This window comes from Umezawaea sp. NPDC059074 (assembly GCF_042738955.1).
In the GTDB taxonomy this organism is placed as follows: domain Bacteria; phylum Actinomycetota; class Actinomycetes; order Mycobacteriales; family Pseudonocardiaceae; genus Umezawaea.
Genome location: NZ_JBHYHC010000001.1, coordinates 1 through 115343, shown reverse-complemented (window position 1 = coordinate 115343; position 115343 = coordinate 1). Strand labels below are relative to the sequence as shown.

103 protein-coding genes, 4 tRNA genes and 1 riboswitch (1 of these 108 running past the window's edge) are annotated in these 115343 nt (G+C 71.4%); of the genes, 47 read left to right on the top strand and 60 right to left on the bottom strand.

What is annotated here, in order from left to right; all coding sequences use genetic code 11:
* Positions 1-85 carry the 5' portion of an MBL fold metallo-hydrolase gene (locus tag ACFWW9_RS00535; RefSeq protein ID WP_390370235.1) on the bottom strand. It extends 614 nt beyond the left edge of the window, so 85 of the gene's 699 nt are visible here — the first part of the coding sequence; it begins with the start codon at positions 83-85; the stop codon falls past the left edge of the window.
* A gap of 170 nt (positions 86-255) precedes the next feature.
* On the opposite strand from ACFWW9_RS00535, the gene ACFWW9_RS00530 reads away from it, so the two are divergent.
* Positions 256-1125, top strand: coding sequence for a peptidylprolyl isomerase (locus tag ACFWW9_RS00530; RefSeq protein WP_390370234.1), 870 nt, complete (start codon positions 256-258; stop codon positions 1123-1125).
* A gap of 121 nt (positions 1126-1246) precedes the next feature.
* Here ACFWW9_RS00530 and ACFWW9_RS00525 read toward each other — a convergent pair whose 3' ends face one another.
* The 8 genes from ACFWW9_RS00525 to ruvC all read right to left on the bottom strand — a co-directional run bounded on the left by ACFWW9_RS00525 (position 1247) and on the right by ruvC (position 10058).
* Complete coding sequence (locus ACFWW9_RS00525; protein WP_390370233.1) at positions 1247-3547, bottom strand: RelA/SpoT family protein; 2301 nt, start codon at positions 3545-3547, stop codon at positions 1247-1249.
* Positions 3548-3627: 80 nt separating this feature from the next.
* Positions 3628-4146, bottom strand: a complete 519-nt coding sequence (locus ACFWW9_RS00520) for an adenine phosphoribosyltransferase (protein WP_390370232.1) — start codon at positions 4144-4146, stop codon at positions 3628-3630.
* Complete coding sequence (gene secF, locus ACFWW9_RS00515; RefSeq protein WP_390370231.1) at positions 4143-5333, bottom strand: protein translocase subunit SecF; 1191 nt, start codon at positions 5331-5333, stop codon at positions 4143-4145. Before secF ends, ACFWW9_RS00520 begins: the two co-directional genes overlap by 4 nt.
* A gap of 1 nt (position 5334) precedes the next feature.
* A complete protein-coding gene (secD, locus tag ACFWW9_RS00510) occupies positions 5335-7203 on the bottom strand; it encodes a protein translocase subunit SecD (protein ID WP_390370230.1) in 1869 nt (622 codons plus the stop codon).
* A gap of 202 nt (positions 7204-7405) precedes the next feature.
* Positions 7406-7786, bottom strand: a complete 381-nt coding sequence (gene yajC, locus ACFWW9_RS00505) for a preprotein translocase subunit YajC (RefSeq protein ID WP_390370229.1) — start codon at positions 7784-7786, stop codon at positions 7406-7408.
* Between the two features lie 99 nt (positions 7787-7885).
* Positions 7886-8899 (bottom strand): Holliday junction branch migration DNA helicase RuvB, encoded by a 1014-nt coding sequence (gene ruvB / locus ACFWW9_RS00500; protein WP_390370228.1) that lies wholly within the window; start codon positions 8897-8899, stop codon positions 7886-7888.
* A complete protein-coding gene (gene ruvA / locus ACFWW9_RS00495) occupies positions 8896-9486 on the bottom strand; it encodes a Holliday junction branch migration protein RuvA (protein WP_390370227.1) in 591 nt (196 codons plus the stop codon). Before ruvA ends, ruvB begins: the two co-directional genes overlap by 4 nt.
* The gene (ruvC, locus tag ACFWW9_RS00490) at positions 9483-10058 is read right to left on the bottom strand and encodes a crossover junction endodeoxyribonuclease RuvC (protein WP_390370226.1); all 576 of its coding nucleotides are present in this window, start codon (positions 10056-10058) and stop codon (positions 9483-9485) included. Before ruvC ends, ruvA begins: the two co-directional genes overlap by 4 nt.
* Positions 10059-10257: 199 nt before the next feature.
* Between ruvC and ACFWW9_RS00485 the strand changes: the two genes are divergently transcribed.
* The 4 genes from ACFWW9_RS00485 to ACFWW9_RS00470 all read left to right on the top strand — a co-directional run bounded on the left by ACFWW9_RS00485 (position 10258) and on the right by ACFWW9_RS00470 (position 13782).
* A complete protein-coding gene (locus ACFWW9_RS00485; protein ID WP_390370225.1) occupies positions 10258-11769 on the top strand; it encodes a diguanylate cyclase domain-containing protein in 1512 nt (503 codons plus the stop codon).
* Positions 11766-12209: a cupin domain-containing protein gene (locus tag ACFWW9_RS00480; RefSeq protein ID WP_390370224.1), complete on the top strand. Its 444-nt coding sequence runs from the start codon at positions 11766-11768 to the stop codon at positions 12207-12209. The genes ACFWW9_RS00485 and ACFWW9_RS00480 overlap by 4 nt, the downstream gene beginning before the upstream one ends.
* A 136-nt stretch (positions 12210-12345) precedes the next feature.
* Positions 12346-12696: a hypothetical protein gene (locus ACFWW9_RS00475; protein ID WP_390370223.1), complete on the top strand. Its 351-nt coding sequence runs from the start codon at positions 12346-12348 to the stop codon at positions 12694-12696.
* A 54-nt stretch (positions 12697-12750) separates the two neighbouring features.
* Positions 12751-13782: an amidohydrolase family protein gene (locus ACFWW9_RS00470; RefSeq protein WP_390370222.1), complete on the top strand. Its 1032-nt coding sequence runs from the start codon at positions 12751-12753 to the stop codon at positions 13780-13782.
* On the opposite strand, the gene ACFWW9_RS00465 is transcribed toward ACFWW9_RS00470, so the two are convergent.
* A complete protein-coding gene (locus ACFWW9_RS00465; RefSeq protein WP_390370221.1) occupies positions 13783-14490 on the bottom strand; it encodes an SDR family oxidoreductase in 708 nt (235 codons plus the stop codon).
* Between the two features lie 89 nt (positions 14491-14579).
* On the opposite strand from ACFWW9_RS00465, the gene ACFWW9_RS00460 reads away from it, so the two are divergent.
* The 4 genes from ACFWW9_RS00460 to ACFWW9_RS00445 all read left to right on the top strand — a co-directional run bounded on the left by ACFWW9_RS00460 (position 14580) and on the right by ACFWW9_RS00445 (position 19357).
* The gene (locus tag ACFWW9_RS00460; protein WP_390370220.1) at positions 14580-15632 is read left to right on the top strand and encodes a serine hydrolase; all 1053 of its coding nucleotides are present in this window, start codon (positions 14580-14582) and stop codon (positions 15630-15632) included.
* Between the two features lie 149 nt (positions 15633-15781).
* The gene (locus ACFWW9_RS00455; RefSeq protein WP_390370219.1) at positions 15782-16822 is read left to right on the top strand and encodes a LacI family DNA-binding transcriptional regulator; all 1041 of its coding nucleotides are present in this window, start codon (positions 15782-15784) and stop codon (positions 16820-16822) included.
* 166 nt (positions 16823-16988) lie between these two features.
* On the top strand, positions 16989-18323 hold the full coding sequence (locus ACFWW9_RS00450) for a hemolysin family protein (RefSeq protein WP_390370218.1): 1335 nt from the start codon (positions 16989-16991) through the stop codon (positions 18321-18323).
* Positions 18320-19357: a hemolysin family protein gene (locus ACFWW9_RS00445; protein ID WP_390370217.1), complete on the top strand. Its 1038-nt coding sequence runs from the start codon at positions 18320-18322 to the stop codon at positions 19355-19357. The genes ACFWW9_RS00450 and ACFWW9_RS00445 overlap by 4 nt, the downstream gene beginning before the upstream one ends.
* Here ACFWW9_RS00445 and ACFWW9_RS00440 read toward each other — a convergent pair.
* Positions 19354-20574 carry an MFS transporter gene (locus ACFWW9_RS00440; protein ID WP_390370216.1) on the bottom strand — a complete coding sequence of 407 codons (1221 nt, stop codon included), beginning with the start codon at positions 20572-20574 and terminating at the stop codon, positions 19354-19356. The two genes, ACFWW9_RS00445 and ACFWW9_RS00440, sit on opposite strands and share 4 nt — an antisense overlap.
* Here ACFWW9_RS00440 and ACFWW9_RS00435 point away from each other — a divergent pair.
* Positions 20573-21514: an ArsR/SmtB family transcription factor gene (locus ACFWW9_RS00435; RefSeq protein ID WP_390370215.1), complete on the top strand. Its 942-nt coding sequence runs from the start codon at positions 20573-20575 to the stop codon at positions 21512-21514. The two genes, ACFWW9_RS00440 and ACFWW9_RS00435, sit on opposite strands and share 2 nt — an antisense overlap.
* Here the strand turns inward: ACFWW9_RS00435 and ACFWW9_RS00430 are convergent.
* The gene (locus ACFWW9_RS00430) at positions 21511-22077 is read right to left on the bottom strand and encodes a sugar O-acetyltransferase (RefSeq protein WP_390370214.1); all 567 of its coding nucleotides are present in this window, start codon (positions 22075-22077) and stop codon (positions 21511-21513) included. The two genes, ACFWW9_RS00435 and ACFWW9_RS00430, sit on opposite strands and share 4 nt — an antisense overlap.
* A gap of 29 nt (positions 22078-22106) precedes the next feature.
* Between ACFWW9_RS00430 and ACFWW9_RS00425 the strand changes: the two genes are divergently transcribed.
* Entirely contained in the window at positions 22107-22988 is an 882-nt protein-coding gene (locus tag ACFWW9_RS00425; RefSeq protein WP_390370213.1) for a 3-methyladenine DNA glycosylase, read from the top strand.
* Positions 22989-23157: 169 nt separating this feature from the next.
* Entirely contained in the window at positions 23158-24939 is a 1782-nt protein-coding gene (locus ACFWW9_RS00420) for a substrate-binding domain-containing protein (protein ID WP_390370212.1), read from the top strand.
* Here the strand turns inward: ACFWW9_RS00420 and ACFWW9_RS00415 are convergent, their stop codons facing one another.
* Positions 24940-25353, bottom strand: coding sequence for an SsgA family sporulation/cell division regulator (locus ACFWW9_RS00415; RefSeq protein ID WP_390370211.1), 414 nt, complete (start codon positions 25351-25353; stop codon positions 24940-24942).
* A 132-nt stretch (positions 25354-25485) separates the two neighbouring features.
* Positions 25486-26490 carry a helix-turn-helix transcriptional regulator gene (locus ACFWW9_RS00410; protein ID WP_390370210.1) on the bottom strand — a complete coding sequence of 335 codons (1005 nt, stop codon included), beginning with the start codon at positions 26488-26490 and terminating at the stop codon, positions 25486-25488.
* Between the two features lie 62 nt (positions 26491-26552).
* Here ACFWW9_RS00410 and ACFWW9_RS00405 point away from each other — a divergent pair, with 62 nt between their 5' ends.
* Positions 26553-26966, top strand: coding sequence for a DUF3224 domain-containing protein (locus tag ACFWW9_RS00405; protein WP_390370209.1), 414 nt, complete (start codon positions 26553-26555; stop codon positions 26964-26966).
* Between the two features lie 706 nt (positions 26967-27672).
* Here ACFWW9_RS00405 and ACFWW9_RS00400 read toward each other — a convergent pair.
* Positions 27673-28038 (bottom strand): DUF427 domain-containing protein, encoded by a 366-nt coding sequence (locus tag ACFWW9_RS00400; RefSeq protein WP_390370208.1) that lies wholly within the window; start codon positions 28036-28038, stop codon positions 27673-27675.
* A 99-nt stretch (positions 28039-28137) separates the two neighbouring features.
* Between ACFWW9_RS00400 and ACFWW9_RS00395 the strand changes: the two genes are divergently transcribed.
* Positions 28138-28767, top strand: a complete 630-nt coding sequence (locus ACFWW9_RS00395; RefSeq protein ID WP_390370207.1) for a DUF899 family protein — start codon at positions 28138-28140, stop codon at positions 28765-28767.
* Between the two features lie 42 nt (positions 28768-28809).
* Here ACFWW9_RS00395 and gcvP read toward each other — a convergent pair whose 3' ends face one another.
* The 10 genes from gcvP to ACFWW9_RS00345 form a co-directional block, all read right to left on the bottom strand.
* Entirely contained in the window at positions 28810-31695 is a 2886-nt protein-coding gene (gcvP, locus tag ACFWW9_RS00390; RefSeq protein WP_390370206.1) for an aminomethyl-transferring glycine dehydrogenase, read from the bottom strand.
* 161 nt (positions 31696-31856) lie between these two features.
* Positions 31857-31952: riboswitch (glycine riboswitch) on the bottom strand.
* Positions 31953-32148: 196 nt separating this feature from the next.
* Positions 32149-33912 carry a glycoside hydrolase family 9 protein gene (locus ACFWW9_RS00385; RefSeq protein ID WP_390370205.1) on the bottom strand — a complete coding sequence of 588 codons (1764 nt, stop codon included), beginning with the start codon at positions 33910-33912 and terminating at the stop codon, positions 32149-32151.
* A gap of 45 nt (positions 33913-33957) precedes the next feature.
* Positions 33958-34524: a MerR family transcriptional regulator gene (locus ACFWW9_RS00380; protein ID WP_390370204.1), complete on the bottom strand. Its 567-nt coding sequence runs from the start codon at positions 34522-34524 to the stop codon at positions 33958-33960.
* A gap of 406 nt (positions 34525-34930) precedes the next feature.
* Entirely contained in the window at positions 34931-35404 is a 474-nt protein-coding gene (locus tag ACFWW9_RS00375) for a bifunctional nuclease family protein (protein WP_259627294.1), read from the bottom strand.
* A 172-nt stretch (positions 35405-35576) separates the two neighbouring features.
* Positions 35577-36281, bottom strand: a complete 705-nt coding sequence (locus tag ACFWW9_RS00370) for a MerR family transcriptional regulator (RefSeq protein ID WP_390370203.1) — start codon at positions 36279-36281, stop codon at positions 35577-35579.
* Positions 36278-36742 carry a glycogen accumulation regulator GarA gene (garA, locus tag ACFWW9_RS00365; protein WP_390370202.1) on the bottom strand — a complete coding sequence of 155 codons (465 nt, stop codon included), beginning with the start codon at positions 36740-36742 and terminating at the stop codon, positions 36278-36280. The genes ACFWW9_RS00370 and garA overlap by 4 nt, the downstream gene beginning before the upstream one ends.
* 113 nt (positions 36743-36855) lie before the next feature.
* Entirely contained in the window at positions 36856-37257 is a 402-nt protein-coding gene (gcvH, locus tag ACFWW9_RS00360; protein ID WP_390370201.1) for a glycine cleavage system protein GcvH, read from the bottom strand.
* A 77-nt stretch (positions 37258-37334) separates the two neighbouring features.
* Positions 37335-37895: a CDP-alcohol phosphatidyltransferase family protein gene (locus tag ACFWW9_RS00355; RefSeq protein WP_390370200.1), complete on the bottom strand. Its 561-nt coding sequence runs from the start codon at positions 37893-37895 to the stop codon at positions 37335-37337.
* Between the two features lie 750 nt (positions 37896-38645).
* Positions 38646-38861, bottom strand: a complete 216-nt coding sequence (locus ACFWW9_RS00350; RefSeq protein ID WP_390370199.1) for a hypothetical protein — start codon at positions 38859-38861, stop codon at positions 38646-38648.
* A gap of 261 nt (positions 38862-39122) precedes the next feature.
* Positions 39123-41432 (bottom strand): cation-translocating P-type ATPase, encoded by a 2310-nt coding sequence (locus ACFWW9_RS00345; protein WP_390370198.1) that lies wholly within the window; start codon positions 41430-41432, stop codon positions 39123-39125.
* A gap of 108 nt (positions 41433-41540) precedes the next feature.
* Between ACFWW9_RS00345 and ACFWW9_RS00340 the strand changes: the two genes are divergently transcribed.
* The 3 genes from ACFWW9_RS00340 (at position 41541) to ACFWW9_RS00330 (ending at position 43082) form a co-directional block, all read left to right on the top strand.
* Positions 41541-42149: an FMN-binding negative transcriptional regulator gene (locus tag ACFWW9_RS00340; RefSeq protein WP_390370197.1), complete on the top strand. Its 609-nt coding sequence runs from the start codon at positions 41541-41543 to the stop codon at positions 42147-42149.
* A 97-nt stretch (positions 42150-42246) separates the two neighbouring features.
* Complete coding sequence (locus ACFWW9_RS00335) at positions 42247-42531, top strand: hypothetical protein (protein WP_390370196.1); 285 nt, start codon at positions 42247-42249, stop codon at positions 42529-42531.
* A 173-nt stretch (positions 42532-42704) separates the two neighbouring features.
* Positions 42705-43082 carry an anti-sigma factor antagonist gene (locus ACFWW9_RS00330; RefSeq protein WP_390370195.1) on the top strand — a complete coding sequence of 126 codons (378 nt, stop codon included), beginning with the start codon at positions 42705-42707 and terminating at the stop codon, positions 43080-43082.
* A gap of 7 nt (positions 43083-43089) precedes the next feature.
* Here the strand turns inward: ACFWW9_RS00330 and ACFWW9_RS00325 are convergent, their stop codons facing one another.
* Positions 43090-43884, bottom strand: a complete 795-nt coding sequence (locus ACFWW9_RS00325) for an ATP-binding protein (RefSeq protein ID WP_390370194.1) — start codon at positions 43882-43884, stop codon at positions 43090-43092.
* A 105-nt stretch (positions 43885-43989) separates the two neighbouring features.
* On the opposite strand from ACFWW9_RS00325, the gene ACFWW9_RS00320 reads away from it, so the two are divergent.
* Together ACFWW9_RS00320 and ACFWW9_RS00315 are read left to right on the top strand one after the other, a co-directional pair.
* Entirely contained in the window at positions 43990-44421 is a 432-nt protein-coding gene (locus ACFWW9_RS00320) for an ATP-binding protein (RefSeq protein WP_390370193.1), read from the top strand.
* The gene (locus ACFWW9_RS00315) at positions 44418-45227 is read left to right on the top strand and encodes a SigB/SigF/SigG family RNA polymerase sigma factor (protein WP_390370192.1); all 810 of its coding nucleotides are present in this window, start codon (positions 44418-44420) and stop codon (positions 45225-45227) included. Before ACFWW9_RS00320 ends, ACFWW9_RS00315 begins: the two co-directional genes overlap by 4 nt.
* Before the next feature lies 1 nt (position 45228).
* On the opposite strand, the gene ACFWW9_RS00310 is transcribed toward ACFWW9_RS00315, so the two are convergent.
* Positions 45229-45525, bottom strand: coding sequence for a WhiB family transcriptional regulator (locus ACFWW9_RS00310; protein WP_390370191.1), 297 nt, complete (start codon positions 45523-45525; stop codon positions 45229-45231).
* 318 nt (positions 45526-45843) lie between these two features.
* Here ACFWW9_RS00310 and ACFWW9_RS00305 point away from each other — a divergent pair, with 318 nt between their 5' ends.
* The gene (locus ACFWW9_RS00305) at positions 45844-46728 is read left to right on the top strand and encodes a DUF4231 domain-containing protein (RefSeq protein WP_390370190.1); all 885 of its coding nucleotides are present in this window, start codon (positions 45844-45846) and stop codon (positions 46726-46728) included.
* Positions 46729-46928: 200 nt separating this feature from the next.
* Here the strand turns inward: ACFWW9_RS00305 and ACFWW9_RS00300 are convergent, their stop codons facing one another.
* The 11 genes from ACFWW9_RS00300 to ACFWW9_RS00250 all read right to left on the bottom strand — a co-directional run bounded on the left by ACFWW9_RS00300 (position 46929) and on the right by ACFWW9_RS00250 (position 54722).
* Complete coding sequence (locus ACFWW9_RS00300; RefSeq protein ID WP_390370189.1) at positions 46929-47687, bottom strand: helix-turn-helix domain-containing protein; 759 nt, start codon at positions 47685-47687, stop codon at positions 46929-46931.
* 261 nt (positions 47688-47948) lie between these two features.
* Positions 47949-48635 carry a M50 family metallopeptidase gene (locus tag ACFWW9_RS00295; RefSeq protein WP_390370188.1) on the bottom strand — a complete coding sequence of 229 codons (687 nt, stop codon included), beginning with the start codon at positions 48633-48635 and terminating at the stop codon, positions 47949-47951.
* A 17-nt stretch (positions 48636-48652) separates the two neighbouring features.
* Positions 48653-50023, bottom strand: coding sequence for a pyridoxal phosphate-dependent decarboxylase family protein (locus tag ACFWW9_RS00290; RefSeq protein ID WP_390370187.1), 1371 nt, complete (start codon positions 50021-50023; stop codon positions 48653-48655).
* 22 nt (positions 50024-50045) lie between these two features.
* Positions 50046-50855, bottom strand: a complete 810-nt coding sequence (locus ACFWW9_RS00285) for an AraC family ligand binding domain-containing protein (protein WP_390370186.1) — start codon at positions 50853-50855, stop codon at positions 50046-50048.
* Positions 50856-50906: 51 nt separating this feature from the next.
* Entirely contained in the window at positions 50907-51824 is a 918-nt protein-coding gene (locus ACFWW9_RS00280; protein ID WP_390370185.1) for a hypothetical protein, read from the bottom strand.
* Positions 51821-52510: a DUF4383 domain-containing protein gene (locus tag ACFWW9_RS00275; protein WP_390370184.1), complete on the bottom strand. Its 690-nt coding sequence runs from the start codon at positions 52508-52510 to the stop codon at positions 51821-51823. Before ACFWW9_RS00275 ends, ACFWW9_RS00280 begins: the two co-directional genes overlap by 4 nt.
* A 65-nt stretch (positions 52511-52575) precedes the next feature.
* Positions 52576-52652, bottom strand: a tRNA-His gene (locus tag ACFWW9_RS00270).
* Positions 52653-52654: 2 nt separating this feature from the next.
* A tRNA-Leu gene (locus ACFWW9_RS00265) sits at positions 52655-52727 on the bottom strand.
* Between the two features lie 122 nt (positions 52728-52849).
* Positions 52850-52921 (bottom strand) — tRNA-Glu (locus tag ACFWW9_RS00260).
* A gap of 67 nt (positions 52922-52988) precedes the next feature.
* Positions 52989-53062 (bottom strand) — tRNA-Arg (locus ACFWW9_RS00255).
* Positions 53063-53288: 226 nt separating this feature from the next.
* Positions 53289-54722, bottom strand: coding sequence for a PucR family transcriptional regulator ligand-binding domain-containing protein (locus ACFWW9_RS00250; RefSeq protein WP_390370183.1), 1434 nt, complete (start codon positions 54720-54722; stop codon positions 53289-53291).
* Between the two features lie 227 nt (positions 54723-54949).
* Here ACFWW9_RS00250 and ACFWW9_RS00245 point away from each other — a divergent pair, with 227 nt between their 5' ends.
* From ACFWW9_RS00245 to ACFWW9_RS00230, 4 genes are read left to right on the top strand one after another with little or no spacing between them, the layout of a single operon-like run.
* Entirely contained in the window at positions 54950-56299 is a 1350-nt protein-coding gene (locus tag ACFWW9_RS00245) for a thiamine pyrophosphate-dependent enzyme (RefSeq protein ID WP_390370182.1), read from the top strand.
* Positions 56300-56322: 23 nt separating this feature from the next.
* Positions 56323-57138, top strand: a complete 816-nt coding sequence (locus tag ACFWW9_RS00240) for a transglutaminase family protein (protein WP_390370181.1) — start codon at positions 56323-56325, stop codon at positions 57136-57138.
* Positions 57135-58016 carry a transglutaminase domain-containing protein gene (locus tag ACFWW9_RS00235; protein WP_390370180.1) on the top strand — a complete coding sequence of 294 codons (882 nt, stop codon included), beginning with the start codon at positions 57135-57137 and terminating at the stop codon, positions 58014-58016. Before ACFWW9_RS00240 ends, ACFWW9_RS00235 begins: the two co-directional genes overlap by 4 nt.
* Complete coding sequence (locus tag ACFWW9_RS00230) at positions 58013-58981, top strand: esterase/lipase family protein (RefSeq protein ID WP_390370179.1); 969 nt, start codon at positions 58013-58015, stop codon at positions 58979-58981. The genes ACFWW9_RS00235 and ACFWW9_RS00230 overlap by 4 nt, the downstream gene beginning before the upstream one ends.
* A gap of 167 nt (positions 58982-59148) precedes the next feature.
* On the opposite strand, the gene ACFWW9_RS00225 is transcribed toward ACFWW9_RS00230, so the two are convergent.
* From ACFWW9_RS00225 to ACFWW9_RS00215, 3 genes are all read right to left on the bottom strand, one after another.
* Positions 59149-59853: an anti-sigma factor family protein gene (locus tag ACFWW9_RS00225; RefSeq protein ID WP_390370178.1), complete on the bottom strand. Its 705-nt coding sequence runs from the start codon at positions 59851-59853 to the stop codon at positions 59149-59151.
* Entirely contained in the window at positions 59850-60401 is a 552-nt protein-coding gene (locus ACFWW9_RS00220; RefSeq protein WP_390370177.1) for a sigma-70 family RNA polymerase sigma factor, read from the bottom strand. Before ACFWW9_RS00220 ends, ACFWW9_RS00225 begins: the two co-directional genes overlap by 4 nt.
* Before the next feature lie 81 nt (positions 60402-60482).
* Positions 60483-61415: a DUF1996 domain-containing protein gene (locus ACFWW9_RS00215; protein ID WP_390370176.1), complete on the bottom strand. Its 933-nt coding sequence runs from the start codon at positions 61413-61415 to the stop codon at positions 60483-60485.
* 73 nt (positions 61416-61488) lie between these two features.
* On the opposite strand from ACFWW9_RS00215, the gene ACFWW9_RS00210 reads away from it, so the two are divergent.
* Complete coding sequence (locus ACFWW9_RS00210; RefSeq protein WP_390370175.1) at positions 61489-61914, top strand: VOC family protein; 426 nt, start codon at positions 61489-61491, stop codon at positions 61912-61914.
* Here ACFWW9_RS00210 and ACFWW9_RS00205 read toward each other — a convergent pair.
* Positions 61911-62498, bottom strand: a complete 588-nt coding sequence (locus ACFWW9_RS00205; RefSeq protein WP_390370174.1) for an anti-sigma factor — start codon at positions 62496-62498, stop codon at positions 61911-61913. The two genes, ACFWW9_RS00210 and ACFWW9_RS00205, sit on opposite strands and share 4 nt — an antisense overlap.
* A gap of 205 nt (positions 62499-62703) precedes the next feature.
* On the opposite strand from ACFWW9_RS00205, the gene ACFWW9_RS00200 reads away from it, so the two are divergent.
* On the top strand, positions 62704-63687 hold the full coding sequence (locus tag ACFWW9_RS00200) for a LacI family DNA-binding transcriptional regulator (protein ID WP_390370173.1): 984 nt from the start codon (positions 62704-62706) through the stop codon (positions 63685-63687).
* A 415-nt stretch (positions 63688-64102) separates the two neighbouring features.
* Here ACFWW9_RS00200 and ACFWW9_RS00195 read toward each other — a convergent pair whose 3' ends face one another.
* The 5 genes from ACFWW9_RS00195 to ACFWW9_RS00175 all read right to left on the bottom strand — a co-directional run bounded on the left by ACFWW9_RS00195 (position 64103) and on the right by ACFWW9_RS00175 (position 70253).
* Positions 64103-64465, bottom strand: coding sequence for a hypothetical protein (locus tag ACFWW9_RS00195; protein WP_390370172.1), 363 nt, complete (start codon positions 64463-64465; stop codon positions 64103-64105).
* A gap of 157 nt (positions 64466-64622) precedes the next feature.
* Positions 64623-66377, bottom strand: coding sequence for an AMP-dependent synthetase/ligase (locus ACFWW9_RS00190; RefSeq protein ID WP_390370171.1), 1755 nt, complete (start codon positions 66375-66377; stop codon positions 64623-64625).
* Positions 66378-66387: 10 nt separating this feature from the next.
* Positions 66388-68619: a molybdopterin-dependent oxidoreductase gene (locus tag ACFWW9_RS00185; RefSeq protein ID WP_390370170.1), complete on the bottom strand. Its 2232-nt coding sequence runs from the start codon at positions 68617-68619 to the stop codon at positions 66388-66390.
* Positions 68616-69416, bottom strand: coding sequence for a zinc-binding dehydrogenase (locus tag ACFWW9_RS00180; RefSeq protein ID WP_390370169.1), 801 nt, complete (start codon positions 69414-69416; stop codon positions 68616-68618). The genes ACFWW9_RS00185 and ACFWW9_RS00180 overlap by 4 nt, the downstream gene beginning before the upstream one ends.
* Positions 69417-69641: 225 nt before the next feature.
* On the bottom strand, positions 69642-70253 hold the full coding sequence (locus tag ACFWW9_RS00175; RefSeq protein WP_390370168.1) for a TetR/AcrR family transcriptional regulator: 612 nt from the start codon (positions 70251-70253) through the stop codon (positions 69642-69644).
* A 130-nt stretch (positions 70254-70383) separates the two neighbouring features.
* Here ACFWW9_RS00175 and ACFWW9_RS00170 point away from each other — a divergent pair, with 130 nt between their 5' ends.
* The 3 genes from ACFWW9_RS00170 to ACFWW9_RS00160 all read left to right on the top strand — a co-directional run bounded on the left by ACFWW9_RS00170 (position 70384) and on the right by ACFWW9_RS00160 (position 75177).
* A complete protein-coding gene (locus ACFWW9_RS00170; RefSeq protein WP_390370167.1) occupies positions 70384-71145 on the top strand; it encodes an SDR family NAD(P)-dependent oxidoreductase in 762 nt (253 codons plus the stop codon).
* A gap of 29 nt (positions 71146-71174) precedes the next feature.
* Positions 71175-71741, top strand: a complete 567-nt coding sequence (locus ACFWW9_RS00165; protein ID WP_390370166.1) for an ester cyclase — start codon at positions 71175-71177, stop codon at positions 71739-71741.
* Between the two features lie 241 nt (positions 71742-71982).
* The gene (locus ACFWW9_RS00160; protein WP_390370165.1) at positions 71983-75177 is read left to right on the top strand and encodes a tetratricopeptide repeat protein; all 3195 of its coding nucleotides are present in this window, start codon (positions 71983-71985) and stop codon (positions 75175-75177) included.
* A 46-nt stretch (positions 75178-75223) separates the two neighbouring features.
* On the opposite strand, the gene ACFWW9_RS00155 is transcribed toward ACFWW9_RS00160, so the two are convergent.
* From ACFWW9_RS00155 to ACFWW9_RS00145, 3 genes are all read right to left on the bottom strand, one after another.
* On the bottom strand, positions 75224-80986 hold the full coding sequence (locus ACFWW9_RS00155) for an RHS repeat-associated core domain-containing protein (protein WP_390370164.1): 5763 nt from the start codon (positions 80984-80986) through the stop codon (positions 75224-75226).
* 19 nt (positions 80987-81005) lie between these two features.
* The gene (locus ACFWW9_RS00150) at positions 81006-87635 is read right to left on the bottom strand and encodes a LamG-like jellyroll fold domain-containing protein (protein WP_390370162.1); all 6630 of its coding nucleotides are present in this window, start codon (positions 87633-87635) and stop codon (positions 81006-81008) included.
* 99 nt (positions 87636-87734) lie between these two features.
* On the bottom strand, positions 87735-90467 hold the full coding sequence (locus ACFWW9_RS00145) for an ATP-binding protein (RefSeq protein WP_390370161.1): 2733 nt from the start codon (positions 90465-90467) through the stop codon (positions 87735-87737).
* A 79-nt stretch (positions 90468-90546) separates the two neighbouring features.
* Here ACFWW9_RS00145 and ACFWW9_RS00140 point away from each other — a divergent pair, with 79 nt between their 5' ends.
* From ACFWW9_RS00140 to ACFWW9_RS00130, 3 genes are all read left to right on the top strand, one after another.
* On the top strand, positions 90547-91005 hold the full coding sequence (locus ACFWW9_RS00140) for an SRPBCC family protein (protein ID WP_390370160.1): 459 nt from the start codon (positions 90547-90549) through the stop codon (positions 91003-91005).
* Between the two features lie 102 nt (positions 91006-91107).
* Complete coding sequence (locus ACFWW9_RS00135) at positions 91108-92034, top strand: helix-turn-helix domain-containing protein (protein ID WP_390370159.1); 927 nt, start codon at positions 91108-91110, stop codon at positions 92032-92034.
* On the top strand, positions 91952-92164 hold the full coding sequence (locus ACFWW9_RS00130) for a DUF397 domain-containing protein (protein ID WP_390370158.1): 213 nt from the start codon (positions 91952-91954) through the stop codon (positions 92162-92164). Before ACFWW9_RS00135 ends, ACFWW9_RS00130 begins: the two co-directional genes overlap by 83 nt.
* Here the strand turns inward: ACFWW9_RS00130 and ACFWW9_RS00125 are convergent.
* Positions 92146-92787: a TetR/AcrR family transcriptional regulator gene (locus ACFWW9_RS00125; protein WP_390370157.1), complete on the bottom strand. Its 642-nt coding sequence runs from the start codon at positions 92785-92787 to the stop codon at positions 92146-92148. The two genes, ACFWW9_RS00130 and ACFWW9_RS00125, sit on opposite strands and share 19 nt — an antisense overlap.
* A 103-nt stretch (positions 92788-92890) precedes the next feature.
* Positions 92891-93721, bottom strand: a complete 831-nt coding sequence (locus ACFWW9_RS00120) for a class I SAM-dependent methyltransferase (RefSeq protein ID WP_390370156.1) — start codon at positions 93719-93721, stop codon at positions 92891-92893.
* A 73-nt stretch (positions 93722-93794) separates the two neighbouring features.
* Here ACFWW9_RS00120 and ACFWW9_RS00115 point away from each other — a divergent pair, with 73 nt between their 5' ends.
* From ACFWW9_RS00115 to ACFWW9_RS00105, 3 genes are all read left to right on the top strand, one after another.
* Positions 93795-94784, top strand: a complete 990-nt coding sequence (locus ACFWW9_RS00115) for a PHP domain-containing protein (protein WP_390370155.1) — start codon at positions 93795-93797, stop codon at positions 94782-94784.
* Between the two features lie 292 nt (positions 94785-95076).
* Entirely contained in the window at positions 95077-96054 is a 978-nt protein-coding gene (locus ACFWW9_RS00110; protein WP_390370154.1) for a hypothetical protein, read from the top strand.
* Between the two features lie 140 nt (positions 96055-96194).
* A complete protein-coding gene (locus tag ACFWW9_RS00105) occupies positions 96195-96908 on the top strand; it encodes a hypothetical protein (RefSeq protein ID WP_390370153.1) in 714 nt (237 codons plus the stop codon).
* 82 nt (positions 96909-96990) lie between these two features.
* On the opposite strand, the gene ACFWW9_RS00100 is transcribed toward ACFWW9_RS00105, so the two are convergent.
* From ACFWW9_RS00100 to ACFWW9_RS00090, 3 genes are all read right to left on the bottom strand, one after another.
* Positions 96991-97677, bottom strand: a complete 687-nt coding sequence (locus tag ACFWW9_RS00100; protein ID WP_390370152.1) for a hypothetical protein — start codon at positions 97675-97677, stop codon at positions 96991-96993.
* Positions 97678-97843: 166 nt separating this feature from the next.
* Positions 97844-98764 carry a hypothetical protein gene (locus ACFWW9_RS00095; RefSeq protein WP_390370151.1) on the bottom strand — a complete coding sequence of 307 codons (921 nt, stop codon included), beginning with the start codon at positions 98762-98764 and terminating at the stop codon, positions 97844-97846.
* A complete protein-coding gene (locus ACFWW9_RS00090) occupies positions 98764-99696 on the bottom strand; it encodes a hypothetical protein (RefSeq protein WP_390370150.1) in 933 nt (310 codons plus the stop codon). Before ACFWW9_RS00090 ends, ACFWW9_RS00095 begins: the two co-directional genes overlap by 1 nt.
* Before the next feature lie 324 nt (positions 99697-100020).
* On the opposite strand from ACFWW9_RS00090, the gene ACFWW9_RS00085 reads away from it, so the two are divergent.
* The 5 genes from ACFWW9_RS00085 to ACFWW9_RS00065 are packed head-to-tail and all read left to right on the top strand — an operon-like array spanning position 100021 to position 102883.
* Positions 100021-100179, top strand: a complete 159-nt coding sequence (locus ACFWW9_RS00085; RefSeq protein ID WP_390370149.1) for a hypothetical protein — start codon at positions 100021-100023, stop codon at positions 100177-100179.
* Entirely contained in the window at positions 100179-100583 is a 405-nt protein-coding gene (locus ACFWW9_RS00080) for an ATP-binding protein (protein WP_390370148.1), read from the top strand. The genes ACFWW9_RS00085 and ACFWW9_RS00080 overlap by 1 nt, the downstream gene beginning before the upstream one ends.
* Complete coding sequence (locus ACFWW9_RS00075) at positions 100580-101323, top strand: SigB/SigF/SigG family RNA polymerase sigma factor (protein WP_390370147.1); 744 nt, start codon at positions 100580-100582, stop codon at positions 101321-101323. The genes ACFWW9_RS00080 and ACFWW9_RS00075 overlap by 4 nt, the downstream gene beginning before the upstream one ends.
* 59 nt (positions 101324-101382) lie before the next feature.
* Positions 101383-101823, top strand: coding sequence for a DUF4383 domain-containing protein (locus ACFWW9_RS00070; protein WP_390370146.1), 441 nt, complete (start codon positions 101383-101385; stop codon positions 101821-101823).
* A 58-nt stretch (positions 101824-101881) separates the two neighbouring features.
* Positions 101882-102883, top strand: a complete 1002-nt coding sequence (locus tag ACFWW9_RS00065; protein ID WP_390370145.1) for a hypothetical protein — start codon at positions 101882-101884, stop codon at positions 102881-102883.
* 1 nt (position 102884) lies between these two features.
* Here ACFWW9_RS00065 and ACFWW9_RS00060 read toward each other — a convergent pair whose 3' ends face one another.
* Complete coding sequence (locus ACFWW9_RS00060) at positions 102885-103892, bottom strand: DNA topoisomerase IB (RefSeq protein ID WP_390370144.1); 1008 nt, start codon at positions 103890-103892, stop codon at positions 102885-102887.
* 80 nt (positions 103893-103972) lie between these two features.
* Here ACFWW9_RS00060 and ACFWW9_RS00055 point away from each other — a divergent pair, with 80 nt between their 5' ends.
* Positions 103973-105055, top strand: a complete 1083-nt coding sequence (locus ACFWW9_RS00055; protein ID WP_390370143.1) for a glutamate--cysteine ligase — start codon at positions 103973-103975, stop codon at positions 105053-105055.
* Positions 105056-105132: 77 nt separating this feature from the next.
* Complete coding sequence (locus tag ACFWW9_RS00050) at positions 105133-105519, top strand: STAS domain-containing protein (RefSeq protein WP_390370142.1); 387 nt, start codon at positions 105133-105135, stop codon at positions 105517-105519.
* On the opposite strand, the gene ACFWW9_RS00045 is transcribed toward ACFWW9_RS00050, so the two are convergent.
* The 4 genes from ACFWW9_RS00045 to ACFWW9_RS00030 form a co-directional block, all read right to left on the bottom strand.
* On the bottom strand, positions 105516-105854 hold the full coding sequence (locus tag ACFWW9_RS00045) for a hypothetical protein (RefSeq protein WP_390370140.1): 339 nt from the start codon (positions 105852-105854) through the stop codon (positions 105516-105518). The genes ACFWW9_RS00050 and ACFWW9_RS00045 overlap by 4 nt on opposite strands.
* An 86-nt stretch (positions 105855-105940) precedes the next feature.
* The gene (locus ACFWW9_RS00040; RefSeq protein WP_390370139.1) at positions 105941-106384 is read right to left on the bottom strand and encodes a nucleoside deaminase; all 444 of its coding nucleotides are present in this window, start codon (positions 106382-106384) and stop codon (positions 105941-105943) included.
* Positions 106385-106400: 16 nt separating this feature from the next.
* Positions 106401-109028, bottom strand: a complete 2628-nt coding sequence (locus ACFWW9_RS00035; protein WP_390370137.1) for a CHAT domain-containing protein — start codon at positions 109026-109028, stop codon at positions 106401-106403.
* A gap of 109 nt (positions 109029-109137) precedes the next feature.
* A complete protein-coding gene (locus ACFWW9_RS00030; RefSeq protein WP_390370135.1) occupies positions 109138-109476 on the bottom strand; it encodes a hypothetical protein in 339 nt (112 codons plus the stop codon).
* Positions 109477-109485: 9 nt separating this feature from the next.
* Here ACFWW9_RS00030 and ACFWW9_RS00025 point away from each other — a divergent pair, with 9 nt between their 5' ends.
* From ACFWW9_RS00025 to ACFWW9_RS00005, 5 genes are all read left to right on the top strand, one after another.
* Entirely contained in the window at positions 109486-110331 is an 846-nt protein-coding gene (locus tag ACFWW9_RS00025) for a S8 family serine peptidase (protein WP_390370134.1), read from the top strand.
* A gap of 113 nt (positions 110332-110444) precedes the next feature.
* Complete coding sequence (locus ACFWW9_RS00020) at positions 110445-111056, top strand: RNA polymerase sigma factor (RefSeq protein WP_390370132.1); 612 nt, start codon at positions 110445-110447, stop codon at positions 111054-111056.
* Complete coding sequence (locus tag ACFWW9_RS00015; RefSeq protein ID WP_390370130.1) at positions 111034-111486, top strand: hypothetical protein; 453 nt, start codon at positions 111034-111036, stop codon at positions 111484-111486. The genes ACFWW9_RS00020 and ACFWW9_RS00015 overlap by 23 nt, the downstream gene beginning before the upstream one ends.
* A 171-nt stretch (positions 111487-111657) precedes the next feature.
* Positions 111658-112464, top strand: a complete 807-nt coding sequence (locus ACFWW9_RS00010; protein ID WP_390370128.1) for an SAM-dependent methyltransferase — start codon at positions 111658-111660, stop codon at positions 112462-112464.
* A gap of 50 nt (positions 112465-112514) precedes the next feature.
* Positions 112515-114545, top strand: coding sequence for a diguanylate cyclase domain-containing protein (locus tag ACFWW9_RS00005; RefSeq protein ID WP_390370126.1), 2031 nt, complete (start codon positions 112515-112517; stop codon positions 114543-114545).
* The last annotated feature ends 798 nt before the right edge of the window (positions 114546-115343 follow it).

Below are 115343 nucleotides of genomic sequence, written 5' to 3'. Positions count from 1 at the left end.
CGACGACGCAGGCCTCGCCCTCGCCCGTGGCCAGCAGGTAGCAGTTGGCCTGTAGTGCGCCGGTCGGGAACCCGATCACCAGCACGGCGGCACCTCTCGACGGCAACGGATTGGCAACGGAACGCGGTGTAACCGCTGCACCAGCCTAGCCGGCACACACCAGCTATATACGAGCCCCCTAGACTGCCCAAATTGTCGGCTCTGCCGGCACGCCTTATCCACCCACGAAGCACGAGATCCCTGGGGAGGGAGCAGGTGCCGAACAACGAGCAGCGCCGCGAACAAGCAAAGCGGAAGCTGGAGCGTCAGCTCGTCAACCGACAGCAACGAGCGAAGCGCCGAAGGCTGACCGCGCTGGTGGCGACGACCGTGACCGTGATCGTGGTCGCGGGCGGCGTCTACTTCCTCGCGACGCGCGACTGGAGCAACGGCGACGCGGCGGCCTCCCCCGGTGAGAGCAGCGCGGCCCCGAAGCCCATCCAGATCCCGACGGAGATCAAGGCGCTGCCCAAGCGCCCGACGCCGTTGGCGGACCCGGTCACCTGCGAGTACCGCCAGTCCAAGGAGCCGGGTTCCAAGCCCGACATCAAGGCTCCCGAGGCGGCGGGCATCCCGTCCACCGGCACGCAGACCGTGACGATCAAGGCGAACATCGGCGAGCTGAAGCTGACGCTCGACAAGTCGCTGGCCCCGTGCACGGTGAACAGCTTCGTCAGCCTGGTCACGCAGAAGTACTACGACGGGTCGAGCTGCCACCGCATCGGCACCGAGGGTCTCCAGATGCTCCAGTGCGGCGACCCGACCGGCACCGGCTCCGGCGGTCCCGGCTACGCCTTCGACAACGAGGTGTGGCCCGAGCTGACCTACGGCCGCTCGTACCTGGCCATGGCGAACGCGGGCGCGGACCCGGAGACGCAGAAGGGCACGAACGGCAGCCAGTTCTTCATCGTCTACGGCGACGCTCAACTGTCGCCGGACTACACCGTGTTCGGCAGCCTCGACGAGGCCGGCCTGAAGCTCATCGACGAGGTCGCGAAGGCGGGCCACGACGGCTCGTTCGACCCCTCCCCCGGTGGCGGCAAGCCGAACAAGGAAGTCAAGTTCGAGACGGTCACCGTCGGCTAGGCACGAACCACGCACAAGGGCCCCGGCAGAGAGTCTGCCGGGGCCCTTCGCGTCTTCCCCTGGGTACTTCTCGGGACCCGCGGACCATCCTGCCAAAGCCCGCTCACGTCCGGCTGACGCGTCAGCTCGCCGACGTCACCCGGTACACGTCGTACACGCCCTCCACGCTGCGGACGGCTTTCAGCACGTGGCCGAGGTGCTTCGGGTCGCCCATCTCGAACGAGAACCGGCTCACCGCCACCCGGTCCCGCGACGTGGTCACCGACGCCGACAGGATGTTGACCTTCTCGTCGGCCAGCACCTTCGTCACGTCCGACAGCAGCCGGTGCCGGTCCAGCGCCTCGACCTGGATGGCGACCAGGAACACCGAGGACGCGGACGGCGCCCACTCGACGTCCAGCAGCCGTTCCGGCGACGCCAGCAGCTCGTCGGCGTTCGTGCAGTCGGTCCGGTGGACCGAGACGCCGCCACCGCGGGTCACGAACCCGAGGATGTCGTCGCCGGGCACCGGCGTGCAGCAGCGGGCGAGCTTCACCCAGACGTCGGTGGCGTCCTTGACCACGACACCCGCGTCACCGGTGACCCGCCGACGCGTGACCGTGGACGGCGTGGACCGCTCGGCCAGCTCCTCCTCGGCGTGGTCGACCCCGCCGAGCTGGGCCACCAACCGCTGGACGACGTGCCGCCCGGACGTGTGCCCCTCGCCGACCGCGGCGTACAGCGCGCTCACGTCCGGGTAGTGCAGCTCCTTGGCCAGCGCGCCCATCGAGTCGGCCGAGACGAGCCGCTGCAACGGCAGCCCGACGCGTCGGACCTCCTTCGCGATGGCGTCCTTGCCGACCTCGATCGCTTCTTCCTTGCGCTCCTTCGCGAACCACTGCTTGATCTTCGCCTTGGCGCGCGGCGAGGCGACGAACGACAGCCAGTCGCGCGACGGGCCCGCCCCCTCGGCCTTCGAGGTGAAGATCTCGACGACCTCGCCGTTCTCGAGCTTCCGCTCCAGGGCGACCAGGCGGCCGTTCACGCGGGCGCCGATGCACCGGTGCCCCACCTCGGTGTGCACCGAGTAGGCGAAGTCGACCGGCGTGGACCCGGCGGGCAGCGTCTCGACGTCACCCTTCGGGGTGAACACGAAGATCTCGCGCGCGGCCAGGTCGAAGCGCAGCGACTCCAGGAACTCGCCGGGGTCGGCCGCCTCCCGCTGCCAGTCGAGGAGCTGGCGCATCCACGCCATCTCGTCGACCTCGACGCCCTTGCCGTTGTGCGTCCCGCGCGTCTCCTTGTACCGCCAGTGCGCGGCGATGCCGTACTCGGCGGTGCGGTGCATGTCGTACGTGCGGATCTGGACCTCGAGCGGCTTGCCGTCCGGCCCGATCACGGTCGTGTGCAGCGACTGGTAGACGCCGAACCGCGGCTGCGCGATGTAGTCCTTGAACCGGCCGGGCATCGGCTGCCACAGCGCGTGCACGACGCCCATGGCGGCGTAGCAGTCGCGGACCTCGTCGACCTGGATCCGGACCCCGACGAGGTCGTGGATGTCGTCGAAGTCGCGCCCGCGGACGATCATCTTCTGGTGGATCGAGTAGTAGTGCTTCGGCCTGCCCTCGACCTTCGCGGTGATCCGCGAGCCCTCCAGCTGACCGGTCAGCTCGGTGATGACCCCACCGAGGTACGTGTCGCGCGACGGGGCCCGGTTCGCCACGAGCCGGACGATCTCGTCGTACTTCTTCGGCTGGAGGATCGCGAACGCGAGGTCCTCCAGCTCCCACTTCACCGTCGCCATGCCGAGGCGGTGCGCCAGCGGGGCGAGGACCTCCAGGGTCTCGCGCGCCTTGCGCGCCTGCTTCTCCGGCGGGAGGAACCGCATCGTGCGCATGTTGTGCAGCCGGTCGGCCAGCTTGATGACCAGCACCCGCGGGTCCTTCGCCATCGCGATGACCATCTTGCGGATGGTCTCGGCCTCGGCGGCCGCGCCCAGCTTCACCTTGTCCAGCTTCGTGACGCCGTCCACGAGGCGGGCGACCTCGTCGCCGAAGTCCTCGCGGAGCGCCTCCAGCGAGTAGTCGGTGTCCTCGACCGTGTCGTGCAGGAGCGCGGCCACCAGCGTGGTCGTGTCCATGCCCAGCTCGCCCAGGATCGTCGCCACGGCGAGCGGGTGCGTGATGTACGGGTCGCCGGACTTGCGGCGCTGCGGCCGGTGCTTCTCCTCGGCCACGTCGTACGCGCTCTGCAGCAGCGCCAGGTCGGCCTTGGGGTGCAGGTCGCGGTGGACGGCCGCCAGGGGCTCGAGCACCTGCTTCACGGGCGCGGCCCGCTGGGCGGTGATGCGCCGCGCGAGTCGGGCGCGCACGCGCCTGGTGGCTGACGGCGGCCGTGCGGGCACGGGCTGCGCTGTCGCCGCGGGTTCGGTGTCTTGGCTCAACCACGCTCCTCAGGGGCTAGGACCCGAGAATAGCCCCGCACGCCGGCAAAACCGGCGTGCGGGGCGACGAGCGGGGTACTTCACACGGCGAGCAGCGCGTGGACCTTCCGTCCGACTAGTCGCTCACGGCCGCCCAGTGCGGTGATCTCCAGGACCACGGAGACGCCCGTCACGATCGCCCCCGCGCGCTCCACGAGTGTGCAGGCGGCCTCGGCGGTGCCGCCGGTGGCGAGCACGTCGTCGACGACCACGACGCGCTGACCGGGGAGGATGGCGCCTTCGGGCAGTTCGAGCTCCGCGGTCCCGTACTCCAGGTCGTAGGACACCCGGTGCGCCACGGCGGGGAGCTTGCCCGGCTTGCGCAGCGGCACGACGCCGTAGTGCCAGCCGTACCCGAGCGGCGCGCCGAGCAGGAAGCCGCGCGACTCGATCGCGGCGACGACCTGCGTGTCCGGGTCGATCTCGCCTTGCAGCCCGTCCACCACGGCGCGCAGGGCGTCGGGATCGGCGAGCACCGGCGTGAGGTCCCGGAAGACGACACCCGGACGGGGGAAGTCCGGGACCTCACGCAGGAGTTTCAGCGCGTTGTCGAGCTTCAACGCTGCTTCTTGCCGGTCGGACGGCCACGACGGAGGTCGGTGGCCTTGGGCGTGCGGGACGGCACACCGGCCGCCGCCGCGTACGCCTTCTCCTTGCGGATCTCCGCGTCCAGCGCCCGGTCGTCGCCGGACTCGACGCCGTCGGGCGCGTCGTCGGTCACGTGACCGGCGGCGGCCTTCTTGGCGAGGCTCTCGCGGCGGGCCAGCACGCGGGCCGCCTGCGCCCGGTACTTCGCGTCGCGCATCTTCAGGTCGACCGCGGCCGGGGTCGCGATGTAGATCGACGACAGCGCGCCGATGAAGATACCGGTCAGCTGCACCAGCGCGAGGTCCTTCAGCGTGCCGACGCCGAGGAAGCCGACGCCGATCACGAGCAGGCCGAGCACGGGCAGCAGGGCGATCAGCGAGGTGTTGATCGACCGCATCAGGGTCTGGTTGACGGCCAGGTTGGCCGCCTCGCCGTAGGTGCGGCGGGTCAGGCCCAGGATGCCCCTGGTGTTCTCCTTGACCTTGTCGAACACGACCACCGTGTCGTAGAGCGAGAAGCCCAGGATGGTCAGCAGGCCGATCACCGTCGCGGGCGAGACCTCGAACCCGACGAGCGAGTACACGCCCGCCGTGATCAGCACGTCGTGCAGCACGGCGATGAGCGCGGCCAGCGCCATCGACAGCTCGAAGTACAGCGCCAGGAAGATCGCCACGGCGATCAGGAACACGATCAGCGCGATCAGGGCCTTGGTGGTGATCTCACCGCCCCAGGACGCGCTCACCGCGCTGTCGCTGATCGTCTGGATGCCGCCGGTGGGCTTCAGGTCGGTGTTCAGCTCGGTCTTGAGCTTGGTGACCTGGTCGACGTTCAGCGTCTCGGACCGGATCTGGATGGTCGCGTTGCCGCCGGTGCCGACGCTCTGCACGGCGGTCGGCTCCTTGCCGATCGCCTTGGTGAAGCTCTCCTTGACGGCGCTGACCTGGATCTCGCCCGCCGAGCTGGACACCGGCATCTGGATCTTGGTGCCGCCGACGAAGTCGATGCCGAGGTTGAAGCCCTTGAACCCGATCGACCCGATGCAGACCAGCAGGATGAGGCCGAAGATCAGGTACCAGCGCTTGCGCTTGCCGATGATGTCGAACGCGCCCGTGCCGACGTAGAGGCGGTGGAAGACACCGTTGCCCTTGGTCTTAGCCACGTCAGGCCTCCTTCACGGCGGTGCTCTTCGAGCCCGCGTGAGCGCGCTGGTCGACACCGGCCTGCTGTGCCCCGCCGAGGCCGGACAGCTTCGGGTTGGACAGGAACTTGGACTTCGACGCCATGGCCACCAGCGGGTGCGTGACCAGGAAGACGACCACCAGGTCGAGCACGGTCGACATGCCGAGCGTGAACGCGAAGCCCTTCACCTGGCCGACGGCGATCACGTACAGGATCGCCGAGGCCAGGAAGCTGACGCCGTCGGCGGACAGGATCGTCCGCCGCGACCGGATCCAGGCGCGCGGCACGGCCGAGCGGAACGACCGCCCCTCCCGCACCTCGTCCTTCAACCGTTCGAAGAACACCACGAACGAGTCCGCCGTGATGCCGATCGACACGATGAAGCCCGCGATGCCCGCGAGGTCCAGGGTGAACCCGATCCAGCGGCCGAGCAACACCAGGACGGCGTAGACGATGCCCGCGGACAGCACCAGCGACAGGATCGTCAGGATGCCGAGCAGGCGGTAGTAGAAGAGGCAGTAGACGAACACCAGCGCGAGGCCGATGCCGCCCGCGATCAGACCGGCTTCCAGCGAGGCGAGGCCCAGGGTCGCGGACACCGTCTCGGCCTCGGAGGCCTCGAACGACAGCGGCAGCGAGCCGTACTTCAGCACGTTCGCGAGCTGGTCGGCCTCCTTCTGGGTGAAGGTGCCGCTGATCTGGGTGTTGCCGCCGAGGATCGGCTCGTTGATGTTCGGCGCCGACACGACCTGGCTGTCGAGCACCACGGCGACCTGCTGCTGCGTGTTCGCGGTGGTGAACTTGCCCCACTTGGAGCCGCCGTCGCCCTTGAAGTCCAGGGAGACCACGAAGCCCGCGCCCTGCGGGTCGCTGCCCGAGGTCGCGTTGTTGATGTCCTCACCGGTCAGGCGCGTGTAGAGCGAGAAGTCGTCCGGCTTCGTCGTCTTGTCGTCGGCGGCCGGGTTCACCGGCGCGAGGACGTACTTGCTCGTCTTGTCCTGGTCGCAGGTGATGAGCGGCTTGTCGAAGTCGTCGTTGCCGATCAGCGGGTCGACCTTGTCCGGGCAGGTGAACGCCTGGAGCGCCTGCTGCACGGTCTGCGCGTCGAGCGTGGTGAGCGCCGGGTCCTGCCTGCACGCCTTCGCCTCGGCGATGGCCTTGGTGGTGTCCTCGGAGTACTTGCCGTTGAACACCGCCTGGCAGTCGGGCTGGTCGGCGGGCGGCTGCGCGGCGCTGCTGGCGGGCGGCTGGGCCGCGTCGCTCGCGGGCGGCGCGGACGGCGTCGTGGTCGGCTGCTGCTCCAGCAGCGGAGCCGGACGCCCCTGCGGCGCGTTGCTGCTCGACGGCGTGCCGGAGCCCGCGGTCTCGCTCGGCGGCGGCACCGACCCGGAGGTCGGCGCGGCGCTGCCGGAGGTGCTGGGGGCCGCGCTGCCCGAGGGGTTGGCGGGGATCGCGCCCGGCGGGATGTTCTGCGCCGGGGAGCCCACGACCTTGCGGAACGCCAGGCGCGCCGTCTTGCCGAGGCTCTTCGCGCCCTCGCCGTCCGCGCCGGGCACGGTGATGACCAGGTTCGTGCCGTCGCGGATGACTTCGGAGCCGGACACACCGAGGCCGTTCACACGGGTCTCGATGAGGGTTCGGGCCTGGTTGAGCGCCTCGTCCGTCGGAGTCTTCCCGTCGGGGGCTCGCGCGGTCAGCGTGACCCGCGTTCCACCCTGGAGGTCGATGCCGAGCTTGGGGGTCGCCTTGCCGCTCCCGGTGAAGAACACCAGGGAGTACAGCGCGACCACGATGAGGACAAATGCGCCCAGGTACTTCGCTGGGCGGATCTGCCCGGCCGGAGGTGCCACGGTCCGTCCGTCTCCTCGAACTGGAAGATGATGTCAGGTCGGCAGGCCTCGTCCTGGTGGGACGAGGACAGCACGCCCTCACCCGAAGGTGTTCAGTCCGGGCGAGGGCGCAGCGTACCCCGCGTCGTGTGAGCTGGACGTCACTGCCCGCAGTTGGCACATTTGACCGTTGCCAACCGCGGACCGACGCGCTCCGACGCGCTTACTTCTTGGTGTTGTGCTCCAGCGGCGGCGCGATCTCCGCGGCGGTCGCCGGGGCGACCTCGTCGACGACGGCGTCTTCCTCGGCGTCGTCCTCGTACTCGTCGACGGTGTCGGCGGCGACGATCTTCTCGCGCACCGCCTGGCGCAGCCAGGTCGTCACGACGCCGTCGGCGATCTCCAGGTCGATGGTGGCGTCGTCGGTGGCGTCGGCGACCGTCGCGTAGAGACCGGAGGTGGTCATCACGCGGTCACCCGGCTCCAGCGAGGCCAGCAGCGACTGCTGCTCGGCGGCCGCGCGCTTCTGCTTGCGAGCGCTGAGGAACAGCGGCACGGCGAGCAGCACCAGCAGCAACGGGAACATCAGGGACGAAAGGTTCATCATTCTCCGTTCGGCCGGACGTCCGCAGAGGTGTCCGGAACGTCCGATTTTTCTGGGTGCCACCGGCGATTGTGCCAGGTCATGGAACCCGATCACTCGTCAGGCCGTGGGTGGCCGCAATCCCAGGTGCCACCACGCGGCGTCGGTGGCGACGCGTCCTCGGGGCGTACGCGCCAGCATGCCGGCCCTGACCAGGTACGGCTCGCACACCTCCTCCACGGTGGTCACCTCCTCGCCGACCGCGACCGCGAGCGTCGCGACGCCCACCGGGCCGCCGCCGAAGGAGCGCACCAGCGCGCCGAGCACGGCCCGGTCCAGCCGGTCCAGGCCCAGCTCGTCCACGTCGTAGACGGCGAGCGCGTCGCGGGCGACCTGGAGGTCCACCACGCCGTCCGCGCGGACCTCGGCGAAGTCGCGGACCCGGCGCAGCAGTCGGTTCGCGATGCGGGGCGTGCCGCGGGACCGGCCCGCGATCTCCAGCGCGCCGTCCTCCCGCAGGTCGACGCCGAGGATCCTGGCCGAGCGCCGGATGATGTGGTCCAGCTCGTCGGGCGCGTAGAACTCCATGTGCCCGGTGAAGCCGAACCGGTCGCGCAGCGGGCCGGTCAGCGACCCGGACCGGGTGGTGGCCCCGACCAGGGTGAACGGCGCGATGTCCAGCGGGATGCTGGTCGCGCCGGGCCCCTTGCCGACGACGACGTCGACCCGGAAGTCCTCCATCGCGAGGTACAGCATCTCCTCGGCGGGGCGGGCGATGCGGTGGATCTCGTCGATGAACAGCACGTCGCCCTCGACGAGGTTCGACAGCATCGCGGCGAGGTCGCCCGCCCGTTCCAGCGCGGGACCGGAGGTGATCCGCAGCGACGCGCCCAGCTCGGCGGCGATGATCATCGCGAGGCTGGTCTTGCCGAGGCCGGGAGGGCCGGACAGCAGCACGTGGTCCGGCGGCGACCCGCGCCGCATCGCCCCCTGCAGCACCAGTTCGAGCTGTTCGCGGACCTTGAGCTGGCCGACGAACTCGGTCAGGTCCTTGGGCCGCAGCGTGGTCTCGACGTCCCGCTCGGTCGGGATGACCAGCGGCGAGAGGGTCTCGTCCTCGTCCTCGTAGTTCACCTCTTGCGCCCCAGAGCGGCCAGCGAACGGCGGAGCACGGTCGGCGTGGTCTGGGAGGAATCCTCGGCGATGACCGCGTCGACGGTCGTCTCGGCCTGCTTGACCGGGAACCCGAGGCCCAGCAAGGCCTCCACGACCTGCTCGCGCACCTGCGGGGCCCCGTCCGCGACGCCGTCGGCGGTCGGCAGCGGGCCCGCCTTGTCCCGCAGCTCGATGATCAGCCGCTCCGCGCCCTTGCGGCCGATGCCGGGCACCTGGGTGAGCACGGAGATGTTGCCGTCCGCCAGCGCGGCCCGCAGCTTGTCCGGCTCCAGCACCGCCAGCGTCGCCAGCGCGATCCTCGGCCCGATGCCGGACACGGTCTGCAACAGCCCGAACAGCTCGCGAGCGTCGGAGTCGGTGAAGCCGAACAGGGTCAACGAGTCCTCGCGCACGACCAGCGCCGTCGAGAGGGTCGCCTCCTCGCCCCGCCGCAGCCCGGCGAGCGTCGTGGGCGTCGCCTGCACGGCGAACCCCACTCCCCCGACCTCCACGACCACGTGATCGAGTCCGATGGACAGCACCTGCCCACGCAGCGACGAAATCACTTGGTCCTACCTCCGTTTTTCGCGGCTTGGGCGAGCTTGAGCTTGTGCGTGCGGGCCATCTCGGCGGCCTTGGCCTGCGCCTGCGCCATCCGGGTCTGCATCGGCGCGCGCCAGATGTGGCAGATGGCGAGCGCGAGCGCGTCGGCGGCGTCCGCGGGCCTCGGGGCCTCGACGAGGCCGAGGAGCTTGGTGACCATCGTCGTCACCTGCGCCTTGTCCGCGCGACCCGACCCGGTGACGGCGGCCTTGACCTCGCTGGGCGTGTGGAACATGACCGGCAGACCCCGCCGAGCCGCCGCCAGCGCGACCACCCCGCCCGCCTGCGCGGTCGCCATCGCGGTGCGGACGTTGTGCTGGCTGAACACCCGCTCGATGGCGATCACCTCGGGCCGGTAGCGGTCCAGCCAGACCTCCACCTCGTCGGCCAGGTGCATCAGCCGGATCGCCAGCTCGTCGTCGACCGACGTGCGGACGACGTCGACCGCCACGATCCGCACCGTCCGGCCGGGACCGCCGTCGACGACGCCGAACCCGCACCGGGTCAGGCCTGGGTCGACGCCGAACACGCGCACTGGGGTCCCTCCACCGAGACGAACATCCGTTCGAACTTTAGTGGGTGGGCGCGGCCGGGGTTCCCACGACACGCGACAGTCACGGATTGGCGACATCGCCCGTGCCCGCGGTCGACAGTGAGTCACCACCTCGCTACGGTGGCCCGGTCCCATTGATCCACTTCACCTTCCCGGACGCGGCAAAGCGGGGGGCCATGACATGAGGCGGTTCAGCGCCCAGGCGGCCTTCCTCGGCACCCTTTTGCTGGTGCTGCTCGTCGTCGTGGTGTCCGGCGTCCTCGGCCACACGGCCTCCGTCGCGCTCGACAAGACGTCGCAACTCACGGCGACCGTCACCGCGCTGGTCCTCTACTGGCGGGCCGCCGGGCGGCGGACCGGCACCGAGCGCCGGTGGCGGCTGTGGATGGTCGCGTCGATGTCCGCGCTGGCCGTCGGGCTGAGCGCGTGGATCTGGGGGCAGCTGTTCCTCGGCGTCTCGCTGCCGTCGTCCACGTTGGCGCCCTTGGGGTTCATCCTGACGCCGGTGCTGGCTCTGGGGGCGGTCCTGACCCTGGCGCACGGCGCCACCGACTCGCTGCCGAACCACCGCAGCAAGCTCGTGGTGGTGCTGGACGGGCTGATCGTGGTCGGGTCGCTGTTCGTGCTGACGTGGGTGTCGGCGCTGGAGTCCATCGCTCGGGCCTGGGCGACGTCGGGGCCGGGGTTCGCGACGGTGGTGGCGCACCCGGCCGCCTACCTGGTGCTGCTGGTGACATTGCTGGTGACGTCGTGGACGCACAAGCCGGTGCGGCAGCTGCCGATGCTGTTCCTGGCGCTGGCGGGGCTGGCGCAGTCGTCGTCGGGGTGGATCTTCGCGTGGCTGGTGAGCCACGGGGCCGAGGCGATCCCGCCGGTGGCCGACGCGGGGTTCATGGCCTGCCCGGTGCTGCTGCTGATGAGCGCGCTCGCGCCCACACGGGGGCGGGTCGCGCGGCCGGGGAAGCTCGGCACCGGCGAGCTGCTGCACCTGCTCGTGCCGTACCTGCCGATGCTGATCACCGGGCTGTTCATCATCGTGGGAACGGCCACCGGGGTGCGGTTCAACCCGCTGGAGATCTACACCGGGCTGGGCGTGGTGCTGCTGGTGATCGTCCGGCAGCTCGTGACGCTGATGGACAACGCCCGGTTGCTGGACCAGCTGCACGAGAGCCGGGAGCAGTTGCGGCACCAGGCGTTCCACGACCCGCTGACCGGGGTGGCGAACCGGGAGCTGTTCCGGCAGCGGTTGACGGCGGCGCTCGAACGCGGGGACCCGGTGGTGCTGGCGTTCATCGACGTGGACGGGTTCAAGCACGTGAACGACAGCTTCGGGCACGCCGAGGGGGACGCGGTGCTGCGGATCGTGGCGGCCCGGCTCCAGCGGTGCGTGCGGGAGGAGGACACCGTGGCCCGGTTGGGCGGGGACGAGTTCGGGGTGCTCGTGGAGAGCGGGGCCGATCCGTCGGAGATCGGGGTGCGGGTGCTGGAGGCGTTGAAGTCGCCGCACCGGACGCAGGGACGGGAGCACCTCGTGCGGGCGAGCGTGGGGATCGCGCACCGGGAGGTCTTCGACGGCGCGGCCACCGCGGACGACCTGCTGGGGTCGGCCGACGCGGCGATGTACACGGCCAAGCGGTTGGGCAAGGGGATGGTTGTCGTGCACGGGTCCGTGGCAGCGACGGAGCTGACGTGAACGCCGAGGACGTCATCGAGGCGCTGGGGTTGGAGCCGCTGCCCGTCGAGGGCGGGCACTTCGCGCAGGGGTACCGGTCCGGGGACCTGTCGACCATCTACTACCTGTTGCGCCCCGGCGAGTTCTCGGCGTTGCACCGGTTGGGCAACGTCGAGGTGTACGCGCACCACCTCGGGGCTCCGTTGCGGATGCTGTTGCTGCACCCGGACGGGAGCGTGAGCGCGCCGGTGCTGGGTGGTGGGCTGGGCGAGGGGCAGCGGCCGCAGGTGGTGGTGCCCGCCGGGGCGTGGCAGGCGAGTCGGTCCGACGACTGGACGTTGGTGACGACCGTGGTCGTGCCGCCCTACACCGATGACGTGGTGGAGTTCGGGGACGCGGACGCGTTGGCCGTGGAGTTTCCTTCGCACGCCACGGAGATCCGCGGGCTCTGCGCGCCGTAGGCCACTCGACCGGACGCCTCCGATCAGGTGCTCGCGGTTCATTTCCCACCGGGTTCCGGCCGAAAGCGGAAGACTTCGACCACCGGTCGCGTGGGGGTCACCGGCCGGGTCCTTAGGGGGAAACCGGATGGGATCAATGGGGAGAAGGGCGGCGGCGCTGCTCGCCGTCGTCGTGGGGTGCCTGGCGCTGCTGGCGGGGACGGCGTCCGCCGACCCCGGCGTCGGAGCGCAGGCGCAGAACATCGAGTTGTACGCGGGGCCGGTCAACATGCGGCCCGGACCGTCGATCGACAGCGGGTTCTCCGGCGTCATCGAGAAGGGGGTCCACTGGGCGGAGTGCCAGACCGCGGGCCAGCGGATCTTCTACCTGGGCAACGAGTCCACCGTCTGGGTGTGGGTCTACAACGAGAAGTTCAACGTGTGGGGGTACGTCAGCACGGTCTTCGTGAAGGGACCGATGATCATCCCCGGTTTGCGCTGGTGCTGATCGGATGACTCCTGCGGCGACCGCGCGCGGCGCGGTCGCCGTAGGGTCGGTCGGATGGGGACCGTGGTGCGGGTGCGGGGGATCGTGCTGCCGGAGCGCGAGGAACGGACGTTCTGGATCGACGGCGACCGGCTGCGGACCTCGCCGGTGCCGGGCGCGGAGACCGTGGTGGACGGCGGGTGGCTGCTGCCGGGCCTGGTGGACGCGCACACGCATCCCGGCAGCGCCAAGCCCGGCGATCCGTTCGACCACGACCTGCTCCGGGCGGATCTGGGACTGCACCGGGACGCCGGGGTGCTGTTGGTGCGGACGCCGGGGACCGCGGGCCGGATGCCCCGGTGGGTGGACGAGGAGCCCGACCTGCCTCGGGTGCGGTCGGCCGGGCGGTGGCTGGCCACGCCGGGGCGGTTCTTCGCCGGGTGGGGGCGGAACGTGGACGAGGCCGACCTGGTCGCGGCGGCCGTCGAGGAGGCTTCGGCGTCTTCCGGGTGGTGCAAGGTGATCGGGGACTGGGCCGCCGGGGAACCCGCCGTGCCGGTCGGGGTGCTGTCGGCCGTGGTGGAGGCCGTGCACGCGGTCGGCGGGCGGGTGGCCGTGCACTGCCAGACGGCCGACGGGTGCCGGAACGCCGTGGAGGCCGGGGTGGACAGCCTGGAGCACGGGATGAACCTCGACGTCGGGCTGGTCGAGCGGATGGCGGCCCAGGGCACGGCGCTGGTGCCCACGCTCGGGGCGTTCCTGGACTTCGTGGGGCCCACCTCCAGCGACTTCCTGCGACAGGGGGTCGAGGGGATGCTGGCCACCATCCCGGTCGCGCGGGAGGCCGGGGTCGAGGTGCTGGCGGGCACGGACAGCCGTCCGTGCGGGACGGTCGTCGGGGAGGTCCAGGCGTTGATCCGGGCGGGCTTGACGGCGGAGGCCGCTGTCGGGGCGGCGTCGTGGCGGGCTCGGGCGTGGCTCGGCGTGCCGGGGTTGGTCGACGGGGGCCCCGCGGACCTCGTGGCCTACGACCGGGATCCGACCGCGGAGCCCGGTGTCCTCGCGTTTCCCCGACGGGTCGTCCTGCGGGGGAAAGTGGTGCGGTAGCTAGCGGTAGGGCCCCTGCCCGGTCGGTCGGACGAGGATCTCGCCGACGTCCACCGACGGTGGCTGGGAGACGGCGTACAGGACGGCGCGGCCCACGTCGGCTGGGTCCAGTTTCGGTTCGGTCGCGCGTGACTCGGGGATCGCGCCGGTGTCCGTGAGGCCGGGCTGGACGACCGTGACGCGCACGCCGGTGCCGACGCACTCGGCCCGGATGTTCTGCGCCAGGCCGGAAACCGCCCACTTCGTGGCCGAGTACAGGTTGCCGGGGCGGACGCCCCGGCCCGCCGCCGAGCCGGTGAGGACCAGGTGGCCCCGGCTGCGCAGCAACGCGGGCATGGCGGCCTTCGCCGTGTAGGCCGGGCCGCAGACGTTGGTGAGGACCATGTCCGCCCACTCCGCCGGGGGTGCGCCCTCGTCGGTCGTGAACGACGTGACGACGCTCGACCCGGCGTTGGCGAAGACGACGTCGATCGAGCCCCACTCGTCTTCCACGCGCTCCATCAGGAAGGCCAACTCGTGCCACGACGTGACGTCGCAGGAGGCCGCCCAGACGCGGTCCGGGCCGCCCAAGCGCGTGGCGGCGTTGACCAGCTGTTCGGCGTGCCGCGAGGTCAGGACCAGGCGGTACCCGGCCGCTGCCGCCAGTTGTGCGGTGGCCGCGCCGATGCCCCTGGACGCGCCGGTGATGACGAAGACCGAATCCCCCATGGACCGGACGCTACCCAAAGTCGTCAGCGGGACGACAGCGCCACCTGGTTGGATCAAGGAACTGGTCCGAACGAGGTGGGGGAACACCGATGAACATCACTCGCAGGTTCGCGCTCGGCTTGGGGTCGGTCGCCGCGGCCTCGGCTGTTCTGGGCACGTCGGCCGCGGCGGCGTCCGCGCAGGCCGACGAGGTGGACACGGAGCCGGAACTGGAGTCGTTGATCCCGCGTTCGGCTGACGTGGCACGGCGGAAGATCGCGCGCAAGTACCGGCTCGAGACGCGCAAGGCGCGCGGCTCCTGGTCGTCCTACATCGGGGTGGCCAACGCGGACGGCTCGGTGCGGTCCGCCGTGGAGGAGAACGCGGACGCGGTCGTGGAGGCGTACAGCGTCAACAAGATCGCGGTCGCCGTCGCGGTGCTGGACAAGGTGGACCGCGGGCTGCTGACGCTGGACCAGCGGGTCGACGTGACCGCCGCCATCGTCATCCAGGACACGGACGGCATCTTCGGGCTGGACGGGGCGTACCCCAGTTCGGTGACGATCGGGCACGCGCTGGCGGCGCTGCTGACGGTGTCCGACAACACGGCCGTGCGGCTGTGCGGGCTGGTCGCGCCCGCGTTGGAGATCAACGAGATCCTGCGCGGGAAGGGCTTCCCGAACACGCAGGTCGTGCCGGTCGCGAACCCGAACCGGTTCTTCCTCGGCACGACCACGCCGCGGGAGACGGACCGGCTGCTGCGCAGGCTGGTGGCGGGTGAGCTGCTGTCGCCCACGTCCACCGCGTACCTGCTGACGATCCTGCGGTCGCTGACCGCGTTCACCGACGGGATCCGGCTGGAGCTGTCGTCGAACGAGCGGCTCCAGGTGGCGACCAAGGCCGGCTGGTTCGACGACGGCCGCAACGAGGCGGGCATCGTGTTCTCCGCCGACGGCAAGCCGGTGATCACCTACGCGCTGTTCGCGTCCGGGCAGTTCCGCGGGGACGCCGCGGCCAACCTGGACAACTACGGCGCGACGCACCCGGCGCTGCGGGCCCGCGCCGCGCTGGGCCGGACGCTGTTCGACTCGGTGCTCCAGATCACCTGCGCCGCTCCTCGGGCGTTCCGCTCGCAGGCCTACCGGCCCTGGACCGGAGCCTGACGTATTTCCCGGTGCGGAGCGCGCTCCTCACCTTGTGGACCGGGTCGGTGGTCGCCGCCGTCGACGACCGACCCGTTCGCTCCCCGCCGCGCCGCGCGCCGGGCCCGTGACGACTAGGCTCCGGGCACGCGAACGAGGAGGCACGGGTTTTGACTCCCAGGCAGGTGACGCTGGCGGAGGTCGCGAGCCACGCGGGGGTGTCGCTGGCGACCGCCTCGCGCGTGCTCAACGGCAGCACGCGGCAGGTCAGCGACGAGCTGCGGGACCGCGTGGTCGGCTCCGCCCAGGAACTGGGCTACCTGCCCAACGCCGCCGCGCAGGCGTTGGCGCGCAACAGCAGCGTCCTGGTGGGCCTCGTCGTGCACGACATCTCCGACCCGTACTTCTCCAGCATCGCCGCGGGCGTGACGCGGATCGCCGAGGAGGCGGGGCTGGTCGTGGTGCTGGGCACCACCGGCCGCGACCCCGAGCGCGAGGTCGAGCTGCTGTACACGCTGCGCGCGCACCGGGCGCGGGCCGTCGTGATCGCGGGCAGCCGCACCACCGACCGCGGCTCCACGGGCAGGCTCGCCGCCGAGATCGAGGCGTTCGCCGCGCAGGGCGGCCGGGTGGCGTGCGTCTCGCAGGCCCGCATCCCCACCGACACCGTGGTGCCGTCGAACCGCGCGGGCGCGCGGGCGCTCGCGCGAGAACTCGCGGCGCTGGGGCACAAGCGGTTCGCCGTGCTGGCCGGGCCGTCGAACCTGATCGTGGCGCGCGACCGGCTCGCCGGGTTCAAGGCGGGCCTGGCCGACGCCGGGGTCGACCTGCCCGCGTCGTCGGTGATCACCGGGGCCTTCACCAGGGACGGCGGCCACGCGGCCGCGGTCGAGCTGTTGGCCGCGAAGACCGGCGCGACCTGCGTGTTCGCCGTGAACGACGTGATGGCGCTCGGCGCCATGGCGGCGTTGCGCGAGGCCGGGCTGCGGGTGCCGGAGGACGTGTCGATGGCCGGGTTCGACGACATCCCGACGCTGCGGGACCTGGTGCCGGGGCTGAGCACCGTCCGGCTGCCGCTGGAGGAGCTGGGCGAGCGCGCGGCGCGGCTGGTGCTGGACGAGGGAGCGGACGAGCCCCGCACGGTCAAGGTGGCGGGCGAGGTCGTGCTGAGAGCGAGCACCCGCTCACCCTCCGGAACCGGCCTGCGCTGACCGCCACAACCTCTAAACTGGACCGAAGCGTTCCCCCACCTGCAAGATCCACCGAGGAGTGACTCCTTACCGTGCGCGACGCGCAGTCACCTGGTTTCAGTACTGAGCCGGGTCGAACACCCGGCTGCCACACCAGCCCGATCCCGCCCTCCGCCGGAGGCAGCAGGTGATCGGAACCCTCCTGAGCGTCCTCGGCCTGCTGGCCGTCATCGCGCTCACCATCGGGACCGCCACCGCGGTCGCCGCCGAGTTCTCCCTCACCGCCCTCGAACGCAGCACCGTGGACAACCACGCCGCCGTCGTGGGCGACGCCAAGGCCCTGAAGCTCCAGAAGGCGCACAAGACGCTGTCCTTCCAGCTCTCCGGCGCCCAGCTGGCCATCACCATCACCACCCTGATCACCGGCTACATCGCCGAGCCCGCCATCGCGGAACTGGTCGAACCCGGCCTGACCGCGATCGGCGTCCCGCTGGCCGTCGCCGACCCGCTGGCGCTGGCGTTCGCGCTGGCACTGGCCACCGCCGTGTCGATGGTGTTCGGCGAGCTCGTGCCGAAGAACCTGGCCATCGCCAAGCCGATGGAGACGGCCCGCGCGGTGGTCGGCTTCCAGTCGGCGTTCTCCAGCATGTTCCGCTGGCTGATCAGCGGCATGAACCTGGCGGCGAACTGGCTGGTGCGGCGCTTCGGCGTCGAACCGGTCGAGGAGCTGGCGTCGGCGCGGTCGCCGGAGGAGCTGGGCGCGCTGGTGCGCTCCAGCGCCGAGCACGGCACGCTCGACCAGGGCACCGCGACCCTGCTGGACCGGTCGCTGCGCTTCGGCGACCGCACGGCGGGCGAGCTGATGACGCCGCGCGTGCAGGTCGAGGCGCTGCGGATGGACGCGACCGTGCTGGACCTGATCTCCAAGACCCGCGAGACCGGGTTCTCCCGGTTCCCGGTGCACAACGGGGACCTGGACGAGGTGCGCGGGATGGTGCACGTCAAGCAGGCGTTCAGCGTGCCGGTCAACCAGCGCGGCACCACGCCGGTGTCGGCGCTGACGCGGCCGGTGCAGACCGTGCCGGAGACCCTGGAGGGCGACGCGCTGCTGGACCGGCTGCGCGCCTCGGGGTTGCAGACCGCGCTGGTCGTCGACGAGTACGGCGGCACGGCCGGCCTGGTGACGCTGGAGGACGTGGTCGAGGAGATCGTCGGCGACGTCCGCGACGAGCACGACCGGGGCGAGGCCGCTCCGGTCCGCCCGCTGGGCAAGGGGAGCTGGATGGTGTCGGGGCTGCTGCGCGACGACGAGGTCGCCGAGGCCACCCGGTTCCGGATGCCCGAGGGCGACTACGAGACCCTCGCGGGCCTGGTCATGGCCCGGCTGGGTCGGATCCCCGACGTCGGGGACGAGATCAGGGTCGACGGCTGGCGGATCACCGTGATGCGGATGGACCGGCACCGCACGGCCGAGCTGCGGGTGGCCAAGGTCGCCGAGACCGAGCAGGTGGCGGCCCAGTGAGCATCCTGGTCCTCGTCCTGTTCCTCGCGGGCAACGCGTTCTTCGTCGGCGCCGAGTTCGCGATCATCACCGCCCGCCGCGACCGGCTGGAGGCGCTGGCCGAGAAGGGCAGCAGCCGGGCCCGCACCGCGATCAAGGCGGGCAGGCAGCTGCCGCTGATCATCGCGGGCGCGCAGCTGGGCATCACGTTGTGCTCGCTCGGGCTCGGCGCGATCGGCGAGCCCGCCGTGGCGGCGATCCTGGAGACCCCGTTCCACGCGGTCGGCATCCCCACGGCGCTGCGGCACGGCATCTCGTTCGCGCTGGCGCTGATCATGGTGGTGGCGCTGCACACGATCCTCGGCGAGATGGTGCCGAAGAACCTGGCCATCGCGAACCCCGAGCAGCTGGCGATCTGGCTCGTGCCGGTGCACTACGGGTTCTGCAAGCTGGTCGGGCCGGTGCTGCGGATGTTCACCGTGGTGTCGACGGCCGTGCTGAAGCTGATGGGCGTGACGCCGAAGGACGAGCTGGAGTCGGCGTACACGACCGACGAGCTGGCGATGCTGATCGCCCAGTCCCGCCAGGAAGGCCTGCTGGAGGACTCCGAGCACCGGCGGCTGGCCCAGACGCTGTCGTCGGCCGAGCGGACCGTGGCGGACGTCCTGGTGCCGCTGGACCGGCTGACCACGCTGTCGTCGAACCCGACGGTCGGCGAGGTCGAGTCGTCCGTGGCCCGGACCGGGTTCTCCCGGTTCCCGGTGCGCGGCGACAACGGTCGCCTGCTGGGCTACCTGCACGTCAAGGACGTGCTGGACCTCGCGGGCGCCGATCCGGGCACGCCGGTGCCGCGCACCCGCATCCGCGGGCTGCCGGACCTGCCGGTCGACGCGCACCTGGACGAGGCGCTGGCCGCGCTGCGGCGCGCGCAGTCGCACCTCGCGCGGGCCGTCGACGCCGACGGGACGCTGTGCGGCGTCGTGGCGATGGAGGACCTGGTCGAGGAGTACGTCGGCACGGTCCGCGACGGCACGCACGTGAGCCGCGAGCTCTAGGTCCGACCGGGGAGGCCCGCGGCGACGCGGGCCTCCTCCTCGGCGAACCCCTTGGGGGACAACGTCCTCCACGTCAGCACCACGGCCAGCAGTTGCACGACCGCGGCCATCCCCCACACCCAGCGCAGACCCCAGTGGGCCGCGACGAACCCGCCCGCCAGCGCGCCCAGCGGCGTCAGGCCCCACGCGAGCGCGCGGTGGCTGGTCAGCACGCGGCCGAGCAGCGGCGTGGGCGTGAACCGCTGGCGGCTCGACTGCGAGCACACGTTCCACACCAGGGTCGTGGACGACACGGCCACCAGCGTCGCGGCGACGAGCGCGGGTCTCGCGGGCAGGACGGCGATGAGCACGCTCCCCACGCCCGCGGCGGTCGAGGCGAGCCGCATCGACCAGGCGTAGCCGAGGCGCGTGACCACGGGGTGCACGACGAACGACGCGGCGATCCACCCCGCGGCCAGGCACGCCAGCAGCACGCCGTAGCCGACCGGGCCGACGTGCAGGACCTGCGTCGCGTACAGGACGAACATGGCCTGGGTCGCGCTCGCGGCGAACGCGCCGAGCGCGACCGAGAGGGTGATCGTGCGCAGCAGCGGGCTGCCGACCAGGAACGCCAACCCGGTCCTGACGTCCCGCAGCGGGTGACCCGGCGGGCTCGGCACGTGCGGGACGGCGATGCCGCGGGTCAGGACCACCGCGGCGAGCGCCGTGGCGCAGGCGAGCCACGCGGGCAGGCCCGCGGCGACCGCCAGCAGGAACCCCGTGGCGGGCGGCACCACGAACTGCACGACCCCGCGCTCGATGACGATCATCCGCGCGTTCGCCGCGGCCAGCCGGTCCGGCCCCACGACGTCCGGCACCAGCGCCCCGCTCGCCCCGTCGCCGAGGACCTGCGCGCTGGTCACCACGAACGCCACGACGAGCAGCAGCGGCAGGCTCAGCGTGCCGGTGGTCGCGGCCACGGCCAGCGCGGCCGCCGCGACGGCCTGCACGGCGAACGCCGCCGCCAGCACGGACGTGCGCCGGAACCGGTCGATCAACACCCCCGCGGCCAGCGAGAACAGCAGCCACGGCGCTTGCCCCACCACGTTCACCAGCGCCACCTGCCGCGGATCGGTGGTGATCGTGACCGCCAGCAGCGGTAGGGCCGTCAGCAGCAGCCCCTCCCCCGCCGACCCGCTGATCGCCACCGCCTGCAAACGCCCCCACCCGGTCCCCATGGCGTCCACCTTGTCGGGTGTGCTGGCCAAGTCGAACGTTTTAGGCTGGGCTGAGGCGATGGCCCTCCGCTTCGCCGTGTCACCGCTCTGGGAAACGATCGCCGGCCTGCGCGTCCTGGCCGCGCCGGAGTGCGCCCCGGTCCACCAGCGCTGGACCGCGTGGGCCGCGGAACGCCTGGCCGCCCTGACCGACGACCCGTGGCTCCGCCTGCTGCGCCACCTCGCCACCGCGACCCCGATCGTGCCCGAGTTCCTCATCCCCACACCGGGCCTGCGCTCCCCGTGCTTCGCGACCGAGGTGGACGCCGTGCTCCGCACCCCCTCGGACCGCCTGGGCCCACTCCCCGACGCCAGTGCCCTCCCACCCCTGCACGACCGCCTGCACGCCGTCCACGACGCGATCATCGCCCCGCTCTGGCCCCGCCTGGAGGGCGTCCTCCAAGGCGACGTCGAACGCCGAGGCCGCAGGCTGACCGAACGCGGCGGCCCCACGGTCGTCGACGAACTGCACGACACCGTGAAGTGGCACCGCACGGCCGTCGGGGTAGACGGCACCGTCACCGAACTGGGCGACCGCGACCTGGTCCTCGTCCCGTCGGCCTTCATCTGGCCCACCGTCTACCTCCGCGACAGCCCCGTCCGCGTGGCCCTGTGCTACCCGGCCACCGGCTTCGGCACCCTGTGGACCCGCCCGACTCCCCCGGCGCGTCCGGCGTTGGGCCGACTCCTGGGCGGCACACGGGCCCGGCTGCTGCTGGAACTGGAACGGCCGAGCACGGTGTCGGAGTTGGCGGAACGGCTGAACGTGACGGCCGGGGCGGTGTCCCAACACCTGACCGTGCTGCGGGAGACGGGGCTGGCGGTGAGCCGCCGGGAGGGGCGGGAAGTGGTGTCGCTGCGGACGGCACTGGGGCTGGCGCTGGTGCAGGGGGCGGACTAGATCTCCTTCACCACCCGTGCCGGGTTGCCCACCGCGACGACGTTCGGTGGCAGGTCCTTCGTCACGACCGCGCCCGCGCCCACCACGGTGTTCTCCCCGATCGTCACCCCCGGCAGCACGATCGCGCCGCCGCCGAGCCACACGTTGTCGCCGATGACGATCGGCTTGGCGGCCTCCCACTTCGCGCGGCGGGGTTCCGGGGCCACCGGGTGGGTGGGGGTCAGGAGTTGGACGTTCGGGCCGATCTGGACGTCGTCGCCGATCGTGATCGGGGCCACGTCGAGTGCCACCAGGCCGAAGTTGGCGAACGTGCGGGCCCCGATGGTGATGAAACCGCCGTAGTCGACGCGGAACGGGGGGCGGATGACGGTGCCCTCGCCGACGCCGCCCAACCACTCCGCGAGCAACCGCGCGCGTTCCGCGCCGTCGCGGGAACCGGTGGCGTTGTAGGCGGTCTGGAAGTCCTCGGAGCGGTGGGACAGCTCGTCGAGTTCGGGGTCGTCGGCGAGGTAGAGGTCTCCGGCGAGCATCCGCTCGCGCATGGATCGGGTGTCCGGCGTCATGCGGACGACCGTACAAATAAACTGGCCCCATGGTGGTGCTGACCGAAGCCGAGTGGACGGCGCGCCGGGACCGGCACCGGGAGCGCGTGCGGCGCTGGACGGGGCCGCACCACGAGCGGAAGGCGACCGGGGAGAAGCACCCCGTGCTCGACTTCCTCTTCTCCTACTACTCGCACCGGCCGTCCCGCCTGGAGCGCTGGCACCCCGGCCCCGGCGTGGTGCTGGAGGGCGACGCGGCGCGGGAGTTCCTGAAGTGGCCCGCGTACGGCGAGACCGCCGACGGGGTGGCGCTGGACGTGGAGCGGTTCGCCGAGGCGCGGCAGCCGACCGTGGACTTCGTGCGGCGGCTGCTCGGGGCGACCGCGCGGCGGGCGCCGCGGCTGGGCTGCTTCGGGCTGCACGAGTGGGCGATGGTCTACCGGCAGCGGCCCGAGCAGGTGCGGCACAACGCGTGGCCGCTGCGGCTCGGGTCGGCGGGGACGGACGCGGTCGTGGACGCGAGCCGCGTGCAGTGCGGGCACTTCGACGCGTTCCGGTTCTTCACGCCGGACGCGCGGCCGCACAACACGCTCCAGCCGACCAGGGAGACGCAGGTCGAGTTCGAGCAGCCGGGCTGCCTGCACGCGACGATGGACCTGTTCAAGTGGGCGTACAAGCTGGATCCGGCGACGCCGTCGGAGCTGGTGGCGGACTGCTTCGAGCTGGCGCTGGAGGTGCGCGAGCTGGACATGTGCGCGAGCCCGTACGACTTGGCGCCGCTGGGTTACGAGCCGGTGGCGATCGAGACGCCGGAGGGTCGTGCCGAGTACGTGCGGCGGCAGGCGGCGTTCACCGCGAGGGCCGAACCGCTGCGCGCCGCGCTACTGGAACTTTCAGTGACGTTGCGTCACACTTCCGCCGTGAGCAGCTGACCCATTCGGGTAAATGTCACGCGATCTCGTCCACAATTACTTAACCCAGCCCTCAGTCTTCACCTGTTAGCGTGACGACCGCCGGTACAGGTGTCGTCGGGGCGGTTGATCCGGGTGCCGGACGTGGTGCGTGGTCACGAGCTGCCGGAAGACGCTGAAAGGGAAGTCGATGTCTCGACATCGCACGCTGCGCACGCGGGTGCGGCGCGGTGTGGCGGGGTGGCCCGTCGCGGTCGTCGGCCTCGTCGCGCTGATCGTCCTGGGTGTTCTCGGCTGGAGCTGGCTCGGCGGAGTGATCGAGCGCCGCGCGGCCGCCGAGGCCGGTGACTGCGCCGAGGGCGAGGCGTCGCTGAGGATCGCGTCGACACCGAGCGCGGCCGACGCCGTGCGCGACGTGGCGAAGGCGTGGAGCGCGACCCGTCCGGTGGTCTACGACCACTGCATCCGGGTCGAGGTGCAGTCGATCGACTCCGAGGTCGTCCTCGACGGCCTGACGCAGGGCTGGGACGAGGCCAAGCTCGGCACCCGCCCGCACGCGTGGATCACCGACTCGATGCTGTGGGCGAACCGGCTCGGCGCGCAGAACCGCGCGCTCATCGGTGCCGCCCCGCAGTCGATCGCCGCGAGCCCCGTGCTGCTCGCGATGCCCGAGGAGGGCGCGACGGCCATGCAGGCGGCGGCGGGCTTCCGCTGGACCGACCTGCCCGACATCATGTCGTCGCCCGGCGGCTGGGACCGGTTCGGCCAAGCGGCGTGGGGACCGTTCCGGCTGGCGATGCCCGACCCGACGACGAACGCCGCCACCGCCATGGCGATCCAGTCGGCGCTGGCGGGCGCGAGCCCCGAGGGCAAGGGCCCGGTCACCACGGCGATGCTCGACCTGGACCCCGTGAAGGCCACGATGGCGAGCCTGGTCGCGGCGAAGCCGTCGCAGACCCCCGCCAGCACGTGGGAGGCACTGGGGCTGCTGGCCGACAAGCCCACCGTGAACGGCGCGGGCATCAGCGCGGTCCCGGTGTTCGAGGTCGACCTCTACCGGCACAACACGGGCAAGGACACCGGCACTCCCCCGTTGAAGCCGCTGTACGGCGTGGCCCCCGGCGGTCCGACGCCGGTCGCGGACTTCCCGTTCGTGGCGCTCGCGGGCGACTGGGTCGGCGAGGCGCAGGTGCGGGCCGCGCAGGCGTTCCGCGAGTTCCTGACGCAGCCGGCGCAGCAGAAGATCCTGGCCGCCTCGGGTCTGCGGGTGCCGTCGTCGACGGACCGGCCGAAGCCCTCGCCGGGCGTGCGCTGGGCGACGATGACCGAAGGTCTCGCACCGGCCGACTCGACCACCACGCAGCAGATCTCGGCGACGTGGGCGGCGGCGGACAACGGCCAGGTGGTGACGCTGCTGGTCGACTCGTCGAAGTCGATGGAGGAACCGGGGGGCGACGGCAAGAGCAGGATGGAGTGGCTGCGGTCGGCGCTGTCCGGCCAGGTCAGCCGCTCGCTGTCCGGCTCGGTCGGGCTGTGGGAGTTCTCCGCGCAGGTCGACGGCGACCTGCCGTACCGCGAACTCGTGCCGACCGGTCCCGTCGTGGAGCAGCGGCAGGCCCTGCTCGACGGGGTCGCGGGCCTCAAGCCGCTGAGCGCGACCCAGCTCTACACGAGCCTCGTCGCGCTGTACAAGGACGCGCAGCAGAACTACCAGACCGGCAAGCGCAACAGCATCGTCGTGCTCACCGACGGCCCCAACGACGGGGGTCTGAGCTTCGACGAGCTGCGGGCCCAGCTCGACAAGCTGAAGCGCGCGGACCGCCAGATCCCGGTGAGCGTCATCGCCATAGGGTCCGCGCCGGAACGCGACCCGCTGACCAAGATCACCCGGTCGACCGGCGGCGCGTACTCCGTGGCGGAGGACGGCAAGGCGATCGACGCGGCGCTGGCGCAGATCCTGTCGGTCGGGTAGCTAGCGCGGGATGGCGAGCTTGGCGAGTTCGCGGTCGAAGTCGATCCAGAGCTCCTCCTCACCGGGCGCGACGACGTCGTAGGAGAGGTCGAGGAACTCGGCGATGTCCTCGGCGAGCCCGGACAGGACGGCGAACCCGGTGGGCGCGTCGAGCTCCACGAGCATCCGCTCGTCGTCCTCCGGGGCGGGCCGGACGGCGATGTCGCCCTCACCCGTCCGGGTGATGAGCCCGTCGGCCAGTAATTCACGGCCGAACATCCACTCCACCTCCCCCGGCCCGGTGTGGAAGCTGATGGCGACCGCGTACGGGTCGTCGGGGTCGTAGCGGAGTTCGGCGTCGATGGGCGCAGGTGCCGCGCCGGGCGTGAGCAGTTCGAAAGTCGTGGCGACGGTGATCACGATCTTCTTGGTCATGCGTCGACGATAAGTACCGACCGTGACGCCCGACACCCCTAGAAAGGGTGAGTGGACCCCGGAATCACCAGAGTGTGCACTGTTTTCCCACGAACGGGTGAGCGGTTGTTCGCCATTGTGCGGAATGCGGTGTCAGTGCTGGTACATCGCGACCATGGCGGCCGCCGCCGTGGCCACGCGGTCGCGCAGTTCCGGCGGGGCGAGGACCTCGACGTCCGGGCCGAGTTTGAGGAGGTCCGGCTCGGCGTGGTCGAGGGACTCGGTGGGCAGGTCGACGGTCGTCCAGCCGTCCGGGTCGGGGGTGGCCGGGGAGTCGCGCAGGGCGCGGGCGGCGACCAGGCCGAGGAGGTACTGGGCGCGGCGGACGCCGTCCGGGGAGAGGCGGACCGTGACGCGCATGCCGTACATCCGCTGCTCGAACCGCTCGGACCAGGCCTCCCAGTAGGCGGTGAGGTCGAAGTCCGGTGGGCGGTCGAAGTGGTCGTCCGTGGTGGTGAGGGTGAGGACCCGTGCCACCCGGTAGGTGCGGAGGTCGCCGTCGGAGCGGGCGGTGCGGAGGTCGCCGTCGGAGCGGGCGATCAGGTACCAGACGCCGGCCTTCAGGACGAGGCCGAGCGGGTCGACCGTGCGGTGGACCTCGATCGCCTGGCCGCCCCACCGGCGGTAGTGGATGGCGAGGCGGCGCTGGTGCCAGACGGCGTCGGCGATGGCGGTGAGGTTCGGGGTCTCGTCGGAGTGCCGGAACCAGCCGGGGGTGTCGAGGTGGAACCGCTCGCGGACCCGGCCTGCTCGGGAGCGGAGTTCCGGTGGGAGGGCGGCTTGGAGCTTGAGCTGGGCGGCGGCCACGACCGTGCCGAGGCCCAGTTCGGCTGCGGGGCCGGGAAGGCCAGCGAGGAAGAGGGACTCGGCTTCCTCGGTGGTGAAGCCGGTGAGCTTGGTGCGGTAGCCGTCGACCAGTCGGTAGCCGCCTGCCGGGCCGCGGTCGGCGTAGACGGGGACGCCCGCGGCTCCCAAGGCCTCGACGTCGCGGTAGACGGTGCGGATGGAGACCTCAAGCTCGTCCGACAGCTCCTGGGCGGTCATGCGGCCGCGGGACTGGAGCAGGAGGAGCAGGGAGAGGAGACGGCTCGCGCGCATGCTCACCAGTTTCCTCGTGTACCTGACGGGCGGTGTCAGGTATGGGGTGCAGGATTCCGGGCATGAGCACACACGCTGCCGGGACGATCACGATGAAGAGCTGGGAAGAGACGACGTGGGAGGGGAAGGCCCACCAGGAGGTTTCCGGGGCCAAGAGGACCACGGGGACGATGGTCGGGGAATACCACGGGGAGTTGGAGGGGACCGGGGAGACGCGGTTCGTGATGACCTACATCAGTGATACGGATTGCTACTCGGTGGGGTACGAGGTGGTTAGTGGGGTGCTTGGGGGGAAGTCGGGGACGTTCGTGTTGCAGCACGTGGGGCGGTTTCGGGATGGGACGGTGTCCGGGGGGTTCACCGTGGTGCCGGAGTCGGGGACTGAAGGGTTGGTGGGGTTGAGCGGGAGTGGGGGGATCGTGTGGGCTGAGGGGGAGGCTGGGAAGTACACGTTGGATTACGTGATTTCGGAGTGATGGGGTGGGGGTTCGGGGGTTGGTTTTTTGGGGGGGGGCTTGGGTGGATTTGAGGTCGCTGGGGGCTGGGCGATGGGTGCTGTTGGATCCCTGACCGTTGGGGCTTGATTGGCGGGTGCCGCTGGGGCCTACCCCCTCGCGGGCCGTCGGTCCGGAAGGCTGTTCGCTTCCTCCGGCGACGTTGTTTGCTCTCTCCGGCCCGGCCTCTTCTGGTCGCCGGAAGCCGTTCCCGGCTGCGGGGCTTACCAGGTCAGGGCTGCTGGAGTCGCCTGTGCCCAGGTCCGCCGAGGCCGTTTCGGAAAAATGTCGTACCTCGGTCGTAGTGTGTGCGTCGGGGGGTCTTCACGACGGGGGGACCTCTGGTTCGGCGTGGTCCGCCTACGGGCATGTGGTGCGCCGTGGGTGTTTGGGGTCAACCCCCGATTGCGCCGATTATCCCACCCTCTTTCGTCTTGTCAAGGCTGGAAAGACGCCTTGACAAGACGAAAGAGGGTGGGGGCGCAAAAACAATCGGGGGCCGGCCGGGGTGGGGGTTAAAAGAACCTGCCGGCACGGTCCGGATTTGGTGCGGTGCGAGTGGCGGCCGGGGGCCCAAAAGGGCCGTGGCGGTTGGTCCCGGTGCGGGTTTTGGCCGGGGCCCAAAGGGCCCATGACGGGTGGTCATCGGTGCCGGTTGGGGCCCGCAGGTTTGTGGTGGGGCTGGTTCTTACTCGACGGTGATGGTGACCTTGTTCGGGTAGAACGCTACGTGGCCTGCGATTTCCTTGACTGAGGGGTAGGGCTGTTCGTAGGTCCAGATGGCGTCGGTCAGGTCTTGGTCGCCGGTGATCGTGTAGTACGACGCGTCGCCCTTGTACGGGCAGTACGTGCTCGTGTCCGTGCGCTTGATTGCTGTCTGGTCTACGTCTTCCAGGGGGATGTAGTGGGCCGCTGGGTAGGTCGACTCCTGGAGGGTGAGGGACCTCGTCGTGTCCGCCACTACGCGGTTGCCTGCGCGGACGACGATGTGGTTCGTCGACGGCGTCACGGTGATGGGGTGGTCGGGGCCGGGGATCTTCTGTTCGCGTGCCATGTGTGTGCTGCCTTCCTGGTTGGTCCTCACTGTGGTCAACCTGTGGTGGGTGGCGATCAATTCCTGTTTTCGTCGGTGGTGTGGGTCAGAATCGGGCGCATGGAGAAACCCGAGGTCGTGTCGTTGGAGGAGTGGCAGAAGGTTCGCGATGAGCTGTTGGTCGCGGAGAAGGAGGTCACGCGGGCCATGGACGCGGTGGCCGCGCGGCGGCGGCGGTTGCCGATGGTGGAGTTCGGTGGCGACCACGTGTTCGAGTCGGCCGAAGGGCCTCGGACTTTGGTGGAACTGTTCGAGGGGCGGGCGCAGTTGGCCGTCTACCAGTTCATGGACATCGGGCCGGACGACTTCTGCGGTGGGTGCACGTGGTTCACCGGCAACGTGCCCGCCACCGGGCTGGGGATGTTGGGGGACAACGGGGTCACGTGGGTCACCGCGTCCGACATGCCCCTGGCGCAGATCCAGTCCTATCAGGAGCGGATGGGGTGGACGGTGCCGTTCGTGTCGTCGCGGGGGACCTCGTTCTCGCGGGACTGCGGGGCCGGCGGTGGGTTCATGTTGACGTTGTTCCTGCGGGACGGTGATTCCGTGTACCGGACGTACAGCACCACGCAGCGCGGGGTGGATCGGTTGGTGTTCGCGAACAACATCCTGGATCTGGCCCCGTACGGGCGGCAGCAGTCCTGGGAGGACTCGCCGGAGGGGTGGCCTCAGCACCCGACCTACGGCTGACGGGCCGTCTCCCATGGGAGACGGCCCGTCAGGTGGTGCTTCTTAGCTGTAGGCGGAGAGGGGTGGGCAGGAGCAGACGAGGTTGCGGTCGCCCTTCGCGCCGTCGATGCGGCGGACCGGGGGCCAGATCTTCGGGGCGTCCACGCCTGCCGGGAAGACGGCCGTTTCGCGGGTGTACGGGTGGTTCCACTCGCGGGTGACCGAGGCCGCCGTGTGGGGCGCGTTGCGGAGCGGGTTGTCGTCCGCCGGCCAGACGCCGGAGGCGACCTGGTCGATCTCGTGGCGGATGGCGATCATGGCGTTGATGAAGCGGTCGATCTCGCCGAGGTCCTCGCTCTCCGTCGGCTCGACCATCAGCGTGCCCGGAACCGGGAACGACATGGTCGGGGCGTGGAGGCCGTAGTCGGCGAGGCGCTTGGCCACGTCGTCGACGGTGACGCCCGTGCTCTTGGTGATGCCGCGCAGGTCGAGGATGCACTCGTGGGCGACGAAACCGCCCTCGCCGGTGTAGAGGACCGGGTAGTGCTCGTCCAGGCGGCGGGCCACGTAGTTGGCGGCGGCGATCGCGGTCAGGGTCGCGCGGCGGAGGCCGTCGGCGCCCATCATGCGGACGTACGCCCAGGAGATCGGCAGGATCGACGCGGAACCCCACGGGGCGGCGCTGATCGGGCCGACGCCGGTCTCGGGACCGGCCGTGGGCTGGAGGGGGTGGTTCGGCAGGTACGGGGCGAGGTGGGAGCGGACGCCGATCGGGCCGACGCCGGGGCCGCCGCCGCCGTGCGGGATGCAGAACGTCTTGTGCAGGTTGAGGTGCGAGACGTCCGAGCCGAACTTGCCGTACCGGGCGAGGCCGATGAGGGCGTTGAGGTTCGCGCCGTCGACGTACACCTGGCCGCCCGCGTCGTGCACGAGGCCGCAGACCTCGCGGACGGTGTCCTCGTAGACGCCGTGCGTGGACGGGTAGGTGATCATGATCGCGGCGAGGTCGTCGCGGTGCGCCTCGACGGTCTCGCGCAGGTGGCCGAGGTCGATGTTGCCCTTGTCGTCGCACTTCACGACGACGACCTTCATGCCGGCCATGACGGCGCTGGCGGCGTTCGTGCCGTGCGCGCTGGACGGGATGAGGCAGACGTCGCGGGCCGCCTCGCCGCGCCCGCGGTGGTACGCGCGGATCGCGAGGAGGCCGGCGAACTCGCCCTGGCTGCCCGCGTTCGGCTGGATGCTCACGGCGTCGTAGCCGGTCACCTCGGCCAGCCAGTCCTCGAGGTCCTTGACCAGCGCCAGCAGGCCCTCGGCGTCCTCGACCGGGGCGAACGGGTGCAGGTCGGCGAACTCGGGCCAGGTGATGGGCTCCATCTCGGCCGTGGCGTTCAGCTTCATCGTGCAGGAGCCGAGCGGGATCATGCTGCGGTCGAGCGCGACGTCCTTGTCGGACAGGGCGCGCAGGTAGCGCAGCAGCGCCGTCTCCGAGCGGTGCAGGTGGAACACCGGGTGCGTCATGAACTCCGACGTGCGGCGCAGCTCGGCGGGGATGCCGTCGGCGGTGTCGGCGTCGAGCGCGTCCACGTCCGGCACCTGAACGCCGAACGCCTGCCACACGTCGACCAGGTTCGCGCGGGTCGTGGTCTCGTCGCACGCGATGGCGACGGTGGAGTCGTCGACCAGGCGCAGGTTGACGTCCAGCGCGCGGGCAGCCTCGACGACCTCGGCCGCGCGGTCCGGCACGTGCGCCCGCACGGTGTCGAAGAACTCGCCGTGCACGACGTCCACGCCGCCTTCGAGCAGGCCCGCGGCGAGGACCGTGGCCATGCGGTGGGCACGCGTGCCGATGGCCCGCAAGCCCTCGGGACCGTGGTAGACGCCGTACATCGACGCGATCACGGCGAGCAGCACCTGCGCGGTGCAGATGTTGCTGGTCGCCTTCTCGCGGCGGATGTGCTGCTCACGGGTCTGGAGGGCGAGCCGGTACGCGCGGTTGCCGTCGGCGTCCTCGGACACGCCCACGAGACGGCCGGGCAGCTGGCGCTCCAGGCCGGCGCGGACCGCCATGTACCCGGCGTGCGGGCCGCCGAAGCCGATCGGGACGCCGAAGCGCTGGGTCGTGCCCACGACGACGTCCGCGCCGATCTCGCCCGGCGGGCGCAGCAGCGTCAACGCCAGCAGGTCGGCGACCACGACCGCGTTCGCCCCGGCCTTGTGGACCTCGGCGATGACGGACTCGTGGTCCCGCACGACACCGGACGCGCCGGGGTAGGACAGCAGCACGCCGAAGAAGTCGCCGCCGAGACCGAGACCCTCGATGCCCTGCGACAGGTCCGCGACCACGACCTCGATGCCCAGCGGCTCGGCGCGGGTCTCGATCACGGCGATCGTCTGCGGGAACGTGTCGGCGTCGACCACGAACTTGGTCGACTTCGACTTGCCCGCGCGGCGCACCAGCGTCATCGCCTCGGCCGCGGCGGTCGACTCGTCCAGCATGGACGCGTTCGACAGCGGCAGGGCGGTCAGGTCGCCCACCATCGTCTGGAAGTTCAGCAGCGCCTCGAGCCGCCCCTGCGAGATCTCCGGCTGGTACGGCGTGTACGCCGTGTACCAGGCCGGGCTCTCCAGCACGTTGCGGCGGATCACCGGCGGCGTGATCGTCCCGTAGTAGCCGAGGCCGATCATCTGCGTCATCGGGCGGTTGCGGGAGGCCAGCTCACGCAGCTCGGCCAGCGCCTCGGTCTCGGTCGCGGGATCCGGCAGGTCCAGCACCAGGTCGCCCTCGCGGATCGACGGCGGAACGGCCCGCTGCGCCAACTCCTCCAACGACCCCACGCCGATGACGTCGAGGATCCGGGCCAACTCCGCGGGCCGGGGCCCGACGTGGCGGTCGGCGAACGGCGTGCCGTGCTCGAGAGCGGCGAGGGGAATGCGGTCCTGCGTCATGGAAGGCGCCTCCGGCGAGGATCGGGCTGCGGGCAAAGCTCTGCCGTTGCCCTCCCCCTCTGTCTCCAACCCGCTCGGCGGGCGCCTGAGAGCTTCACCCGACCGGGGTCGGGCTTTCACCGTCGGCGGGACCGAGGAACCGGCCCACTTTCCAGAGGCGTCTATCCCGTGCGGTCCTTGCGCCTGAGAGGTTCCGGGGAGGATTTGCTCCTTCGGCGCCGAACCTCGCCGGGTCCGGACTCTCCCGCACGGGGTCATGCGACTACGCGCCGATCGTACCCGCCGGGCCGACCGGCACGGCGCAGGCGCGACGCGGATCACTGCCCGCCGTCCACCGGCCGTTCCCCCGACGGTCATCCACGCCGAGGCGGAGGTCCCCCGGTCGTGAAGGCCCCCCGAATCCGACAGTACGTGGGGGGTCCGACAGTTTTGGCGGGGTGACGTTCGGGCAGGTCAGCGGGCGGAGAGGGCGAAGGCGAGGAGGCCGGTGGAGGTGAAGTCGATGGCGGGTTCGACGCTTTGCCAGGCGCCGACGTGGTCGACGTACCTGGCGTCGTGGCCGTCGTAGGGCTCGAAGTCGTTCACGGTGCAGGGTTTCATGCCTTCGAAGGCGTTCAGCTCGGTGAACTGGGTGGCGGCGTTGGGGCCGTTCACGACCGCGCCGGTGGGGGTGTCGCCGGTGAGGTTCGCGCCCTGGTGTTCGGGGCAGCGGGGGAAGGTGGTGCCGATGCCGATCACGAAGGACGAGCCCCACGCGTTCGCGCCCAGGGCCCAGCCTCGTTGGGTCGTGCCGAAGGCGTCGTAGCGGCTGTCGCCCGTGACGGAGTGGTGCAGGGCCGCGGTGATGACCAGGCCGAACGTGTGGGGCACGGAGTCGAACTCGGTGTAGACCGCCCCGGCTCCGAAGGGGTCCTTCGCGGCTCGGGACACGCCCTCGTCCAGTTGGCGTTCCAGGTCGGTGACCAGGCGTTCCTTGAGCGGGCCGTCCGAGATGCGGGCCAGGTCGGCGTGGGCGAGGGCGCTCACGTCGGCCAGGCCCAGCGTGCCGCGGGTGTCCGAGTCCAGGTAGGCCGTGGCCCAGCGGGCGGCGGCGGTCTGCCAGTCGGCGGAGCGCGGGTCGCCCAAGGTGCGGCCTGCCAGGGCCAGTTCCACGGCCGCGAACTCCAGGTCGTCCTGCCACGCCGTCTCGGGGTAGAAGGTCCGGGGGAACGCGGTCACCAAGGGAGCGCCGCTGGTGTCGGCCTTGGCGAACAGGGTCGCGGCGGTGTCCAGGGAACGGCGGGCGCTCGTCGGGTCGGGGGCGACCTGGGCGGACAGGGCGAAGGCGGCGGCCACGCGGCCCGCGAGGTTCGGGCTGACGGGTGTGCCCGGCTCGTTCGCGCGGAACACCGGGCGGTGCTTGACGTGGTACTTCGGGTCGCCGGGGGCCACGTCGAGCGCGTCGTCGTCCTGCGGGCGACGCCACACGTCGTGGTCGGTCAGCACGCCCTCGTTGCCCGCGCCGATGCCGACCTGGGCGTACAGCGTGGAGCCGTCCCACACGCGCCCCAACCAGTCCAGGCCGTAGCGGGCCTCGGCGGCGACGGCGTCGGAGTGGACCGGCGAGTCCCGCTGGGCCAGCAGCAGTTGGGCCGTGGCGTAGGACGTGGTGTGGGTGAACTTGAGGAAGTCGCCCGCGTCGAACCAGCCGCCCGACACGTCGACCGGGCCGCCGACCTTGGTCAACGCCGGGTCGAGGAGGGTCTTGCCGTCCGGGTCGTAGCGCGGGGCGGCGTACACGTCGGCGGCGCGGTCGGCCGTGTGGGCCGTGTCGTGCTGGGTGACGAAGAAGCGCGCGGTGTCCGCGACGGGACCGGCGAACAGGGCCTGCGCCGCGTCGATCCGGAACGGCGGGGACACCGCCCCGGCGGCCTCCACGCGGTACTGGCCGGGAGTGGTCACGGCCGTCAGGTCGAGCACGCGCACGGCTGGATAGGCGTCGCTCCAGCGGGCCGCCGTCGATGACGGAGCGCTTTCGAGCACAACCGTTCCACTTTCGGCCACGACCCGGAACGACTCCGGAGCGTCCGCCGCCATCAGGTAGGCGTGCTTCACGCCGTCCGTGACGAAACCCAGTTGGTCGACCCGGATCCGGGCCGACCCCTCGGTCGAGGACGAGCACGCGGCGGCGGTGACGAGCAGGGCCGCCGACATCAGGGGAACCAGGCGTGGGTGCACGCCCGGACTATGGCATTCGGAGCAGCGGGCGACCTGCCGAGGTGCTCAGCCGATCGCCCGGTTGCGCCTGCGCTGCGACAGCTCGTCGTTGCTGACGCCGTCGATCTCGACCCCGTCGGCGCGCTCGGCGGGGAACTCGTGGATGGTGCCGCTGATCTCCCTCATGGCCCCGCTCACCGCGATGCCGAACACGCCCTGCCCGCCCTGGAGGAGGTCGACGACCTCCTCGGGGGACGTGCACTCGTAGACGGTCGTGCCGTCGCTGAACAGCGTGATCCTGGCCAGGTCCTGCACGCCCCGCTTGCGCAGGTGCTCGACGGCGACCCGGATGTTCTGGAGGGAGACACCGGTGTCGAGCAGCCGCTTCACCACTTTGAGGACGAGGATGTCCTTGAAGGAGTACAGCCGCTGGCTGCCCGAGCCCTGGGCACTCCTTATCGTCGGGTTGACCAGTCCGGTGCGCGCCCAGTAGTCGAGCTGGCGGTAGGTGATGCCGGAGATCTGGCACGCGGCGGGCCCGCGGTAGCCGACGTACTCGTCTGGCAGCGAGGAGTCCGGGAACAGCTCACCTTGTTCCCCGGATCCGGCCCGGATGGGCGCTTCCTCTGCCACGCCTGCCTCCCCTCGGCCGGTCTGACGACCGGCGACCGTCACCGGTGGTCCCGCAGTCGGGGAACACCGGCCGTGAAGGGCCACGCTGTGGAATCACACCGTCGCAATTCACTCGAGTTCGACGGTAGGACCGGGTTGGGGGCAGGTCAACGCGACGCGCGGTACACGTATTTCCTCACCCTCAACCTGAGGGTGAGAGATTACGCCCACTTGACCCGTTCGAGTGACGTTTAGTGATCGTTTAGCCGAACGCCCATGACATTGGGTAGCGCGACCGTGGGACCCCTCAAAGTGCGGTCTCCGCGAACGCCGTCACGCTGCGTCGTCGCGCCACACGGCCGCGGACGCACGAAGGGCCACCCACGAGACTCGTGAGTGGCCCTCTCGGCGCGTTCAGGTGTCCGACTCAGGTGTCGGCCCCTCGAAAGTCCTCCGGCGAGATGGAGTCGAGGAACTCGCGGAACTTCTCGACCTCGTCCTCCTGCTCGTCCGGGATGATCAGGCCCGCCTCGGCGAGCACGGACTCGTCCGCGTGGATCGGGACGCCGACCCGCAGCGCGAGCGCCACCGAGTCGCTGGGGCGCGCGGACACCCGCACGTCGCCGTCGAACACCAGCTCGGCGAAGTACGTGCCCTCCTGGAGGTCCGTGATGCGGACCTGCTCCAGCTGGCGCCCCAGAGCGCCGATGACGTCCTTGAGGAGGTCGTGCGTGAGCGGCCGGACGGGCCGCACACCCTGCTGCTCGAGTGCGATGGCCGTCGCCTCGACGGAGCCGATCCAGATCGGCAGGTACCGCTCGCCCTCGGTCTCGCGCAGCAACAGGATCGGCTGGTTGGCGGGCAGTTCCACCCGCACTCCCACGACGCGCATCTCGCTCATCGGGTATCGCCTCCCTCAGCGCGCTGAACCACGGCGTCCCCGTACGACTACGAGGATCCTCCACGTACATCTTCGACGCTACCCGCCAAGCGGGCCCAGTGCCCCACTGGTGTCCACTTCGACATCACGATGCGGACACCGCGGTCAAGCGGCCGTGAGCTGCCCGGAAGCGCTATCCACCCGCGACACCGCGCAGGCCCGCCTTCACCAGCAGTGTGTGCAACGTGACCGAGAGCACTGCCAGTTCCCGCAGCACCTCCTCCGCCCGCCCGCGCGCGTCGGCGTCGCGCTGCCGGTAGAGCGGCGTGACGATCTGCTCCAGCAGACCCACCTCGCGGTCCGCGGACGCCCGGAACGCCCTCAGGTGGCGGGGTTCGATGCCGAACTCGGCCATCGCGCGCACGGTCGTCGCGACCAGCACGGAGTCCGGGTCGTAGAACCCGGCCGCGCCGGAGCGGACGATCCCGTACTGCTCCAGGTCCGCCAGCATCGTCTTGCTGAGGCCCGACTGGGCCAGGAGCTCCTCGCGGGTGAGCCGGGCCGTCGACGCCGCCTGCTGGAAGTGCTCGGCCGTCGGAACGCCCTCCACCGCCATCAGCGCGCGCCTCGGCGGCTCGTCGGCGGTGTCCAACTGCTGCTTGATGACCTTCAACGGGAGGTAGTGGTCCCGTTGGGCGGCCAGCACGAAGCGCAGGCGGTCGACGTCCACCGAGGTGAACTGCCGATAGCCCGAGGCAGTGCGGGCCGGGCGGACCAGCCCCTCGGATTCCAGGAAGCGGATCTTCGAGATCGTCACGTCGGGGAACTCGGGACGGAGCTGTGCCAGCACCGCCCCGATGCTCAACCCACCGCGCTGTGGCCGCCCGGCAGCCGTCACTGCTGCCCCTGGCCCCCGGCTCCCGGACCGGTCAGGAACACGAGGCGGAACTTGCCGATCTGCACCTCGTCGCCGTTCGCGAGAACGGCCTGGTCGACCGGCTCGCGGTTGACGTAGGTGCCGTTCAGGCTGCCCACGTCGATCACCACGAACTCCCCGCCTTCACGACGGAACTCGGCATGGCGCCGGGAGACCGTCACGTCGTCGAGGAAGATGTCGCTGTCCGGGTGCCGACCCGCGCTGGTGGTGTCGCGGTCGAGCAGGAACCTGGACCCCGCGTTGGGGCCGCGCTTCACCACCAGCAGGGCTGACCCGGCGGGGAGCGCGTCGACGCCCGCGACCGCGGGCTCCTGCGCGGGTGCCTCGGCACCCTCCACGTCTGCGAGGAAATCCGCCCGGAAAACGGAGGTCCGCTCCGGGGACTGCTCTGGCGGAACGCCTGGCCCGTCGTTCGTGCTCACCTGAGCTCTCCTCCTGCTGCTGGAACCGTCGAGACCACTAGAACCTATCGTGCCCGATTCCCCACCCGAGGAGCGGCTCCCGAACAGGCCGAGAAGACGTCGGAAGATCGTCGTCACTCCCCCGCCGCCAGCTCTTGGTACGCGGCCGCGTCGAGCAGGTCCTCGACCGCCGCGGGGTCGGCCAGTCGCAGCTCGATCATCCAGCCCTCGCCGTACGGGTCGGTGTTGACCAGGTCCGGCTCCTGGTCGAGCGAGTCGTTGCGGGCGACCACCTCGCCGGCGAGCGGCGCGTAGATGTCCGAGACGCTCTTGGTGGACTCCACCTCGCCGAGCGTCTGGCCGACGTCGACGGTTTCGCCGAGCTCGGGGAGCTGGACGAACACGACGTCGCCCAGTTGCTGCTGGGCGTAGTCCGTGATGCCGATGCGCACGGTGCTGTCACCTGTGCGCTGCACCCACTCGTGTTCCTCGGTGTACTTGAGCTCCTCGGGAATCACCGCGGTGCGCTCCTTCATGGTGGTCTTCCCCGCTCGCCCGGATGGACGAGTCCGTCTGCCTGTCGAGGCGTGATCTTCCCACGTGGCTCACCCGTTCAGGCAGCCACCACCCCCGGAGTGCGACGCGCGGCGAGCACCAGTTGGTACAGGTACAGGCCGGCGGACCAGAGGTACAAGGCACCACCCCAAAGCATGAACGCGTACGCGATCGGGCGAGCGATCTGCGCGGCGGTCGAGGCCCCCTGCGCGAGCAGCAGGACGGGGAAGGCGTAGAGCAGGTTGAACGTCGCGGCCTTGCCGAGGTAGCTCACCTCGAACGGCCCGTAGCCGAACCGGCGGAGGACCAGCAGGAACACGCCGACCAGCGCTTCCCGGCCCACGAGGACCGCCGCGATCCACCACGGCACGATCCCCCGGACCACGAACGCGAGCAGCGTGGCGAAGATGTACAGCCGGTCCGCCGCGGGGTCGAGCAACGTCCCCAGCCGACTGGTCTGGTCGAGCCACCGCGCGAGCTTCCCGTCGAGCCAGTCCGACGCCCCGGCGAGCGCCAGCACGACCACCGCCCACCCGTCGGCCTTGGGGCCGAGCAGCAGGTAGAGGAACAAGGGCACCCCGAGCAGCCTCAACACGCTCAACGCGTTCGGAACGGTCACCCACCGATCCACAGGCTCCCGACCAGCCACGACCACGTCCCTCACCACTCCCCCGTCACCGCACCGCCCTTGTACGGGTGGTCACGCGGGAATGCTAATCCCGCAGGTCGAACCCCACCCGGCCATGTGGGGTCCGGGTGGTTCGGGAAGGGGGTTCGGGGGAGGGCGTCGACGGGCGAAAACTGTCGGACCTCGGTCGTGAACAGCTCGAAGCCGAAGAACCACCAAGAGCGGCGACGGTGAGACATCTGGGATGACCCAGCGGGGGTGAGAAGACAGGGTGGTCACCGGCCGAGTCCGGCGCTCACGGAAGAAGTGGCCCCCGTGGATGGCGGAAGCGGGGCATGGCGAGCCGGTGGGAATCAGGAGACCGGGTAGTCCGCGATCGGGGACGCGGACCCGCGAAACTGTCGGACCCCTGTCGGAGCCTGGAATCGGGGACCCACCTGGTTGGGGGACTTCCGATGTGCCGAAGCCTGGCCGCGGCGCTGAGGGGTGTGACGCCCGTGTCCGCCGCGAATCGGGTTGGCCACCGGCGGGTCCAGCGGGAGGCCGGCCGGGTCCAGCGGGAGGCCGGCGCGGGGCGCGGCAACCGTGTCGGCCACCGGTGGTTCGAGCGGGCCAGTGGCCGGGCCGTGGTCAAGAGGCTGCGGAGTCGAGTGGGCAGGTGTGCCCTGGCCTTGGGTGTCGCGTGCCCGGCCGGGCGGCCGGCCGGGGGGTGACGTGCTGTCGGGTAGGGCCGACTTGGTGTCAGTTGCAGCGGGTGTGGGTCCAGCCGCGGCGCTGGAGGTCCGCGCCCGTGAAGGCGTGGGGGCGGCCGCGGTCGTCGACGCCTACCCAGCGGGCGCGGAAACCTTCGAGCACGTAGGCGTGGCCCTTGCTCCACACGACGCTGCACGGCGCGGTCGGCAGCGTGCGGGGCCTGGCCGTCGCGGTCTCGGGTTTGGTTTCCGTGGTGGTGCTCATGTGTATCCCTCCACTGGGACTGTCGTCGACGTGGTGTTCGGCGTTATCCACGTCTCATCGATTCTGCGGGACTGTGGCGGGGAACACCGACCGTTCCGGGGTGTCGCTCGCCCACCGAGCACCTGTCGGCGCTGAGCTGTCGGCCGACTACGCCGGGCCGTCCGCAGACTGATCGAGTCGACAACCGTTCACCGCTCGCCGCCTGCCGCACGTCGACCGACGAACTACACCCGCACTGATCAACTTCGCCGTAACCGCTGGTCAGCGGAAGATCCGGCGGACAACCTCGATCATCACCACGGCGGCCGACGAGACCGCGAGAGCGGTCGCGACGGAGCTGAAGTTGGTCGGGTCCAGCTCGAAGAACGACCGTCCGAACGGGATGAGCAGCACCAGCAGGAAGCAGCACCCCATCGTGGCGACGAGCGTCGACTTCCACCAGACGAGTGGTCGGGCGACGACGCCGAGCACCCACAGCGCGATGAGGAACAGGGTGATGACGGCGGTCGTGCTGTCCTGCGCCTGGGTCGTGCCGTTGTCCACCGCGCGGGAGATCCAGTACGCCGCGAAGGTCGCCACGGCCGCCACCGACCCGACCGGCACGGCCATCCGCAGCACCCGCCGGACGAAGCCGTCGCGGGCCCGGTCGCCGTTCGGCGCGAGGGCGAGGAAGAACGCCGGGATGCCGATCGTGAGTCCGCCGATGAGGGTCAGGTGCAGCGGCTGGAACGGGAACGGGAAGCCGACCACGCCGATCAGGATCGCCAGCAGCACCGAGTAGACCGTCTTCACCAGGAACAGGTTCGCGACGCGTTCGACGTTGCCGATCACCCGCCGCCCCTCGGCCACGACGAACGGCAGCGTGGCGAACCGGTCGTCCAGCAGCACGATCTGGGCGACGGCCCGCGTCGCCGGGCTGCCGGAGCCCATCGCGACGCCGATGTCGGCGTCCTTCAGCGCCAGCACGTCGTTCACGCCGTCGCCGGTCATCGCGACCGTGTGCCCGCGCTTCTGCAACGCGGCGACCATGTCCCGCTTCTGCGCGGGCGTGACGCGGCCGAACACCGTGCCCTCCTCGACCTCGTCGCCCAGGGCGGAAGGCAGCTGCCGCGCGTCGACCGGGGCACCGGCCCCGGCGAGCCCCAGCGACGAGGCGACGGCTCCCACGGCCACGGCGTTGTCGCCGGAGATCACCTTCACCGTCACGCCCTGGTCGGCGAAGTAGGCCAGGGTCTCCCCCGCGTCCGGCCGGACGCGCTGGGCGAGCACCACGAGCGCCATCGGCTCGACCTCGCCGGGCGCGGCGGCCGAGTCCACCGGCACGGACGCGCGGGCCAGCAGCAGCACCCTCAGCCCCTGCGCGCCCAACTCCTCGGCGGCGACCAGCGCGGCCGAGGCGCGCGGCAGCAGCACGTCCGCCGCGCCGAGCACCCAGTTCCCGTGCGCGCCGAAGCTCGCGCCGCTCCACTTCCGGGCCGAGGAGAACGCGGCGAACGCCGTCACCGGCCAGGTAGGCGCCGAGGGGTAGGCCTCGGCGACGGCGTGGAGGCTCGCGTTGGGTCGCGGGTCGGCGGCGGCGAACGCGGCGAGCACCTCGTCGGCCGCGAACCCGGCGAACAGCGGCCGGACCTCGGTCAGGCGCATGCCGTTCTCGGTCAGCGTGCCCGTCTTGTCCGCGCACACCACGTCGACCCGCGCCAGGCCCTCGATCGCGGGCAGCTCCTGGACCAGGCAGTTCCGCTGCCCGAGCCGGACGACGCCGACCGCGAACGCGACGCTGGTGAGCAGCACCAGTCCTTCCGGGACCATCGGCACCAGCGCGGCCACGGCCCCGCGCAGCGCGGACGGCAGGTCCTCGTTGCCGTGCAGCTGGCTGTAGATGATGAGTGCGCCGGCGGGCAGCAGGATCCACGTGACGAACCGCAGGATGCGGTCGATGCCCGCGCGCAGCTCGGAGCTGACGAGGGTGAACCGGCTGGCCTCCTCGGCGAGCTTGGCGGCGTACGCGTCGCGGCCGACCCGCGTGGCGCGGTAGCGGCCGGTGCCCGCGACGGCGAAGCTGCCGGACATCACCGGGTCGCCGGGGTGCTTCACGACGGGGTCCGCCTCGCCGGTGAGCAGCGACTCGTCGACCTCCAGCGCGTCCGCGCCGACGACCACGCCGTCGACGACCACGTTGTCGCCCGTGCCGAGTTCGAGGACGTCGTCGAGCACGACCTCGCTCGCGCCGACCGGGACCGCGGCCCCGTCGCGCCACACCACGGGCTTGGCCTCGCCGACGATCGCGAGCCGTTCGAGGGTCCGCTTGGCGCGCACCTCCTGCACGATGCCGATCAGGCTGTTGACCACGATGATCAGGCCGAACAGCCCGTCCTTGAGCGGGCCCACGACGACGATCACCGCGAACAGCGCGCCGAGCACGGCGTTGAAGCGGGTGAGGACGTTCGTGCGGACGATGTCGCCGAGCGTGCGCCCGGCCCGTGTCGGCACGTCGTTGCTCCTGCCGTCCGCGACGCGTTCCCGCACCTGCGCCGACGTCAGTCCGTACTCCAGGCGGGTCGCTTCGGGCATGGGCCGAGCGTAGAACGGCTGCCCGGACCCGGCTGATCGAAAGTGGCCTTTTCGAAGACGTCGGTAATGGATATTTGCAAGATGCCACTTCCCGGTGATCCTGGACTCATGCTCATCCACCCCTGGGACGCGGCGGCCGAGGACGAGTGGCGGCCGTGGCTGGCGGCCCGCGACTTCGGCCAGCTCATCGCGTCCGGCCGCGACCGCGACCTGCCGGTGGTCGTGCCGACGCACTTCGTGTTCGACGGGCAGGAGACGGTCCGGCTGCACCTGGCCCGCCCGAACCCGGTGTGGCGGGCGCTGGCGGAGAACCCGAACGCGGTGCTGGCGCTGGTCGACGACTACACCTACGTGCCCGCCGAGTGGGGCGGCACCGACGTCCCCACCTCGCACTACGCGGCCGTGCAGCTACTCTGCACCGCCGTGGTGCTCGACGACCCCGCGGCGAAGGCGGAGCTGCTGACCCGGCAGCTCGCCCACTTCGAGCCGCCGGGCGGGCGGACGTCGGTCGACGAAACGGACGAAGCGGACCGCAGGCAGCTGCCGGGGATCCGCGGCCTGGAACTGGTCGTGCGGGAGGTCCGGGCCAAGTTCAAGTTCGCCGGGAACAAGTCCGCCGAGGTCCGGCTGCACATCGCGGACCGGCTCGCCGAACGGGCCGGACCCCGCGACACGGCGGCGCGCGAGCACGTCCTGAACCGGCGCCCAGCGCATTAGCCTCGGCTACCGTGGAGTTCGGCCGCTTGACACGGGGGCCTCCCCCCGTGCGAGGTCCCGCGGCGGAAGAGGGTGCCAGTTGACCGGGGTCAGACGGTTGAGCACGACCGACCACCTGGAGATCCGCCGCTGGGCGGAGAGCAGGGAAGCCGCGCCGATCGCGCACCGGGCCGAAGGCCTCGGGTTCGACTTCCCGGACTACGACGACGACATCGACCCGATGACCTGGGACCGCTGGTTCGCCGAGTTCGACGCCCGTGACCTGGAGTTCGTCTACCAGGCGAGCGAGACCGAGCGGCAGACGAACTACTTCCTGCTCCGGCCGAGGAACCACGACCAGGCACTGACCACACAGGACGCGCGGGCACCCCGGTCCTTGTGATGGTTCATCACATTACGTACGGTGGTCCGTGCAGCGGTTGAGCCAACAGCCGCGCCGGGGAGTTCCGGCGGGCCCGCACGGCCTTTTTCGCTGCACACTCGTGGCTGTCGCGCCGCCTGTGCCCACCAGGACTCCCCACCTCATCCACAGGGCACAACAAGAGGAGATCCCACGTGACGGTCCAGGATCCGAACGTCGTGGACGCGAACCGCAACGAGCAGGCCATCGGCCTCGCGGTGAGCCACCCGGCGCAGGATGTCACCGTCGTGTCGGTCTCGGGCGAGATCGACATGGTGTCGGCCCCCGCGCTGCGCGGGTACGTCACCGCGAACCTGGTCGACGGCGGCACGTTCGTGCTCGACCTGACCGGGGTGTCGTTCCTCGGCTCGGCCGGGCTGGCCGTGCTGGTGGAAGCGGCCCAGCAGAGCAGAGCCAGGACGATCGCGTTCAGCGTGGTCGCGGCCGACCGGGCGGTGAGCCGCCCCATCGTGGCCACCGGGCTCGGCGAGGTGTTCGCCGTCCACCCGTCGCTCGAAGCGGCGTTGGGCTGAGTCCTCCTCAGCCGATGGGCGACACGACGTCCGCCACGTGCCGCACCCCGGACGCCTCCAGGGCCGTCCACACGGGGCTGCCGGGCGTGGCGAGCACCACCACCCGGTTGCCCGCGGCGACCGCCGCGTCGGCGACCGCGAACACCGCGTCCAGCGCGCCGTCCGTCTCCGCCCCCAGGTCGGACAGGTCGACCTCGACCGGGACCGAGCCGCCGCGCGCGGCCGTGAGCAGCGAGCGGCGCAGCGCGTCGCCGGTGTGCGCGGGCACGTCGCCGCGCACGGCCACGTGGACCCGCTCACCCCGTTCCTCCACCAGGACCTCGTGGCCGTGCCGCCGGGTCGGGAGGACCTCGGGGCGGCGGGCCAGCAGCGAGCGGCACAGGCGGACGGTCGTGCCGCCCGCGGCGCGCTCCACGACGACCTGGTCGACGTTCTCGCGCATCAGCAGCAGACCGCGGCCGCGGTCGGACAACGTCGTCGGCGGGACGCGCCACCGGCCGTCGTCCGCGACGACCACGACGACCGTGCCGTCGGGCTCGACGTCCGCGCCGACCCGCACGGTGCCGTCGACGTCGGGCGGGTAGGCGTGCTCGACCGAGTTGGACACGGCCTCGTTGACGGCCACGACCAGGTCGTAGGCGGCGTCGTCGTCCACCCCCAGCGCGACCAGCCAGGCGTCCAGGGCCTTCCGCAGGTCCGCGAGGCGCGTCGAACGGGTCCGGAACACGAGCGCGAACCCGTCGACGGCGTCCTCGCCGTCGACTCGGTGCCCGAGGCCCTCACTGGGTGGTTGCGCGCGCATCAACCGGGACTTCCCGCAAACAGCCCCGTCTACACGTGTGAAGCGGGACTGATTCGGGTAGAGGTAGGCCATGGCCAGAACTACAGGACGGACAACGAGGTGAGCGTGTCGCAAACGGAGCCGCACCGCGGTGAGTCGGAGAGCGGTCTGCAGGGCGTCGAACTGCGGATGGCGGCGAACCCGACGCAGTTGTCGATCGTCCGCGCCGTCGCGGCGGACATCGCGATGCGCCAGGACTTCGACCTCGACTCCATCGAGGACCTCAAGCTCGCCGTCGACGAGGCGTGTTCCACGCTGATCGCGCTGGCCGCCCCGGACGCCGTGCTCAGCGCCCGGTTCGTGGTGACCGACGGCGTCGTGCAGGTCGCCACCCGCGTGGCGTCGAAGCGCTCGTCGCCGCCGGACCGCGACAGCTTCGGCTGGCGCGTGCTGAGCGCGCTGGTGGACTCGGTGACGACGTGGGTCGCACCGTCGGCTGGTGATGACGAGTACGTGGTGCACATCGACCTGGTCAAGCGCGGGTTGGTGGATGCGTGACCGAAACCGGCGCGGAGACCACCACACCGGCCTCCAGCGGCTCGTCCAGCACGCGCGGTGACTACGACCACCTCGCGCCGCTGTTCGTCACGCTGGCGGCCACCCCGGCCGACGACCCCCGCCGGGAGCGGCTGCGCGACGAACTGGTGACCGAGCACCTGCCGGTCGCCAAGCACATCGCGCGCCGGTTCGGCAACCGCGGCGAACCGCACGACGACCTCGTGCAGGTGGCCACGGTGGGCCTGATCAACGCGGTCGACCGCTTCGACCCCGAGCGCGGCAGCGACTTCCTGTCGTTCGCGGTGCCGACGATCATGGGCGAGGTCCGGAAGTACTTCCGGGACTCCAGCTGGTCGGTGCGGATGCCGAGGCGGCTCAAGGAGCTGCACCTGGCGATCAACGCGGGCTCGTCGCGGCTGTCGCAGACGTTGGGCAGGGCGCCGACCCCGAGCGAGCTGGCGACCCACCTGGGGTTGACGCGGGAAGAGGTCCACGAGGGCCTGGCGGCGGGCAACGCCTACCACAGCGCGTCGCTGGACGACATGCTGCTGGCGGACGACAGCTCGATCTCGCTGGGCAACACGCTGGGCGCGGAAGACCCCGAGATGGAGGTGATCGAGCAGCGGGAGGCGTTGCACCCGCTGCTCGAGCAGCTGCCGGACCGGGAGCGGAAGATCGTGGTCATGCGCTTCTTCGGCAACATGACGCAGACGCAGATCGCCGACAAGATCGGGATCTCGCAGATGCACGTGTCGCGCCTGCTGGCGAAGACGCTTCGCCAGCTGCGCGACGGGTTGCAGGAGTAGCTCAGGCGACCTTGAGGCGACGACGGGCCGACGCGATGATCTTGCGTCGCTCGTCTTCGCCCATGCCGCCCCACACGCCGTAGGGCTCCTGCGCCTGGAGCGCGTGCTGGCGGCACTGCTCCAGCACGGGGCACGCGGCGCAGATGCGCTTGGCCTGGTCCTCCCGCAGCGAGCGGGCCGAGCCGCGCTCGTTGTCCGGGTGGAAGAAGATGGCGCTGTTGGCGCCGCGGCAGTGTCCTTCCATCTGCCAGTCCCAGACGTCGGCGACCGGCTTGGGCAGGCGAGTGGTGCAGGTCATCACGGTCTCCTCAGCGGTAACTGTTCGGCGACCCTGAACTACCCGCACTCCCGCCGGGCGCAAACCTCTCCCATACCGCTTTGTCGCGATGATCACCGATCGGGCGACGGACGGCCGTCCGGTTCCTCCCGTTCCGACCGGTCGGTCGCGCTCCCCGGCGGTATTCGACAGGGTCCGGAATTCGGTGCGCTGACCTCTTTCTGGCCATGATTCGAAAGCTCGGACCGTGGTCCCGATCGATATACTTCGAACAACTCCGGACCGCGGTTTCCGCTCCGGGTTCTCCGAGTCCGCGCGCCGCACCGACAGGACGTGCCGATGACCGCCGAACTGACCGACGGCGACTTACCCGGTTTGTTCCGCGACGCCGACCGGGCGTCCGTCCGGGGCCAGCGGTTGACGGTCCTGCTCAACGCCGTCCGGCTCTACGGCGCGGGGGCCGCGGCCCTCGGCGGGGCGCTCTCGTGGAAGCTCGGGTTCTTCGACGTCTGGGGCGGTGTGGCGCTGGTCGGCTTCGCCGCCGCGCTCGCCGCCGAGGTCATGCTGGTCATCCACCAGCCGGAGCGCGACTGGTACTCCGGCCGGGCGCTGGCCGAGTCGGCCAAGACGCTCGGGTGGCGGTACGCGGTCGCGGCCGAGCCGTTCGCCGAGGACGTGCCCGCGAAGGAGGCGCGGCGGATCCTGCGCGAACGGCTCGTCGAGATCGCGGAGAAGGGAAAGGACCGCGTCACGCTGAGCAGCGACGAGGCCGTGATCACGCCGCGGATGGCGGAACTGCGGGAATCGCCGTTCGCCGAGCGCAAGGCCGCTTATCTGCGCGGGCGCGTCCAGGACCAGAAGGACTGGTACGTCCGCAACGCCGAGAAGAACAAGCGACGGGCGTTGGGCTGGCGGGTGCTGCTGATCGTCGGCGAGGTGCTGGCGGTGGCGCTCGCGAGCGGCCGCGCGTTCGGCGTGTGGGACCTCGACGTCTCCGGCGTCCTCGCGGCCGCTGTGGCGGGCTCGGCGGCGTGGTTCGGCCTCAAGCAGCACACGGCGCTGGCGTCGGCCTACTCCGTGACGGCCGCCGAGCTGAGCCTCACCCGCAGCAGGATCGTCGACACCGACGAGGCCGAGTGGGCCGCGGCCGTCGCCGACGTCGAGGGGGCCATCAGCCGCGAGCACACCCTGTGGCTCGCCTCCCGCTCCGGCGCGGCGCACTAGTCACAGGTCCCCACACTCTCCAACCCGACAGTCGACACGAGTGGGTTGCCGCACAGCACAAACCGAGACACTGCGCCAGCACCGTCCGGCGACTATCACGATCACGGGACCGTGGTTGAGCTTGGCGTCAGACAGACTGTTGAGCGAAGGGATCCCGCCAAACCAGACGTGGCCAGGCACCACTGCAGGTCAAGCAGGGTCTAGGAACCGGACTCGTTGATGAAGTAGACGAGAGACAGCAACGTCAAGACATATGCGAGCGCAGCGGCGGCATCAACTGGAGACGCGACCTCAGAGCCGTGGATCGCCGCCGAAGCGCGACGGACGATTGACATCCCTCGCACGGCTACCGCCTGCGGTAGGACCTCTCGCTTCGCAAGCAACGCCAAGCCACGCATTGAATCAGGGCCAACATCTGTTCGTACACAAACTGCCTCGACGATCGACCTGACCATGGTTAGCACCGCCAAGTAGGCACCCGACGCATAAGCGAGGCAGGCCGCCTCGTAAGTCGTCACCAGGTCGGCTGGAGCAAACATGACAAGCGGGTTGAACGAGGCGGGTGCACCTGACTGGATGATGACCGATCCCCCGTGGGACACCACCTGTGTAGAGGAATCCGTGGTCGTGGTGGACACCGGCAACCTCAACTCCGACTTCAGCTCATCAGCACGACCTGCGAGGTTAAGACGCTCGCTGCGCCCGAGTTCATAGAGCTTCTGGAAGTGATCCAGATCTCCATCAAGTGCTGAGACCAAGTCGCGAACGACTGGCCAACCTGGGACTCGCTTGCCTGTCAGGACATCGTTGATCGTCGACGGGCTGCGGCCAGTGCGGTCGGCCAGCAGGCGATATGACGGTTCACTTCGGCTCAGTCGAAGCTCGCGCAGTTCAGACACCAGACGTGACTCACCGAACGTCGGTTCGTCGCTGTCGCTCAAATCTTTCATCTGTTCCATCCCCGTTGCCCGCCTCCCAGACCTTAACGTAGCATCGTTCTCGAACGTTCTCGAACGTTCTCGAATGAGGAGGCGTAGTGGTCGACTGGCGTTTGATCGCACTCGTGGGTGTCTTTGCAGCGGTTGCCTGGGTTACCCGCAGGCGCGAAGAGTGGATCCAACCACTCGGCGTCGCGGCTGCGGTGACCGTCTTGGTGGCAGGTTTGCTCTTCCTTGGAATCCCCCTGATCAAGTGAGCGTCGCTCCGGCGCGGCGCACTAGTCACAGGGCGAGCAGGAGCATCCCGCCGAAGTAGAGGCACGCGAGGGCGACCGCGCCGAACACGAGCACCCACAGGGTGCCGGGGACGCCGGTCAGGCGGGCCAGCTGGTCGGCGTCGGAGCTGGGGGCGCGGCCGCGCACGCGCTTGCGCTGGAGCTCCCACACCGGGCGGACGCCGCCGAACAGCAGGAACCAGCAGAACAGGTAGCCGAAGGCGTTCTGGACGTCCACGGTGGCGAACCAGGACACGGCGAACACGATGCCGCCCGTGACGACCACCGAGATGACGCCGAAGACGTTGCGGATCATCACCAGCATCGCGATCAGCAGCGCGGTGCTGCCCCACAGCATCGGGCGGATCTGGTCGGCCGCCACCAGCGCCGCCCCGCCGAGGCCGAGCAGCGAGGCCGCGACGTAGCCCGCGAACCCGGTCAGGACCATGCCGAACCCGGTCGGCTTGCCCCGCGACACGGTCACGCCCGAGGTGTCCGAGTGCAGCGTGATCCCGGACAGGCGGCGGCCGCTGAGCAGCGCGAACAGGGCGTGGCCACCCTCGTGGGCGATGGTCACGACGTTGCGGCTCACCCGCCAGATCCCCCGGCTGAGCACGAGGACGAGCGCCACCAGCGCCGATCCCAGGACTACGGCGGCGTCCGGCCTGTCCCACAACTCCGTGATCGTCGACACCGCACCAATACTGCCAGTCAGGATTCGCGGGCCGCCCCGCGCACGATCGCGATGGCCTCCTCGACGTGCGCGCGGTGCGTGCGGTGGCTCAGGACGCACAGCCGCAGCGTGTGCTTCCCGTCGAGCCGGGTGCTGGACAGGAAGATCCGGCGGGTGCCGTTGATGCGCTGGAGCAGCCGCTCGGTGGTGGCGTCGCCGAACGGCGAGCGGAACACCACCACGGTCAGGTCCGGCTCCAGCGGCACCTCCAGGTTCCGGTCCGCCGACAGCTCGCGGTGCACCAGCGCGGCCAGGTCGAGCTTCTCGTCCAGCTCGGCGCGGAACGCGGCCACGCCGTGCAGGTGCAGCGGCAGCCACAGCCGCAGCCCGCGGTACTCCCGCGTCAGCTCGGGCCCGAGGTCGGCGTAGTCGGGCAGGTCGTGCTCGCGGTCGATGTCCTGGAGGTAGTGGCCGTCGTCGGCGTGCGCGGCCCGCAGCCTGGCCTCGTCGCGGACCAGCAGCAGCCCGGTGCCGTAGGGCAGGAACAGGCTCTTGTGCGGGTCGAGCGTGATCGAGTCGGCCCGGTGCACGCCGTGCAGGACAGCCTGGCCGCGCTCGGTGAGCTGGAACGAGCCGCCGTAGGCGCCGTCGACGTGGAACCACAGGCCCTCGCGCCCCGCGAGCGCCCCCAGCGCGTCCAGGGGGTCGACCGTGCCGGTGCTGGTGGACCCGGCCGTGCCGACGAGCAGGAACGGCCTCAGCCCGCGCGCCCGGTCGTCGGCGATCAGCGCCTCCGCGGCGTGCAGGTCCATCCGCAGGTCCTCGTCGACCGGCACCACCCGCACCTGCGCGGAGGTGAACCCGGCGATCCGGGCGGCCTTCGCCACGCAGTAGTGGGTGTGCTCGGTGACGTAGATCGTGCCGAGCGGGTCCGGCCCGCCGAGCCGGTCCTCGCGGGCGGCGGTCAACGCGGCCAGCGTGGCGATCGACGCGCCGGACGTGACGACGCCGCCGGCGGTGTCGGGCAGGTCGAAGGCGCGGCAGAACCAGCGGAGGACCGCGTGCTCCATGGCCACCAGCGCGGGCGCGGTGTCGGCGACGCCGGTGAAGCGGTTCACCGTCTGCGCCAGGGTTTCCGCGAGCACCGAGCTGAGCAGGCCGCCCGACGGGAAGTAGCCGAGGTAGCCGGGACCGTTGGTCTCCACGGCGTGGCCCGCCGCGCGGGTGAACGTCGCCAGCAGCTCGTCGAACGCTCCGGGCCGCTCCGGCGGCTCCACCAGGAACTCGGCCAGGTCGACCGGTTCGGTGTCGCTGGCGGGCGCCTTCTCCAGCCCCGCCACGAAGTTCTCCACGAACGCGCCCACGGCGTCGGTCCACGCGCTCCGGGTTTCCCGGTCCGGTTCCAGCATGGCGGAAGGCTAGGTCGGGCCGTCAGCGCCGATCTTGTACGTTCTTGCGCCGGTAGTGGCCGGGCGCGACGCCGACGATCCGGCGGAAGTGCCGGGCCAGGTGCGACTGGTCGGTGAAGCCGACCTCGACGGCCGCGCGGGCGACGGGTGTGCCCACGTCGAGCAGCGCGCAGGCGCGGCGGACCCGGAGCTGGTTGAGGTAGGCGTGCGGCGGCAGGCCGTGGCTGGTCCGGAACGCCCGCAGCAGCGCGAACTGGCCCGTGCCGACCTCGGCCGCCAGTTCGGTGAGGCTGGGCGGGTCGGCCATCCGCTGGTGCAGGATCTCGCGCGCCGCCTCGACGTCCCGGCTCCCGCCGGGCGCGGCCGGGACGTGCGGGCCGCCGTAGTCGCGCAGCAGCACGGCCAGCGCCTGGCCCAGCAGGGAGCTCGCGGCCAACCGGTCCGCGGTCTCGGCGGCCCGGTGCGCGGCGACGACCACGGCGGCCGCGACGGGGTCGTAGACGATGCTCTCGGCGAACCACGGGCTCGCGGTCCCGGCGACCTCGGCCAGCACCGCCACGTCCGGGTAGAACGCCCGGTAGGCCCAGCCGTCCTCACCCGCGGGGCGCCCGGTGTGCACGACACCGGGGTTGATCATCACGACGCCGCCGGGCAGGACCCGGTGCACGGACCCGTCGAGCCACAGCTCCTCGACGCCGACGTCGGCCACGCCGATCGCGAACGTGTCGTGGCTGTGCCTGCCGAACTCGTGCCGCCGGAAGTGGGCGCGGATCAGGTCGACACCGGGCACGGCGGGGTGCCGCCAGTAGTGGACGTCGTCGACAGCGGTCACCCCGTCCACAGTAGCCGGCGGTTCAGGGTGCTGAACCACGCCGGTTCGGGGTCAGGCGGCGCTGAACAGCTCGATGCCGCGGGCGAGGTCGGCGGCCCCGGAGTGCTCGGCGCGCGCTTGGGCGGCGCGGTGCAGCGGGCGCATCCGGTCGACCGTGCGGGCGGAGCGGATCGGGGTCGCGCAGCGGACGGCCAGGTCGCCAGCCTCGACCCCGGCGTCGAGGTCGCCCGCGAGCAGGGTGCAGACGGCCAGCTCGATCAGGCTGAACGCCCGGCTGCGCGCCATGTCCTCGCCGTAGCCGCTGACGGCCTCGTGCAGGGCGGGGACGGCGTGCTCGACGTGCCCGACGACGCCCGCGTCGGCGAGGTGCGCGTGCACGGTGCCGGTGATGCCCGCCAGGTCGGCGGGGGTGAAGAACCGGGCCCAGTCCGGGGCGCGGTCGGCGTCGCCCGCGGCGAAGTGGTCGTGCGCGCTGGCGAGCAGCCGTTCGGCGTCGGCGGCCGAGCCGCGCTTGGCGTGCACCCAGGCGCGGTTGGCGTCCACGATGGCCAGTTCCAGCGCGGACCCGTCGGCCTCGTGGCCGGACGCGTCGAACTCGCGCAGCGCGTCGGCCAGCTCGTCGTGGTGCAGGTGCACGCGGCCGAGCCGGTAGTGCACGTTCGCGACCAGCGACCGGTTGCCCGCGCTCTCGGCGAGCTCCAGCGCGGCGCGGAAGTAGGCGTGGGCGGCGTCGGCGTGACCGAGGTCGAACGCGATCCAGCCCGCGAGGTTGTGCAGGTCGGCGAGCGCGCCCCGGAGGTCGGCGGTGACGCCGTCCGAGGCGGTGTCCTCCAGCAGTCGGCGGCCGGTGGCCAACTGGGCGAGCACGGCGGACGCGCAAGCGCCTCCGCCGTGCTCGTAGTCCAAGGCCCTGAGGGCTCGGGTCGCGGCGTCGATCCTGGCCACGTCCTCCGCCCCGAGGCGGGTCAATGACCCACCCGGTGGGGCTTGGTGTCCGTGGGCGTGTTCTGCACGGGCACCGGGTCCATGCGGGGCTCGACCTCACGCGTGTCGCGCTCCACGCCGTCGTGGTCGTCGACCACGGCGTCCCGGCGACGGGTCGTCACGCCGTCGTGGTCGCGGGTCTGCTCCGGCACGATCCGGTCGTGCGTCTCGTGAGCGGGCTCGACGACGGGCTGCTCGACGAACTCGGGCTCGTCGACGATGATCTTGCGACGGGCGGGCAGCACGGCGATCAGCAGGCCGACGGCCGCGAAACCGAGGTGCAGCCAGTTGTCGTTGGCGTTGAGCGCCAACGGGTTGCCCATCCCGGAGATGGGGTTGCTGGAGATGATGCCCGCGAGCATCAGGCCCCACACGAACGCGGCGCCGTAGGCGAGGAACAGGACCCACCCGAAGGTCCGCGCCAACGCCGAACTACCCGCCAGCAGCAGGCCGAGCACACCGAACGCCAGGTGGATGACGTTGTGCAGCGGGTTCACGGCGAACCCGAGCACCATCGCGTGCTGCTCCCCGGCGAAGTCGCCGAAGCCCGTGCGCAGGAAGCCCACCACACCCGCGACGATGAACAGCACCGACATCAACGCCACCAGCACCTGCGCCGGTTGCAGCCCGGCGACCCTGACCTTGACACGCCCAGCAGTCGAGTTCCTCATGACGTGCGGTTACCCGGATCACACACAGCGCAAACCCCATCGTGTGAAATCCGCGTGGGGGCGTTTGGGGAGATCGGTGGGACTCGAACCCACTTGCACCGGGCTCACAACCCGGTCCCTCGTCCACTTCGGGATCGATCTCAGTACCTCCGGCGCGACTCGAACGCGCACTGGCCGGGTTCTGAACCCGGTGCCTCTCCCGTTGGGCTGCGAAGGCTCGGTCCCGGACGGGGAGCGGGTGACCACGGACCCGCTCCCCGCCGGTACCGGACAGGAATTCCAACCAGCGGACCTCGCCGTGCCGAGGTGTTCCCGACCCACCCCATGAAGGCCGGGCAGCAGCGCGTACGGGAGTCGAACCCGTGTCTCCGGAATGAGGATCCGACGTCCTGACCACTGGACGAACACGCCTGGTCGCCGAACTCGCGAAGAATGGGCGGCCGATAGCGCTCACACCCGTTCCCCGAACCGCCGGCAGCATCCCAACCCGGACTCGAACCGGGGACCTCGGCGTTCGTAGCGCCGCGCTCCGTCCACCTGAGCTATTGGGATATCGAATTCACCGCGAAACAAAAAGAACCGCCGACCGGTCACCCGGTCGACGGCTCCCCGTCGCGACCCAACCGCAGGTCACAACCAGGAGCGCCGCCCGAGCCCGAGATGCCGGAATCGCGTCGCCGCGCCGGTCCACTCGTCTTCGCGCTGGTTCATGATCCCTCCCCTCTCGTTCGTCGTGATGGCACAACTATGGCCGAATCCGCGGCTATCGGCAAAGCATTTATCCGCCCCTTTTTCCCCTAGGCCAATCGGGGGGCAGCCAGGTGATCGCACACCACAACTCGGCGCGGTCCTGCGCCGACGTGAGGTCCAGTCCGAGCGCGCGTTCGACGTGCCCCATGCGGTGCCGGACGCTGTTGCGGTGGACGCCGAGCGCGGCGGCGCTGCGGTCCCAGTTGCCGTGGTGGGCGAGCCACGCGCGGGCGGTGTCGACGAGTTCCGCGGCGGACGGCGAGCGGTGGCCCGCCAGCGGGGCCAGCAGCCGGGTGGCGAACCGCGCCGCGCGCGCCGGGTCGACGAGCGCGGTGAGGCCGGTCTCCTCCCCCGCCCGCACCGCGCGGCCGGTGGCGCGGGCCCGGCGCAGCAGGTCGGCGGCCTCCCGTGCCGCGTCGGGGAGGTCGGCCGCGGCCACGGGCGCGCTCACGCCGACCACGAGGTCCGGGTCGAGCGCGCCGCCCGCGGCCACGACCGCGCGGAACCCGTCGTCCAGCACGTCCACCAGCGGCGTGCCCAGGGCTTCGGCCAACCGCTCGTGCCCCTCGCCGCCCGCGCCCGCGACGACCTGGAACTCCGTGCCGCCCAGCAGTTCCTCCAGCAGGGCCGCGGGATCGCCGCCGAACGCCAGCCGCGCCGCCAACCGGGCCGTGGGGTCCGGGTCCTCGCGCAGCAGCGCGAGCAGCGCCAGCGCCACGGCGGCGACCGCCCGGTCCGCGACGGAGAACGCCCTGACCCTGCCCGCGACCAGCACCAACGGCCGGGTCCCCACCCGTTCGACCGGCGTGAGCACGACGTGGTCCGCGCCGATCTCGGTGCTCGCGCTGCGCGGTCCACGCCCCGCGCCGACCCGCTCGGCCAGCCCCAGCAGGTCGGCGGTGGGCTCGGGAGCGCCCTCGGTGCGGGCGGGCACGCCACCGTCGGCGTCGAGCAGCAGGGCCCAGCAGCCCAGGGCGTCCGCGAGCGCGGCCAGCGTGCCGTCGACCGCGCCCGGCCGGACCGCCGCCCTGGTCATGGCGCGCTGGCTGTCGGCCAGCAGCCGCAGTTCGGCGTTCTGCGCCTCGGCGAGCGCGGCCCCCACGGCCTGGCTGACGGCGAGGAACGGCGTCCCCGGCGGCACGGCGACGAGCGGGAGGCCGTGCGCGCGGCAGGCGTCGACCAGGTCGGCGGGCACGGCGTTGTGCACCGGCGTGACCCCGAAGCCGAGCGCGGAGACGCCGCGCCCGACCAGCCCGGCGACGTAGGCGTCCAGGTCGTCCGGGAGAGTCACCCCCGCCGTGAGCAGGAGTTCCTGGCCGAGCAGGTAGGGAACGGGGTCGACCAGCTCGCTCACGTGCGCCCAGCACACGGGGCGGTCCAGGTCGTCCGCGCCGACGAGGACGGACAGGCCGAGGTCCTCGCGGGCCAGCAGCGCGGCCAGCGGAACGGTCCGCAGAACCATGAATGCCCCCGAAGTGTGCACAACGACCGGCTCGGTGTTGTACGAATAGCCCACTTACCGAGTAAGCGCACGCTTTCTAGGGTCTAGATCACATCGGTTCGAGGAAGGCCGTCCGCGCCTGCGGAGGGCACGACCGCTGTACGGCGGACGCGATCCGGGCGAGGATCGACGGCCTCGGTGTCGTCAGCGCGGTGGCGGAAGCTTTCGACCTGGAGGGGGAGGTGCCGGTGAGGAAGCGCACCGGAGGGGACGTGCTGGCCGAGACGCTGGTGGCGTTGGGAGCGCGCACGGTGTTCGGGCCGCTGGCGCTCGGGCCGTTCGAGGCGGTCGGGCGGGTGCGGGTGCGGTACGTGGACGGACCCGACGCGGCCTTCATCGCCGACGGGCACGCCCGCACGACCGGCGAGGTCACGCCGCTGCTGCTGCCCGGCGTGGACCCGGTGCTGCGGCCCGGTTCGCCGGTGCTGGTGGTGGCCGTCCGGCCCGCGCCCGAGGGCGTGGAGCACGTCGAGGTCGTGGCGCACGCCGAGGAGATCCCCGCCGCACTGGCGCGGGCGTGGGACGTGGCGGCGACGCCGCCGTTCGAGCCGGTGTGGGTCGAGGTCCCGGAGACCGTGCTGACGGGGCGGACGTCGGCCCCGGAGGTCGAGCCGATCGTGTCGTGCCCGGAGTCGGTCGTGCCGCGGCCCGAGGCGGTCGAGGCCGCGGCGAAGCTGCTCGACGACGCCCGGCGGCCCGTGGTGGTCGCGGGCGGCGGGGTGGTGCGCGGCGACGCGCGCGCCGAGCTGCTCGCGCTGGCGGAGAAGCTGCGCGCGCCCGTGGTGACGACGTTCGGCGGCAAGGGCGCGTTCCCCTGGGACCACGAGCTGTCCGCGCAGTCGTGGCTGTCCGACGAGCACACCACCCGCTTCCTGGAGGACGCCGACCTGCTGCTCGTGGTCGGGTCCGGGCTGGACGCCCCGCGCGACAACGTCGTCCGGATCGACGTGGACGCCCGGAAGGTCGACGACCGCGGCGTGCACGGCGACGCGCGGTTCGCGCTGGCGGACCTGGTCGAGGCCGTCACGCCCCGCGCGCCCGGCCCGGCGGAGGCCGCGGTCCGCGACCTGCTGGCCGCGGTGCGGAGGCCGGAGCCGGAACTGGACGCGATCCGGGCCGCGGTGCCCGACGACTCGCCGACGTTCTGGGACCGGACGGTGTTCGGGGAACGCCCGTGGCTCGCGTGGGACGCGCGGACGGCCGCGATGCACGGAACGCCCGAGGGGGTCGGGTACGCGCTGCCGGCGGCCGTGGGGGCGGCCGTGGCGCTGGGGGACCACGTGCCGGTGCTGGCCGTGGCGGGCGGTGACGACGTGCCGCTGGGGCTGCGCGCGCTGGCCACCGCGCGGCGGCACGACCTGCGGGTGACGTGGCTGGTGGTGGACGGCGAACCGGACCTGCTGGGGATCGCCCACGCGCTGGGCGTGCCCGCCGTCGCGGCCACGCCGGAGACGCTGCGCGGCGACCTGGCCGAGGCGCTGGCGTGGATCGGGCCGCACGTGGTGGTGCTGACGTCCCCAACCGTTACCCCGAAGTAACCGGAGCAGAGCACGATCACCCAATGGGAGACCGACGGCTGCGCATCGGGTGCGAGTTCACGTACGAGGCCGCCATCAGGACGCCCACGGTGTTCCAGGTGCAGGCGAACGACGAGCCCAGGGTGAAGGTGCTCGCGGAGGAGTGGTCGATCGAGCCGGAGGTGGGCTCGCACGGCTACGTCGACCTCTACGGCAACCCGTGCCTGCGGATCGTGCTGCCGCAGGGCGTGTCGACCTTGAGGTACGAGGCCGTCGCGGTCGTGCCGGACGCCGTCGAGGAGTTCGACGAGGACGCGCCGGAGATCATGCCGGAGCAGCTGCCCGACGACGTGCTGATCTACACGCTGCCCAGCCGGTACGTCCTGCCGGACATGCTGGCCGACGAGTCGTGGGCCCAGTTCGGCGACATGGCGCCCGGCTACCGGCGCGTGCAGGCCATCACCCAGCACGTCCACGACCACCTGACGTTCAGCTACGGCAGCAGCAACCCCACGTCCACCGCGATGGACGTCTTCACCTCCGGCTACGGCGTGTGCCGCGACTTCACCCACCTGGCGATCTCGTTCTGCCGCGCGCTCAACATCCCGGCCCGCTACGTCTTCGGGTACCTGCCCGACCTCGACATCGCCCCCTCCCCCGACCCGATGGACTTCGCGGCGTGGATGGAGGTCTGGCTGGGCGACCGGTGGTGGACCTTCGACCCGCGCAACAACCGGCGGCTCAAGGGCCGGGTCGTGGTCGGTCGCGGACGTGACGCTTCCGACGTGGCCATGGCCACGACCTTCGGCGGCCCTACGCTCCACCAGATGGTGGTCCACGCCGAGGAGGCACACCCGTGACGCTGAGCCCCGAGCTGTTGTCCCGCCCGCTGCTCGACCACACCGCCGTGGACCTCGACGCCGCCGACCGGGTCACCTACGTGCTGGAGCAGAGCTTCCACTACGGCTACGACGAGCCGATCGACCAGCTCGACCACCGGCTCGTCGTGGTGCCGATCGCCCGGCACGGCGACCAGCACCGCCGCGCGCACCGCCTGGACGTGGACGGCGCGACCGTCCGCCGCCGCTCCCGCCGGGACGGGCACGGCAACACCGTCGTGCGCGTCCGCGCGGACCGCGTGGAGCAGGGCGTCCGGTTCGGCGTCGTGGCGCTGGTGGAGCGCGTCCGGGCCGACGGCCCGATCCGCCTGCCCGCGTCGGCGCTGCACGACCCGCGCCTGCTGCGGCCGACCCGGCTGACGACGCCGGACGACCGGCTGCGCGACCTGGCTTCGGGGTTCCGCAGCGGCACGGCCCTGGAGCGGGCGACGGCGATCTGCGACTTCGTGCACGACGCCATCCACTACGAGTACGGCGTCACGTCGGTCGAGACGACCGCCGCCGAGGCCCTGTCCGGCGGCCGTGGCGTCTGCCAGGACTCGGCCCACGTGATGATCACCCTGTGCCGCCTGGTCGGCGTGCCCGCCCGGTACGTCTCCGGGCACCTGCTCGGCGAGGGCGGCACGCACGGCTGGACGGAGGTCGTCGTGCCCGAGGGCGACGCCGCCGTGGCCGTCCCGTTCGACCCGTGCAACGGCCGCCGCGCGGGCGCGGACTACCTCACCGTGGCGACCGGCCGCGACTACGCGGACGTGCCGCCGACGTCCGGCAGCTACAGCGGCACCCCGAACAGCACCCTGACCACCAACCGCCGCGTCGGCGTGCTGTCGGCGGCGTGACCGACGAGGCCCGCACCGGCGTCCGCCTGGCGTTCGACGCGCTGGGCGGGATCGTCGACGTCGTGCGGGACGTGCACCGCGCCATCGCCGGACCCGGCCTCGCGGCCGTGGCCGCACCGGTGTTCGGCGCGGTCCGGGTCGGCCTGGCGGCGGGCGGTGCGGTCGCCGAAGCCGTGGCGCGGGGATCGTTGCCGGTCGGGTTGACCGGGGTGGTGAACGGCGCGGTCGGCGACCGGCTGCGCACGGACTACCCCGCGCTGGCCACGCCGTTGCGGGCCACTGTGGACGGTCCGCTGGACGGGCACGTGGTCGTGTTCCTGCACGGACTCGTGCACACCGAACAGCGGTGGGGCCACCGGGACGTGGCCGAGGAGGTCGGCGCGACCGCGGTCCACGTGCGCTACAACTCCGGGCTGTCCACGACGGACAACGGCCGGGACCTGGCGGTGCACCTGGAAACCCTGGTGACCGGGAACCCGATCACCAGGCTGTCGCTGGTCGGCCACTCGATGGGCGGCCTGGTCGCCCGCGCCGCAGTTCACGAGGCCCTGGCGAACGGTCAGCGTTGGCTGTCCCCGTTGCGCGAGGTGATCTGCCTGGGCAGCCCCCACCTCGGATCCCCCGTCGAACGCGCCGCCGCCACCGCCGTCAGACTGCTGAACGCCTTCCCCGAATCCGCCCCGTTCGGCGAACTGGTCGACCGCCGCAGCACCGGCATCAAGTCCCTGGCCCACGGCACCGCGTACAGCGCCGCACCACACGTGCGCCAGCACTTCCTCGCCGCCACCGTCGCCACGAACCCGACGAGCACCACCGGCAGACTCCTCGGCGACCTGCTCGTCTCCACCACCAGCGCCACGGCTCCAGCGGCGGAAGCCGACCGCCACGTCCTCGGCGGCTTGGGCCACTCGGCGCTCCTGCACCACCCCGAGGTGCGCGCGAAACTGGTGGAGTTCCTGGCCTGAAGGCACGAAAAAAGCCGGTGTGCGTGCCGCCTCCCCTGCAGAAGCGGCACGCACACCGGGTGTCCGCACCCCCGTGGGGCGCGGGTGGCGTGCGAACCGCGTCCCCTGCAGAAGCGGTGCGCACGCGACCGTGGGCCTGACCGGGTGTCGCCACCCGGTCAGGCGACCTACACCGGTACGGAAACGAACGACTTGCCGTCGAAGTTCACGACCTCGACCGACGCCACGTCCTCCGGCGAGATGAGGGCCGAGCCGTCGAGGTTCGTGCCCTCCGCCTCACCGGTCTTCGAGACCAGCCAGCTGCCAATCTCCTCGCGGTGGCCGTCCTTGGCCACGACGAACAACCGGCACTTCTCGTTCTGCGGGATGCCGCCGACCGCCGCGTTCACCCTGACCCACCCGGCGGCGGGCTTGACCTGGACGGTCATCCTGGCGCCGGTGTTCGGGTCGGTGAACGTGCTGACCTTGGTGCCCGCGGGCGGGGTGGCGGCCGAGGACGCCGGGCTGGGCAGGGCGTCCGTGATGGGCGCCGTGCTGCGGCCCACGACGACGCCGCTGCCGAGGACGACCGCGGCGACGACCGCCGCCGCCGCGCCGAGCGCGAACTGCCTGCGGCGGACGGCTCCGCCGCGTTCCGTGCGCATCTGCCTCAGCGTGCGCTGGAGCAGCAGGTCACCGCCCTCGGGCGGTCCGTCGAGCAGCGCCTCCGGGGGCACGTCGCCGAGCGAGGCCTCCATGGCCCGCAGGTCTTCGAGCTCCGCCGTGCACTCCGGGCAGCCCGCGAGGTGCTCCTCCACGGCCCGCGCCTCCTGCTCGTCCAGGGCTCCCAGGACGTAGGCGCCCAGCAGTTGTGGATCGTGCTGCGTGGTCATCCGGCCACCCCCTTCAAGGCCACCTGTTGTCCGGCGAACGTCTCGCGCAAGGCGCGCAGAGCGTAGTGGGACCTGGATTTGACCGTGCCCGGTGGCACGCCCAACGCCTCCGCGGCCTCCGTGACGCTGCGCCCGTTGAAGTAGATCTCCCGCAGGACGTCGCGGTGGTCGGAGGAGAGCTGGTCGAGTGCTTCGAGCACGACGACGGAGTTCACCACCGACTCGGCGTGGTCGCGTTCGATCGGCGGCGTCGTGGGCGACTCCGCGACCTCCTGCGGCCGTGCGGCCTTCGCCCTGATGCGGTCGGTCACGATGTTGCGGGCCACGGTGAGCAGCCAGCCGCGCACCGAACCCTTGCCGTTGACGAGCGCGTCGGGGTGGCGCCAAGCCCTGAGGAGGGTCTCCTGGACCACGTCCTCGGCAGCCGCCCGGTCGCCGGTCAACCGCGTCGCGTAGGCCAGCAGAGCCCGACCGTGCTCTTCGTAGAGCGATCGGATCAGCGCCTCGTCGGCCGCGGCCTCCCGTTTGCGGGACCACAGTGCCGCCATCCACCCACTCCTCTCATCAACCTTGTTCACCACCACTCACGGTTCTGGGACCGAGGTGGTTCACGAAACTGTCGAAAATCTTCAGCCGCAGGCGCGGCCCTCGTTGACGCAGGCGGCGAGCCCGGCCATCACCTCGTCGGGGAACACGTTCACGAACATCGCGTGGTCCGTCATCGGGTCGCGGTGCTCGTCCGGGAAGCTGTCGACGGCGAACGGCCTGCCCGCCGGGACGGCGTAGGAGACGACCATCCGCAACCGGGGCACCGGGAACGTCATGGCCGGGCACGCCCCGTTGGCGGCGGCCGGGACGACGTGGTCGCGGTGCGAGTAGCTGTCGACGTTGCGGCCGTCCCAGCAGTTCGGGAAGTCGAAGGTCCTGGTCACGGACGCGCCCGCCGGGCACTTCGGGTACTTCATGGTGAACCGGTCGGGGAAGCCGGAGCACCCCCACTTGGCGTTGGCGTTCAGCCCGTCGCTGGTCGCGGCGGACGGGTTGCCGGTGATCGTCCGCAGGAACCGGGGCATCGGCACGACCTTGCTCACCGGGTTGCCGGTGAACGTGAGCACCACCGACTCCGGGGGCAGCACCTCGCCGGTGTTGCCGTGCACGCCGCCGCCCTCCGCGTGGGCGTCGTGGCCCTCGCCGTCGGTCAGCCGCAGGACGGGCCAGAAGTACGCGGACAGGTCGCCGTCGGCGCACGTGCTGGCCCCGGCGGCGAGACTTTCGGGGGTCGAGAACGCGTCCGTCGTCAGGTTGCCGACGTACTCGTGCGTGTGGTGGGCGCCGTTGCGGACGTTCGGCGAGATCACCGGGTTGTCCGCGTTCAGGTGCCTCTCGTCGTTGCGGCCGCACGACGACGTGAACACGCCGGTCGACGCGTCGGGGCCGGGCGCGGCGGACGTCGAGACCGCGACCTGCTCGATCTCGACGAACTGGCCCGCGGAACTGGTCGCGCCCTGCGTCGTGCACGCCGCCACGAGGACGACGACCGCGAGCGGCATCGTTCGGAACACGGCGACAGCTAACCAACACGCCACGTTGACGCGTCGACTACCCCCCGCGCGGAAGATCGGCGAAGCTCTGCGCATGACTCCGGACATCCCTCGTTTCCACCTCGCGGTCCCCGTCACCGACCTCGAAGCGGCCCGGACCTTCTACGGAGCCGTCATCGGCTGCCCGGAAGGACGGTCGAGCGACCGCTGGATCGACTGGAACCTGTACGGCCACCAGTTTGTGACACACCTGGTAGACCGAACGGGTGCGATCGAGGCGCACAACCCGGTCGACGGGCACGACGTGCCGGTGCCGCACTTCGGCGTGCTGCTCACCGTGGACGCGTTTCACCAGCTAGCGGACCGGTTGCGCGGCGCGGGCACGGAATTCGTGATCGAGCCGTACCTCCGGTTCGCCGGAAAACCTGGCGAACAGTGGACAATGTTCTTCCGCGATCCGTCGGGCAACGCGCTCGAGGTGAAGGCGTTCGCGGACGACGCGCAGGTGTTCGCGACCTAGGCGGCCGCGGTCACCAGCACGCGCCCGTCGACCGTCTCGACGCTCACCGTCTTCATCCGGTCCGGCGGGACCAGCGCGGACCCGTCCAGGGTGATGCCGCGGGCGGGGTCTCCCCCGCTCCCGGCGATCCACCCGCCAGCGACGAACCGCTCGCCGCTGGTGTCGGTGACGACGAGCCTGCACTGCTCGCCCGCCTCGACGCCCTTGACGGTGACCCGCAGCCGCGACCAGCCCTCGGCGGGCGTGATGACCGCGCTCAGGCTCGTCCCGTTCGCGATGCCGCCGACCATGACTTGCTCGGACCCGCCGCCCAGGTCCCGGCCGATCACCACGCCGCCCGCGAGCGCGGCGGCGAGCAGGCTCGTCGACACGACGACGGCGAAGCTCTGCCGTCGTCTGCCCTCCCGCGCCTTCTCGTGGCGGACGCGGCCGAGGGTGCGCTGGAGCAGCAGGTCACCCCCGTCGGGTCGGCCGTCGAGGAACGCCTCGGGAGGCAGGTCGAACGGTGGCTCTCGGTGCATTGTCGTCTCGTTCAGCTCGAACTCCTGTGGTGACCACGGCGACGCGCGGACGTCAGCGGCCATGACCCGAGGCGATCGCCCGCGGCGGTTCGGCGACGGCCGCGAGGGCTGGTGACGCGCGGCTCGTGCGCATGGCTGGCTCTCCTGGACGTTTGGGAAGTCCCGTGGTTCCACGTGACCCGCACCCGATAAACGGGGCATCCCCGGAATCGGTTCAACGGCACCCCAATCACGAGCTTTCGTCACAATTACGGTTGGATGGTCCCCCGTGACGATCACCATCCGCGATGTGGCACGCAAGGCCCACGTGTCGGTAGCGACGGTGTCGCGCGCGCTGTCCTCGCCCGACCTCGTGCGGCCCGACACCAGGACACGAGTGCTGGCCGCCGCCACCGAACTCGGCTACCAGCCCAACCGCGCCGCGCGCGGGCTGATCACCGGCAAGACGGGCAACATCGGCATCGTGGTGCCGGACCTCGACAACCCGTTCTACACGGGAATCCTGAAGGCGGTGCAGACCAGGGCGGCCCAGGCCGACTACGCGGTGTTCGTCGCGGACAGCGACGAGGACCCGGCGGCGGAGGCGAAGCTGGTGAGGGCGATGGCGAAGCAGGTGGACGGGTTGCTCCTGTGCTCGCCGGGGTTGCCCGCCGCGGAGATCACGGCCGCGGCGGAGGCGACCTCGCTGGTGCTGCTCGATCATCGGCTGCCGGGAATTCCCAGCACGGTGATGGACAGTGGGGATGGGGTGCGGCAGGTGGTGGCGCACCTCGTCGCCCTTGGGCATCGGAGGATCGCGTTTCTGAGCGGGCCGCGGACGGCTTGGTCGAACGAGGAGCGGCGGGCGGGGTTGGCTCGCGCCGTCGGGGAGCACTCGATCGACCTGGTGGAGTTGGGGCCGTTCGCACCGCGGTTCGAGGGTGGGTTGCAGGCGGCGGACCTGGCGTTGGCGGCGGATGTCACGGCGATCATGGCTTACAACGACATCATGGCGTTGGGGGTGTTGGCGCGGTTGCGTGACCGGGGGGTTTCGGTGCCTGGGGATGTCAGTGTTACCGGGTTCGACAACCTGACTTACGCGTCGTTGACCTCGCCGGCGTTGACGACGGTGCGGATGCCGTTGGCGGCGGCTGGGCGGACCTCGGTGAACATGCTGTTGGATTGGCTGGATGTGAGTGAGGGGTCCGCGCCGCACGTGGTGTTGGCTACGCAGATCATCATTCGGGGGACTACCGCGCCGCCTGGGTGTTGAGGCTGGGGCTTGTTGCTGGGTCTGCGGGTTCCGCTGGCCTCGCGGTGGCTGCTGCTTCCGGCTGGGTCACCGGGCGATTTGCGTCGTTGGTGTGGCCGATTTGACCTGGGGCCCCTCATTTCGGCCTTGATCGGGCCAAAAGGCAGTGCCCCAAAGCCCTGCCCGATCTCCAATTTTAAGGCCGAAATCCCCAAGTAAAATCGGCCACGGTTGCGGGCGGCCCGTAGCGTTCCGTAGCAGGTCAACAGGCGAGCGCCAGTCCCGTAAGTAGGCGCCATGCTTGTGCCGGACGCGTCGGTGGTTCGTCGGCCGTCCGCCGGTCTCGTAAGTAGGCGCCATGCTTCTGCCAGTCCCGTAGGTGGTCACCAGTCGGCTGTCCTGCGGTCCTGCGGTCCTGTAGATCTGTCGTGGTTGTCTAGTTCTCTTTCCAGAGTTTTGTCAGTGCTGTGTGGGCTTCGGCGGCCAGTTCGCGTAGTTCGCGCCATTCGGGCGCTTCGCCCAGTGCCGCCTCCGTCCACAGTGGACCTGGGCTGGGTGGCATGGCGTCGACGTGGTCGCCCACGCGTTCGATGTGTTCCAGTTCTTCGTCTGTCAGGCGGCCTTCGCGGTTCTTCGCCTGGGCCGTGACGATGGCGTCGTCGAGTTCCAGAACTAGTTCGTCCACGCCGACGCCGACTGAGCGCAGGTAGCGGACCTGGCGGATGGAGTCGGCCGCTACGCCCTCCAGCACTGCGAGGATCCAGCGGCGGAACTGGGCTTGGTCGTCGGGCATGGTCACGCGACCTTACCCTTGCTGTGCAAGAAGAAGAGCAAGAAACGGCCCCTGTGCTCGGCGTGCGTCCCCCCGACGCGCGGACACTCGAGCATGCCGCTTTGATCAACTTCGCACAACGGTGACGCTGGGCACACCGACGTGTGCCCAGCGTTTCGCACTCCTACTCGTACAGGTCCTGGTAAAGGGTCTCGTGGACGGTGTGGATGACCTTGCGCTTCACCTTCAAGGTCGGCGTGAGTTCACCGTCCTCCTGGGACAGGTCGCGGTCGAGGATGGTGAACCGCTTGATCTGCGAGTCCTTCACGAAGTGGGTGTTGGCGTCGTCGACGACGGCCTGCACCAGGGCGATGACGTCGGGGTGGCGGGCCAGGTCCGCGTAGCCGCCCGCGATCCCCTGCTTCTCCGCCCACGGCACCAACTCCTCGGCGTCGAGGGTGATCAGGGCGACGAGGTAGGGCTTGCGGTCGCCGAAGGTGACGGCGTGGGAGATCCAGCGGGACTGGCGGAGCTGGTTCTCGACGTTGGCGGGCGCGATGTTCTTGCCGCCCGCCGTGATGATGATGTCCTTCTTGCGGCCGGTGATCTTCACGAAGCCGTCCTCGTCGACCTCGCCGAGGTCGCCGGTGTGCAGCCAGCCGTCCTGGAGCACCTCCGCGGTGGCCTCCGGGTTGCGCCAGTAGCCCGCGAACAGGTGGGGGCCGTTCATCAGGATCTCGCCGTCCTCGGCGATCCGGATGTCCAGACCACCGACGCCGAACGCGCCGACCGTGCCGATCTTGAACCTGCGCAGCGTGTTCACGGTGCCGACGCCGGTCGACTCGCTCATGCCGTAGCCCTCCAGCACCGGCACGCCCGCGGCGAGGAAGAAGTTCAGCACCTCCGGTGAGATCGGGGCCGCGCCGGACAGCGCCTGGCGGAGCCTGCCGCCGAACACGCCGCGCACGCGGGCGAAGACGGCGTCGACCTGGGCGAAAGCGGCGGCCAGCTCCGGTGGCACGTCCTGGCCCGCCGCGGTCAGCGCCCGGTACTTCAGGCCGACGCCGACGGCCTGCTGGAGCTGCTCGGCGGGGATGCCCGCGGTGGCGATGGTGTAGATCTTCTCGAAGATCCGGGGCACGGACGGCAGGAACGTCGGCTTCACCTCGGCCAGCTCCGGCACGATCCGCTTGGCGTCACCGCCGTAGAACGCCAGCGTCGCCCCCATGTAGAGCGCGCTGAACTGGACGATCTGCGCGAACACGTGCGCCAGCGGCAGGAACAGGTACACCGTGTCGTCGGCGACGACGTACGACAGCTCCTCGGTGAGGTGGCACATCGTCAGCCAGTTGCGGTGGGTCAGCACGCAGCCCTTGGGCGGCCCGGTGGTGCCCGAGGTGTAGATGATCACGCTCGGGTCGTCCGGCGACACGGCCGCGCGGCGCGCCTCCAGCTCCTCCGCGACCGGGGTGGCGCGGCCGTCGGCGGCGAGGTCGGCGATCGTGCGGCCCTCGCCCTGGATGAGCACGATCTCGCGGAGGTCCTCCAGGGAGTCGACGTCCACCTTCGCGGCCTGCGCCGCGTTCTCGGCGATCAGCAGCACCGCGCCGGAGTTGCCGAGGATCCAGGCGCACTCCTCCGGCGAACTGCTCGCGTAGATCGGCACCACGACACCGCCCGCGGCGAGGATCGCCAGGCCCGCGGTCGACCACTCGTGGCGCGTCTCCGACAGCACGGCGACGCGGTCGCCCGCCTGGACGCCCGCGCCCGCGAGGCCCGCGGCCAGTTCGCCGACCGCCGTGGCGACCTCGACGAACGTCTTCTCCTGCCAGGAGTCGTCCTTGCGGTAGCGCCAGGCCACGCGGTCCTGGTGCGCCCGCGCGGCCGCGAACGGGAGCTCCGAGACGACGCGCGCGGAACCGACCGTGGGGACGGACATGGCTTCTCCTCTACTGCTTGGCGGCGGGGCTGACGTGCACGCGAACCCCGTTGAGCACGGCGGTTCCGGACAGCGGGTCGATCCTGAGGTCGTCGGTGAGCAGGTTGACGTTGACGCCGGGGTGCGCGGTGGCGACGGCCATCCGGGTGCCGGGCCGGTCGTGGCCCCACCCGTGGGGCAGGCTCACGACGCCGCCCGCGATGTCGTCGGTGACCTCGACGACGGCCTCGATCTTGCCGACCCGCGAGGACACCTGCGCCACGCCGCCGTGCTCCAGGCCGAAGCGCGCGGCGTCGGCGGTGTTGACGAGCAGCGTGCAGAGCTCCTTGCCCTTCACCAGGCTCGGCACGTTGTGCATCCACGAGTTGTTGCTGCGCAGGTGCCTGCGGCCGACGAGGAGCAGGTCGTCCGGCCGTTCCGCCAACGCCTCCAGCACGCGCGGGAGGTCGGCGGCGATCGGGTCGGGGCACAGCTCGACGCGGCCGGACGGCGTGCGCAGGACCTCGGGCAGGCGCGGTTCCAGCGGGCCGAGGTCGACGCCGTGCGGGTTCGCCAGCAGCACGGCCATGGACAGGCCGTCGGGCTTGAGGCCGAACCAGTCGCCGTAGTGGCCGGTGCGCAGCTTGAGGTCCAGCAGCCGCTGCTCGCGGGTGTCGCCGACGAGCCGGGACCGCAGCTCCCCGACGTCGCGGCCGTGCAGCGGGCTCTTGGGGTGTTCGACGAGCTTCGCCAGCGCCGCGTCGAGCTGCGCGTCGGCCAGCGCGTCGAGGTCGGCGTCCGGGTCGGCGCCGCCGAGGATCGCGGTGAGGCGCAGCAGGATGTCCGCCTCCGGCACCGCGCCCTCGTCGAGCGGGATCACCGGCGGGGAGAACTTGGCGACGTTGCGGACGGCGAAGCCGAGGAACGCGATGTCGTAGTGCGGCCGCCTGCTCGGCGGCGGGGGCGGCAGGACCACGTCGGCGTGCCGGGTGGTCTCGTTGAGGTACGGGTCGACCGAGACCATGAAGTCCACAGTGGACAGCGCGGCCTCCAGGCGGGTCGAGTTCGGCAGCGACAGCGCGGGGTTGCCCGCGACCGTCACGAGCGCGCGCACCTGGCCGTCGCCGGGCGTCTCGATCTCGTCGGCCAGCGTCACGGCGGGGAACTCGCTCGCCACCTCCGGCAGCCCGCGCACGCGGCTGTGCCAGCGGCCGGTGGTGAAGCCCTGCCCCGATCCCCGGCCCTTGGCCAGGTGCGCGGGCAGCGGGAACATCGAGCCGCCCGGCCGGTCCAGGTTGCCGGTCAGCGCGTTGAGCACGTCGACCAGCCAGCTCGCCACGGTGCCGAAGTCGACGGTCGTGGTGCCGATCCGGCCGTACACCGCGGCTTTCGGCGCGGTGGCGAACCGCCGGGTCAGGTCGCGGATCGTCGCGGCGTCCACACCGCACTTGCCCGCCACCGCCTCCGGCGTGAACGGCTCGACCAGGGCGCGGACGCGTGCCACGCCGTTGACGTGCGGGGCCAGGTCGCCGAGGTCGACCAGGCCCGCGGCGAACAGCTCGTGCACCATGGCCAGCAGCAGGAACACGTCCGTGCCCGGCGTGATCGGCACGTGCTGGTCGGCGGCCGCCGCGGTCCGGCTGCGCCGCGGGTCCACGACGACGAACGCGCCGCCGCGCGCCCGCAGCGCCTTGAGCCGCTTGGGCATGTCCGGCGCGGTCCACAGGCTGCCGTTGGAGGTGTACGGGTCCGCGCCGAGCAGCAGCAGGAAGTCCGTGCGGTCGATGTCCGGCACGGGGATCGTGTAGATGCCGCCGTACATCAGGCCCGACGACACGTGCTTGGGCATCTGGTCCACCGTGGACGCGGTGAACACGTTGCGCGAGCCCAGCGCCCGGCGCAGGCCACCGGCGTACAGGCCGCCCGCGAGCGAGTGCACCATCGGGTTCCCGAGGTACAGCGCCACGGCGTCGCGGCCGTGCTCGGCGATGATCGCGGACAGCCGCCGCTGCACGACCTCGAACGCCTCGGCCCAGCTCACGGCCACGTGCCCGCCGTCCCGCTTGACCATCGGCGTCGTCAGCCGGTCCGGGTCGGCGTCCAGCGCGCCGAGCGACGCGCCCTTGGGGCAGAGGAAGCCGCCGCTGAACCCGTCGAGCCGGTCGCCCCGCACCCCGGTGATCCGGTCGTCGGTGATCGTCAGCTCGAGGCCACACGTCGCCTCGCAGAGCGGGCAGGTGGTGAGCGCGGTGCGGGTGGTCATGCGGGCCTTCCACTTCGGGCGCGGCTCGACCGCGCTCCTCCTGACAACGGGTACTCGTCACCGACGGGTGGCCGCAAGCGCCCGGCCGAGGTCAACCCCATCAGCTCACTGAGCGCGCGGGCCACCATCTCAGGTCGCTCGAGGCAATCGCCCAGGTGGAAGCCGATCACGGCACGGGAACCCTCGATCAGCCCAGTGACGGGGAAGGGCGACAACTCGCCGTGACCGACGAGCCTGCCGAACGGCGCAAGCGCGTCCATCGACTGCTGGAACGCCGCGCCGCCGACCGGGGAGAGCACGACGTCGACCGGCCGACCGCCGTTCACGGCCAGCAACCGCCCGCACAGCCCGTCCGGGTCGCCGTCGATCGCCACGTCCGCGCCGAGCGCGGTCGCGAACCGCCGTTCGGCGGCCGTGTCCGCGATCGCGACGACCTGGCCGGCGTCGAAACCGCGGGCGAGCTGCACGGCCAGCGTGCCCACGCCTCCCGCCGCGTCGTGCACCACGACCGACTCGTCCGGCCGAAGGTGCGCGCACGTGCGGAGCAGGTGCCACGCCGTCACGCCGTGGCGGGCGAGCACGAGCGCCTGCTCGTCGGTGATCTCGGCGGGAACCGGGAACAGCAGCCGCTCCGGGGCCCTGACCAGCTCGGGATCGGCGTCAACCACCCCGAGCGCCACGACCCGGCGACCGTCGGAGGTGACCCCGACGACCTCCTCGCCGTGCGGTCCCACCCGGCTGACGCGGACCACCTCGTGGCCCGGCAGCCGCGCGTCGGCCTCTCGCGTCGTCGCCATGCCGCCAGCCAACCCCGCTGGGCGGTGCGCGGTAAGTGCGGAGACCACGACAACTAAGTGCTCACCGAAGTCCGGCCACGCCTGCGAGGACGAGGTCGACGCCCGCCAAGACCCGCTCGCGCTCGTCGTGGTGGCGCAAAACTGGGCGGGCTCATGTCCCGCACGTCTACGGCATACCGTCGACCGTCTACGGCGCTCGGAAGGGGCCTGCGGGCGGCTGACGCCTCAGGTGGTCCGGCCCGCCGTGGCCAGGGTGCGGGCGACGGCCGCCGTCTCCACCGCGATGTCCTCCACCGTGGCCGCCCGGTCCAGGTAGAGGCCGCCGCGCCAGAGCGTGGCGTGGCCGTGGGCGGCGGCGAACGTGCGGGAGACCAGGGTCAGCGCGGCCTTCGCGTCGCCGTCGGTGAGCGACAGGGCGGCCCGCAGGGGTGGGTCCATCACCGCGCGGCCCGCGTCGGTCAACTCCTGGTCGTCCTGGCCGCGCAGCTCCGCGGCGAAGATCAGGTCGAAGCCGATGCCGTTCTCCGCGGTGAACTTGGCGTAGACCGCCGCCGTCGCCGCCAGATCGTTGACCGGGTCGGAGCCCGGCTTGCCCGACCACGGGCACTCCGCCTCGAACCGCGTCGTCAGGGTGTGCGCGGCGTCCACGGCGGCGGCCCGCAGCAACGCCTGCCGGTTCGGGAAGTGCCGGTACGGAGCCCCACCGCTGACCTGCGCCCGCCGGGCGACCTCGGCCACCGACAGCGCGGCCACCCCGCGCTCGGCGATCAGCGCGAGCGCGTTCTCGACCAGCGCGGCCTTCAGATCGCCGTGGTGGTACCCGGCACGCTTCGGCACGCCACCCCTCCCGAACCCCGTGGACGACCGAAGCCTACATGCGCTGGATCACGTCCGGTTGACGTGAAGTAAGAGAGCTCTTACATTGATGTGAGAGCACTCTTACATCACGTTTCCGGAGGTAGCAGCCATGTCCACCACCCTCACGTCCACCGTCGCCCTGGTCACCGGGGCCAGCAGCGGCATCGGCCAGGCCACCGCCCGCAGGCTCGCCGCCCAGGGCGCCACCGTCGTGCTCGTCGCCCGCCGCGAGGACCGGATCGAGCTGCTGGCCAAGGAGATCGCCGAGCAGGGCGGCCACGCGCTCGCGCTGCCCGCCGACCTGACCGACGCCGACGCCGCCGCCACGGCCGTCGCCACCACCGTCGAGCGCTTCGGCAGGCTCGACACCCTGGTCAACGCGGCGGGCGTCATGCTCACCGGCGACGCGCTCGCGGCCCCGCTCGGCGACTGGCAGCGGATGATCGACATCAACCTCACCGGCCTGCTCAACATCACGAAGGCCGCCCTGCCGCACCTCGTCGACGCCGCGGCCACCAGCTCGCGGCACGTCGCCGACGTCGTCAACATCAGCTCGATCGCCGGCCGTTTCCCGATGCCGTTCGGCGCGGTCTACAACGCGACCAAGTTCGGCGTCACCGCCGCGACCGAGGCGTGGCGGCAGGAGTTCGCCCGCCGCAACGTCCGCTTCTCCGTCGTCGAGCCGGGCTTCACCGAGACCGAGCTGTTCGCCCAGCAGGACAAGGCCGTCCAGGAGCGCATGGAGGCGCGGTTCGCCGACGTGGAGAAGCTGCGCGCCGACGACATCGCCGAGGCCGTCGAGTACATCGTGACCGGCCCCCGCCACCGGGCCGTCGCCGAGATCGTCATCCGCCCCACCGACCAGGTCTGACCTTTCCCTTCCACCGCAAGGAGAATCCCGTGCCGAAACTCAGATCGACCATCACCGCGGCGACCCTGGGCGTCCTGCTCACCACCGTCCTGACCGGCGCCGCCCAGGCGCACGACACCTACTCCGGCCAAGGCCTCGTCGCGCGCAACACCGACCTCGGCCGCACGTTCGTGGCCATGGAGAACGAGCACGACGCCGCCCGGCGGCAGAAGCTCGCCGAGCGCGTGGTCTCCCCCGCCTACGTCCAGCACAACGCCATCGCCCCTCCCGGCCGGGCCGGGCTGCTGACCACCATGCAGTACCTCCGCACGGTCATGCCGGACATCAGGTTCACCGCCCGCGACGTCTTCGCCACGAACGACCGGGTGGTCTCCCGCTTCACCATCACCGGCACCGTGACCGGCGCTCCCTACCTCGACACGCCGCCGACCGGCCAGAAGATCGAGTACGACGGCATGGACGTCTGGACCGTCCGCGACGGGCAGCTGTACGAGCACTGGGACCAGTTCGACACGACCCGCGCCCTCGTCCAACTCGGCGTGCCGGGCCTGCCGCCCACGCTGGTGAACGCCGCCTCCCAGCCGGTCAACCGGTGACCGGCAACCGGGACTGGCGTGGGCATTGGAGACCGGCCGTTCGCCTGCGGAGTCGCGGCTGACCAGCGGGAAGTCCGGCAGCCGGCCCCGCGGAACCCGTGGCGCACCTCCGGCCGTCCGGAATTCCCGAAGTTCGCCACCTGCCGCACCGCGCCGGTTACGCTCTCGCCCACGGGCAAGGGGGGAACGAAATCCGCGCGTCCACCCGCGAGGGAGGACGTGTCGGCCCGAGGGGGGCGAGTTGACCACATCCGAGACATCCGAGCTGGCGTTCGGGATCCTCGGTCCGCTCGACGTGACGCGCGGGGGCGCGCCGGTGCCGGTGAACGGGCCGAAGCTGCGGATCATCCTGGCGGCGCTGCTGCTCCGCCCGAACGCGACGGTCTCGGTCGACCGGCTCGCCGAGGAGCTGTGGGGCGACGAGCAGCCCCCGACCGCCCGCAAGAGCGCCCGGCTCTACGCGCAACGGCTGCGCCGCGCGCTGGGCGAGGCCGTGATCGAGACCCGGAACGACGGCTACCTGCTCCGGTTGGCCCCCGCGCAACTGGACCTCCTGCGCTTCCGCGCACTGGTCGACCGGGCTCGCACGGCCGAACCGGAGACCGAGCGGACGCTGCTGGCCGAGGCGCTGGCCTGCTGGCGTGGCGCGCCGCTGGCGGACGTGCCGTCCGAGTCGTTGCAGCGCGACGAGGCCGTGCCGCTGGCCGAGGAACGGCTGAGCGCCAGGGAGCGCTACCTGGAGGTGAGCCTGCAACTGGGCGGGCACCGCGAGATCATCGGCGAACTCGGCACCCTCACCAGGGAACACCCGTGGCGGGAATCGTTGTGGGCGTTGTACGTCCTCGCGCTGCACGGCAGCGGGCGGCAGGCGGACGCGCTGGAGGCCTACCGCGACGTGCACCGGATGTTCACCGAGGAACTCGGCGTCTCGCCGGGGCCGCGGCTGCGCGCGGCCCACCGCGCCGTCCTGACCGAGCAGGAGGTGGTCCCGCTCGCCGAGCCGGTGCCCGCCGTCTGCCAGCTGCCCGCGGACCTGCCCAGCTTCTCCGGGCGGACGTCGGACATGGCCGCGCTGGACGCGCTGCTCGGCGCCCCTCCCCGGCACCGGACCCTGGTGGTCGCGGGCCCCGGCGGCATCGGCAAGACCGCGCTGGCCGTGCACTGGGCGCACCGGGTGGCGGAGCGGTTCCCGGACGGCCAGCTGTTCGTCGACCTGCGCGGGTACGCGTCGACGTCGCCGCTGTCCAAGTCCCAGGCGCTGGCGCTGTGCCTGCGCGCGCTCGGCGTGTCGGCCACGCACGTGCCGATGACGCTGGACGAGCAGGTCGTGCTGTACCGGCAGATGCTCGCGGGCCGACGGGTGCTGGTGGTGCTGGACAACGCGGCCGACGCCGACCAGGTCCGCCCGCTGCTGCCGCCGAACCCCGGTTGCGCGGCGCTGGTGACCAGCCGCGGCGAGCTGCGCGGCCTGACGGTGCTCAACGACGCGCGAGTGCTCGCCCTGGACGTGCTGACCCCGTCGGACACCCTGGCGCTGCTCACCGACCTGCTCGGCGCGGACCTGGTCGACGCCGAGCCCGCGGCCGTCGGCAGGCTCGCCGACCTGTGCGGGCACCTGCCGCTGGCGCTGCGGATCGCGGCGGCGAACCTGCTCGGCGGCAGGCACCCCACGGTCGGCGACTACGTGGCCGCGCTGCGCGCCGACCCGCTGGCGGAACTGGCCATCGAAGGCGACCCGGACGTCGCCGTGCGGGCCACCTTCCAGCTGTCGTACCGGGCGCTCGACGAGCGGGCCCGACGGGTGTTCCGGCTGCTGGGCAGCGTGCCGGGCCCGGACTTCGACCTGACGGCGGCCGCGGCGCTGACCGGCGCGGGCGCGCAGACCCGCCGCTGCCTGGACCGGCTGGTCGCGGCGAGCCTGCTGACCCGGCGCGGCCCCACCCGGTTCCAGTTCCACGACCTGGTCCGCGAGTACGCCGCCGACCGCGCCCGCGCCGACGAGACGTCCGGTGACCTGGCAGCGGCCGAGACCCGGCTGTTCGACCACTACCTCGGCGTCGCGTCCGCGGCGACGCACCGGCTGTTCCCGCTGTTCCGGCGGCTCCTGCCCGGCGCGGACGAGCACCCGACGACGTTCGACGACGACGAGCCCGCGATGCGCTGGCTCGACGCGGAGCGGCCGAACCTGGTCGCCGCCGCCGAACGCGCGGCGAACTCCCCCTGGCTGAGGCACTACAGCGTGCTGCTGGCCGACGCGCTGCGCGGCTACTTCGCCGGACGCGGTCTCGCGGCGGACGGGCTCGCGGTGGCGAACGCGGCCCTCGGCGCCGCCCGCGAGGCCGGTGACCTGCGTGCCGAGGTCTCCGTGTTCGTGCTGCGGGGCATGATCGCGTACAACCTCAGCGACTACGACGCCGCGCTGGCCTGGTTCGACCGAGCGCTCGAAGGCAGCGTCACCGGTGTGGACCCGGCGGCCGAGACGGAGGCGCGCCACGGGCTGGGCCGGGTGTGCTCCCAGCTCGGCAGGCCCCATGACGCGGCGCGCCACCACGAGCGGGCCCTGGTCATCGCCCGGCGGGCGGGCGACGAGAACACCGAGGCGCGGGAGATCAACTACGTCGGTGTCTCCCTGCTCTCGCTCGGCCGCGTCGAGGCGGCGATCGCGTGCCACACCAAGGCGGCCGAGCTGAGCGCGCGGATCGGCAACCAGCACATCCGGCTGCTCTCGCTCAACGGCCTCGGCCTGGCCCACTGGACCGCCGGGCGGCTGCGCGAGTCCGCCGAGTGCCACCAGGAGAGCATGAGGATCGCCGACCAGTCGGGTATGCGGCACGGTGTCACCTCGGCGCTGGTGTGCCTGGCCGAGACCTACTGCGACCTCGGCCGCTACCACGACGCGGAGAAGCAGGCCCGCGAAGCCCTCGACCAGGGTCGCGAGCTCGGCGAGCGACGGCACGAGGCGGGCGCGCTGGAGATCCTCGCGACGGTCGCGCGACGACGTGGCCGGCTCCTGGAGAGCATCGAGGGGTACGCGGCGGCGCTGGAGCTGTCCAGGAAGATCAACTTCCGCTACGGCGAGGCGTCCATCCTCATCGGACTGGCGGCGGCGCACCGGGCCATCGGCCGCCCGTCGGACGCGGTGGCGCACACCGAACTCGCACTGGCCAAGATGAACGAGACCGGGATGCGGGTGCTCGAGTGCGCCGCGCTCACGGAGATGGCGGCCGCACACCTGGCACTCGCCAACCACCCGGCCGCGACCCGAGACGTCGACCGGGCCCTGAAGATCGCCCGCGAGGACGGCCAACGCCTCAACGAGGCCCGCGCCCTGCGGGTGGCGGCCGAGATCCGGGAGGCGAACGGGGAAACCACCAAGGCCGCCGAGTCGACCTCGGCGGCCTTGGCGATCTTCACCGACCTGGGTGTGCCGGATTAGTGAGCGCTTCCGGGCGGTCTGACCGCCCGGAAGCGCTCGGGAGGCATCAGCCCGTGCACCAGAAGTCGAACTTCGTCCGCACCCAGGAACACTCGTACCCGGCGGTCAACGACCACAGCTTGGGCGCGTGGGCGCCCGGCAGGTCGTGTGCCTTGGCAGGCACGCCGCCACCGAAGGTCCACTGCTCCGGGTCCTTCATCTTGACCCATGCCAACTGCGAAGAGCGGTTGCCCTTGTAGCAATCCTCCCAATCGAGGCAGATGTAGTCCTTCCGGTCGTCGCTCAGCCCCTCGATGGCGCGCGAGGCCGAGAGGTCGATCGGGCCGATGCTGCCTTCGACGGCCAGCGCGGGTCCCGCCGCGGTGTCCATGTCCGTCTGGTTGGCCGCGTACTTCACCGAGTACGAACGGGAGATACCCGCGTCGAAGCCGAACATGATCTTCCAGCCGTCGGTGATGGTGCCGCTGGAGTCGACACAGGTCTCCGTGCCGATGATGACGCCCCCGCCGCCGCTCAACGACCGGCAGCTGAAGACGAGCCCTCCGTCGACGGTGATCGGCGGTGGCGCGACCCCCGCGTCCTCGGCGGCCTCCTTCACCTTCACCTTCCGGATGTCCTCCTGCACCAACGACGTGGTCACGCTGTGCTGGTACTCCGCATAGGCGACCAGGCATTCGAGGTTGTTCTCCTCCAGCGCCCTGCCCGGATGACCTCCGCAGACGTCGTTGATCACATAGGACCGGTACGAGGTCATCCAGAAGGTGATGTCCTGCTGGTCGTTGCGCGACACCAGCTTCGGGTCGTACGCCGTCTTCTTCCCGGCCCGCGTGGGTGTCGAGGTGACCGCGGGCTTCGACGGGGGTGGCGAGGCCACCGGGTTCTTCGGGCCGAGGCTGGAGTGGCCGCAGTAGTCGTCCATGCAGTGCATCGGCAACAGACCCGACGGGTCGCTCGTGGTGATCGGGTTGTTGTCGCTGTAGGTGTACCCGTTGAGCTGCTGCGGATTCCCCGAGTCGAGCACCGGGTCGACCGAGATGAACCGGCCGGTGTCCGGGTCGTACTCGCGTGCGCCGAGATGGGTCAGGCCGGTACTGGAGTCCAGCACACCGCCGACGAACCCGCGTTCGCCAGGAAATGTCGACGCCCCGCCACGCGGACCACCGAAGGGCGTCTGCCGCCGCTTGGTCACCGCCAGGGTGACCGAGTCGATGGCCGTCTGCGCGGTGTTCTGGTGGTCCGATGCCAACCAGGTCAAGGGGCCACGCCCGTGGCGCACCGCGACCGTGCGGTTGCCGTGGCCGTAGTACCGCGTCACCGTCGGGTTGCCCCCGGCCGCCGACAGCCGCAGTTCCTGGTTGCCCAGGTACAGCGTCGTCCCGGCCGGGTCACGCCGGATCAGCCGGTTGCCCGTGGGGTCGTACACGTACGACGTCGACTGGGCCCCCTTCGTCACCGACGTGAGCTTCCCCTGCTCGTCCCACCTGAACTGCTCGCCGGACGACCGCGAGGCCAACTGGCCCGCGGCGGTGTAGGTGTACGACGTGACGCCACCGGGCCCGCTCACCGAACCCAGTGCGTGAGCGTGCCCTGGGACCTGACCCCCGTACGTCCGGACGACGTCGCCCGAAGCGGCGTGCTGGGTGTCGGTGACCCGGTTGCCCGCCTTGTCGTAGGTGAAGGACTGCCAATACGGCGCAGGACCGCGCAGACCGGCCACCGACGGGTCGGCCGAGCACGACGAGCCGGTCCACGCGTCGGTGAGCCTGCGCAGACCGTCGGTGCGGAAGCACTGGACGTCACCGGCGAACGCGTCCGCGACGGACGTGATCGTGCCCACCGCGTCGTAGCTGTAGCGCACGTCGGACTGCATCGGCGACGGCGCTTCCGTGTCCACGACGGACCGCGTCAGGCGCCGGTTGTTCTGGTCGTAGTACTGCGACAGCCACACCCGCTTCGTGCCGGTCCCCAGGGTCAGCCGCGCCGGCTCGCCGTAGCGGGTGAAGTCGGTCGCCGACACCAGTTCGACGGTCGAGCCGTCGTAGCCGCCCCAGCTGGTGGCCAGCGACCCGACCGCGTCGTAGCCGAAGCTGACGGTCTCGTCGGGCAGCTCACCGGCCGCCGGGTAGGACTGGCTGGACAGGCTCCCGTCCGGGTTGTACCCCGTGTACGACGAGTAGGTGCCCGCCAGCAGGCCTTCCGATGCCGGGATGATCACGGACGTCCCGGTGGGCCGGTACCCGGGGTCGTAGCTGAGGATCTTGCTGGTGTAGGCCTTCCCGTCGACGAACGCGGTCGACGACGCGGGCTTTCCCCTGCCCTTCGTCACCGTGTCGTACGTCCACTCCGCCAGCTTCGTCCCGCCGACGGCGCCCGAGTACTTCGCGGTCTCGCGCCCCAGCGCGTCGTAGGAGTAGGCCAGCACCGCGCCGCGCGCGTCCCGCGACGTGAGGACCTGCCCCGCGTCGTCGTAGGTCTTGGTGATCAGGCCGCTGTCCGGGTCGCCGCTGCTGACCTGGCGGCCGAGGAAGTCATACCCGAACCGCCAGACCGCCCCCGAAGGATCGGTCACCGTCTCGGCCCGGCCTGCTTTGTCGTAGGTGTACTTCGTCGAGTCGAAGCCACCGTCGTGGTGTTGCCGCAGCTCGACGGTCTGCCCCCGCACGTCGGTGTACGTCGACGTCGGGGTCCCGCCCGGCGGCGGCGTGACGTCCACGTGGTCACCGAAGTACGCCGTCGTGGTCCGCCGCTCCTCGAACGCGCCCGCGAACACGACCGACGCGTCGGCGCGTCCGGCTCCGTCGAAGTGCGTCCGGCTGTGCCCCGGAACGTGCACATCGGACGCCATCTGCAGCTCGGTGTCCACGGCCTTGTCGTTGTAGTACGGCGCGGTGGTCTTCCACAGCCTGCCCTGCGAGTCGTACCGCGTATCGGTGATCAGCCTTCCGCCGCCGGTCGCGGGCGCCTGCACCTGCCTGCCCCGGAGCAGCCCGTCGTAGAGCGTGGTCGCGGAGATCTCGACGCCGGTCGGGCCGATCCCGGTAGTGGTGACCACCGTCGGCTTGTCGCCGCGCACCAGGTACGCCGTGCGCAGGAAGGGCACCTCCGGGTGGTCGGCCTTGGTCCAGCTCGGCGTCCACATCGTGACCGCGCGGCCGAGCGCGTCGTACTGCGTCTCCGTCTTGCGCGAGTTGGGGTCGCTGGACAGCGTGGGCAGTCCCCACGCCGGGTCGTAGGTCGTGGTCCTCACCAGTCCACCGGGCACGGCGTCGGTGCCGGGGCTGGTGACCACGGTCTTGGTGACCGGGCCGCCCGTCTCCGGCGTGTACGCCGTCCTCGTGGTGCGCCCTAGGGCGTCCGCGGTGGACTTGACGCGCCCGTGCACGTCGTAGACCGAAGTCCCAGCCGTGAGGTACACCGGGCCCGCCGCCGGACGTTCCTTCGCGATCTCGGTCTTCACCACGTTGCCGTGTGCGTCGTAGGTCGTCTTGTTGTCCGCCAGCGCGTCTCGGGGGTACTCCGGAGATGCGCCGCAGCGGACGGAATCCGTCCAGGCGTGCCCCGGCAGGCCCATCAGCCAGGCGTCGGTGTCGCGCGCGTACTCGGTGTGCGCGCACCGGTCGTCGGCGGCCGTGGCGGGATCGCCGAGGTCGTTGACCTTGGTCACCAGGCCGAGGTCGTCGTAGGTGGTCTCGGTCCGCGTCGTGCGCCAGCCGGAGCCCAGGGCGGTGTAGCCCGTCGCCACCCCGGTGCCCACCAGGTACGCCTTGAACGCGCCCCGCGTCGCCGTCGGGCCCTGCACCGAGGGCTCGGTGATCGTCTTGCTCACCCGTGCCGGATCCGGCTGGTCCGAAGGTCCTTCCCGCTCGAACACCGCGCTCTCGAAACCGAAGCCCGCCAACCAGTCCGAGTCGGTCCGCGAGCCGCCCTCGGAGTCGGCCACCGACACCGACCGCGTCCCCGAAGGGAGGTGGTCGCCGTCCATGCCGCGGTGGAACCGCTGCTCGGACATGGTCACCGGGCCCGCGGGGTCGTCCGCCGTGCCGTTGCGCACCCGCACCCGGCCGAAGCCGCGGAACTCGTTCCACGTCCGCTTGTCGTCCTTGGTGAACTCCGAGGTGTCCCAGTGCCAGGCCGCGCCGTCGAGGTACTCGTACCGGGTGACCTCCTCGGGGAAGGTCGACCTCGGCTGCCCGTCCACGGTCAGCCGGTCGCTCCGCGTCACCGCCGTGACGACGTACTTGTGGAAGTAGTCGGTCCGCTCGGCGAAGTTCTTCTTGGCCCACCGCACCGGGAAGCACCGCTTGGTGTTGCTCTCGGGGTTGGCGGGCATGGTCCCCGCCTTGCACTCCGACTCGTACGTGATCGACGTGATCCCACCGGTCTCGGACACGATTCCCGTGACGCGGTACCGCATCAGCGGCGACGCGCCGTCCTCCGGCATCTCGACGCGGTTGTACATCGGCGTGCCCTGGAACGTCACCGACGGCATCTCCGCCGTCCCGCCCGCCAGGCCGGTGTGCTTGATCCCCTTGAGCCACAGCGCGGCCTTCTCCCCGTCGCCGGGATCGGGGTACTGCTGGTCCAGCTCCCACCTGTCGACGTCACCGAAGTCCGTGCCGCGCCACACCTTCGTGGTCACCGACGCCAGCCGCTTGGTGGTCCAGAACGTCGGCGAGCGCGTGTCCGAGCAGGTGGCCGTGTCGCACTTGGCGTCCCACGGCACGTCCGGCCAGTTGTCCTTCTTCTCCGCCTTGCACTCGCTGCCCGGCACGCACCGGTCGGCCGTCGTGAACACGACCCTCCCGGACGCCTGCGTGACGCCGTCCCGCAGGCCGTAGTCGATGTGGTCCAGGTACCCGCCGCGGACGTAGCTGACGGCGTTGGCCTTGCCGTTGAACCCGTAGGAGTTCGTCTCGGTCGTGTAGGAGAACCGCATCTCGTTGCCGTTGCGGTCGACCACGCGGCTCAGGTTCCACCGGTACGCCTGCGTGCACGAGGACGCGTCGAACGAAGCGCCGTGGCACGGCTCGCCGGAGTCGTCGCCGAACACCGGCACCGTCCAGGTCGACCCCGCGTCCGTCCCGAAGAAGTACTGCGTCCCGTCGACGGTCGTGATCTTCCACGACTCGCCGTCGTTGTCACCGTTGCCCGCGCCGGTGGACCGCTCGATCCGCGACCCGTCGTCGGAGCGCGACCGCCACTTCCCGGTCACGTCGTCCCGGATCAGCATCCCGCCCGCGCCGCCGTAGGACGCCGTGGCGTTGTCGCTGCGCCAGCACAGGTCGCCCACCTGCGGCGGCTTCACGTCGCCCTCGGTGTCCGCCGAGCACCCCCCGTAGGTGCGCTCGACGAACCCCGAGGACAACGCCCAGCCGTCGCCGACCCACGACGGCTGGTTGTTGGTCACCGTCGTCCGGCCGTCCACCGCGGACGACCGGTACGACAGCGCGAGGCTCGGCGTCAACCCGCCCGCCGCCGGTGGCACCCGCAACGGGTACGACCAGGTGAAGTCGCCGGTGTGCGGCGACACCGCCCAGCTCGCCGACGGCGAGAGCGACGTCGCCGTCGCCGTGCCCGCGCCCTCCTGCGCGGGCTTGGCGGGCTGGTTGCCCGACAGCGCCCGCGCCGACGCCTGGTCGGACTCGACGGTCCGCCAGGACGGGCTGGTCACCGGCGCGGACGGGACGCTGTCGAGCGGTGTCGACGGCTCCCCGGCCCACGCCGCGGGTGCGGCGACGGCCATGAGCACGGACGCCGCGAGCTGCGCGGCCACCGCGAGGGTCAGGCCACGTCTGGTTCTCCTGCGCACAACAACTCCCCCATGGTTTTCAGCTGGTGAGCACGTAGCCCAGCGAGCCGCGGACGGTCTGGCCCTCGCAGGCGGGTTCCTTCGAGACGAACAGCTCCGCGCGGGTGTTCGTCGCGCACTGGAACACCTGGGCGCTCGGCCGTCCGGCGGGCGGCTGGGTCCAGAGGAAGCCGACCCTGGTCTCGACGGTCTTGCCCGCGCACGCCACGTCCGTCGACAGGAACCGGTCCGATCCGTCCACACAGGACTGCAAGGGCTGCGTCCCCGCCTCGTTCGTGCGCGCCACCAGGCCGAGCGTGCCCTCGAACCGGTAGCCCTGCGGAGGTCCGGCCGCGTCCGCCGAGTGCTCGCCCGTCCTCGGCAGGACGTACCGGACCAGCGGCGCGTACGCCGGGACGTACCCGAGCAGGCCGTCCACCGCCTGGCCCTCGCACGTCGTGGAGTTCGAGTCGAACCTCTGGCCGTTGACCGCGCACCGGTAGAGCGGCATCGTCGTCACCCCGGCGGGCTGGTCGACGTAGCTCGCGCCCAGCTCGCCCAGCCTCGTCGCGCCCTCGCACGCCGGGTCGACCGACGTGAACGCGTCGACGTCGTCGCGCAGGCAGCCGAACATCGGGCGCGTCCCGGCGGTGCCCACCGGCAGGAGCCCGCCCAACGGGGTCTCGAACCGGTACCCGGCCGGGATCGCGGTGAACCGGTCCCAGATCCCGCTGGTGGCCGCCACGGTCCGGTGGTCGCCGGGGGCGACGAACCTGCCGAGCTGACCACCCGCGGGCGTCGCCCACCCGGCGCGGGCGCGGATCTCGTCGTCGGGCACCACGCCCTCGTCGGTGTACACCTCGTCGATCGCGCCGGTGAAGAACCCGGCGGGCACGCCGTTCTCCTTGTCCCGGCCGATGGTGAAGCCACCCCACGCCGTCCACAGCAGCACGTTGTCCTTCGTGCCGACGAGCTCCCCGTTGACGTACAGCCGGAGCTGGCGCGCCGGGTAGTCGTAGACGCCGGTCAGGTGCGTCCAGGCGCCGAGCGTCGGCGCCGCCAGGGAGTTCGCGTACACCAGCGGGCGGTTGTCGGCGTCGGCGTCGTCGGAGACCGGGGCGCCGAAGATCCACCGGCCGACCTCGGGGCGGTACTGGAGCACCAACCCGCTGTGCCGCGCGCCGTCCTGGCCGAGGACCGTCGCCACCCGGTCACCGCGGTGCAGCTTCGCCCACGCGGCCACGGTGAAGCTGTCCCGCATGACGACCCCGACGTTCCCGGCGGTGGCCGCGGACGCGCCGTCGAGCAGCAGCGCCTTGCCCGCCTGGCCCGCCGGGTAGGTCGCGACGCCGCTCAGCGTGGTCGTGTTGCCGATCCACGACGAGTCCGTCAGCGTGCCGTCGTCGAAGCGCCACGTCCCGCGCGCCGCGGGCGGGACGTCGTCGTGGACCTTCTGGACCTCGGCGTCCGACAGCGCCTTGCCGTACGCGCGGACGTCGTCGACACCGCCCTTGAAGAAGCAGGCGCTCGCGCCGTCGCGGCGGCACCGGCCGATGGCGAACCTCCCGTTCGCCGCGGGCACGGTGACACCGGACACCGACCCGGAGAGCCCGCCGTTGACGTAGAGCTTCAGCCTGCCCAGCGGCTGGTCGTAGACGAGCGCCAGGTGCGCCCAGCCGTCGACGTACCCGGCCTCGGTGGACAGCACGTACTTCTGCTCGCCGCCCACCGGGACCGCGGCGGCCCACTTCTTCGCGGCCTGGTCGTACCGGACCTGGAACGAGCTGAACTGGTCCCCGTCCTGGCCGAACACCGTGGTGTCGCGGGTGTTGTCGAGGTTGTAGACCCACGCCGAGACCGAGAAGCTCCTGGCCGTGTCGACGACCGGACCGGACGTCTCCGCGGCGCCGGTCGCGCCGTCGAACCAGCCGGTCGTCGCGGCGCGGCCGGTGTGCCAGCCCGCGCCCGAGGTCAGCGTGGCGGTCTTGCCGCGCCCGCTGGCGTCAGCCGTCGAGGAGCCGGTGTTCTCGTCGAACTTCCAGCGCCCGGCATCGGCCACCGGGAGCTGCGCCTGCGCCGCCGTCGGGTAGGACCGGTGCAGCGCGGACACCCGGTCGGCGGTCAGCGCGCCGCTGTAGAGCCGCACGTCGTCGATCCCGCCGTGCCAGTAGCCGCCCCACTCGCCCGCCGTGCGCGCCCGGCCGAGTTGCAGCCCGCCGACGCCCTGCCACGGCCGCAGCAGCGTGCCGAACTCCTTGCGGACGCCGTCGACGTACAGCCAGATCGTCTTGCTCGGCGCGTCGTACACGCCCGCCAGGTGCACCCAGTGGTTCAGCTCGCCGTCCCGGACCTCCAGCGCGGCCTTGGTCACCGAGCCGCCCTCCTCCGGCACCTCGAAGATCCAGTTGCCGTTGTGGCCGTTGTCGTCGACGACGTGCCCGAGCCGGAACTTGCTCGTGCCGTTGCCGCCGTCCAACGACACCGCGCTGAGGAAGCACTTCGGCGTCGTGTCGAGGTCGCACGGGTTGTCCTTGAGGTTCACCCACGCGGACACCGTGAAGCTGGTGTCGGTGCGCACGTCCACCCCCGACGTCGCGGCGTAGGCGCCGCCGCCGGGCAGGTCGAGCGCGTTGCCGAGCCGTCCGGGGGCGAACGTCGCGCCCGCGCCGAGCGTCGCGGGCCTCGCCCCGACGGCGTCGCCGCCGAGCGTGCCCCTGCCCTCGTCGAACGTCCAGTTGTGCCCGAGGCTGACGTCGCGCCCGGCCATCGTCTGGACCTCCCCCGCGAGCAGCGCGCGGCTGTAGAGCGAGACGTCGTCGATGGCGCCGGTGAACTTCTCGGTGTTCGGGTCGTCGGCCCACAGCGACCGGCCGAACTGGACGCCGCCGGTGGCGTCGAACCCGCCGGTGTGCGCGGCCGAGGCGGCGAGCACGCCGTTGACGTACAGCTCGATCCGCCCGCGGTCCTTGCTGTACACGCCGACCAGGTGCGTCCACACGCCCGGCTGCGCGACCGGCCCGGCGGCCTCGTCACCGGTGCCCGGCTGGTCGCTGTTCATCGCCGTGAAGGCCCAGCGCCCGTCGGCGAGCGAGCGCAGGTCGAACCCGGCCACGTGCTGCCCGCTCTGCGACACCACCGCCGCCCGCGCGCCGGTCCTGTCCAGCCGCGCCCACGCCGTGACGGAGAAGCTGCGGTCGGTGCGCACCACCGGCGCGGCCGTCGAGGCGTAGCCGGAACCGTTGAGCCGCAGGGCGAGGTCGTTCGGGTCGGGCTGGTTCGTCTGCCCGGCCGCCCAGTCCGCGCCCGGCGCGATCGTGCCGGGGAACCTCCCGTTCCGCTCGGCGGCGTCGCCGTCGAACCTCCACGTCGCCGCGGTCACCCCGGCTCCGGTGACCAGCACGCGGACCTCGTCCGGCGAGATCGCCCTGCTGTACACGCGGACGTCGTCGACCGTGCCGGGCAGCCGCTGGCGCGTCACGCCGGGAACCAGCGACTGGCCGATCCGGAACGCGCGCGCGGCCCGCCACGGCGTGACCCGCGTGGTCTCCCCGATCTGCTCGCCGTCGACGTACAGCCGGATCTTGCCCGCGGTCGCGTCGTACGTGCCGGCCAAGTGGTACCACTGGCCGCGCACCGGCTGGAAGCTCGTGGTCACCCAGTCGTAGCCCCCCGTGTCGCCGTCCACGCGCGGCAGCACGAAGACCCAGCGCTTGTTCTGGTACTGCAAGCAGAACGCGCAGATCCGCTCGCCGTCCTGGCTGAGCACCGTGTACGTGCCGGTCTCGTCGACGTCGGCGTCGAGGCGGACGTGCGCGGCGACCGAGAAGCTCTGGTCGCTGCGGACCATCGGACCGGGGGTCGAGGCGCCGCCGGTGACGCCGTCGAGGCGCAGCCCGCGACCGACCGCGCCGTCGGACACGAACGACGCGCCGCCCTCCAGCACCACGTCCGTGCCGCCCTCGACCGCGTTGCGGGCGGTCGTGCCCTTGTCGTCGTCGAACTTCCAGTGCGCGACCTGGACGTTGCCCGCGCTGACCAGGCCCACGACCTCGCTCGCCGACAGCGGGCGGTCGAAGACCTGCACCTCGTCGATCGCACCGGTCCACTGGTCGACGAGCTTGCCGTCCCAGAGGGTCCGGCCGATCCTGACCGGCCCGCCCGCGTTGCCCGTGGTCGGCGGGGCGGGGGCGGTCCCGGCGAGCCTGCCGTCGACGAAGAGCCGGATCTCACCGGCGTCCGGGTCGTACACGCCCGCCAGGTGCGTCCAGGTGTTCAGCTGCGGCACGCCGGGCGCCGACGCCGCCATCGCGACGCTCGTGAACGAGTCGGTCGACGCGGGCTTCCCGAACACCCAGCGCGGCGTGCTGCCGTCGTCCTCGGCCCGGTACCACAGGGTGAAACCGGGGAACTTCAGGCCGTCCTGGCTCACCACCGCCCGTGGGCCGGTGCCGCGCTGGAGGTTGACCCACGCCGACGCGGTGAACCCGGCCGCGTTGCGGATCGCGTTCGGCGCGGTCACGTCGTCGTCGACGCCGTCGAGCTTGACGGCCGAGCCGACCGCGCCGCCCGCCTGGATCGTCGCGCCGTTGTTCAGCGTGCCGTGCCGGTCGCCGAGGAACGCGGTGTCCTGCGCGTTGCCGTCGAACGACCACTGCGCCAGCGGGCCGTTGCCCGCGCGGACGTAGAACCGGTACTCGCGCACCGGGCTCGGGTGGTTCGCCCGGTCGTGGCTGCGCACGTAGAGCGTGTGCGGGCCGTCGCCCTCCACATCCACCTTCACGGTCGCGCCGCCACCGAGGGCGTCGGCGTCCACCGTGAAGGTCGACTGCTCCGACCAGCCGTACGTGTAGTGGTCGACGTCGCCGACGCCGTTGCTGCCGAAGGTGAAGGTGCCCGGCACGTCGCTGCCGCCGTGCCAGCGGTTGTCCTCCGGGTACAGGTCGGACGACACGGTCGGCGGCTTGTCCACGGGCGTGCGGTCGACGACGAACTGGGCGCCGTCGGCTTGCGCGCTGGAGGTCACGCCGTCCGAGGCGTGCACCCACCAGCCGATCCGCTGGCCGTCCTTGTCCCCCAGGCCGATCTGCGCGGTGTGCACCGCGCCGGACGCCTGCTGGGACCCGTTCCACGACGCGATCTCGGTGCCGTTCGCCGAGACCCGCCACTGCGGGTAGAGCGGGTCGCCGTCCGGGTCGGAGAGCTGCGCGCTCAGCGTCATGGTGTCCTGGCCGACGTAGGACAGGCCTCCGCAGAACTTGCACGGCGTGGTCAGCGCCGGGTCGGTGGCGAGCCCGCCGGGCACGTACGGCGTGCGGTTCCAGGTGACCTTCAGGACGGTCTGCGCCGGGTCGTACTTGCGCCACGCGTACTGGTCGGTCGAGCTCTTCGCCGCCAGGAACAGCGGGGTGTGCCCCCCGGCGTCGATCAGGTCGACCGGGATGTCCCACCCCACCTCCTTCCAGCCCGTGCCGCAGGTCCCGCTGTGCACGCCGGGCACCGACCTGGTGCGGTTCCAGCCGCCGCCCGGCCGGTTGTTCCAGGTCATGCCGTTCCAGATCCCGCCGTTGGCGCGGTAGACGACCTGTTCCCGGTCGGAGCAGTCGGGGCTGGAGATGGCGACCGTGGTGAACGTGGCGCCGAGCAGCGTCTTCCCGGCCAGGCCCGAGGTGTCGTACTGGAAGTAGGCCTGTCCCTCCCCGATCCCGCTGCACCAGCTGCCGTCCGGAGGCAGGTCCTTCGGGCACTGCCCGACCTGCGCGTTGCCGTCGCCGCTGGTCCACCAGTACGAGCTGTTCGGGTGGCCGGACAGCACGTTCGCCCAACCCCACTTCTGGATCGTGGTGAGCGTCGGGTCCACCGTCACCGGAAACTTCACCTCGGGGTCGGCGAGGAACCCCGCGTCCGGTGCCAGCACCACCGCGCCGTCGACGACGGACACCCCGACCCGCGCGGTGCGCCCGGCCGCGTCCCACATCGTCGACGGCGGCGCGCCGAACACCTCGGCCCCTCCGGCGTCGACGGCGCGCAGCGCGCCCTCCCCGTCTGCGGTCAGCGTGAGGCCGTCGGCCTTCACCGCCAGTCGGACCTCCTGGAGCGCGGGGTTGCGCGCGGCCTCCGCGTCGCGCACCACGAGGTGCTGGCGGAAGCCGTCCCGTTCGGCGATCATCACCAGGTCCACGCCGGGGAGGACGCCCCGGTAGGTGGCCCGCGAGCCGGACAGCTCGGGTTCGGGCAGCGTGCCGGGCCAGGACAGCGCCAGCGACTTCCCGTCCCTCCGCAGGGTCGCGAGCGCGGCGTCACCGCCGGGGGACAGGGTCAGGTCGCCGTCGGCGGCCTCGGGCGCGACCACGCCGTCGGACCGCTTGCCGAGGTTCGTGTCGACACCGACCCACTCGCCGTCCTTCCGCACCCGAACGGGCACCGCGGTCAGCTCGGCCGTGAGCGTGCCACCGGGGTTGGCGTACACCGCACGGGTCTGGGTCCGCTCGTCGGCGACCTCCACCCGAGTGCCCTGCGATCGGGCGGCCACCATGGCCGCGGGCGCGTTCGCCGCCTCGGCGACCGGCGCGGGCGGCGGCGCCGCCACCTGAACGCTGCCCGTGAGCAGCGTCAGCATCGAACCCATCAGCGCGATGACCGCACCGGCCACCACCACACGACGCAGACGCACCGTGATTCCTCCCCCGCGGTCCCCAGTGGACAGACAGGCGGAATCATGCGGAACGGCGGCATCAAACGGGCATCAAACCGACATCAGGCCCCACCGCTCCTAGGGCATGGAGTCCAGCAGACGGGCCAGTTCCAGGCGGGAGGACACGTGCAGCTTGCCGAAGACCCGTGACAGGTAGACCTCGACGGTCCGAGGGCTGTAGTGCAGGGCGGCGGCGATGTCGCGGTTGCGCATCCCCTGCTGCACCAGCCGGGCGACGGTGGCCTCGGCCTCGGTGAGCAGCCCCGGCGCCTTCGCCCGCGCCCTCGGCACCGGCGCGCCCACCTCCCGCAGCCGCGCCCCCGCCTGCCTGCGCAGACCGTGGACGCCGAGCCGCTGGAACGTCGTGTACGCCTCGCCCAGCTCGGCCCTCGCGCCGTCGTCGACCTGCCCGAGCGCGAGCTGGGCGCGGGCCTTCTCGAACTCCAGCCCGCCCGTCCCGGCCTCGGTGACGGCGCTGCGCAGCAGGTCCGCGTCCCGTTCGAGCAGGCCGGTGACCCGCAGGAACGTGGTCCGCGTCCACGGTGCGCCGCGCAGCTCGGACACCTCGCGGAAGTGGTCCTCCACGCGGCGGGCGTGGTCGGCGTCGCCGTGCGCCAGGTCGATCTCGATCATCCGGCCGAGCAGCACGGAGCTGTAGGCGGCCTTGCCCAGCGCGTCCACGGCCGTCGTGACCACGTGCCGCGCGCCCTCCACGTCGCCGCGCGCGGCCAGGTACCCGGCGAGCGCCATCGCGTAGAGCCGGGACATCGTGGGGCTGACCGGCGGCGCGACGGCGGCGAGCCGGGCGCCGATGTCCAGCTCGCCGCGCCACGTCCGGATCTCCAGCTCGATCGCCCGCACGCCCTCCAGCAGCATCAGCTCCTGCCGGGTGCCGAGTTCCGCCGTGGCCCGCCCGAGCCGGTCGAGGCACGCGTCCCACCGGCCGCCGAGCCAGTCCAGCGCGACCCGCGTGACCTGGAGCTCCCCGAGGAACGCCGTCCCGCTGCTCAACCGCTCGGCCCGCCGCAGCCGCCAGGTGGCGTCGTGCACCAGCCCGGACAGCGCCGCCGTCGACGCGCACACCGCGAGCGCCTGGAGTTCCAGACCGGGCTGGCCGTCGCTCGACCTCAGCGCGCGGTTGGCGTACTCCACCGTCTTCTCGTGCCGGAACAGCATGGACGCGACCATCGCCAGCTGCTCGAACACCACCACGCCCTCGGCGGGCGCGAACGCGGGCAGCGCCTCGATCCGCTCGCTCTCGGCCGACGCGTCGTCGTAGCGGCCGGTGAACACGAGCAGCAGCGCCCGTTGCGCGAGCAGCGCGGGCGGCACCTCGCCCGCGCGGATCTCGTCGTCGGCGAGCCGCAGCGCGTCGTCCACCCGTCCCACCGCGAACAGGCTCGTGAGCACGGCCGTGGCGACCCGGTCGCGGTCCGGCCCGCGCGGCAGCTCGGCGAGCGCGGCCAGTCCCGGCTCGATCGCCGCCGCGGGCCGGGACGCCCGCGCGAGCACGCGGCAGCGCAACGCCAGCAGTTCGGCGTGCCGGGGCGATCCGGCGGGCACGAGCGGCAACGCCCGCGCGCACAGCGAGGCCGCGGTCTCCGGCGCGGTCGTGCGAGCCAGGGCGGCTGCCTCGGCGAGGACCCGCACGGCCGTCTCGTCACCGGGCACGGCGGACTCGCCGAGGTGCCACGCGAGCCGCATGAGGTCGACCGGCAGGCCCCTCGCGCGGTCGTCCGACAGGTGCTCGCCGACCAGGCGGTGCAGCTGCCGCCGTTGCGCGGGACCGATCTCCTGGTACAGCGCGTCCGCGACGATCGCGTGCGAGAACCGGTAGCCGCGGTCGTCGTCGCGCACCACGACGTGCGCGCGCAGCAGGTCGTCGAACGCCGTCGCCACCGTGGCCTCCGGCAGCGACGCCACGCGGGCCAGCAGCCCGATCTGGTCCAGCCGCACCCGCCGCAGGACCGCCACCGCCCGTGCCACGGCGCGGGCGTCCGGCTCCAGCGGCGCGACCCGGCGCAGCACGGCGTCGGCGCGGGTGAGCCGGATGTCCTCCGGCATCACGGCCAGCCGCGCCCGGTCGCCGTCGACCGCGACGAAGTCCAACTCCCGCAACGACCTCGCGATCTCCGTGGCGAAGAACGGGTTCCCGTCCGCGCGCCGCCGGACCTCCCGCGCGAGCGCCTCGTCGACCCGCGAGTCGAGCACGGCCTCCACGACGTGGCCGATGGCGTCGTCCGACAGCGGCGCGAGCGCGATCCGGCACACCTCGGTGTGCCGCTCCACCCGGTCCGCGAAGTCGGAGCGGTCGTGGGTGCGGGCGGCGGCGATCAGCGCGAGCGGCGCGGCGGAGAGCCGCCGCAGCACCACGGCCAGCAACGCCAACGAGTCGTCGTCCACGTGGTCCAGGTCGTCCAGCACCAGCACGACCGGCCCGGCCGCGGACAACCCGGCCAGCAGCCGCGCCACCAGTTCGCACGACCGCCCGAACGTGCTCGGCTCGGTCAGGTCCATCGCCGCGAGCGCCGCCCGCCGCACCTCGTCCAACTCTGCGGGCAGCTCACCGGAGGAGCGCAACGCGCTGGTCAACGCGGCGTACGGGATCCGCCGCCCCAGGTCCTCCTCCTCGGCGACGAGCACCAGCCGTCCACCGTCGCGCAACCGCCGCACGGCCTCGCCGAGCAGGCTCGACTTGCCGATCCCGGCCTCGCCGGACACCAGCACGCCGACCACGCCGCCGGCCGACACCCGTCCGACGGCGTCGAGCAGCACACCGAGTTCAGGCTCCCGACCCACGATGGACGGCAACGCGAAACCCCTTCCCCGCGGCGCTGACGGGCACTTCCACCCTACGGGCACCTACCATGGGCGCGAGGCGGTGAGGCCGGTGATCGAAGTCGTGCGCAGCGGACGCGTGGACGCGTCCCCGGAACGCGTGTGGCACCTCGTGTCGCGAACCGAGCGGGCCCCGGAATGGCTCAGCTTCGCGGAAAGCGCCGAGGTCATCTCGGGCAGCGGGTGCGGCCAGCGGCGCAGGCTGTACAGCCGGTGGGGCAAGCGCCGGTCCGAGGTCGACCAGGAGGTCATCGAGTACCGCAGGCCGCTCGTGGTGGCGTGGCGGCACATCGCCGAACGCCTGGACGGCAGGCCAGCCCCGAGGTTCGCCGAGACCACCGAGTTCCGCGTCGAACTGGAACCCGCGGGCGAGGGCACCCTGGTCCGGCTGCGATCACTGCAACAACCCGCGTCACCGGTGCGCGGGCTGCTGATCAAGCTGTTCGGCAGCAAGGAGATCGCCCAGGGCATGGAACGCTCACTGGTGCGACTCGCGGACGTGCTGCGGTAGATTTCTTGACCACCGGTCTCGACCGGCTCCCAGGTGATCCTTTGGCGTGAAAACCCGCTCTGACCACTGTCTTTTCTCTCGCCGGTCGCTAACTTCGATGACATGGACGAAGACCACCGACCGCGCCCGACCACCGCGCGGACCAGGGAACTGGGGCACGAGCTACTTCTCGCTCGCAAGCGCGCGAAGCTCAAGGCGACCACGGTCGCCGAGGAATTGGGGTGGTCGCCCGGCAAACTCAGCAAGCTGGAGCACGGGTGGCGCAGCACCAGCGACTGGGACTACGGCACCCTGCTGGGCAAACTCGGGGTCGACCCGGCGACCAGGGACCGCATCCACCGGATCGCGTCCGAGCAGGACATCGGCCACTTCCTCCGGGTGCACAACGGTCTGCTGTCGGACAACCTGCTGTGCCTGATGATCCACGAGCGCGCGGCACTGACCATGTGCGTGTACGAGACAACCCTCATCCCAGGGCTGCTCCAGACCCAGGCCTATGCGAGAGCGGTCATCAACCCCGACGGGATCTACCTGCCGGATGAACACGACTTCAAGGTCGCTGCACGGTTGGAGCGCCAGTCAGTCCTCAGCGGCCCCAGATCGCCCGAGGCCACCTTCTACATCCACGAAGCCGCCTTGCGCGCAGTGATCGGCGAGCACCAGGTCATGCACGACCAGATGATGCGGCTCGCCTTCATGTGCGAGTGGGGCCGCTTGACCATCCGGGTGATCCCTGCGGGCAGAGGCCATTCGGCCCTGATGCACTCCTCGAACCTGATGACCTTCACCAAGTCGATGAAGCCGGTCGCCTACAGCGAGACCGACGTCGCCACGGTCTTCACCGAAGACCAGAAGTCGATAGAGGTCCACCAGCGCAAACAGATGGCACTCGCAGAACTGGCCCTGGATGCGGAACAATCGCGGTCGGTGTTCGCCTACTGGGCGGATGTGTACGACTGTCGAGAGGACCGCGATGTCGAAGGGCCTGACCTGGCGCAAGAGCAGCTACAGCGGCGAAGGCGAGAGTAGCTGCGTCGAAGTCGCTTTCCCAGGCCGAGCCGTGGCCGTGCGGGACTCCAAGAACGCGGGCGGGCCGGTGCTTGCGTTCCCCGTGGTCCAGTGGGCCGAATTCCTCCAGACCTACGCCACGACGCCGTAGACCGACCGCAGCCAGATCAGGGTCAGGGCGTCGACCAGTTTGCGGTCCCTTACCGGGGAGCGGCGGGACAGCGACTGGGTGAAGCAGGCCTGTTCGTTCATGTTCTCCAGGACCGTCGCCAGCAGGCGCGCGTCCGGTGGGCCGGGCAGGGCCACGCCCGCCGCGCGTTCGCGTTCGATCTGCTCGGCGGCGGAGTCGATGAACCTGCGGGCGACGTCGGACCAGAACTCCTGCATGCGCGGGTTCACGTCGCGGGCGCGCATCGCGGCGCGCAGCACCGGGCCGTGGTGCCGCCACAGCGCGACGGTCGCGGTGAGGGCGCGGCGGATCGCGTCCTCCGGCGGTTCGCTGCCGCGCCGCAGCCACAGCGCCGCGCACTCGTGCAGTTCGACGGCCACCTGCTCCGACAACGCGTGCAGCACGGCTTCCCGCGACTCGAAGTGGAAGTAGAACGTGGACCGGGACACGCCCGCGCCCGCGGTCAGCTCGTCGACGGCGATCTCGTCGAGCGACCGGGATTCCAGCAGCCGCTCCGCGGTGTCGAGGATGGCCTGCGAGGTGAGGTCGCCCTTGCTGCGCTTGCGTCTGGACGCGACCTGCTGCACCGGTGTGCGTGGGGGCATGGCGGCCATCCTGGTCCACTCGTCCCGGCGCGGCAACGGTTTCACCAGCACGTTCGATTCAGAAGACCAATCACGACCAAAGGAGACGGACGGAGTGGAGGGTTCAGACGCGCGCGGGGGTTTTCGGTGCTGCCACGGTGAAGCGGATCGCCGTGGTGAGCACGAGGTCGCCTTCCGGTGAGCGCGCGGCCTCGATCTCGTCGAACGCGGCGGCGCGGGCGAGCGGCAGCGCCTCGGCGGGCACGCGGTCCAGCAGTTCGCGGCCACCGTTGGCCCACACCCACTCCAGCCAGTGCTCGGCGTCGCGGAACCGGGTCTCCAGCACGTCCTCGGTGATCTCCACGTGCTCGTACCCGTGGTCCACGAGGAACTCGCGGATCGTGGACTCGCCGCGGAACGGGCCGCGTTGCGCGCTCAGCTTCGGCGCGAACCGGGCTATCGCCGCGAGCGCGGCGGCGAACGAGCGGTCCGGTGCGGCGACGGTGCTGAACGCGACCCGCCCCTCGGGCCGCAGCAGGGTCGCGTAGTGCCGCAGCGCGGCGGCGGGGTCGGTGAGCTGGAAGATCATCAGGTTGGCCAGCACCACGTCGAACGAGCCGGGCTGGAAGTCGGGCTTGTCCGCCTCGTCGAGCCGGACGTCGGACCCGGCGGCGTGCCGGGCGCGCACCCGTGCCCCGGCGAGCTGGACCATGCCGGGCCGGTGGTCCACGCCCATCACGGACCCGCGCTCCCCCACCACGTCCAGCGCGGCGAGCAGCGTCGACCCCCGGCCGCAGCCGACCTCCAGCACGTGCTCGCCCTCGCGCAGGCCGGCGCGCTGCACCAGCACGGACCCCATGGCGAGGAAGCGGTCGATGGCGAACCGGTCGTGGCCGCGCGCCGACAGGTCGAACGCCTCGGCGATCGACGACTCCAGCTCCTCGGGCGGCCTCACGGGACCAATTGTCCCGCTCGTACGTTTCGGGCATGTTGCGCACGACCGCGGCCGAACGGGTACACAAGAGGGCGTGGATCCCCTCTGGGCACTGCGACAGGTCGCGTTCCGGCTCGAACGCGCGGGCGAACCCACCTACCGGGTGCGGGCGTTCCGCCGCGCCGCGGACGTCGTGGCGGGCCTGCCCGCGGGCGAACTGGACCGCCGGGTCGCCGCGGGCACGTTGACGGACCTCCCCGGCATCGGCAAGGCCACGGCGGGCGTGATCGTCGACGCCGTGGAGGGCCGCGAACCCGCGTACCTGGACAAGGTGAACGCGCCCACGCCCGTGACCGGCGGCCACGAGCTGCACGCGGCGTTGAAGGGCGACTGCCACACCCACTCCGACTGGTCGGACGGCGGCAGCCCGATCCGCGAGATGGCCGAGGCCGCCCGCGACCTCGGGCACGAGTGGGTGGCGCTGACCGACCACTCCCCCAGGCTGACCGTCGCGCACGGCCTGACCGCCGACCGGCTGCGCAAGCAGCTGGAGGTCGTGGCCGAGCTGAACGTCGAACTGGCCCCGTTCCTGATCCTCACGGGCATCGAGGTCGACATCCTCGACGACGGCTCCCTCGACCAGACCGACGAGCTGCTGTCCCGCGTGGACGTCGTCGTGGCCAGCGTCCACTCCAAGCTCCGCATGGCCAGGCAGGAGATGACCGAACGCCTGCTCACGGCCGTGGCGAACCCGCACGTCACCGTCCTGGGCCACTGCACCGGCCGACTCGTCGTCGGCAAGGGCAGGCCCGAATCCACGTTCGACGCCGAGGCCGTCTTCCAGGCCTGCCAGGCCAACAACACCGCGGTCGAGATCAACTCCCGCCCCGAACGCCGCGACCCACCCACCCGCCTCCTGACCCTGGCCCGCGACCTGGGCTGCGACTTCGCGATCGACAGCGACGCCCACGCCCCCGGCCAACTCGACTGGCTGGTCTACGGCTGCGAACGCGCCGAAGCCAACGCCATCACCGCCGACCGCGTGATCAACACCCGCTCGGCAGCCGACCTGCTAGCCCGCTAGGTCGTGTTGGTCGCCAATATGGACACCGAACGAGACGGTCGGGCCAATCATCGCGCGACACGGACCCAAAGGTGCGTTCCCAACCTGCTATCGGACTGCCCGCCCAGCACACCTCCTATTGCGCATAAATGCGGATTCAATCCTTGACTTTCATCCGTCGTCATACCGTCGGACCTCCTGAAACTTCTCGCAATCCATTCACCATGCCGGGGACCTCAGCTTGACAGCGACCCTCCTCGGGCTCACGCTTCATCGAACAAGTCGCGCGTTGGTCTCTCCGTGGAGGCAAGTCGTGCCCGACGCGAACAACACCCGGTACAACCCGGCTGGCGCCGCGAGTCGATACCTCGTCTACCTTCTCAAAAATCCCCCTTATCGCGCCACCTGGGAAACAATCGCCCATCAGCGAAATCTCACTACTCACCGCGGCGAGCTGCACCAGGAAGCCATTCGTGCGACCTACGTCGACCACCTCGAACGCCAGGGAATCCTCACCGAGACAGAACGGCAGATCCACCGGTCCGAGCGGTATCTCACCGGAAAGCAGAAACCCCGACTTTTCAAGGACAAGGTGAACCGAGCGCTCGCGGGCTCGGTGCTCACCAAAACCACCCTGGACGAGTTCATCTCGGCTTTCCACATTTCGGCACTTCACGCCGAGCAGCTCCTGATGATCCTCGACGGCGCCGACGACCCGCTGTTGGTCATCGGCGACGTCGCCAGACCGGACCACCTACCGCCCCCACACCACGAGACGCTGCTGCTGGTGGAAGAACACCACCTGGGCAGCAACGGAACGCCGACGTGCCACGTGAGCGAACAGCGGATCCGTGCTCTGAAGGACGACCTCACCCACTTCCCTTACCGGTTCGACACCGACCAGATCAGTGTCAACGTCATCCGGGGAGGGACCGCGGGTGAGGTGACCAAGGTGGGGGACGGGATCTGGGAAGCTCCGATCGTCTTCGCCAGGCCACTGCGCTTCGGCGAGCTGGCCAAATTCAAGTTCTCCAGCAGGTTCCGGTACACGAGTCCTCCGCAGACCGATTTCCGCAGAGCCGTCACAGGGCGAATTGAAAGCGTGGACATCCATGTGAAGTTCCACCGCAAGCGAATCCCTTCACAGGTGTGGTGGACACAGTGGGAACACTACCGGGACGGTAGCAACATAATTCGAGAAGAACCCGTCGAGCTGACCGACGAACTGACCGTGGACCGCTACCTGAAGTACGTGGAACGAGCTGTCGTCGGATTCCGGTGGGTCTGGTGAAGGCCGCCGACGGCCGGTGAACGCCGACGACGGACTTCATGCGACAACCGTGCGACAAACCGCACATACCGTTGCCCTGTACCGCCGAACGCGGTGAGCAAGTACCCGAACAGAGCATCGAAGCCGCCGAAGGACGCACGTTGACCCAGCAAGAAGAAAACCTCGACCAGACCACCGCTCCCCTCCGCGACGCGTTGGAAGAACGATCGTTCGTTGCGACGATCAAGGGTTTGGCCGTGAACAAGAAGATCCTCGTTCTCACGGCGATCGGGACCACCGTCGCCGTCATAACCCTTGCCGTCTCCTGCAGCCCGTCTCCCCCTCCTGATCCGGGAGTGCACCAGAGCGGCACTGGGAACGTCGTCATCCAGGGCAACAGCGGCTGTGGTCAGGTGACCGACAACGGCAGTTGCGTCGTCCAGCTCCAGGAACTCGTGAGCCAAGCCGACAAGGCGGGCGATGACGAGAAGTCCTTCAAGGAGGCGCTGGCCGCCAGGTCGACAACGGCTCCCACGGGTTCCGGCCCTTGGCCCTTCGTCGTGGTCGACACGGTGATCGACGGGAAGAACTACGGCCTGTACGCGAGAACGACCAACCGCGTTCAGGCCGAACGACAGGGAACAGCCGCGAACCACAACATCATCTGGGCCGACTGCGAAGCCACCAGTGACTACACACCTACCGACGTCACCGGCGACAACAACGTCGGTCCGAGGTGGCTGCGAGTCCGTTGGAACCCGGTAGGGCCGATGGACCGCTCCGTCTCGGAGCCGACCGCGACGAAGTACGCCTGGATGTACCGAGGAGCGGCGGTGCCGTTGGAGCACAACGGCGAAATCCCCGCTTGTGTCTGAGCGAACACCCGGCTAACCGTCGAAATCGACCGGCCTGGGTCCGACAAGACCCAGGCCGGTCGACCACGTGCTTCGGAAATCATCAGGGCCTGAGTTCCACCCGGACCCGCACCTCCGACAACCCCGCGCGCGGCCACGAGACCAGCAGGTCCAGCGGACCGTCCGGGCGGGGCAGGACGTACTCCGCCCGGCCCGCGAGGCCCGAGGAGGACAGGTAGGGCGTGTGCGGCGTGACGGCGGCCGAGCCGACGACCACGGCAACAGCCGCGACCCCTTCGCGAGGTCGTGTGGGCCAGGTCGTGTCGATCCGGTCCTTGGTGAGGCTGTGCACCTCCAACGCCAGCAACGCCCCCACGGCCGTCACGCGGGCCAACACCACCACCGCCCGGTCCGACCCGTGCAGCACCACGGGCGACGCGACGGCAACACCGGTCTCGACGTCCACCAGGTCGAGGACGGGCTCGGCGTCCCGCCGCTCGAACTCCCCGACCACGGGCGTCCCACTCCCCGCCGTCCACACCGGCACGTCGTCCCGCTCGACCGCCGCCCGCTCCGGCAACGCCACGGCGACCACCGTCTCGGCAAGCCCGACCCGCGGCCACGCCACCACCCACGACACCTCGCCGAACAACGGCGGCAACGCGAACACGGCCCGGAAGTGGTCGTTGGGGAACTGGTACAGCCAGGTCTCCCCGAGCACCGGCACGACCCACCGCACCCGCCCCTCGTCGACCCACCCGAACCGCAGGTCGATCCCCCCGTCGTACACCAGCCGCCGCGGCTCCCCGACGGCCCGACCCGGTCCCCCGGCACCCGCGAGATCAGCTCGACCTCCACCCCGCCCGACCGGGACACCGCCCGCACCACCCCGACGGTCACGTCCGCCCGGTCCACCAGCAGCCCACCCTGGTGGGCGAGCACCCCCACGGTCTCCATCAGGGCACGTCCACTCGGACCCGCACCTCCGACAAACCCACCACCGGCCACGAGACCAGCAGGTCCAGCGGACCGTCCGGACGGGGCACGAAGTGTTCGGCGTAGCTGCTGAAACCGGGCGTCTTCACGAACACCACTCCTCCGCACGGACGCAGCCACCGCGCGGTGGAGCCGCTGATCACGGCCACCACCGCGAGATCCCCGTAGTGGTCGAAGCCGCGGGTGCCGTCCGGCGAGGCGAGGTCCAGTGCGCGCACGGCGGCCTCCGCCGCGCCCCTGGCGAAGGTGTGCACCTCCAGCGCCAGCAGCGCACCGACCGCCGTCACGCGGCTCAGCACCACGACCGCCTCGGCCGACCCGTGCAGCACCACCGGTGCCGCCACGACGGTGCCCGTCTCGATCAGCACCTCGTCGGGCAGCGGCTCGGCCAGGAGGCGGTCCCGCTCCTCGGTGTCCGGCAGGCCGATGCCCGGCGCCCAGAGCGGCGAGTCGTCGCGCTCCACCTCGGCCCGGCCGGGCAGCGGCAGCACGACCGGCGTCGTCGGGAACCCGATCTCCGGCCACGCCAGCACCAGCGTCACCTCGTCGAACAGCGGCGGCAGGACGTAGAGGTAGTGGAAGCGCCGGTACGACCACTCGGCGAGCGTCATCGACAGGCCGGAGCTCGCGTACTGCCACCGCACCCCGCCATCTCCGTCGAGCCACCCGAACCGCAGGGAGCGACCCCCTTCGTAGGGGGACAGCCGGTCCCGGTCCGGGTGCGGGAGGCTCGGGGGACCCGCCAGTTCTCGAGGCACCCGCGCGATCAGCTCGACCTGCAAGCCGTCCACCCGTGAGGTCATCCGCACCACCCCGACGGTCAACTCCCGCCGGTCCACCAGCAGCCCGCCCCGGTGCGCCACCACCCCCACGGTCTCCATCAGGGCACCTCCAATTCCACTCGGACCCGAACCTCGGACAGGCCTGCCACCGGCCACGAGACCAGCAGGTCCAGCGGGCCGTCCGGGCGGGGCAGGACGAAGTCGGTGGCGGCCGTGAAGTCGCCCGACCCGCCGCTGAGGGTCCCTCCCGACAGCCACAGCCTGCGCGCGGTGGAGCCGTGGACCACCGCGATGGCCAGGCCGTCCCAGTGGGCGGCGTCCGGCGGGTGCGCGGCGAAGGCGGCGACGTTCACGGCTTCCGCCGTCGCGCCCCTGGCGGCGGTGAGCACCGCTACCGACAGCAGCGGTCCGACGGCGGTCACGCGGGCGAGCGTCACGGTCGCCTCGGCGGAGCCGTGGAGCACCACCGGGGCCGCGACGACCGTGCCGGTCTCGACGGGCACCTCGTCGGGGATCTGCTCGGGGGACAGGTCCTCGACGGGCAGGCGTTCCCACTCGTCGACCACCGGCACGCCACCGCCCGGCGTCCAGAGCGGCGCGTCGTCGCGCTCGACCTCCGCCCGGCCGGGCAGCGGCAGCGCGACCACCGTCTCCGGGAACCCGATCTCCGGCCACGCCAGCACCAGCGACACCTCGTCGAACAGCGGCGGCAGCACGTGCAGGGAGCGGAAGCGCTTGCGCGGCCACCGGTAGTGCGTGGCGGACGCGGTGGTGGTCGGGTACTCCCACCGCGCCCGACCTCCCGCGTCGAGCCACCCGAGCCGCAGGTCGAGGCCCTCGTCGTAGGCGGGCAGGAGGTGGCGGGCCGCGCTCGGACCGCCCCACGAGTCGAGCCGGTCCACGGGCACGCGCGCGATCAGCTCGACCTCCAGGCCGTCCGACCTGGAGACCGCCCGCACCACCCCGACGGTCAGCTCCGGCCGGTCCACCAGCAGCCCGCCCCGGTGCGCGAGCACCCCCACCGTGTCCATCGGCCCAGCTTGCCCGCCACCCCCGCCCCGGCGCTGTCGCCCACCTGTGCGACACCGCTCCCCGAGATCGGCGGACGGCGAATCGACGCGCCGTCGAGGTGTGCCGACCAACCGGTCGACACGAACACCGAATACAGGCCGTTGACCTGGGATTTCTCCCCAGCGGACGACGCTTTTCCACCGGTGCGACCACACGACGGGAAACCGAAGTGCCGGAACGCGTCCCGACGCCGTCCTTTGTGGACTGGAGCGGTCCGATGTGTAGAGCGGCGGTTCACGGGTACTCCGGTGTCGACGGCAACCGAGATCCCCAGGGAGGTTCCTGTGACCACCATCGCGAAGTCGGTCGGCGTCCGGGTCCGGGAGAGCGTGCACCAAGGGCAAGATCGCTCCCCTCGGAACCCAGTGGCCGGAACCCCGCACGGCGGCGTCGTGAAGTACAACCGACTCGACGAGCGGACCGGCGGACAGCGCATGGCGTGATGGACTCGCAGGAGCAGGGCCCCGCCACCACCGCGGACTTCGACGTCCGGGTGCCCGCGGGGCCCGCTCACCTCCCCAGCATCAGGATCGTCACCGCGGGCATGGCGGAACGGGCCGGGTTCGACTCGGACATCGTCGCCGAACTCGTGTTGGCCGTCGACGAGGCGTGTTCGCTGCTCATCCGCCGTTCCACCGAAGGCGCGCGGCTGACCTGCCACTTCTCCGTGGCGCACCACGTGCTCCTGTTCCGCGCCCAGGTCTCCTCGCCCAGCACGTGGGTGCCGAAGACGACCTCGTTCTGCTGGCGCGTGATCAGCTCCCTGTCCGACTCCGCGTCGACGATGGTCGACGCCGACGGCGTGCTGCACATCGAACTGCGGCGGCGGGAGGCGGCGCTGCGATGATCATCCAGTACCCCACCATGGAACCGGTGTTCCGCGAGCTCGCCGAGACCGATCCCGGCAGGCCGAGGTTCCAGCAGCTGCGGGACCTCCTCGTGACCTCGCACCTGCCGGTCGCCGACCACATCGCCGACCGGTTCGCCGACCGCGGCGAGAACGCCGAGGACCTGCGCCAGGTCGCGGCCGTCGGGCTGATCCACGCCGTCGACCGCTTCGACGTCGAGCGCGGCATCGAGTTCCTGGCGTTCGCCGTGCCGACGATCACCGGCGAGATCCGCCGCTACTTCCGCGACCTGTGCTGGACCGTCCGCGTGCCGCGCAAGCTCAAGGAGCTGTGCCTCGCCATCGACGCCGCCCGCGTCGACCTCGGCGAGACCCTCGGCCGCGCCCCGACGCCGAGCCAGGTGGCGCGCTACCTCGGCGTGAGCGTCGAGGAGGTGTTCGAGGGCCTGCACGCGGCCAGCGCGTACCACCTGCTGTCGTTGGACGAGCTGCCCGACGAGGAGTTGGACGACCAGCTCCAGGAGGACGACCACGAGCTGGAGATCGCCGAACTCCACCACGCCCTCAACCCGATGCTGCGCGGCCTGCCCAAGCGCGAGCGGCGGATCGTGATCCTGCGGTTCTTCGAGGACAAGACGCAGACCGAGATCGCGGGCACGGTAGGCGTCTCGCAGATGCACGTGTCGCGACTGCTGGCCCAGTCGCTGGAGAGGTTGCGGAATCTGCTGGAAGAAGAGTGAGCACCGGGGCCCCACTGGTGGTAGGACTGGAACGTCCTCCGATTGGGGTGGTGGCCGTGGTGGCTCTCCGGTTGACCGCGCTGCCGTGGCCGCAACGCGCGGCTCTGGCGCTCAGCGTCCTGCTCGCCCTCTTCGGCCTGGCCGGTTTCGCCGTCACCGGCTTCGACGACTTCCTCGGCGCGGGGCCGGACTACGTCCTGGGCCTGCGCGTCAACCCGTTGCAGAACACCATCTACCTCGCGACCGGCGTCATCGGCCTGACGATGTGCTGGCGGGCGCGGTCGGCCCGCGTCTTCGGCGCGTTGATGGCGCCGGTGTACCTGGTCGTCTTCGCCATCGGCGCGCCGTCCGGCGAGGTCGCGGGCACCGGGCCGCTGAACGCCAACAGCGCCATGGGTTTCGTCCACCTGCTGATCGGCTTCGCCGCGGTCGTCATCGCCCAGGGCTGCGCGTGGACCGAGCAGGCCGCCCGCCACCGCCGCCGTCACCACGAAGCGTGAACAACGCTCGCACCGGGTACCTGGTGCGAGTCACGAGTCCACCGGAGGGAGCACGCCCATGGACACCGGCGACCTTCAGGCGTTGATCCGCACAACGGGCCCCTTCACCTCCGTGTACTACGACGCCTCCAGCCTGGTCGACCTCCGCTGGCGCGCGATGCGCGACCAGCTGGACGCCCAGTCGGCCAGTCCGGAAACCCTGGCCGTGCTGGACGAAGCGATCCTCGGCCACCCCGCCCCGACCGGTCCGGCGGGCCGCGCGCTCATCGTCCGCGACAACGAGGTGGTGCTGGACCGCGACCTCCCCATCCCGCCTTCCGGTTACACCGCAAGGCTTTCCCCGCTCCCGTACCTGCTGCCGCTGGTGGACCTCGCGGAGCCGCTGGTGCCGCACGTGATCGTCCACCTTGACCACCTCGGCGCGGACCTGCGCGGTGTCGACCACGCCGGCCGCTCGGTGGCCGTGGCCACCGTCGGCGGCCGCCTGCCCCCGAGCGGCGAACGCCTGCGCACCGCGGAGCTCTCCGACATCAGCGAGGAGGCGTCCCGCATGGTGACGTGGCTCAAGGCCCCGCTGCTGGTGCTGGCCGGTCCGCTGCGGGCGCGCCGGGCCCTGCGCAACACGCTGCCGTCCGTCCACCAGCACATCGTGGTCGAGGTCGACGCCACCCCGCGCTCCGGCGCCACGAACATCGACCACGTCGTCCACCACCTCGCCAGCCGCCGCAACCACGACGAGAACCGCGACGTGGTCGACCGCTTCCGCGACGAGTCGACCAGGTCGACCGGCACGGCGGTGCACGGTCTCCGCGCGGTCTCGGCGGCGCTGAGCGCCGGGGCCGTCGCGACCCTGCTGCTGAGCGACGCGGTGGTCGGCGAACGCGACCTGTGGGTGGACCCGACCGGGAACCAGATCTCGGCGACGCCGCACACCGGCCTGGTCAAGCAGCGGGCGGACGAGGTCCTCCCGCACGCCGCCGTCGCGACCCGAGCCCACATCGTCCTGGTCGGGGAGCACCTGCGCCTGCACGAGGACGTCGGCGCGCTGCTGCGCGGCTGACTCACCCCCGTTTCAGCAGCCGCACCACGGCCGGTTCCACGATCGCCCGCACCCGGTCGGACACCAGTTCGCCGTCACCTGCCCGGCGCAGTGCCGCCCGCACGGTCCTCCCCTGCTCGAACGCCTCCACCAGGCGGGGGTCGACGTAGGACTTCCGCGCCACGGCGGGGGTGTTCCCCAGTTCCTCCGCCACGTCCTCCATCACCGCGCTCACGACCCGCGCCCGTTCCCGCTCCGACGTCGGCTTGTCGGCCCGCGCGAACTCCACCGCCGCCACGACGGTCGCGTGCCACGTCCGCAGGTCCTTCACCGAGTACTCGTCCCCCACCAGTTCCTTGAACCGCTCGTTCACGTCCTCGGCCCGCACCTCGCACCGCCGGTCCCCGTCCCGGTACACCAGCAGCCGGTCCGACTCGCCGCCCGCGCGCCGCAGCGACCGCACGACCCGTGCGAGCGCCGGGTCCTCCAGGTCGCGGGTGAACTCCACGCCGCTCTTCGCCGGGTAGGAGAACCCCACGACGTCCCCACGCACGACCACGTGCGACTTCAGCAGCGTCGCCACGCCGAACGAGCCGTTGTCCTGCGCGTAGGACTCGCCGCCCACCCGGAAGATCCCCCGGTCCAGCAGGTGCAGGGCGGTCGCCACGACCCGCGAGGCCCCCAGCCCCGGCTCCCGCATCAGCTCCTCCACCTCCTCCCGGAACGCGGGCAGCGATGGTGCCAGCCCGAGCACCCTGGTGAACTTCGCCGCGTCCTGCTCCTCCGTCCACCGCGGGTGGTAGAGGTACTGGCGCCGCCCGGCGTCGTCCGTCCCCACCGCCTGCACGTGCCCGTTGGGGAACGGGCTGATCCACACGTCCCGCCACGCGGGCGGGATCGCCAGGTCCGCGATCCGCGCCCGCACCTCGGCGGACGCGGTCGCGCCGGAGGCGTCCCGGTAGGTGAACCCCCGCCCGTGCCGTGCGCGAGCCCAGCCCGGACCGGTCACGTCGCTGCGCCGGAGTCTCATACCGACCCCTGTGCCCACGCCCGCCCGAACACAAACCCGACTCCGGGGTTGAACCGCCACCCGAACGGGTAAAGGCACACATGACCTCCCCGTGGACCGTCGGCGTCGAGCAGGAGCTGTTCCTGGTGGACCCCGAATCCCGTCGTCCGGTCCCCCTCGCCCCCGAGGTGGTCGCCGAGGCCGGTGACGCCTTCGACGTGCAGCGCGAGCTGACGCCGTTCCAGATCGAGGTCGCGACCCCGGTGTGCGAGACACCGGAGGAACTGGTCGACCAGATCCGCGCGGGCCGCGAGCACTTGGCCAAGGCGGCGAAGGCCGTGGGCGCGAACCTGATGGCGTCGGCCATCCCCCCGCTCGGCCGCGCGGGGCCCCCGCCGGAGAGCGACGACCCCCGCTACCGCCTCATGGAGCACTCGCACCGCAAGCTCCTCGGCGGTCAGGGCGTCTGCGGCTGCCACGTCCACGTGGGCGTGCCGGACGCCGACACGGCGATCCTGATCTCGAACGCCCTCCGCCCGTGGCTGCCGACGCTCCTCGCCCTCACGGTGAACTCGCCCGTGATGGACACCGAGGACACCGGCTACGCGAGCTGGCGGGCGATGATCTGGTCGCGCTGGCCCGTCGGCGGCGCGCCGCCGCACTTCGAGTCGGCCGAGCACTACGAGCGGCTGGTCCGGTCGCTCATCGACTCGGAAGCTCTGCTGGACAAGGGAATGGTGTACTGGGACATCCGCCCGTCCGCCAACCACCCCACGATCGAGGTCCGCGTCGCCGACCTGCCGATGACCGTCAAGGAGGTCGCGGTGTTCGCGGAGCTGGTGCGCGCGCTCGCCGCCACCGCCGCCGAGAACCCGCCGACCGACGAGCCGGTGGACCCCGTGCTGCTGCGCGCCGCCGCGTGGCGGGCCGCGCGCGACGGGATCGACGGGCAGGGGGTCGACCTGCGCACCGGCGCGCTCGTGCCCGCGCACGACCAGGCCGCCCAGCTCGTCGCCTACACGGCCGACGCCCTGCGCCGGGTCGGCCAGTTGTCCACTGTGGAGGAACACCTGGCGTGGTTGCGCGCCAACGGTTCCGCCGCGACCCGGCAGCGCAGGGCGCTCAAGGCCGACAGCGATCCGCGCGCGCTCGTGGACCGGCTCGTCGCGTGGACGCTCGACTGAAGTGACCTCCCGCGCCCAGCGGGGTCTACCGTAGGTGAACCGCCACCCCCCGGCGGTCGAAGTGAGAGGAGACCGGTGTGCCCGATCCCACAGCGACGGGAGCGACCGCGCCTCAGCCCGCCGTCCTGGCGTCCGTGCAGGTGAACCGCGCGGCTCCGGGCCTGGTGGTGCTGCACGTGTCCGGCGAGCTGGACACCACGAGTGCCCAGGAGCTCGCCCTGCCGCTGCAGGACCAGCTGGTCGAGGCCAACAAGACCGTGGTCGTCGACCTCGGCGGCGTGCGGTTCCTCGGCTCGGCGGGCCTGGAGGCGCTGGTCGTCGGCCAGCAGCGGGCGACCGAACTCGACATCGCGTTCGTGGTCGTCGCGTCCGGCCGTGCGGCCCTGCGGCCCATCGAGGCGACCGGCCTCAACTCGGTGTTCACGATCGTGGCCACCGTCGACGAGGCCGTCGCGAAGCACTAGACGAGCGAGCGCCGGACAGTGCGGATGGCGCAGCGCACCGCCCCGACCGTGGGCAGTGCGCTGCGCCCCGGCTCCACGACCCAGCGCGCCGCGCCGGTCTCGATCCGCCGTGGCCCGTCCCAGCAGCGCACGGCGGGCGGCAGCACGTAGTGCTGCACCGGTTCCGGCTCGGGGTCCGCCAGGAACAGCCACCGGCCGCGCGCGGCGGCCAGGATCGGCCCCAACGGCCCCGCGAACGTGAGCTGGTGGCTCACCTCGCCCGCCCACCCGGCGGGCACCTCCACCGCGACCACGCCTTCGTCCAGCAGCAGCGCGTCGTCGTGCCAGTTCCACATGCCCGGTGATCTTCAGCCCGTCACGTGTCCGGGACGTGTCGTGACGCAGCGTGGCGTGTTACGCGGTGTTTCGGACCTTCCTCGTGTCAGACCTCGCCGATGTCCTCGAACCACAGCTCCGGCCGGGCCGCGATGAAGTCCGTCATGAGCCCCACGCACTCCTGGTCGTCCAGCAGCGTGATCCGGACGCCGTGCTCGGCCAGCCAGTCGTGGCCGCCGGAGAACGTCGTGGCCTCGCCGACCACCACGTGCGGGATGCCGAACTGGCGCACCAGCCCGGAGCAGTACCAGCACGGCGACAGCGTCGTGACCATGATCGTGTCGCGGTAGCTCGCCCGACGGCCCGCGTTGCGGAACGCGTCCGTCTCGCCGTGGCTGGAGGCGTCGCCGTCCTGCACCCGCCGGTTGTGGCCACGCCCGAGCAGCGTCCCGTTCACGTCGAACAACGCCGCGCCGATCGGGATCCCACCCTCCGCGAGCCCGGCCCTGGCCTCTTCGACGGCTACCGCGAGCATCTCCTGTGCGTCCATCGGCCCACGCTAGCGCTCACCCCGCGCCGAAGCAGACGAAGCCGACGCTCGCCGCGTACGCCAGGTCGTCGCCACCCTCCGAGTGCTCCCGCTGCGCCTGCGCGAGCGCCACGGCCGGGGTCACGCCCTGCGCGAGCCTGCGGTGCAGGTCGACCATGAGCGGCGTGGTCGTCTCGGTCGGCACCGGCATCACCGGCGCGATCAGCGTGGCCGTGCCCAGGCCCAGGAGGGCCGCCGTGAAGCCCATCAGCTCGTCGCCGGGCCGCACGGCCGACATCCCCGAGTCGCACGCCGACAGCACGACCCGCGCGGGCGGCGTGCGCAGGCGTTCCAGGTCGTAGACGGTCAACGGCCCGTCGGCCAGCTCCAGCGCGGAGAACAGCGGGTTGTCCGCGCGGAACGAGCCGTGCGCGGCCACGTGCGCCAGCGTCGCCCCGTCCATCGCGGCGGCGACCTCGTCCACCGTCGCCTTCCCGTCGACCAGGATCCGCGCGCCCGGCACGTGCTCGGCCACGGCGGTGATCTCGGTCGGCGCGGCGGGCAGCCGTGGTCCGGCCGCCAGCACGGCCACGTCGTCCGGTCGGGGCACGCGCGAGGACGTGGCGGCCCGCAGCCACACCGTCGCCGACGGCGCGACCGTCACGGACCGGCCCTCGTTGCCCGGCAGCACCGCCCACGGCAGGCCGTTGAGCACGCCCGTCGGCGCGAGCACCAGCGCGCGGCCGTCGATCCGCTTGCGCAGCGGCGTGAGCAGCCGGTCCGCGAGCCGCCGGGCGGCGTGCGCGGCGGTGGCCCGCAGGTGCGACCGGTCGACCGAGGCGGGCAGCGTCACCATGCGGTGCAGCGCGAAGCGCAGCAGCCGGATCTCCCGCACCGCCCCGTCCACGTCGCCGAGCCGGTGCAGCGACGCCCGACCGCCCGCCACGACGACCGCGAGCAGCTCGTCGTCGAAGTTCACGTACTCCACCAGCGCCGCGTCCCCCAGCGCCCACGCCAGGTCCCGCACGGCGGGCGGCCGGTGAATCGCACCCCCGCCGCTGACCTGACGGCTCAGGTCGCGGACCCGCTGCTCCATCCGCACCTGCCGCTGCCGCAACGCCCCCGACGCCTTGCCCGCCAGCAACGCGGCTTCCAAATCGGCGGTCACGGCCCGCAGCTCGGCCAGCGCGTCGGCCACCGCGGAGTCCTCCGGCGGCCGCGCGGGCGTCATCCGCAACGCCCCAGCCCGCCAGCTCTCCGCCCACGTCAGCACCTTCGCCGCGTGCCCGGTCGCGACCGCCCCGCGCAGCCCGGCCAACGCCAGCGCCTTGCCCTGCGCCCCGCTCAACGCCCGCAATTCCGCGGCTCCCAGGGACACGCGGTACTCGTCCAGCAGCGCCAGCCCGCGCCGCAACGCCGTCTGCGCGCCACGGGGGTTGCCGTCCAGCTCACGCCGCAGCGCCTCGGCATACCAGCCCTGCGCGCGGTTCACCGCCGGACCGCCCCGCCGCGCCGCGCCCGCCACCTCCAGGTGCTCGCGCGCCAACGCCGAATCCCCCAGGTCGCGGGCGATCAGCGCCGCGTCCACCCGAGCCTCCAACGCGGGCGTCCGCCAGCCCAGCTCGTCCAACCGGTCCGCCACGCGGGCCATCCCGGTGCCCAGCCGCCGCGACCGCTGCCCGCTCAAGTACGCCGCGTGCAGCTCGACGTGCCGGGCGTTCGCCTCCCACACCTCGCGCTTCTCCCGCCGGAACCCCTTGCGCGCCAACGCCGCCGTCTCCGCCGCCTGCTCCAGGTCACCCTCCAGCAGCGCGATCCGCGCCCGGTAGAACAACGCCTCCGACCGACCCAGCACCAGGTTCCGGCCGCCCATCTCGGCCAACGCCCGATCGGCCGCCGCCCGCGCCTCCTCCACCAGCGGCACCGACACCAGCAGCTCCAGCCGGTTGATCAGCAGCAGCGGGCGCGGCACCTCCAGCCGCCGGTACTCCGCGTCCGCCTCGGCGAACATCGTCAACGCCCGCGGGATGTCCCCCGCCCGCACCGCGGAGATGCCCGCGTTCCACCGCACGTCCGCCACGGCCAAGTCCTGACCCAGCTCGCGGTAGAGCAGCGCGGACCGGTCGAAGTCCTCGTCCGCGGCCCGCAGACCCCCGGTGTACGCCCGCAGCAGGCCGCGGTTGTTCAGCACGCGCGCCTCGGTGAGCCGGTCGTCGAACCTCCGCACCACGTCCACGGCCGCGTTGTACTCGCGCAGCGCCTCGTCGTAGCGGCACAGGAAGTGCAGCACGATCCCGCGCGTCGTCCGCCCCGCCCCGGCGTCCTGCCCGTGCAGGTCCGGCAGCGCCGCCGTGATCGCGCGCAACGCCTGCACGTGCCTGCCGGTGTTCGACAGGACGAACGCCAGGCTCATCCGCGCCAACGCCGTCAACCGCGCCGAATCCGCACTTCTCGCGATCCGGACCGAACTCCGCAGGTGGCGTTCGGCCGCGTCGAAGTCGTGCAGTTCGCGGAACGACAGCCCGATGGCGCGCTCGGCCAGCGACGCCTCCTCGGCGTCGCCCGCCGCCCGTGCGCGACGCAGCGCCGAACGGCCCATCTCGATTGCCGCGTGCGGGTCACGTTGTCTCGCGTCCAGCGCATCGGCGGCGGAAACATCGGCCACCCGTGCACTTTATCGGGCGACCGATTGGGAACGTCGTTGTGGTAGCTTGACCACGCTGTTCGGTTGCCGCATGTCCACCCCTCCGCGACGTTGTTGTGAGGCTTTGGTGTCAAAATCGTCGGACCGCGCCGAGCTTTACCTGAAAGCACTTGACCAGCTCATCGCCAAGGATGAACGCATTCGGCTGCACGCCGAACCGGGTCGTGAGTTCCTGTTCCGACCGGGCCAACTGCTGGTCACCACCGAAGACCTCCAGCGGGTAATCGCCAAACTGCGGGAGAACGGTTTCCGATTCGAATTGGGCAAGGGATTCCTCGGTTTGGAACGGGTGAATCTCCCCAACAATCGCGACGACATTCCGCGGATCGTCCGCCTGCTCCGCGACCCCAAGACCTGGCCGGGTGAGCGCACCCCGGTCGTCCAGCCGCACCACCTGACCGTCGGCCACGGCGGCAACATGCACGGCTGCCCCGGCGACCGGCCCCGCCCGACCACCCCGCTGCCGAAGCCGGGCAGGCCGGACCTGGGCAAGGGCGTGACGATCGGCGTGATCGACACCGGCATCTCCGCGACCGCCGCGACGGACCACCCGGACTGGCTGGGCGGTTGGTACACCCCGCAGGCCGACGACGTCGACGCCGCGTACGACCACGGCGACTTCTTCGCGCTCCAGGGTGGGCACGGCACGTTCGTCGCGGGCGTGGCCCGCCAGGCCGCGCCGGGCGCGCGCTTCGACCCCGAGGCGGCGCTGGACCCGAACGGCCTCGGCGACGAGGAGTCGCTCGCCACCGCCATCACCGGGCTCGCCAAGGGCGTGCAGATCGTCAACATGTCGCTGGGCTGCTTCACGCTCGACAACGTGGCGTCCGAGCCGGTGCGGCGGGCGGTCAACCTGCTGCCCAAGGACGTCGTGGTCGTCGCGTCGGCGGGCAACCAGGGCACGGACCGGCCGAGCTGGCCCGGCGCGCTGCCGAACGTGGTCGGCGTGGCCGCGCTGGCGCTCAACGGCGACGGCACGGTCGTCCCGGCCTGCTACAGCAACCGGGGCCACTGGGTCGACCTGTGCGCGATCGGCAACCGCAGCTCCACCTACCTCAAGGGCGAGTGGCAGCTGCCGGGCGAGCCGACCCCGGAGGCGTTCGACCGGTTCGCCTACTGGGCGGGCACGTCCTTCGCGACCCCGCACGTGTCGGGAACCATCGCCGCGCTGATGACGTCGAACGGGATCAGCGCCACCCAAGCCCGTGACCTGCTGCTGTCCGGCTCCGAGTTCTTCCCCGGCTACGGCGTCCAGGTGCCCTGACCGCGCACGAAATCCACTCCGACGTGTATCTGACGCGCCCCTCGGTGCTCCGCAGCTTGTGGCAGCATTTCCGAGCAAGGCGCGTCAGTCCCTGCTGAACAAGAGGAGGGGACGTGACCCATGCATCCCCGATCGCCGCGCTCGTCGAGGCGGCGAACGCGGGCGATCAGCGCGCGTGGAACGAGATCGTCGACCGGTACACGCCGCTGGTCCTGTCGGTGATCTACCAGCACCGGCTGCGCCCCGCGGACGCGGCGGACGTGAACCAGACGCTGTGGCTGCGGCTCGTGGAGCAGATCGGGAGGCTCCGCGACCCCGACGCCCTGCCGGGCTGGATCGCGACCACCACGCGCAACGAGTGCCTGCGCATGCTGAAGCTCCAGCAGCGGACCCAGCCGTTCGACCCCCAGGCGACCGACGAGCAAGCGGTGGCCGTGGACCAGGCGGACGTCGAGGCCGAACTGCTGGCGGCCGAACGGCGGCAGGCGTTGCGCGACGGGTTCCGGATGCTGTCCGACCAGTGCCGGGAACTGCTGGCGAAGCTGATGGCCGACCCGCCGCCGAGCTACGCCGACGTCAGCACGGACCTCGACATGCCGATCGGCAGCATCGGACCCACCCGGATCCGCTGCCTGAACAAGTTGCGCAAGACGCCCGCGATCCTCGCGTTCACGGGCGTGGCCCCGGAGGGAGGTGTGCTCGGTGCGGCACTGGGACAGCGATGAATTCCTGCTGGGGGACCTCGACGCGGCGTTGACCGAAGCGGCCTCGGTGCCGCCGGAGTTCCTGGAGGCCGGGCGCGCCGCGTTCGCGTGGCGCACGATCGACGCGGAACTGCTGCTGCTCACCAGCTACGACTCGATCCTGGACACCGAGTTGGCGGGCAGGGCGCGGGCGGTGCTGACGGCGCGGCAGCTCGTGTTCGACGCGGACGGCGTCTCGTTGCAGGTGGAGGTGACCGAGGCCGGGATCGCGGGGCAGCTCATGCCGCCGAGCCGGGCCGTGGTCGTGCTGCTCACCCCCGGTGGTCCCACCGAGGAGACGACGGCGGACGAGTTCGGCTCGTTCCTCCTCGGCCCGCCGCCTCCCGGCCCGATGCGCTTGCGCTGCACCATCGACGGCACCACCGTGCAGACCGACTGGATCTGCGTCTAGCCCCGTCGCGTTCACCCGCGGTCCGCGACGGGGCTGCCGTTTCTCCGGAACCGCTTCGGCGACCGATCCACCGCGCGGACGGGTGAACCGCGTTGTGGGCCGTTCAGCCGTTGACGTTGGTCGGTAAGGTAATCCCCTTCAGCGGACTCATCGCGAAGGCGGGCGTGGACCATGGTCGACCGGGTGGGCTGGGTGCCGGAGGGCGTCGACGTCGATCTGCCGAGCTCGGCGCGGATCTACGACTACCTGCTCGGCGGCGGCCACAACTTCGCCGCCGACCGCGACACCGCGGAGGAGCTGATCAAGGTCCTGCCGGTGCGCGACATGGCCCGGCTGAACCGGGCGTACCTGCGGCGCGCGGTGCTCGAACTCGTGGACCTCGGCGTGCGCCAGTTCCTCGACCTCGGCTCCGGCATCCCGACGGTCGGCAACGTCCACGAGGTCGCCCAGGAGGCCGACCCGACGTGCCGCGTCGTCTACGTCGACTTCGAGCCGGTCGCGGTCACCCACGCCGAGCTGCTGCTCGCCGACAACCCGAACGCCGCCGCGGTCCTCGCCGACCTGCGCGAGCCGGAGGCCGTGCTGGCCAACCCGGAAACCCGGCGGATGCTGGACTTCAGCCAACCCGTCGGCCTGCTCGCGGTTGGCGTGCTCCAGTTCATCCCCGACTCGGACGACCCGTGGGGCGTGCTGGCCCGCTACCGCGACGCCCTCTGCTCCGGCAGCTACCTGGCGCTGTCGCACTTCACCCCGGACCGGATGCCCGAGGCGATGGCCGCGGGCGCCGGCGTCTTCCGGAACACCGCCGAGCCGATCACGCCCCGCACCGCCGAGCAGGTGCTGCGGATGCTGGACGGCTTCGACGTGATCCCACCCGGTCTGGTGATGACGCCCGAGTGGCGTCCGGAGTCACCGGACGAGGTCGGCGACGACCCCGGTCGCGCCAACCTCTACGCGGCGGTAGGCCGAAAGCCCTGACCCAGGCCGGTCCGCTCCACCAGTCCGATCGCCGCCTCCGAGAAACGACGATGAGCACGATCCCAGGGGCAAAGCAGCCCCCGGACGGTCCGCCGCCGTCCGGGACCGAACCCGCTCACCTCCGTCTGGGGGAGAAGTGGGCCAAGGCGCTAGCGCGCACCGCGTACTCGCCCATGTCGCGCCGGAAGATCCGCCGCCACCTGGACACCCACGTGGACGCGCTGGTCGGTCTGCTCACCGCGACACCGTTCACCGCGGAGCCGGCAGCGGACATCGGCGCGTGGCTGGTCGACGCCCGCTACACCGGCCAAACCAGCCTCCAGACCACAGTGGACGTTCTAGGACCGGCACTCCGCACCCTGACCGACGCCCCGGACCGCGAGAACCGCGTGCTGTTCACCATGAGCGCCTTGGCGACCGGCTACGCCAACGCTGTGCGCGAACAGATCTTCGACGAGCAGGAACGCGTCCGCAACGCACTCCTGCTGACCTTGAGCGAAACCCAGCAGGACCTGCACGACAGCGAGGCCCGCTTCCGCCAGGTCTTCGCCAGCTCAGCGGTGGGAATCGTGACCCTCGACGCCACCGGCGCCCTCGTGGAGGCCAACCCGGCCCTGACCGCGATGCTCGGCCACCAGACACCCACCCCACCGGAGGTCTTCACCCAAGAAGACCTCGACGGCCTCCGAGCGTCGTGCGACTCACTGCTCAAGGCCATGGAGGAGAGCTCCCGCTCCGAACGCCGCTTCACCGGCCCGGACGGCGACGAGATCTGGGCGAACGTGGTCCTGTCAGTAGTCCGGGACAGCAACGACCAACCCAAGTTCTTCGTAGCCGTCATCGAAGACGTGACGGACCAACGCACCCTGCGCGAATACCTCCGCTTCCAGGCCCTCCACGACGTCCTGACCGGCCTCCCCAACTGGCAGAGCTTCCTGCCACACCTGGAAAAGGTCCTGGGCAGACTCCACGTCCCGGACACCATCACCCTGTGCTACCTCGACGTGGACAGCCTCGCCCTGGTCAACGACGGCCTCGGCTACCAAGCAGGCGACCGCGTACTCACCGAAATCGCCCACCGCCTCACCGCAGTCGTAGCAGGCGACTTGGCGGTAGTAGCACGAGCGGGCGGCGACGAGTTCGTCATCCTCATCGAGGACTCCCCGGCAACACCCACCATCTCCACCCTGGCAACCGCGATCGACAACGCCGTGGCGGAACCGATCAAACTGGACGCCACCCACTCCACCGCCGTCTCGGCCAGCATGGGTTTCATCCGCACCTCGGCACGCGGCACAGACGCACTCGCCCTCGTCCGCCAGGCCCACAGCACCCTCCGCCGCGCGGAAACCAAGGGCAAACGCCAATGGGCGTACTACGACCCCGACCAGGACGCCGTGGACCGCCCCCACCTGGAACTGGTGGCAGCACTCCCAGGCGCCCTGGAAGCAGGCGACATCTACACCGAGTTCCACCCGGTGGACGGCCTGCTCCTCCTAGCGAACCTGCGCTGGGAGTTGGACGACCGCCTCATCCACCACGACGAGTGCCTGATGTTCGCCGACGAGCTGGGCCACACCATCCCCCTGGGCACAACCCTCCTCACCCACTCCACCACCAGGGCATCAGACCCCGAAGAACACCTACCGGTCCTGGTCCGCCTCTCCCCCGACCACTCCCGCGACCCAGACCTGACAGCGGCAGTCGGCCGAGCCCTGACTGTCGCCGGTCTGGCCCCACACCGACTGTGGGTGGGTTTGTCGTTGCGGGGCACAGGATGCGAGGAGTGGGACGACAACGCCACGGTCCTGGCGGACATGGGCGTGAAGGTAGTCCTCCACGACCTGACCGGCGGCGCGGACGACCTGTCCTTTGTAGACCAAACCCACCCACACGCCGTGATCTTGAGCCCAACCCCGGACAGCCCACTCGCACGCGCTGGAGCGGGAGCGGTGGTGACACTGCTGCGGGACGCCGGGGTGGTCGTGCTGGCGGACGAAACCGACGAGGAGCCGAACGAGTGGCTGCGCTCGATCGGCGTGGATCACTTGCTACCCAGGCAGACGATGGACGAGTACTAGGTTCTACCCGAACGGAAGCAGCCGATCGGGTTAGGGGTCGAGCGGAATATTCTCTTTGCTGGGGCCAGATTTTGCTTCGGGTGCCGTCGGGCCTGGCGTCTACGGGGTTCTAAGGTGGCTCTCGCGGCGGCTCGGCTTCCTGCTTGCTCACCCAGCGACACCAGGTCGCTGCTTGGTCACCCAGCGGCTTCCGGTTCCAGCCGGGCCGGCCAGCGGCTACGACTCCCAGCCGGGCTGGTCAGCGGCCACAGCTCCCAGCCTGCCTACCTGGCGGCTTCGACTTCCAGCGTGCTGTGTCCGATTTGATTTGGGGCCCCTAGATTTGCCCCTTGATCGGGCCAAAAGGCAGTGCCCCAAAGCCGTGCCCGATCTCCAATTTTAAGGGGCAAATCCCCCAAATAAAATCGGACACGAACCAACCAGCCAGGCCCAGCAGGCAGGCAATCAGCTCTCAAGCCTGCTGCCGCAGGCAACCCTGCGCCGTCGACGAGCGGCAGGCCTGCCGCAGGCAACCTTGCGTCGGCCGGTCCTGTAGGCCTGCCGGAGGCAACCCTGCGCCCTCAACCACTCCAAGCTGTCTGCCGCAGGCAACCTGTGACTGAAGCACCGCAGAAGCCGTAGTCAGCAGGCCCCCGGCCTCAACCCAACCCCGTGACCAACCCGACCTGGCCGCTACCTGCACCGATCGGAACTGCTCTTTCTCTCTTCCGGCCCCCGGCCGGCACTCGCACCGGGACCAATCCGTAGCTTGCCGGCAGGTTCTTTTAACCCCCACCCCGGCCGGCCCCCGGTTGTTTT

Excerpts from the sequence above, each read along its gene's own strand:
- yajC (WP_390370229.1), bottom strand. The coding sequence starts at position 7,786 with ATGAACCTTTCGTCCCTGATGTTCCCGTTGCTGCTGGTGCTGCTCGCC.
- ACFWW9_RS00485 (WP_390370225.1), top strand. The coding sequence starts at position 10,258 with ATGAGGCGGTTCAGCGCCCAGGCGGCCTTCCTCGGCACCCTTTTGCTG.
- ACFWW9_RS00475 (WP_390370223.1), top strand. The coding sequence starts at position 12,346 with ATGGGGAGAAGGGCGGCGGCGCTGCTCGCCGTCGTCGTGGGGTGCCTG.
- ACFWW9_RS00470 (WP_390370222.1), top strand. The coding sequence starts at position 12,751 with ATGGGGACCGTGGTGCGGGTGCGGGGGATCGTGCTGCCGGAGCGCGAG.
- ACFWW9_RS00465 (WP_390370221.1), bottom strand. The coding sequence starts at position 14,490 with ATGGGGGATTCGGTCTTCGTCATCACCGGCGCGTCCAGGGGCATCGGC.
- ACFWW9_RS00460 (WP_390370220.1), top strand. The coding sequence starts at position 14,580 with ATGAACATCACTCGCAGGTTCGCGCTCGGCTTGGGGTCGGTCGCCGCG.
- ACFWW9_RS00435 (WP_390370215.1), top strand. The coding sequence starts at position 20,573 with ATGGCGTCCACCTTGTCGGGTGTGCTGGCCAAGTCGAACGTTTTAGGC.
- ACFWW9_RS00440 (WP_390370216.1), bottom strand. The coding sequence starts at position 20,574 with ATGGGGACCGGGTGGGGGCGTTTGCAGGCGGTGGCGATCAGCGGGTCG.
- ACFWW9_RS00430 (WP_390370214.1), bottom strand. The coding sequence starts at position 22,077 with ATGACGCCGGACACCCGATCCATGCGCGAGCGGATGCTCGCCGGAGAC.
- ACFWW9_RS00425 (WP_390370213.1), top strand. The coding sequence starts at position 22,107 with ATGGTGGTGCTGACCGAAGCCGAGTGGACGGCGCGCCGGGACCGGCAC.
- ACFWW9_RS00420 (WP_390370212.1), top strand. The coding sequence starts at position 23,158 with ATGTCTCGACATCGCACGCTGCGCACGCGGGTGCGGCGCGGTGTGGCG.
- ACFWW9_RS00415 (WP_390370211.1), bottom strand. The coding sequence starts at position 25,353 with ATGACCAAGAAGATCGTGATCACCGTCGCCACGACTTTCGAACTGCTC.
- ACFWW9_RS00410 (WP_390370210.1), bottom strand. The coding sequence starts at position 26,490 with ATGCGCGCGAGCCGTCTCCTCTCCCTGCTCCTCCTGCTCCAGTCCCGC.
- ACFWW9_RS00405 (WP_390370209.1), top strand. The coding sequence starts at position 26,553 with ATGAGCACACACGCTGCCGGGACGATCACGATGAAGAGCTGGGAAGAG.
- ACFWW9_RS00400 (WP_390370208.1), bottom strand. The coding sequence starts at position 28,038 with ATGGCACGCGAACAGAAGATCCCCGGCCCCGACCACCCCATCACCGTG.
- ACFWW9_RS00395 (WP_390370207.1), top strand. The coding sequence starts at position 28,138 with ATGGAGAAACCCGAGGTCGTGTCGTTGGAGGAGTGGCAGAAGGTTCGC.
- gcvP (WP_390370206.1), bottom strand. The coding sequence starts at position 31,695 with ATGACGCAGGACCGCATTCCCCTCGCCGCTCTCGAGCACGGCACGCCG.
- ACFWW9_RS00375 (WP_259627294.1), bottom strand. The coding sequence starts at position 35,404 with ATGAGCGAGATGCGCGTCGTGGGAGTGCGGGTGGAACTGCCCGCCAAC.
- gcvH (WP_390370201.1), bottom strand. The coding sequence starts at position 37,257 with ATGAAGGAGCGCACCGCGGTGATTCCCGAGGAGCTCAAGTACACCGAG.
- ACFWW9_RS00350 (WP_390370199.1), bottom strand. The coding sequence starts at position 38,861 with ATGAGCACCACCACGGAAACCAAACCCGAGACCGCGACGGCCAGGCCC.
- ACFWW9_RS00345 (WP_390370198.1), bottom strand. The coding sequence starts at position 41,432 with ATGCCCGAAGCGACCCGCCTGGAGTACGGACTGACGTCGGCGCAGGTG.
- ACFWW9_RS00340 (WP_390370197.1), top strand. The coding sequence starts at position 41,541 with ATGCTCATCCACCCCTGGGACGCGGCGGCCGAGGACGAGTGGCGGCCG.
- ACFWW9_RS00325 (WP_390370194.1), bottom strand. The coding sequence starts at position 43,884 with ATGCGCGCGCAACCACCCAGTGAGGGCCTCGGGCACCGAGTCGACGGC.
- ACFWW9_RS00310 (WP_390370191.1), bottom strand. The coding sequence starts at position 45,525 with ATGACCTGCACCACTCGCCTGCCCAAGCCGGTCGCCGACGTCTGGGAC.
- ACFWW9_RS00305 (WP_390370190.1), top strand. The coding sequence starts at position 45,844 with ATGACCGCCGAACTGACCGACGGCGACTTACCCGGTTTGTTCCGCGAC.
- ACFWW9_RS00300 (WP_390370189.1), bottom strand. The coding sequence starts at position 47,687 with ATGGAACAGATGAAAGATTTGAGCGACAGCGACGAACCGACGTTCGGT.
- ACFWW9_RS00290 (WP_390370187.1), bottom strand. The coding sequence starts at position 50,023 with ATGCTGGAACCGGACCGGGAAACCCGGAGCGCGTGGACCGACGCCGTG.
- ACFWW9_RS00275 (WP_390370184.1), bottom strand. The coding sequence starts at position 52,510 with ATGAGGAACTCGACTGCTGGGCGTGTCAAGGTCAGGGTCGCCGGGCTG.
- ACFWW9_RS00250 (WP_390370183.1), bottom strand. The coding sequence starts at position 54,722 with ATGGTTCTGCGGACCGTTCCGCTGGCCGCGCTGCTGGCCCGCGAGGAC.
- ACFWW9_RS00240 (WP_390370181.1), top strand. The coding sequence starts at position 56,323 with ATGGGAGACCGACGGCTGCGCATCGGGTGCGAGTTCACGTACGAGGCC.
- ACFWW9_RS00225 (WP_390370178.1), bottom strand. The coding sequence starts at position 59,853 with ATGACCACGCAGCACGATCCACAACTGCTGGGCGCCTACGTCCTGGGA.
- ACFWW9_RS00220 (WP_390370177.1), bottom strand. The coding sequence starts at position 60,401 with ATGGCGGCACTGTGGTCCCGCAAACGGGAGGCCGCGGCCGACGAGGCG.
- ACFWW9_RS00210 (WP_390370175.1), top strand. The coding sequence starts at position 61,489 with ATGACTCCGGACATCCCTCGTTTCCACCTCGCGGTCCCCGTCACCGAC.
- ACFWW9_RS00205 (WP_390370174.1), bottom strand. The coding sequence starts at position 62,498 with ATGGCCGCTGACGTCCGCGCGTCGCCGTGGTCACCACAGGAGTTCGAG.
- ACFWW9_RS00190 (WP_390370171.1), bottom strand. The coding sequence starts at position 66,377 with ATGTCCGTCCCCACGGTCGGTTCCGCGCGCGTCGTCTCGGAGCTCCCG.
- ACFWW9_RS00185 (WP_390370170.1), bottom strand. The coding sequence starts at position 68,619 with ATGACCACCCGCACCGCGCTCACCACCTGCCCGCTCTGCGAGGCGACG.
- ACFWW9_RS00180 (WP_390370169.1), bottom strand. The coding sequence starts at position 69,416 with ATGGCGACGACGCGAGAGGCCGACGCGCGGCTGCCGGGCCACGAGGTG.
- ACFWW9_RS00170 (WP_390370167.1), top strand. The coding sequence starts at position 70,384 with ATGTCCACCACCCTCACGTCCACCGTCGCCCTGGTCACCGGGGCCAGC.
- ACFWW9_RS00135 (WP_390370159.1), top strand. The coding sequence starts at position 91,108 with ATGGACGAAGACCACCGACCGCGCCCGACCACCGCGCGGACCAGGGAA.
- ACFWW9_RS00130 (WP_390370158.1), top strand. The coding sequence starts at position 91,952 with ATGTGTACGACTGTCGAGAGGACCGCGATGTCGAAGGGCCTGACCTGG.
- ACFWW9_RS00125 (WP_390370157.1), bottom strand. The coding sequence starts at position 92,787 with ATGCCCCCACGCACACCGGTGCAGCAGGTCGCGTCCAGACGCAAGCGC.
- ACFWW9_RS00095 (WP_390370151.1), bottom strand. The coding sequence starts at position 98,764 with ATGGAGACCGTGGGGGTGGTGGCGCACCGGGGCGGGCTGCTGGTGGAC.
- ACFWW9_RS00090 (WP_390370150.1), bottom strand. The coding sequence starts at position 99,696 with ATGGACACGGTGGGGGTGCTCGCGCACCGGGGCGGGCTGCTGGTGGAC.
- ACFWW9_RS00080 (WP_390370148.1), top strand. The coding sequence starts at position 100,179 with ATGGACTCGCAGGAGCAGGGCCCCGCCACCACCGCGGACTTCGACGTC.
- ACFWW9_RS00075 (WP_390370147.1), top strand. The coding sequence starts at position 100,580 with ATGATCATCCAGTACCCCACCATGGAACCGGTGTTCCGCGAGCTCGCC.
- ACFWW9_RS00065 (WP_390370145.1), top strand. The coding sequence starts at position 101,882 with ATGGACACCGGCGACCTTCAGGCGTTGATCCGCACAACGGGCCCCTTC.
- ACFWW9_RS00060 (WP_390370144.1), bottom strand. The coding sequence starts at position 103,892 with ATGAGACTCCGGCGCAGCGACGTGACCGGTCCGGGCTGGGCTCGCGCA.
- ACFWW9_RS00055 (WP_390370143.1), top strand. The coding sequence starts at position 103,973 with ATGACCTCCCCGTGGACCGTCGGCGTCGAGCAGGAGCTGTTCCTGGTG.
- ACFWW9_RS00045 (WP_390370140.1), bottom strand. The coding sequence starts at position 105,854 with ATGTGGAACTGGCACGACGACGCGCTGCTGCTGGACGAAGGCGTGGTC.
- ACFWW9_RS00040 (WP_390370139.1), bottom strand. The coding sequence starts at position 106,384 with ATGGACGCACAGGAGATGCTCGCGGTAGCCGTCGAAGAGGCCAGGGCC.
- ACFWW9_RS00025 (WP_390370134.1), top strand. The coding sequence starts at position 109,486 with ATGCACGGCTGCCCCGGCGACCGGCCCCGCCCGACCACCCCGCTGCCG.
- ACFWW9_RS00010 (WP_390370128.1), top strand. The coding sequence starts at position 111,658 with ATGGTCGACCGGGTGGGCTGGGTGCCGGAGGGCGTCGACGTCGATCTG.
- ACFWW9_RS00005 (WP_390370126.1), top strand. The coding sequence starts at position 112,515 with ATGAGCACGATCCCAGGGGCAAAGCAGCCCCCGGACGGTCCGCCGCCG.